The organism is Streptomyces vastus (genome assembly GCF_039532825.1).
GTDB classification, from domain to species: domain Bacteria; phylum Actinomycetota; class Actinomycetes; order Streptomycetales; family Streptomycetaceae; genus Streptomyces; species Streptomyces vastus.
In genome coordinates, this window is record NZ_BAAASJ010000076.1 from 55,003 (window position 1) to 169,913 (window position 114,911).

General features: G+C 70.0%; 99 protein-coding genes and 9 pseudogenes (2 of these 108 only partly in view). 53 read left to right on the top strand and 55 right to left on the bottom strand.

Annotation, left to right across the window (positions count from 1 at the left end):
• A protein-coding gene (locus ABD357_RS27575) for a PHP domain-containing protein (protein WP_344393713.1) crosses the window boundary here: on the top strand, positions 1–201 show its 3' portion. The gene continues 1,524 nt to the left of window position 1, outside the view; only the last 201 of its 1,725 coding nucleotides appear in the window; its start codon lies off the left edge, out of view; it ends in the stop codon at positions 199–201.
• A complete protein-coding gene (locus ABD357_RS27580; protein ID WP_344393714.1) occupies positions 198–710 on the top strand; it encodes a hypothetical protein in 513 nt (170 codons plus the stop codon). The genes ABD357_RS27575 and ABD357_RS27580 overlap by 4 nt, the downstream gene beginning before the upstream one ends.
• 10 nt (positions 711–720) lie before the next feature.
• On the opposite strand, the gene ABD357_RS27585 is transcribed toward ABD357_RS27580, so the two are convergent.
• Together ABD357_RS27585 and ABD357_RS27590 are read right to left on the bottom strand one after the other, a co-directional pair.
• Complete coding sequence (locus ABD357_RS27585) at positions 721–1,026, bottom strand: DUF397 domain-containing protein (protein ID WP_344393715.1); 306 nt, start codon at positions 1,024–1,026, stop codon at positions 721–723.
• Positions 1,023–1,853, bottom strand: a complete 831-nt coding sequence (locus ABD357_RS27590; protein WP_344393716.1) for a helix-turn-helix domain-containing protein — start codon at positions 1,851–1,853, stop codon at positions 1,023–1,025. The genes ABD357_RS27585 and ABD357_RS27590 overlap by 4 nt, the downstream gene beginning before the upstream one ends.
• A 160-nt stretch (positions 1,854–2,013) precedes the next feature.
• Here ABD357_RS27590 and ABD357_RS27595 point away from each other — a divergent pair, with 160 nt between their 5' ends.
• From ABD357_RS27595 to ABD357_RS27605, 3 genes and pseudogenes are all read left to right on the top strand, one after another.
• Complete coding sequence (locus ABD357_RS27595; RefSeq protein WP_344393717.1) at positions 2,014–2,454, top strand: ATP-binding protein; 441 nt, start codon at positions 2,014–2,016, stop codon at positions 2,452–2,454.
• Positions 2,455–2,641: 187 nt separating this feature from the next.
• On the top strand, positions 2,642–3,766 hold the full coding sequence (locus ABD357_RS27600) for a DUF4037 domain-containing protein (RefSeq protein ID WP_344393718.1): 1,125 nt from the start codon (positions 2,642–2,644) through the stop codon (positions 3,764–3,766).
• Between the two features lie 165 nt (positions 3,767–3,931).
• Positions 3,932–4,075 (top strand): annotated as a pseudogene (locus tag ABD357_RS27605) (tetrahydrofolate dehydrogenase/cyclohydrolase catalytic domain-containing protein); the annotation flags it as partial.
• A gap of 53 nt (positions 4,076–4,128) precedes the next feature.
• Here ABD357_RS27605 and ABD357_RS27610 read toward each other — a convergent pair.
• The 12 genes and pseudogenes from ABD357_RS27610 to ABD357_RS27665 form a co-directional block, all read right to left on the bottom strand.
• Positions 4,129–4,254: a hypothetical protein gene (locus tag ABD357_RS27610; RefSeq protein WP_344393719.1), complete on the bottom strand. Its 126-nt coding sequence runs from the start codon at positions 4,252–4,254 to the stop codon at positions 4,129–4,131.
• A gap of 341 nt (positions 4,255–4,595) precedes the next feature.
• Entirely contained in the window at positions 4,596–5,396 is an 801-nt protein-coding gene (locus tag ABD357_RS27615; RefSeq protein ID WP_344393720.1) for an ABC transporter permease, read from the bottom strand.
• Between the two features lies 1 nt (position 5,397).
• Positions 5,398–6,201 (bottom strand): ABC-2 family transporter protein, encoded by an 804-nt coding sequence (locus ABD357_RS27620; RefSeq protein WP_344393721.1) that lies wholly within the window; start codon positions 6,199–6,201, stop codon positions 5,398–5,400.
• Position 6,202: 1 nt separating this feature from the next.
• The gene (locus tag ABD357_RS27625) at positions 6,203–7,210 is read right to left on the bottom strand and encodes an ABC transporter ATP-binding protein (protein ID WP_344393722.1); all 1,008 of its coding nucleotides are present in this window, start codon (positions 7,208–7,210) and stop codon (positions 6,203–6,205) included.
• Entirely contained in the window at positions 7,207–8,373 is a 1,167-nt protein-coding gene (locus tag ABD357_RS27630) for an MFS transporter (RefSeq protein ID WP_344393723.1), read from the bottom strand. Before ABD357_RS27630 ends, ABD357_RS27625 begins: the two co-directional genes overlap by 4 nt.
• Positions 8,366–11,239, bottom strand: coding sequence for a glycoside hydrolase family 2 TIM barrel-domain containing protein (locus ABD357_RS27635; RefSeq protein WP_344393724.1), 2,874 nt, complete (start codon positions 11,237–11,239; stop codon positions 8,366–8,368). Before ABD357_RS27635 ends, ABD357_RS27630 begins: the two co-directional genes overlap by 8 nt.
• Before the next feature lie 121 nt (positions 11,240–11,360).
• Positions 11,361–12,254, bottom strand: a complete 894-nt coding sequence (locus ABD357_RS27640; protein ID WP_344393725.1) for a carbohydrate ABC transporter permease — start codon at positions 12,252–12,254, stop codon at positions 11,361–11,363.
• A complete protein-coding gene (locus tag ABD357_RS27645; protein WP_344393726.1) occupies positions 12,251–13,213 on the bottom strand; it encodes a carbohydrate ABC transporter permease in 963 nt (320 codons plus the stop codon). The genes ABD357_RS27640 and ABD357_RS27645 overlap by 4 nt, the downstream gene beginning before the upstream one ends.
• A gap of 29 nt (positions 13,214–13,242) precedes the next feature.
• Positions 13,243–14,508 (bottom strand): ABC transporter substrate-binding protein, encoded by a 1,266-nt coding sequence (locus ABD357_RS27650; RefSeq protein ID WP_344393727.1) that lies wholly within the window; start codon positions 14,506–14,508, stop codon positions 13,243–13,245.
• A gap of 272 nt (positions 14,509–14,780) precedes the next feature.
• The gene (locus ABD357_RS27655) at positions 14,781–16,016 is read right to left on the bottom strand and encodes an ROK family transcriptional regulator (RefSeq protein ID WP_344393728.1); all 1,236 of its coding nucleotides are present in this window, start codon (positions 16,014–16,016) and stop codon (positions 14,781–14,783) included.
• 144 nt (positions 16,017–16,160) lie between these two features.
• The gene (locus tag ABD357_RS27660; protein ID WP_344393888.1) at positions 16,161–17,405 is read right to left on the bottom strand and encodes an FAD-binding protein; all 1,245 of its coding nucleotides are present in this window, start codon (positions 17,403–17,405) and stop codon (positions 16,161–16,163) included.
• Between the two features lie 129 nt (positions 17,406–17,534).
• Positions 17,535–17,957, bottom strand: a pseudogene (locus ABD357_RS27665) (GNAT family N-acetyltransferase); the annotation flags it as partial.
• A 645-nt stretch (positions 17,958–18,602) separates the two neighbouring features.
• Here ABD357_RS27665 and ABD357_RS44845 point away from each other — a divergent pair.
• The 5 genes from ABD357_RS44845 (at position 18,603) to rsgA (ending at position 23,887) form a co-directional block, all read left to right on the top strand.
• Positions 18,603–19,010: a galactose-binding domain-containing protein gene (locus ABD357_RS44845; RefSeq protein WP_425585043.1), complete on the top strand. Its 408-nt coding sequence runs from the start codon at positions 18,603–18,605 to the stop codon at positions 19,008–19,010.
• A 108-nt stretch (positions 19,011–19,118) separates the two neighbouring features.
• Entirely contained in the window at positions 19,119–20,441 is a 1,323-nt protein-coding gene (locus ABD357_RS27675; protein WP_344393729.1) for a radical SAM protein, read from the top strand.
• 237 nt (positions 20,442–20,678) lie between these two features.
• A complete protein-coding gene (locus ABD357_RS27680) occupies positions 20,679–22,220 on the top strand; it encodes a cellulose binding domain-containing protein (protein ID WP_344393730.1) in 1,542 nt (513 codons plus the stop codon).
• The gene (locus ABD357_RS27685; RefSeq protein WP_344393731.1) at positions 22,151–22,507 is read left to right on the top strand and encodes a polysaccharide lyase beta-sandwich domain-containing protein; all 357 of its coding nucleotides are present in this window, start codon (positions 22,151–22,153) and stop codon (positions 22,505–22,507) included. The genes ABD357_RS27680 and ABD357_RS27685 overlap by 70 nt, the downstream gene beginning before the upstream one ends.
• 252 nt (positions 22,508–22,759) lie before the next feature.
• On the top strand, positions 22,760–23,887 hold the full coding sequence (gene rsgA / locus ABD357_RS27690) for a ribosome small subunit-dependent GTPase A (RefSeq protein WP_344393732.1): 1,128 nt from the start codon (positions 22,760–22,762) through the stop codon (positions 23,885–23,887).
• 176 nt (positions 23,888–24,063) lie between these two features.
• Here the strand turns inward: rsgA and ABD357_RS27695 are convergent, their stop codons facing one another.
• The 6 genes from ABD357_RS27695 to ABD357_RS27720 all read right to left on the bottom strand — a co-directional run bounded on the left by ABD357_RS27695 (position 24,064) and on the right by ABD357_RS27720 (position 30,447).
• Positions 24,064–25,005, bottom strand: a complete 942-nt coding sequence (locus tag ABD357_RS27695) for an EamA family transporter (protein ID WP_344393733.1) — start codon at positions 25,003–25,005, stop codon at positions 24,064–24,066.
• A 14-nt stretch (positions 25,006–25,019) separates the two neighbouring features.
• Complete coding sequence (locus ABD357_RS27700) at positions 25,020–25,772, bottom strand: ABC transporter ATP-binding protein (protein WP_344393734.1); 753 nt, start codon at positions 25,770–25,772, stop codon at positions 25,020–25,022.
• Positions 25,769–26,596 (bottom strand): ABC transporter ATP-binding protein, encoded by an 828-nt coding sequence (locus ABD357_RS27705; RefSeq protein WP_344393735.1) that lies wholly within the window; start codon positions 26,594–26,596, stop codon positions 25,769–25,771. The genes ABD357_RS27700 and ABD357_RS27705 overlap by 4 nt, the downstream gene beginning before the upstream one ends.
• Positions 26,593–27,972, bottom strand: a complete 1,380-nt coding sequence (locus tag ABD357_RS27710) for a branched-chain amino acid ABC transporter permease (RefSeq protein WP_344393736.1) — start codon at positions 27,970–27,972, stop codon at positions 26,593–26,595. Before ABD357_RS27710 ends, ABD357_RS27705 begins: the two co-directional genes overlap by 4 nt.
• Before the next feature lie 3 nt (positions 27,973–27,975).
• On the bottom strand, positions 27,976–29,022 hold the full coding sequence (locus tag ABD357_RS27715; RefSeq protein WP_344393737.1) for a branched-chain amino acid ABC transporter permease: 1,047 nt from the start codon (positions 29,020–29,022) through the stop codon (positions 27,976–27,978).
• 159 nt (positions 29,023–29,181) lie between these two features.
• Entirely contained in the window at positions 29,182–30,447 is a 1,266-nt protein-coding gene (locus ABD357_RS27720) for a branched-chain amino acid ABC transporter substrate-binding protein (RefSeq protein ID WP_344393738.1), read from the bottom strand.
• A 238-nt stretch (positions 30,448–30,685) separates the two neighbouring features.
• Here ABD357_RS27720 and ABD357_RS27725 point away from each other — a divergent pair.
• A pseudogene (locus tag ABD357_RS27725) lies at positions 30,686–31,222 on the top strand (bifunctional transcriptional activator/DNA repair enzyme AdaA); the annotation flags it as partial.
• Positions 31,223–31,268: 46 nt separating this feature from the next.
• On the opposite strand, the pseudogene ABD357_RS27730 reads toward ABD357_RS27725, so the two are convergent.
• Positions 31,269–31,490, bottom strand: a pseudogene (locus tag ABD357_RS27730) (PNPOx family protein); the annotation flags it as partial.
• A gap of 61 nt (positions 31,491–31,551) precedes the next feature.
• Positions 31,552–32,775, bottom strand: a complete 1,224-nt coding sequence (locus ABD357_RS27735) for an RNA-guided endonuclease InsQ/TnpB family protein (protein WP_344393739.1) — start codon at positions 32,773–32,775, stop codon at positions 31,552–31,554.
• Between the two features lie 25 nt (positions 32,776–32,800).
• Between ABD357_RS27735 and tnpA the strand changes: the two genes are divergently transcribed.
• Complete coding sequence (gene tnpA, locus ABD357_RS27740; protein ID WP_344393740.1) at positions 32,801–33,217, top strand: IS200/IS605 family transposase; 417 nt, start codon at positions 32,801–32,803, stop codon at positions 33,215–33,217.
• A 165-nt stretch (positions 33,218–33,382) separates the two neighbouring features.
• Here tnpA and ABD357_RS27745 read toward each other — a convergent pair.
• The 3 genes and pseudogenes from ABD357_RS27745 to ABD357_RS27755 form a co-directional block, all read right to left on the bottom strand.
• Positions 33,383–33,529: pseudogene (locus ABD357_RS27745) on the bottom strand (pyridoxamine 5'-phosphate oxidase family protein); the annotation flags it as partial.
• A gap of 83 nt (positions 33,530–33,612) precedes the next feature.
• Positions 33,613–35,940: a glycosyl hydrolase family 95 catalytic domain-containing protein gene (locus ABD357_RS27750; RefSeq protein ID WP_344393741.1), complete on the bottom strand. Its 2,328-nt coding sequence runs from the start codon at positions 35,938–35,940 to the stop codon at positions 33,613–33,615.
• Between the two features lie 154 nt (positions 35,941–36,094).
• On the bottom strand, positions 36,095–37,075 hold the full coding sequence (locus ABD357_RS27755) for a helix-turn-helix domain-containing protein (protein WP_344393742.1): 981 nt from the start codon (positions 37,073–37,075) through the stop codon (positions 36,095–36,097).
• A gap of 222 nt (positions 37,076–37,297) precedes the next feature.
• Here ABD357_RS27755 and ABD357_RS27760 point away from each other — a divergent pair, with 222 nt between their 5' ends.
• The gene (locus ABD357_RS27760) at positions 37,298–38,968 is read left to right on the top strand and encodes a protein phosphatase 2C domain-containing protein (RefSeq protein WP_344393743.1); all 1,671 of its coding nucleotides are present in this window, start codon (positions 37,298–37,300) and stop codon (positions 38,966–38,968) included.
• Positions 38,969–39,193: 225 nt separating this feature from the next.
• Entirely contained in the window at positions 39,194–39,691 is a 498-nt protein-coding gene (locus tag ABD357_RS27765) for an ATP-binding protein (RefSeq protein WP_425585035.1), read from the top strand.
• A gap of 71 nt (positions 39,692–39,762) precedes the next feature.
• On the opposite strand, the gene ABD357_RS27770 is transcribed toward ABD357_RS27765, so the two are convergent.
• Together ABD357_RS27770 and ABD357_RS27775 are read right to left on the bottom strand one after the other, a co-directional pair.
• Positions 39,763–40,809, bottom strand: a complete 1,047-nt coding sequence (locus ABD357_RS27770) for a DUF2637 domain-containing protein (protein WP_344393745.1) — start codon at positions 40,807–40,809, stop codon at positions 39,763–39,765.
• A gap of 309 nt (positions 40,810–41,118) precedes the next feature.
• Positions 41,119–41,952, bottom strand: a complete 834-nt coding sequence (locus ABD357_RS27775; RefSeq protein WP_344393746.1) for a (2Fe-2S)-binding protein — start codon at positions 41,950–41,952, stop codon at positions 41,119–41,121.
• Positions 41,953–42,091: 139 nt separating this feature from the next.
• On the opposite strand from ABD357_RS27775, the gene ABD357_RS27780 reads away from it, so the two are divergent.
• Positions 42,092–43,063, top strand: coding sequence for a GntR family transcriptional regulator (locus tag ABD357_RS27780; RefSeq protein WP_344393747.1), 972 nt, complete (start codon positions 42,092–42,094; stop codon positions 43,061–43,063).
• 134 nt (positions 43,064–43,197) lie between these two features.
• Here the strand turns inward: ABD357_RS27780 and ABD357_RS27785 are convergent, their stop codons facing one another.
• Positions 43,198–43,971, bottom strand: coding sequence for a hypothetical protein (locus ABD357_RS27785; RefSeq protein WP_344393748.1), 774 nt, complete (start codon positions 43,969–43,971; stop codon positions 43,198–43,200).
• A gap of 177 nt (positions 43,972–44,148) precedes the next feature.
• Complete coding sequence (locus ABD357_RS27790; RefSeq protein ID WP_344393749.1) at positions 44,149–45,849, bottom strand: PucR family transcriptional regulator; 1,701 nt, start codon at positions 45,847–45,849, stop codon at positions 44,149–44,151.
• 287 nt (positions 45,850–46,136) lie between these two features.
• Between ABD357_RS27790 and ABD357_RS27795 the strand changes: the two genes are divergently transcribed.
• The 5 genes from ABD357_RS27795 to ABD357_RS27815 are packed head-to-tail and all read left to right on the top strand — an operon-like array spanning position 46,137 to position 51,811.
• Entirely contained in the window at positions 46,137–47,024 is an 888-nt protein-coding gene (locus tag ABD357_RS27795) for an FAD binding domain-containing protein (protein ID WP_344393750.1), read from the top strand.
• Positions 47,024–47,614, top strand: coding sequence for a (2Fe-2S)-binding protein (locus ABD357_RS27800; protein WP_344393751.1), 591 nt, complete (start codon positions 47,024–47,026; stop codon positions 47,612–47,614). The genes ABD357_RS27795 and ABD357_RS27800 overlap by 1 nt, the downstream gene beginning before the upstream one ends.
• A 2-nt stretch (positions 47,615–47,616) precedes the next feature.
• Positions 47,617–50,010: a xanthine dehydrogenase family protein molybdopterin-binding subunit gene (locus tag ABD357_RS27805; protein WP_344393752.1), complete on the top strand. Its 2,394-nt coding sequence runs from the start codon at positions 47,617–47,619 to the stop codon at positions 50,008–50,010.
• 53 nt (positions 50,011–50,063) lie between these two features.
• Entirely contained in the window at positions 50,064–51,275 is a 1,212-nt protein-coding gene (locus ABD357_RS27810) for an XdhC family protein (RefSeq protein WP_344393889.1), read from the top strand.
• A 44-nt stretch (positions 51,276–51,319) separates the two neighbouring features.
• Entirely contained in the window at positions 51,320–51,811 is a 492-nt protein-coding gene (locus tag ABD357_RS27815; protein WP_344393753.1) for a GNAT family N-acetyltransferase, read from the top strand.
• Positions 51,812–51,917: 106 nt separating this feature from the next.
• On the opposite strand, the gene ABD357_RS27820 is transcribed toward ABD357_RS27815, so the two are convergent.
• Both ABD357_RS27820 and ABD357_RS27825 read right to left on the bottom strand, forming a co-directional pair.
• Complete coding sequence (locus ABD357_RS27820; RefSeq protein ID WP_344393754.1) at positions 51,918–52,766, bottom strand: helix-turn-helix domain-containing protein; 849 nt, start codon at positions 52,764–52,766, stop codon at positions 51,918–51,920.
• Positions 52,767–52,793: 27 nt separating this feature from the next.
• Positions 52,794–53,548: pseudogene (locus ABD357_RS27825) on the bottom strand (DUF6879 family protein).
• 170 nt (positions 53,549–53,718) lie between these two features.
• Between ABD357_RS27825 and ABD357_RS27830 the strand changes: the two are divergent.
• The 5 genes from ABD357_RS27830 (at position 53,719) to ABD357_RS27850 (ending at position 57,602) form a co-directional block, all read left to right on the top strand.
• A complete protein-coding gene (locus tag ABD357_RS27830) occupies positions 53,719–53,925 on the top strand; it encodes a hypothetical protein (RefSeq protein WP_344393755.1) in 207 nt (68 codons plus the stop codon).
• Positions 53,922–54,143 carry a hypothetical protein gene (locus ABD357_RS27835; protein WP_344393756.1) on the top strand — a complete coding sequence of 74 codons (222 nt, stop codon included), beginning with the start codon at positions 53,922–53,924 and terminating at the stop codon, positions 54,141–54,143. Before ABD357_RS27830 ends, ABD357_RS27835 begins: the two co-directional genes overlap by 4 nt.
• A gap of 392 nt (positions 54,144–54,535) precedes the next feature.
• Positions 54,536–55,474, top strand: a complete 939-nt coding sequence (locus ABD357_RS27840) for a MerR family transcriptional regulator (protein ID WP_344393757.1) — start codon at positions 54,536–54,538, stop codon at positions 55,472–55,474.
• A 74-nt stretch (positions 55,475–55,548) separates the two neighbouring features.
• The gene (locus tag ABD357_RS27845; protein ID WP_344393758.1) at positions 55,549–56,115 is read left to right on the top strand and encodes a GNAT family N-acetyltransferase; all 567 of its coding nucleotides are present in this window, start codon (positions 55,549–55,551) and stop codon (positions 56,113–56,115) included.
• Between the two features lie 413 nt (positions 56,116–56,528).
• On the top strand, positions 56,529–57,602 hold the full coding sequence (locus ABD357_RS27850) for a glycoside hydrolase family 6 protein (RefSeq protein ID WP_344393759.1): 1,074 nt from the start codon (positions 56,529–56,531) through the stop codon (positions 57,600–57,602).
• Positions 57,603–57,897: 295 nt separating this feature from the next.
• Here ABD357_RS27850 and ABD357_RS27855 read toward each other — a convergent pair whose 3' ends face one another.
• Entirely contained in the window at positions 57,898–59,259 is a 1,362-nt protein-coding gene (locus ABD357_RS27855) for a Gfo/Idh/MocA family protein (RefSeq protein WP_344393760.1), read from the bottom strand.
• Between the two features lie 177 nt (positions 59,260–59,436).
• On the opposite strand from ABD357_RS27855, the gene ABD357_RS27860 reads away from it, so the two are divergent.
• From ABD357_RS27860 to ABD357_RS27880, 5 genes are all read left to right on the top strand, one after another.
• Positions 59,437–60,726 (top strand): ABC transporter substrate-binding protein, encoded by a 1,290-nt coding sequence (locus tag ABD357_RS27860; protein WP_344393761.1) that lies wholly within the window; start codon positions 59,437–59,439, stop codon positions 60,724–60,726.
• Positions 60,723–61,664 (top strand): carbohydrate ABC transporter permease, encoded by a 942-nt coding sequence (locus tag ABD357_RS27865; protein ID WP_344393762.1) that lies wholly within the window; start codon positions 60,723–60,725, stop codon positions 61,662–61,664. Before ABD357_RS27860 ends, ABD357_RS27865 begins: the two co-directional genes overlap by 4 nt.
• Positions 61,661–62,533 carry a carbohydrate ABC transporter permease gene (locus ABD357_RS27870; RefSeq protein WP_344393763.1) on the top strand — a complete coding sequence of 291 codons (873 nt, stop codon included), beginning with the start codon at positions 61,661–61,663 and terminating at the stop codon, positions 62,531–62,533. The genes ABD357_RS27865 and ABD357_RS27870 overlap by 4 nt, the downstream gene beginning before the upstream one ends.
• Complete coding sequence (locus tag ABD357_RS27875; RefSeq protein ID WP_344393764.1) at positions 62,530–63,141, top strand: hypothetical protein; 612 nt, start codon at positions 62,530–62,532, stop codon at positions 63,139–63,141. The genes ABD357_RS27870 and ABD357_RS27875 overlap by 4 nt, the downstream gene beginning before the upstream one ends.
• Positions 63,142–63,694: 553 nt before the next feature.
• On the top strand, positions 63,695–64,951 hold the full coding sequence (locus ABD357_RS27880; protein ID WP_344393765.1) for a hypothetical protein: 1,257 nt from the start codon (positions 63,695–63,697) through the stop codon (positions 64,949–64,951).
• Here ABD357_RS27880 and ABD357_RS27885 read toward each other — a convergent pair.
• A complete protein-coding gene (locus tag ABD357_RS27885) occupies positions 64,908–66,032 on the bottom strand; it encodes a protein kinase family protein (protein ID WP_344393766.1) in 1,125 nt (374 codons plus the stop codon). The genes ABD357_RS27880 and ABD357_RS27885 overlap by 44 nt on opposite strands.
• Before the next feature lie 205 nt (positions 66,033–66,237).
• Here ABD357_RS27885 and ABD357_RS27890 point away from each other — a divergent pair, with 205 nt between their 5' ends.
• From ABD357_RS27890 to ABD357_RS27905, 4 genes are all read left to right on the top strand, one after another.
• The gene (locus ABD357_RS27890; RefSeq protein ID WP_344393767.1) at positions 66,238–67,749 is read left to right on the top strand and encodes a hypothetical protein; all 1,512 of its coding nucleotides are present in this window, start codon (positions 66,238–66,240) and stop codon (positions 67,747–67,749) included.
• 89 nt (positions 67,750–67,838) lie between these two features.
• Positions 67,839–68,249: an SseB family protein gene (locus ABD357_RS27895; RefSeq protein WP_344393768.1), complete on the top strand. Its 411-nt coding sequence runs from the start codon at positions 67,839–67,841 to the stop codon at positions 68,247–68,249.
• 99 nt (positions 68,250–68,348) lie between these two features.
• Positions 68,349–69,164 (top strand): VOC family protein, encoded by an 816-nt coding sequence (locus ABD357_RS27900; RefSeq protein WP_344393769.1) that lies wholly within the window; start codon positions 68,349–68,351, stop codon positions 69,162–69,164.
• 168 nt (positions 69,165–69,332) lie between these two features.
• Complete coding sequence (locus ABD357_RS27905) at positions 69,333–70,436, top strand: zinc-binding dehydrogenase (RefSeq protein WP_344393770.1); 1,104 nt, start codon at positions 69,333–69,335, stop codon at positions 70,434–70,436.
• 25 nt (positions 70,437–70,461) lie between these two features.
• Here the strand turns inward: ABD357_RS27905 and ppk2 are convergent, their stop codons facing one another.
• From ppk2 to ABD357_RS27920, 3 genes are all read right to left on the bottom strand, one after another.
• Positions 70,462–71,265, bottom strand: coding sequence for a polyphosphate kinase 2 (gene ppk2, locus ABD357_RS27910; protein WP_344393771.1), 804 nt, complete (start codon positions 71,263–71,265; stop codon positions 70,462–70,464).
• A gap of 167 nt (positions 71,266–71,432) precedes the next feature.
• Entirely contained in the window at positions 71,433–72,137 is a 705-nt protein-coding gene (locus ABD357_RS27915) for a CBS domain-containing protein (RefSeq protein WP_344393772.1), read from the bottom strand.
• 47 nt (positions 72,138–72,184) lie between these two features.
• Entirely contained in the window at positions 72,185–72,649 is a 465-nt protein-coding gene (locus ABD357_RS27920) for a Crp/Fnr family transcriptional regulator (protein ID WP_344393773.1), read from the bottom strand.
• A 389-nt stretch (positions 72,650–73,038) separates the two neighbouring features.
• Between ABD357_RS27920 and ABD357_RS27925 the strand changes: the two genes are divergently transcribed.
• The 8 genes from ABD357_RS27925 (at position 73,039) to ABD357_RS27960 (ending at position 82,577) form a co-directional block, all read left to right on the top strand.
• Positions 73,039–73,497, top strand: coding sequence for a pyridoxamine 5'-phosphate oxidase family protein (locus ABD357_RS27925; RefSeq protein ID WP_344393774.1), 459 nt, complete (start codon positions 73,039–73,041; stop codon positions 73,495–73,497).
• A gap of 135 nt (positions 73,498–73,632) precedes the next feature.
• Positions 73,633–76,017: a phosphoketolase family protein gene (locus ABD357_RS27930; protein WP_344393775.1), complete on the top strand. Its 2,385-nt coding sequence runs from the start codon at positions 73,633–73,635 to the stop codon at positions 76,015–76,017.
• Between the two features lie 177 nt (positions 76,018–76,194).
• Entirely contained in the window at positions 76,195–76,818 is a 624-nt protein-coding gene (locus tag ABD357_RS27935; RefSeq protein ID WP_344393776.1) for a DoxX family membrane protein, read from the top strand.
• A 240-nt stretch (positions 76,819–77,058) separates the two neighbouring features.
• Complete coding sequence (gene pflB, locus ABD357_RS27940; RefSeq protein WP_344393777.1) at positions 77,059–79,320, top strand: formate C-acetyltransferase; 2,262 nt, start codon at positions 77,059–77,061, stop codon at positions 79,318–79,320.
• Positions 79,317–80,063, top strand: a complete 747-nt coding sequence (gene pflA / locus ABD357_RS27945; protein ID WP_344393778.1) for a pyruvate formate-lyase-activating protein — start codon at positions 79,317–79,319, stop codon at positions 80,061–80,063. Before pflB ends, pflA begins: the two co-directional genes overlap by 4 nt.
• 51 nt (positions 80,064–80,114) lie before the next feature.
• Positions 80,115–80,477, top strand: a complete 363-nt coding sequence (locus ABD357_RS27950; RefSeq protein ID WP_344393779.1) for an ATP-binding protein — start codon at positions 80,115–80,117, stop codon at positions 80,475–80,477.
• A gap of 211 nt (positions 80,478–80,688) precedes the next feature.
• Positions 80,689–81,381, top strand: a complete 693-nt coding sequence (locus ABD357_RS27955) for a response regulator (protein WP_344393890.1) — start codon at positions 80,689–80,691, stop codon at positions 81,379–81,381.
• 176 nt (positions 81,382–81,557) lie between these two features.
• Positions 81,558–82,577, top strand: a complete 1,020-nt coding sequence (locus ABD357_RS27960) for an Acg family FMN-binding oxidoreductase (RefSeq protein WP_344393780.1) — start codon at positions 81,558–81,560, stop codon at positions 82,575–82,577.
• A gap of 46 nt (positions 82,578–82,623) precedes the next feature.
• On the opposite strand, the gene ABD357_RS27965 is transcribed toward ABD357_RS27960, so the two are convergent.
• From ABD357_RS27965 to ABD357_RS27995, 7 genes are all read right to left on the bottom strand, one after another.
• Positions 82,624–82,974 (bottom strand): cupin domain-containing protein, encoded by a 351-nt coding sequence (locus tag ABD357_RS27965; protein ID WP_344393781.1) that lies wholly within the window; start codon positions 82,972–82,974, stop codon positions 82,624–82,626.
• Positions 82,975–83,029: 55 nt separating this feature from the next.
• Positions 83,030–83,875, bottom strand: coding sequence for a class I SAM-dependent methyltransferase (locus ABD357_RS27970; protein WP_344393782.1), 846 nt, complete (start codon positions 83,873–83,875; stop codon positions 83,030–83,032).
• Between the two features lie 479 nt (positions 83,876–84,354).
• Complete coding sequence (locus tag ABD357_RS27975) at positions 84,355–84,903, bottom strand: vitamin K epoxide reductase family protein (protein WP_344393783.1); 549 nt, start codon at positions 84,901–84,903, stop codon at positions 84,355–84,357.
• Between the two features lie 83 nt (positions 84,904–84,986).
• The gene (narI, locus tag ABD357_RS27980; RefSeq protein WP_344393784.1) at positions 84,987–85,763 is read right to left on the bottom strand and encodes a respiratory nitrate reductase subunit gamma; all 777 of its coding nucleotides are present in this window, start codon (positions 85,761–85,763) and stop codon (positions 84,987–84,989) included.
• Complete coding sequence (gene narJ / locus ABD357_RS27985) at positions 85,760–86,554, bottom strand: nitrate reductase molybdenum cofactor assembly chaperone (protein ID WP_344393785.1); 795 nt, start codon at positions 86,552–86,554, stop codon at positions 85,760–85,762. The genes narI (ABD357_RS27980) and narJ overlap by 4 nt, the downstream gene beginning before the upstream one ends.
• Positions 86,551–88,098, bottom strand: coding sequence for a nitrate reductase subunit beta (gene narH / locus ABD357_RS27990; RefSeq protein WP_344393786.1), 1,548 nt, complete (start codon positions 88,096–88,098; stop codon positions 86,551–86,553). Before narH ends, narJ begins: the two co-directional genes overlap by 4 nt.
• A 1-nt stretch (position 88,099) precedes the next feature.
• Positions 88,100–91,795: a nitrate reductase subunit alpha gene (locus tag ABD357_RS27995; RefSeq protein WP_344393787.1), complete on the bottom strand. Its 3,696-nt coding sequence runs from the start codon at positions 91,793–91,795 to the stop codon at positions 88,100–88,102.
• Positions 91,796–92,146: 351 nt separating this feature from the next.
• On the opposite strand from ABD357_RS27995, the gene ABD357_RS28000 reads away from it, so the two are divergent.
• The 3 genes from ABD357_RS28000 to ABD357_RS28010 all read left to right on the top strand — a co-directional run bounded on the left by ABD357_RS28000 (position 92,147) and on the right by ABD357_RS28010 (position 96,301).
• Positions 92,147–94,828, top strand: coding sequence for a multicopper oxidase domain-containing protein (locus ABD357_RS28000; protein ID WP_344393788.1), 2,682 nt, complete (start codon positions 92,147–92,149; stop codon positions 94,826–94,828).
• Entirely contained in the window at positions 94,828–95,274 is a 447-nt protein-coding gene (locus tag ABD357_RS28005) for a hypothetical protein (protein ID WP_344393789.1), read from the top strand. Before ABD357_RS28000 ends, ABD357_RS28005 begins: the two co-directional genes overlap by 1 nt.
• A gap of 61 nt (positions 95,275–95,335) precedes the next feature.
• Positions 95,336–96,301, top strand: coding sequence for an Acg family FMN-binding oxidoreductase (locus ABD357_RS28010; protein WP_344393790.1), 966 nt, complete (start codon positions 95,336–95,338; stop codon positions 96,299–96,301).
• 35 nt (positions 96,302–96,336) lie between these two features.
• Here ABD357_RS28010 and ABD357_RS28015 read toward each other — a convergent pair.
• A pseudogene (locus ABD357_RS28015) lies at positions 96,337–96,661 on the bottom strand (aminotransferase class I/II-fold pyridoxal phosphate-dependent enzyme); the annotation flags it as partial.
• A gap of 188 nt (positions 96,662–96,849) precedes the next feature.
• The gene (locus ABD357_RS28020; protein WP_344393791.1) at positions 96,850–97,272 is read right to left on the bottom strand and encodes a pyridoxamine 5'-phosphate oxidase family protein; all 423 of its coding nucleotides are present in this window, start codon (positions 97,270–97,272) and stop codon (positions 96,850–96,852) included.
• 336 nt (positions 97,273–97,608) lie between these two features.
• Between ABD357_RS28020 and ABD357_RS28025 the strand changes: the two genes are divergently transcribed.
• The 3 genes and pseudogenes from ABD357_RS28025 to narI (ABD357_RS28035) all read left to right on the top strand — a co-directional run bounded on the left by ABD357_RS28025 (position 97,609) and on the right by narI (ABD357_RS28035) (position 100,246).
• On the top strand, positions 97,609–98,907 hold the full coding sequence (locus tag ABD357_RS28025; RefSeq protein ID WP_425585036.1) for an MFS transporter: 1,299 nt from the start codon (positions 97,609–97,611) through the stop codon (positions 98,905–98,907).
• Between the two features lie 241 nt (positions 98,908–99,148).
• A complete protein-coding gene (locus ABD357_RS28030) occupies positions 99,149–99,472 on the top strand; it encodes a hypothetical protein (protein ID WP_344393792.1) in 324 nt (107 codons plus the stop codon).
• A pseudogene (narI, locus tag ABD357_RS28035) lies at positions 99,469–100,246 on the top strand (respiratory nitrate reductase subunit gamma). The gene ABD357_RS28030 and the pseudogene narI (ABD357_RS28035) overlap by 4 nt, the downstream one beginning before the upstream one ends.
• Positions 100,247–100,268: 22 nt before the next feature.
• Here narI (ABD357_RS28035) and ABD357_RS28040 read toward each other — a convergent pair.
• Positions 100,269–102,011 carry a sensor histidine kinase gene (locus ABD357_RS28040; protein ID WP_344393793.1) on the bottom strand — a complete coding sequence of 581 codons (1,743 nt, stop codon included), beginning with the start codon at positions 102,009–102,011 and terminating at the stop codon, positions 100,269–100,271.
• Positions 102,012–102,350: 339 nt separating this feature from the next.
• Here ABD357_RS28040 and ABD357_RS28045 point away from each other — a divergent pair, with 339 nt between their 5' ends.
• From ABD357_RS28045 to ABD357_RS28065, 5 genes and pseudogenes are all read left to right on the top strand, one after another.
• Positions 102,351–103,841: a gamma-aminobutyraldehyde dehydrogenase gene (locus ABD357_RS28045; RefSeq protein ID WP_344393794.1), complete on the top strand. Its 1,491-nt coding sequence runs from the start codon at positions 102,351–102,353 to the stop codon at positions 103,839–103,841.
• Positions 103,842–103,944: 103 nt separating this feature from the next.
• Positions 103,945–107,322 carry a pyruvate carboxylase gene (locus tag ABD357_RS28050; protein WP_344393795.1) on the top strand — a complete coding sequence of 1,126 codons (3,378 nt, stop codon included), beginning with the start codon at positions 103,945–103,947 and terminating at the stop codon, positions 107,320–107,322.
• 131 nt (positions 107,323–107,453) lie between these two features.
• Positions 107,454–108,059, top strand: a complete 606-nt coding sequence (locus ABD357_RS28055; protein ID WP_344393796.1) for a hypothetical protein — start codon at positions 107,454–107,456, stop codon at positions 108,057–108,059.
• A gap of 104 nt (positions 108,060–108,163) precedes the next feature.
• A complete protein-coding gene (locus ABD357_RS28060) occupies positions 108,164–108,364 on the top strand; it encodes a helix-turn-helix domain-containing protein (protein ID WP_425585037.1) in 201 nt (66 codons plus the stop codon).
• 141 nt (positions 108,365–108,505) lie between these two features.
• Positions 108,506–109,195: pseudogene (locus ABD357_RS28065) on the top strand (sensor histidine kinase); the annotation flags it as partial.
• Between the two features lie 7 nt (positions 109,196–109,202).
• Here ABD357_RS28065 and ABD357_RS28070 read toward each other — a convergent pair.
• The 9 genes from ABD357_RS28070 to ABD357_RS28110 all read right to left on the bottom strand — a co-directional run.
• Positions 109,203–110,048, bottom strand: coding sequence for a class III extradiol dioxygenase subunit beta (locus ABD357_RS28070; RefSeq protein ID WP_344393892.1), 846 nt, complete (start codon positions 110,046–110,048; stop codon positions 109,203–109,205).
• Position 110,049: 1 nt separating this feature from the next.
• Positions 110,050–110,406, bottom strand: coding sequence for a protocatechuate 4,5-dioxygenase subunit alpha (ligA, locus tag ABD357_RS28075; protein ID WP_344393797.1), 357 nt, complete (start codon positions 110,404–110,406; stop codon positions 110,050–110,052).
• A gap of 31 nt (positions 110,407–110,437) precedes the next feature.
• Positions 110,438–111,220, bottom strand: a complete 783-nt coding sequence (locus ABD357_RS28080) for an SDR family NAD(P)-dependent oxidoreductase (protein WP_344393798.1) — start codon at positions 111,218–111,220, stop codon at positions 110,438–110,440.
• Positions 111,217–111,498 (bottom strand): muconolactone Delta-isomerase family protein, encoded by a 282-nt coding sequence (locus ABD357_RS28085; protein WP_344393799.1) that lies wholly within the window; start codon positions 111,496–111,498, stop codon positions 111,217–111,219. The genes ABD357_RS28080 and ABD357_RS28085 overlap by 4 nt, the downstream gene beginning before the upstream one ends.
• Positions 111,499–111,521: 23 nt before the next feature.
• The gene (locus tag ABD357_RS28090) at positions 111,522–112,238 is read right to left on the bottom strand and encodes an alpha/beta fold hydrolase (RefSeq protein ID WP_344393800.1); all 717 of its coding nucleotides are present in this window, start codon (positions 112,236–112,238) and stop codon (positions 111,522–111,524) included.
• Positions 112,235–113,305 (bottom strand): Rieske 2Fe-2S domain-containing protein, encoded by a 1,071-nt coding sequence (locus tag ABD357_RS28095; protein WP_344393801.1) that lies wholly within the window; start codon positions 113,303–113,305, stop codon positions 112,235–112,237. Before ABD357_RS28095 ends, ABD357_RS28090 begins: the two co-directional genes overlap by 4 nt.
• Positions 113,306–113,371: 66 nt before the next feature.
• The gene (locus tag ABD357_RS28100; RefSeq protein WP_344393802.1) at positions 113,372–114,412 is read right to left on the bottom strand and encodes a PDR/VanB family oxidoreductase; all 1,041 of its coding nucleotides are present in this window, start codon (positions 114,410–114,412) and stop codon (positions 113,372–113,374) included.
• 136 nt (positions 114,413–114,548) lie between these two features.
• The gene (locus tag ABD357_RS28105) at positions 114,549–114,866 is read right to left on the bottom strand and encodes a hypothetical protein (RefSeq protein ID WP_344393803.1); all 318 of its coding nucleotides are present in this window, start codon (positions 114,864–114,866) and stop codon (positions 114,549–114,551) included.
• Positions 114,863–114,911, bottom strand: the end of a protein-coding gene (locus tag ABD357_RS28110) for an AMP-binding protein (RefSeq protein ID WP_344393804.1). Its footprint extends 1,589 nt past the window's final position; 49 of the gene's 1,638 nt are visible here — the last part of the coding sequence; the start codon falls outside the window, past its right edge; the stop codon is at positions 114,863–114,865. Before ABD357_RS28110 ends, ABD357_RS28105 begins: the two co-directional genes overlap by 4 nt.

Here is a 114,911-nt window from a genome sequence, read left to right on the forward strand (position 1 = left end):
GTCAAGCTCACGTACGAACTCGGCCGCGTGGACCGGCCGTTGTACGTCCGCCTGCGCGGCACCGACGGCAACCGCTCGGCACCGGGCCTGATGGGCAAGGCGGTTGACCCGGCCGGTCCGGCCATCGACGTCGTCGGCGACGCGGACCCGTGGGCCGACCTGTGGTTCTACTCCAACCCCGTGTGGGTCCTGCCCTCGTGACCACGTTCGCAGGTGACAGCGCCTTCTGGGTCGACACCGAGACGACGACACTGCGCGAGGCCGACCACCTGCTCCAGTCGCTGGCAGACGAACTCGCCCTCTCGGAGGGCGTGTTCGGCTGCACGCACCTGGTGCGGGGGGAGCGGCCGCGGGTGGTGTTGTCGTTCACGGGGGCGTCGGAGGAGGCGAGGCGGGGGTTGGTGGCGAAGGGGTACGAGGTGACGCCCGGCGTTCCGGACGAGGTGGGCCGCGCCGTGCTCTACCCCGGGGTCGCGGGGCTGACCGGAACGGTGCCGGTTGCGGAGCTTGTGTCGGGCTCGGCGATCGACCGGGTTGCGGTGCTGGGCGGGTCCGGCGAACCTGCGCCGGAGCAGCGGATCTTGACGAGAGATTTCGTACGTCCGGAATGGCGGAACGGAGAACTGGTCCTGACCGCGATGCCTGCCGCGGGCGGGGTCCTGGTTCCCTTCGAGGTACCGGACCCGACGCCGTGTTGTGCGGACCACTGAACGCTGCCGCTCAGTCGCGGGCGGCGTATGTGACGAACTCCGTCCAAGTGGTGGGGGAGAGGGCGAGCTGGGGGCCCTGGGTGTTCTTGGAGTCGCGTACGTGGATGGTGGTGGGGCAGGTGGCTACCTCTATGCAGTCGTCACCGGAGCTGCCGCTGTGACTGGACTTGTGCCAACCGGGGGCGACTTCGAGGCAGTCGCCGCCTCCACCGCTGCTGTATCTGGACTTGCGCCAGTCCAGGGCGACTTCAACGCAGTCGCCGCTGGAGTCGCCGCTGTGGCTGCTCTTGAACCAGGCCAGTTCATCGGTGCTCATAGCGCTCCTCGCAGTTGCTTCAGCAGGTTCGCGGAGTCCTCGGGAGTGAGGGCCTGCGAGCGCAGTTTCGCATACCGCATCTGGAGCACGCTGATCGTTTTCGGGTCGGAGATGAGTTGGCCGGTCTCCTGCCCTTCGATGTAGCCGTACCACTGGTTCTGCGGGGTTTCGAGCAACTGCATAGGTCCGTTCATCCCGGCGTGCACGCCCCGCGACAGCGGCACGATCTGGATCTCGACGTTCCGTAACGAGTCCAACTCCACGACGTGGTCGACGAGTTCGCGAGTGGGATCCGTCCCTCCCGTGCCGCGCCGGAACAGGTGCTCATCGAGGATGAAGCTGAACGCCGTGCTCTGCCGCTCGCGCAGCATCCGTTGCCGGTCCCGGCGGGCGTTCAGCCGGTCCTCGATCTCCTCGTCGGTGAACAGGGGAAGCCTGTTCTCGAACAGCGTCCGCGCATACGCCTCCGTCTGCAACAGCCCCGGAATCAACCGGCATTCGTACGTGTACAGGCTGATGGCGGTCTCCTCCAGTCCCGCCCACTTGCGGAACCAGGCGGCGAGACCAGGCTGCCGTCCGATCTTGCGGGCTGCCTTCCGGAGGATCCCGTACGCGTTGAGGGCCTGCTCGGCCGCCTCCACGAAGTCGTCCGGAGGCAGGCGTCTGCCCTGCTCGACGGAGGCGAGGAAGTGCACGGAGAACCTCATCTTCCGGGCAAGTTCCTCCTGGGTGAGTCCAGCATGCTCGCGAAAGCCCTGCAGGACCGCGCCGAAGGTCTGGAGGCTCTCGGAGGGCTCGGGTTCGGTGTTGTTGCTGCCGGTTGTCATTGCGTCGCGTACTCCAGGGTGGTGTTGTGTGCGCAACCGCACGAAGTCGCCCATGGTTACGGTCAGTTAAGCGTCCTGTCCGCCCTGAGTACTCGTACGCTGACGTTGCGTACGGGTGGCAGAGCTGGTGACCGCGCGCGCAGGCCGCCACCGTGGACGCATGACGAACCACGCCCTGCCCCAAGTCCCGGTCACCGTACGCACGTTCGCGCAGCGACTGAGCTCGACGCCACGAGGAGCCCGCCTCGCTTGGCGTCTCGTCGCGCACCGGCTCGAGGCGTGGGGCTATCCGTACGGCGACGAGACCAACGACACCGTGACATCCATCGCGGCCGAACTCGCGGCGAACGCGGTGCGTCACAGGCGGGTGCCCGGCCGGGACTTCCGCGTACGACTGACGGAGACGGAACAGTTGCTGCGTATCGAGGTCACCGATCAACGTGGGGAGCGGTTGCCGGTCCTGGGGGTGCCGGGCGGTGAAGCCGAGGGCGGGCGTGGTCTGTTGCTGGTCGCGGGGCCGGCGGCTCGGTGGGACGTGGATCTCCACTCGGACGGTCCGGGCAAGACGATCTGGGCGGAGGTACCCCGCCCCGTGGCGTAGCCGCCGGCGCCGGCTCCGGTCCGATCTCCAGCGGTGTGGGGGATTGGAAGCTTTGGGACAACGACAGTTGGGAAAGTCCCCGGTCAGGGCGTTGGCGGGTGGTGGTCGCGTGTCCCAAACCTTCCAATCGCCGGCCTCCCACGAAATCCGGTGGTGGGCGGAAGTCCGGTCCCGGCAGAGTGACCGCATGCCGACACCGCCTCCCACACCCAGTGCCGCGTTTCTCCCCGGCCTCGAGCTCTCCCGGATCCTGTACGAGGAGGCCGTGCGGCCGATCCTCGCCGAGGCGTATCCGAGGCTGCGGTACACGGCCGCGCGGATCGGTTCGGGTTCGGAAGTGCTCGGCTTCGACACGGCACGGTCGGCGGATCATGAATGGGGGCCGCGGCTGAACCTGTTCCTGTCGGCCGAGGATGTCGCCGAGCACGGGGAGCGGATCCATCGGCTGCTGGCCGAGCGCCTGCCCAAGGAGGTGCGCGGGTGGCCCACGCACTTCCGGCGCCGGGACGACGACGCGCTGGACCCGGTGTCGGGCCACATGGAGCTGGTCGACGGGCCCGTCGACCACCGGGTGTCCGTGGACGGGCTCGGGCCGTGGCTCGTGGCGCAGCTCGGCGTGGACGCGCTTGCCACCGCCGAACTGACCGTGCACGACTGGCTTTCCATCCCCCAGCAGCGGCTCCTCGAGGTGACCGCGGGCGCCGTCTTCCACGACGGACTCGGCGCGCTGGACACCGTGCGGCGGCGCCTCGCCTGGTACCCGGACCAGGTGTGGCGCCACCTGCTGGCCTGCCAGTGGCAACGGCTCTCCCAGGAGGAGGCGTTCGTCGGCCGTTGCGCGGAGGTCGGGGACGAGCTGGGCTCCGCAGTGGTCGCCGGGCGGCTGGTACGTGACCTGATGCGGCTGTGCCTGCTGCTGTCGCGGACATACGCCCCGTACAGCAAATGGCTCGGCAGCACCTTCGCCCGGCTGCCGGTGGCCGCCGACCTCACCCCCTCGCTGCGCGGGGCGCTCGCCGCGACGCAGTGCGCGGACCGGGAACGGCACCTGTGCGACGCGTACGAGAAGGTCGCCACCCTCCAGAACGAGACCGGCCTCACCGATCCGGTCGACCCCACCCGCCGCCGCTACCACAACCGCCCGTTCCTGGTCCTCCACGCCGAACGTTTCGCCCAGGCCCTGAACCAGACGGTCACCGGCCCGGAGCTGCGCTCCCGCCCACTGATCGGCAGCGTGGATCAGTGGGCGGACAGCACTGACCTCCTCTCTGGCGCGCCCCGTGGCATCGCCGGCCCACACCCCTGTCCGTGAAAGGCGTGAACAGCCACGGGGAAGATGTCCTTCAGGCGCTCAAACGAGCGGTGAACACCGTGGGGAGAAGTGCTCGCGCTTTGCGACACAGCACCCCCTGGGTGCGCGGGATCTTCGTCATTCCCGGGGCCGTTCACGTCCACTACAGTGCAGACGGCCCAGCTCATGGACGGCACCGGACTCGCCCGGCGCATCATCGAGGAGACCGCCGCCCGTGCGGCGCAGATCTCGCGGCGCGCCAGCGTGGCGCCGTGTCTGGCGGCGGTATTGGTGGGCGAGGACCCAGCGTCCGTGACGTACGTCCGCATGACCTGAGAGAGGCCGCGGAGGAGTAGCCCGGATCCCGCCCTTGGGACCGTGTGTCATCCCTGCTGCCCGGCCTCCGGCCGCTCCCGTACCCGCCCTGCCAGCACCGCCGCCCCCAGCGCCGACACGATCAGCGTCACCAGTGCCAGTCGCAGATCGGCCGCGCCCGCGAGAAGGCCCACGGCCGGGCCGGCGAGGAGGAAGCCGGGCCACTGGCCGATGGTGATGACGGAGACGCCCTCGCCGGTCGGGACTCCGGGCTGCCGAGAGGCTCAGCAGGCGGGTGCTCACCCGTCCGATCAGCGCGGTGATCAGCACGATCGCGACGAGGTCCCCGGCGGCGGACGTACTGCTCACCAGCCCCCACTCGGACACGTCCAGGCCGACCGCACCCCGGATCGCCGGGATGCGCGCCATCCAGCCGCCCTGGGTGGCCCCCAGGATCACGAACACCAGGCAGACCGAGAGCCGGGCCGTAAGTCGGAGGAGGACGGGGACGAGGACGACGATGGCGTGGCCGTCCTCACCCGTTCACACCCGTGTAGTGCCGCAGACTCCACAGCCACAGCAACCGCGCGCCCAGGTACGCCGCGGCGCCCAGGAACGGGGACGCGGCGGCGAGCCAGTACGGGACAGCGGTGTCGTGGCCGGTGAGGACCGCGGCCGGGAAGTAGGCGACGAACGCGAGGGGAAGGGCGAACGTCAGGAAGCCGCCCACCGCCTTCGGCAGTACGTTCAGGGGGTAGCTGCCGAAGGTGCCGAGCAGTTCCTCCAGCCAGCGGCCCCAGTAGTCGGCGGCCGGGAAGCGGAGGGAGGCACAGGCCACCACCGTGAACAGGGCCGCCTCCAGGAGCATGCCGCCGATGATCGCGGCGATCAGGTACGAGATCCGGCCCGCCGTCCAGTCCAGGTGGCTGCGGCTGAGCGCGCCCACCATCAGGCCCGCCGCGACCGTGAGGTCGCCTATCGCATTGGTCGGGAAGTAGGCGAGCTGAACCTGGCGGTGCACCGGCATCGGGCGGAGCAGATAGACGTCGATTTTTCCTTCCTGGATCTCCCGGCCGATGAAATGCATACGTCCGAGCAGAAGCACGTTCAACCCGTGCGCGAGCATCCTGATCGCCGGGATCATCAGCACGTCCGAGCTCTCCCAGCCGCCCATTCCGCTGAACCGCGTCAGCAACACCGTCGCGAACACGATCACCGACACCTGCCAGATCGCGCCGATCGCGATGTTCAGCAGGAATTCGATGCGGTACTCCATCGAGGCACGGATGTTGAGCAGCGTGATGCGCCACACGATGCGCAGAGCCTTCAGCGACATCTCAGCCTCCCTGCGAGATCACGCGCCGCGCGGCCCGCCGCCACACCCACCGGGTGAACAGCGCCAGCACGACGACCCAGGCGGCCTGAATGGCCAACTGGACTCCAGCGTCGGACAGTTCGATCCGGCCGACGTAGATCGACAGCGGCACGCTCAGCGTCGCCTGGAACGGCAGGAAGCTGCTCAGCGTGATGAACCAGTCCGGGAAGAACCACAGCGGCGCGTACACCCCGGACAGCAGGTTCTGCGCGAAGATCAGGATCAGCAACGCGGAGTTGTTGCGGATGGTGAAGAAGCACAGTTGGTCGAGGACGAGCATGACGTAGTACAGGACCCACTGGCCGAGCAGCATGCTCACCGCGAACACCCCTGCCACGGCGGCGGATTCGGGGGGTTCCACCACGCCCGCGGCGAGACAGACCGCGTACCCGCCGAGGGCCCACGCCAGCCCGTACAGCTGCTCGCCGAGCGCGCGCAGGGCGTAGTAGCGCTGGGGCGGCAGCGGGCGCAGGTACCAGTAGACGATCGTGCCGTAGTACATGTGCTGGATCACGGTGTCCCGGCCCGCGAACTGGTCCAACTCCCTGAGCCGGGAGGCGAGTACGGCCATGACGGCGTACGTGACCGCCTGCTCGCGGCTCAGTCCGGCGGTGGTGCCGGTCTGTGCGTACAGGCCCCGCCACAGGGAGGCCACCAGGACCACCTGGACGATCAGCCGGAGCAGGACGGCGGTCATCCGGGGCGGGGTGTGCAGCTCGCCGAGCGGGGTGACGCGCGCGGCCCGCCAGCCGTGCAGTACGGCCATCTCAGGCTCCTTCTGCCGCGGGCTCGGCATGGACGTACGCCGCCCGCATCGCATCCTCCAACTCGGCCTCGTCCAGGGCGATGTCGGTCACCTCGTACCGCTCGATGACCTGCTTCAGCGCCTGGTGCACCGTCGGCGCGGCCGGCCCGTCCGGGCCGAACACCACCTGAGGGCCTTCCCGCCGTGCGAGCACGACCCCGGGCCACGGCTCGACGACGGCGTGCGCATCGGCGAGCGTGGCCCGTACCTGCCAGGTCCAGCCGAACTTCCGGCGGATCTCGTCCAGCGTGCCGTCCAGGACGAGTCGCCCGTGGTTGATCAGCACGACGCGCTCCGCTAGCCGCTCGACCTCCGTCATGTCGTGCGTGGTGAGCAGCACCGTCCGCCCGCGCTCCTCCACCTGGTACCGGAGGAACTCCCGCACCTGCTCCTTGACCACCACGTCCATGCCGATGGTCGGCTCGTCGAGGAAGACCACCGGCGGGTCGTGCAGCAGGGCGGCGGCCAGGTCGGAGCGCACGCGCTGGCCGAGCGAGAGGTGTCGTACGCGTGTGTCCCAGAAGGAAGAGAGGTCGAGCAGCTCGTCGAACTCCCGTAGCCGCGAACGGTGTTCGTCCGCGGGTACGTCATAGATGTCCCGCAGGATCGCGAAGGACTCCCGCACGGGCAGGTCCCACCACAGCTGTGTGCGCTGCCCGAACACCGCCCCGATGTTGCGCGCGTTGCGCTCGCGCTCCTCGTACGGGACGACGCCCGCGACCCGCGCCTCACCGGCCGTGGGCGTGAGGATGCCGGTGAGCATCTTGATGGTGGTGGACTTGCCCGCGCCGTTCGGCCCGAGCAGGGCGAGGAGTTCGCCGGGCTGCACCTCGAAGCTGATGTCGGTGACTGCGTGCTTGGCGACCCGTTCCGGGTTGACCAGTGATCTGACGGCGCCCAGGAAACCGGGGCGGCGCACAGCCGTGTGGAAGGTCCGGGAAAGTCCCCGGACCTCGATGCTGCCGCTCATTCAGCGGACCTCCTGGTCATCCTGATCAGCCATACGGTCGCGACGAGACTGGCTCCCGACAACGCTGTCAGCAGCCAGGGCACCGCGCGGATGCCGGAGACCTCGATGCCCATTCCGAGCAGTGGCGGCGCTGCCACTCCGCCGATCATCGACGCGGCTATGACCCAGGCACCGGCACGCTTGGCCTGGGGGAGAGCCCGGATCAGCCAGGGAAGGCCGGTGGGGAAGACGGGCGCGATGAACAAGCCAACACCCGCGTACGCCACTGGCGCCACTCCTTTTACGAGCGAAAGCAGGAGGCACGCCGTCATACCGGCCGCGCACACGGTGAGGATGCGCTCGGGCGAGTACCGCAGCGTGATCGGGACGACGACGAAGCGACCGACGGTCATCATCAGCCAGTACACGGAGGTGGCGGAGGCCGCGACGGTGGCACTGTAGCCGACCGTCTCCAGGTGTGTGGGCTCCCAGCCGCCGACGCCCGCCTCGACGCCGACGTTGAGGATGTAGAGGACGAGGAAGCCGATGAGTATGCGGGAGAGGAGGCCCCCGGTGGCGGCAGGTTTTTCCACCGAGAGCGCCGGTTCCTCGCTGCCCACGCCGCCCGTGCACAGGATCAGCGCGCCCGCCAGCACCGCACACGCCCCGAAGGCGTACGCGTACCCGTCCGGGCCCGTCCAGGCGATGAGCGCTGGTCCGAGTACGGCGCCGATGCCGAAGTGGGCGTGGAGAACGTTGAGCATCGCCGTCGAGCGGCTGCCGAAGCCGACCGCGAAGAGCTGGTTGAGGCCGTAGTCGATACCGCCGAAACCGAGGCCGCCGAGGAAGGCCGCGGCGAGCGCGAGCGGCCAGTTCGGGGCGAACGCGATGCCCGCGCCGCCCGCCGCCATCAGGGCGTAACTCGCCCCGAGCAGTGCCCTGTTGCTGATCCGGGAGTGGATCGCGTTGAAGGCCAGTACGCCCGCGACGCCGCCCGTGAAGTGCAGGCTGAGTCCGAGTCCGGCCGCGGAGGGGGAGAGGCCGTACTCCTCGCGCAGGCCCGGGACCGCCGGGCCGTAGAGCGCCTGGACCATGCCGATGAGGACGAAACCCACGCACGACGCGACCGCGGCCGGGCGGCTGAAAAGCCGTCCGGCCGCGGGGGGTATGGTTGTGTCAGTCACGGATTTCCGAGAACACGAACGAGAACTCGGCGGGTGCCGCCCGCAGTTGGTACTGCGGCAGCGCGCCCGGACCGCAGGACTGCGAGCCGATGCCCTGCTGGCCGTTGTCGAGGTTGACCCACACCGTGTCTCCGGGTGTCAGGTCCGTCAGGTGCTGGGCCGCGTCCAACTGCTCGTTGGTCCAGCGCCTGGCCGAGAACCAGAACTCCGGGTCACCCTCGATCCGCAGCCCGCCGAGCTCCGCCAGGCGGACGTCGGCCCGCGCACCGTTCTCCTGCGGACGCACGTACGGAGTCTGCAGCTCGTCCACCGATGAGTGCCAATACCCCAACATTGAGGCCGACTTGGTGTCCGGGTACGCCTCTCCGGGACCGCCGCCGAACCACTTCACCTGGTCCGCCTGCGCGAGCCCGAACCGGATGCCGAGCCTGGGCAGCGGGACCGTCCAGTCGCCCTCGGGCGCCACGGACACGGTCAGCTTCAGCCGCGTGCCGTCGGACGTCCACCGGTACACCGTTCGCAGGCCCACCTCCCAGGCGGCGGGCGCCACCCGGGTCCGTACGGTCAACGCATCGTCGCTCAACTCGACGCCGTCCAGGCGGTGTTGCATGCGGTGCAAGCCGTACTTGCGCCACAGCGAAGCCCAGCGGATGTCGTCCTGCCAGGAGGCGCCCTCGTCGTTGTCGGTCGGCGCCCGCCACACGTCGAGGCGCAAGCCGGTCACGTCGATGCCGCCGATGGTCTTCAGCGCACCGGTACGTACGTCGAAGGAGGCCGGGCCGAGGTAGATCAGCCGCTCGCTCGCCGAGGGACTGTCGCTTGCCACGACGGACGGCAACGACCGTGCGCTGACGGGAAGTTCAGCCCACGCCACCTCATGGTCCTTCTTCCCCCACGCGGTCTCGTCGGCCAGCAGCGCCCGTACCGTCCACTGCGTCTCGGACCCGCGCCCGTCGCCCGACGGCGGCTCCGGCAGCTTCACCTCCGCCGACTCGCCCGGTGCCAGCGCGGGTACGGACAGGCTGCCCGCCTCGACCGTCTTGCCGTCGACCTGGTACGACCACTCGAAGGCCAGCGCCGAGAGGTCGGCGAAGTCGTACGCGTTCGTGACCCGTACGGTGCCGTCCGAGCCGTCTCCCTCGATACGGACCGGCTCAATCACCTTCTTGAACTCGACGAGCCCCGGCGAGGGCTTGCGGTCCGGGAAGATCAGCCCGTCGCAGACGAAGTTCCCGTCGTGCAGCTCCTCCCCGAAGTCGCCGCCGTACGCGAAACCGAACCGCGCGTCCTTGATGCCGTGGTCGATCCACTCCCAGATGAAGCCGCCCTGGAGCCGGTCGTACGCCTCGAAGATCCGCTGGTAGTCGGCGATGCCACCGGGGCCGTTGCCCATGGCGTGCCCGTACTCGCAGAGGATGAAGGGGAGCCCGCGCCGCCTGTGCGTGCCGCCGTCGAGGTCCCGGCCGATCTGCTCGACCTCCTCGTGGGCCGCGTACATGCGTGAGTACATGTCCGTGTCACGGCAGTTGATGTCGCCCTCGTAGTGGATGAGGCGCGAGCCGTCCCGGCCGCGGATCCACTCGGCCATCGCCGTGAGGCCGCGCCCGGTGCCGGCCTCGTTGCCGAGGGACCAGATCACGACGGACGGGTGGTTCTTGTCGCGCTCGACCATCCGGGCCGTACGGTCGATCAGTGCCGGAGTCCAGCGGTCGTCGTCCACCGGGTTGTCGCGCCAGGCCTGCTCGACGAAGCCGTGGGTCTCCAGGTCGCACTCGTCGATGACCCACAGTCCGTACTCGTCGCACAGGTCGAGGAAGGCCGGGTGCGGCGGGTAGTGGGAGGTGCGGACGGCGTTGATGTTGTGCCGCTTCATCAGCAGCACGTCCTCGCGCATCGTCTCCAGGTCGAGGGCACGGCCGCGCTCGGGGTGCCACTCGTGCCGGTTGACGCCCTTGAAGAGGAGCGGCTTGCCGTTGACCTTGATCAGGCCGTCCTCCAGCACGACCGTGCGGAAGCCGATCCGCAGCGGAACCTGCTCCCCCTCGGTGGCCAGCACGCCGTCGTACAGATGCGGCGTTTCGGCGGTCCACGCCTTGACCGGGACCGTCACGGACTCGCCGGTCGCGACATCGATGTCCAGGGCGGGCACGGTGACCCGGCCGTCGACGTCGGAGTCGACGCGCAGGGTGCCCTCGCCGCTGACGTGGTCGTACGAAGCGTGCACGAAGAAGTCGAGCGCGCTGCCCGCCGGGCGGTGCAGCAGCGTGACGTCCCGGAAGATGCCGGGCAGCCACCACTGGTCCTGGTCCTCCAGGTACGAGCCCGCCGACCACTGGTGGACGCGGACGGCAAGGACGTTCCCCGTCGGCTTGAGCAGGTGGCCGACCGTGAACTCGTGGGGCAGCCGGGAGCCCTTGAACTCGCCGATGTCGGTGCCGTTCAGCCAGACCCGGGCACAGGACTCGACGCCGTCGAAGCGCAGTACCGAGCCGCCGTCCGTCAGAGCGGGCCACTCGTCCGGCAGGTCGAAGACCCGCAGATGGTCACCGGTCGGGTTCTCGGTCGGCACGCGCGGCGGGTCGACCGGGAACGGGTAGAGGTGGTTGGTGTAGATGGGCGAGCCGTGGCCCTGAAGGACCCAGTGGCCGGGGACCCGCACCTCGGCCCAGTTCCCGGCGTCGTACCCCTCCGCGGCGAAGGAGTCGTCCTCAGCGTCGGCGGTCGCCGACAGTCGGAAGCGCCAACTACCGTTCAGGGAAAGGGCGGCGGCGTCGGAGGACGCGTACCAGGCACGGGGCGGCAGGGCCCCGCTGCCCGGCGAGACGTCTTCGACGTAGTCGACGGAAGTGGTGGTGCGGAAAGACATCGGTCTCCTAAGCAGAATCGACTCCGGTGCACACCCGCGCCCCTAGAAGGGGCGCGGGGAACTGCGCGATAAGCCCCCACCGGCCCGCAGCCATTCACACCGCACCCCGCGGAGCGGCATGTCAGCCCTTGATGCCTGTCTGTGCGACCCCCTGCACCAGCCAGCGCTGGAGGAAGAGGAACACGAGCACCAGGGGCAGGATCGAGATGGCGGTCGCCATGAAGATCAGATGGAAGTTGACGGTCTGGTTGGTCATGTACGAGGAGAGCGCCACCTGGACCGTCCACGCCTCCTGGTCCTGGCCGATGACCAGGGGCCACAGGAAGGCGTTCCAGCCCTGGATGAAGGTGATGGTGGCGATGGCCGCGAAGAAGTTCAGCGAGTTGGGTACGACGACGCGCCAGTACGCGCCCCAGTACCCGAGCCCGTCCACACGCGCCGCCTCCTCCAGCTCCTTGGGGAACCCCAGGAAGTACTGCCGGAACAGGAAGCAGGTGAAACCACTGAAAAGCCCCGGAATGATGAGACCGCGGAAACTCGACACCCAGCCGAGCGACGAGACCAGCACGAAGCTCGGTACGAAGGTGACGGCGGCCGGCACCATCAGGGTCACCAGGACCAGGTAGAAGATCTTGTTGGCGTGCTTGTACGGGATGCGCGCCAGGCCGTACCCGGCCAGCGAACACACCAGCAGGACGCCCACGGTGTGCGCGACGCCGACGATCGTGGAGTTCCACAGGGACGTAGCGAACGGCACGGTGTTGTCGCTGAACAGCTCGCTGATGTTGCCCCACTGGATGTCGGTGGGGAAGAACTTCCAGTTCTCGCCGGTGATCTCGGCGTCCGTGGACAGGGCGTTGCGGACGATCAGATAGAAGGGGACCAGGAAGAGGAAGGCCGCGACGCCGGTGGCGATGTAGAGGCCGGTGGAGCTGATGACGCTGCCGCGCCTGATGCCGCGCGGCTTGGTCACCACAGGCGTGGCGTCCTTGATCGGAGGCGTGGTGGTGGTCACTTGGTCTCGTCCCCCCTTCCGAAGCCCATGAACTTCCCCTGCAGCAGTGTCACCGTGCAGATCAGCACGGTGAGGATCATCGCGCCCGCGCTGCCGGCGCCGTAGTCCTGGTCCTCGCCCAGAGCCGTGTAGTACAGCTCGACGAGCGGCGGTCGGCCCCACGTCGTCTTCGCGAGGAGATTGAAGAACTCGTCGAAGGCCTGGTATGCCGCCACGAGCAGCAGCAGGACCACGGCGGTCGACGTCGCCCGGAGCTGAGGCAGGGTGATGTGCCGGAAGGTCTGCCAGCCCGGCTTGGCGCCGTCGATGGCGGCGGCCTCGTACAGCTCCGGCGGGATGTTCTGCAGTGCCGCCAGGAACAGGATCATGTAGAAGCCGGCCTGCAGCCACAGCCGTACCGTGACGATGACCAGCCAGTACCAGGGCGGGCTGGGGTTGGCCAGCCAGGCGATGTTCTCGACCCCGAACCAGCCGAGGATGGTGTTCGCCAGGCCGAAGCGCACGCCGCTGAAGATGGACATCTTCCAGATCAGAGAGGCCGCGACGAAGCTGCACGCCGTCGGTAGGAAGAAGACGGACCGGAAGAACGCCTTCATGAAGCGCAGCCGGTGCACCATCAGCGCGAGTCCGAGGGACAGCGCCCAGGTGATCGGCACGATGATGATGGCGAAGACGGTGAAGGTCCCCAGCGCGCCGACGAAGTCGCCGTTCGTCAGCATCTGCTTGTAGTTGTCGAAGCCGACGAACGTGTTGGGCGTGACCGTGTAGCGCGCCTCGAAGAAGCTGAGCCAGAGGCTCCAGCCGATGGGGATGTAGACGAAGATCACCAGGCCGAGGAGGAACGGGCCGGTGAAGAGCCAGAAGTTGAACGTGCTGCCCCGCACGCCCCGCCGCGGCTTGGCCTTGGAGACCTTGGCCGGGGCGGGGCGCGTGACATCACGCGTGGTGGTGGTCGACATGTCGTAACCCGTCCGTACCGTCCCTCGGCCTATCCGAAGAGCTTCTTGAGCTCGCGGTTGACCTTCTTGTCCGCGGTGTCGAGGGCCTTCTGCGGGTCCACGCCCTTGCGGACGGCGTCGGCGATCACTTCCTCGAGCGCGGTGATCATCGCCTGGGTCCAGTTGATGTTGTCGAAGCGCCCGTAATCGGTGAAGAGCTTGACACCCTCAGCGGGCAGGCCCGACTTGAGCTTGTCGGCCGACTCGGCGATCGAGACACGCGGCGGGACGTGGAAGCCGTAGCTGAGAGCCCAGTCCTCCTGGTACTTCTTCTGGTCGATCCAGAGCCACTTCACGTACTCCTTGGCCAGGTCGACGTTCTTGCCCTTGGCGTTCACGAACATCGACCAGCCGCCGTTGTAGACGGCGGGCTTGGCCCCGGAAGCCGCGGCGGGGAAGGGGAAGATCCCGAGGTCGTCGCCGAGGGCTTTCTGCATCACGGGCATGGCCCACATGCCGCACCACTGGATCGCGGTGAGGCCCTGGACCAGGGCCGAGGGGTCCCAATAGTCGGCGGGGGCGTCCAGCAGCAAGTGGCCGCTGGTGAACATCTTGCGGTACAGCCTCAGCGCCGCGGCCACCTCGTCGGTGTGGTAAGCGATCTCGTTGCTGGCGTTGAGCTGGTCGGCGCCGGCCGCCCAGACCAGGGCATAGTTCGTCGACACCATGTTGTTGCCGAGGAACAGACCCTTGACCTTGTCGGTGGTGAGCTTGTCGGCGGCCTCGGCGAGTTCCTCGAGGGTCTGCGGGACGTCCACGCCCGCCTTTTCCAGCATCGACTTGCGGTAGAAGAAGAACTGCGGGTCGTCGATCATGCGGACGCCGTATATCTTCCCGTCGACCGTGTGCGACTTGATGTCGGCCGGGTTGAAGTCGTCCTTGACCGGGTTGATGATGTCGTCCAGCGGCGCCACCTGACCGCTCTTGATGAGCTGGAGCTGCGGGTGGAACTCGAAGACGTCCGGGGCGTTGCCGGTGAGCAGCGCCGAGAACAGCTTGCTCTCGAAGTTGGAGCCGGTGATCCACTGCGTGGCCACGTTGGCACCGTCGAAGTCCTTCGCGTAGCGCTTGATGGCCTCCTGCGTGCCGGCCTCACCGTACGCGTGGAAGTACTGCGTCAGGGCCTTGCCCGAGGCGCCTCCCTCGGAGCGGCCGGTGTTGCCGCCGCAGGCGGCCAGCCCGCCGGCGGCGGCCAGGCCCATGGTGGCCCGGAGTATGGATCGGCGGTCCCAGTTGTTGCTGCTCATTGCCGACATGCTGACGTCCTTGTCTTCTAAGTGCGGCTGCGGCTCGATCGCTCGGTGAGCCAGGGCTCAAATCTCAGGTGCGGTGCGGGACGTTAACCTTCGGCTAAGGCTTCGGCAAGGGGTTGGACGAAGTCTGTTCGAAGCGTTGTTTCCGGTTCGGAATTCCGAACGTGGAATGTTGCGAGAAGCGGCGCGGTGTTGCGAGAGGTAGTGGATTCAGGGACGTACGGAGGGGAGGACCGCCGGATCAAGGTGGCCGGCGGCCCTCGGCCCGGGGTTCGTTACTGCTTGGACCAAGTGCGTCGGTTGTTCCTCTGACCGGCCTTCTGGGTGATCGAGGACAGGGCGCCCTCGAGTGCGAACGTCGCCGCGCCGAGGCACACCGGATCGGTGGGAATCGGAGACAGGACGATCTCGGTGGCGGCCAGCGGCCGCCTCAGCGCATGCCGGGCCACCGCCTCGCGCACCTCCTCGAGCAGGGGCTCGCCGAGGGCGGCCGCGACCCAGCTGCTGAGGACGACCACCTCGGGGTTGAGCAGATTCACCAGATCCGCGATGCCGGCACCGAGGTAACGGGCCGTGTCCCGGACCACCTTGACCGCCACCGGATCCTGGGCGGCGACTCCCCGGGCCAGGGCGTCGATGGTCGCCGTCTGGTCCTCGGGGTGGAGCAGCGGGCTGCGGGGACTCAACTCCCGCAGATTCAGCATGATTCCGGGGGCTCCCACATACGTTTCCACGCATCCGTGGTTGCCGCAGTGACAGAGCCGTCCGTCCAGTACGAGCGTGGTGTGGCCCCATTCGCCCGCACTGTTGCTCACACCGCGATGGAGCCCGCCGCCCAGGGCGAGCCCGGCGCCCACCCCGGTGCCGAGGTTCACCACCACGGCGTCCCCGCGCCCGCGGGCCGCGCCGAACCACAGCTCGGCGACCGCGCAGGCGCGCAGCGGATTGTCGAGATACAGGGGATACGAGATGTGCTCGGAGAGCAGATCGAGCAGGGGAACGTCGTGCCAGTCCCAGTTCGGCGCGTACTCCGCGATTCCGGTGGCGCGGTCCACCTGCCCCGGCACGCTGACCCCGACACCGAGAACGCGCGCGCCCTCGACCCCGGCCTGCGCGACCACCGAGCCGACGGCCGCGGCGACATGCCCGACGACCTGCACCGGACGGCTCTCACCGGGGCGCATGTCCTCGTCCGCTCGGGCCAGCACGTTCAGCGCGAGGTCGAACAGCTCGACCCGTACGTACGTCTCAGCGATGTCCACGCCGATCAACGCGCCCCCCGACGCGTTGACGGCCACGAGGCCCCGCGGGCGGCCACCCGCCGAGTCCTCGAACCCGACCTCCGTGAGCATCCCGAGGTCGAGCAGTTCGCCCACCAGCGTGGCGACCGTAGCCAGACTCAGTCCGGTGGCGGCCGCCAGCTCCTGCCGGGACGTGGGTGACTCGGCGATGATCTGGCGCAGCACCTCATAGCGGTTCGCGGTGCGTATGTCGCGGGATGTGCGCTTCACCGGGCGGCCCCCTCTCCCTTCAGAACCATGCCGAGCCACGTCGGCCCCGGCGCGGCGCAAGGCTATGGCCTGCAACGGACTTTCGACAAGGGGTTAGGAAAGGGGTTGTAGAAAGAGGGGGCTTACTTGTCGGATGCCTGGACGTCAGACGCCGAGCACCTCGTGGACGAAGGTGTTCCGGAACGTGCCCGCCGGGTCCAGCTCCTCGGCCAGGGACGTGAACGCGTCGATCCGCGGATAGCTTTCGCGCAGCGTAGCCGGTGCCGTGGTGAACACCTTGCCCCAGTGCGGGCGCGCATCGAAGGGGGCGAGTGCCTCCTCGATCCGCCGCACCACGGGCAGCACGGCCGCCGTGTCCGGGACCCAGGTGAAATGGAACGCCACGGTGTCGCGCCCGTACGCGGGGCTCAGCCACTGGCTGTCCGCGGCGACCGTGCGGACCTCGCAGATCTGCAGCACCGGGGCGATCGTCGCGCGGATCGCGTCGAGAGCGTGCAGGGCGTCGAGCGCGTACGGGCGTGGGAGCAGGTACTCCGACTGCAGCTCGGCGCCGCTGCTCGGGGTGAACTCGGCGCGGAAATGCGGCAGTCGCTCATGCCAGGGGCCCGGCACACCGAACTGCTGCGTGCAGTTCCCGGCGGGCATGCCCGGTACGGGGTGCATCGCCTCGGTGAGGGGAGCGGCCCACGGGAAGTCGTGCAGCGGCTGGTCGGTGCGCCGCTTGACCCACGCCTGTACGAAACCGGACTGCCGCCAGTCGGTGAACAGGCTCACGCTGTACGCCGATGCCGACACCGTCTCGAAGTCGAGCCCAGCGAGGGGGAGTTGGCCATACACCTGCTGGGCGACCTCGAAGTCCGGCTCCAGGTCGAGGGTGAGCGCGGTGACCACGCCGAGCGCTCCCAGGGAGGTCACGGCGCCGTCGAAGCGGGCGTCGCCGCGGCCGATCGTCAGCATCGAGCCGTCGGCGGAGACCAGTTCGACCTCGCGTACGGCCGAGGCCAGGGAACCGTTGGAGTTCCCCGAGCCGTGCGTGCCGGTCGCCACCGAGCCCGCCACCGAGATGTGCGGCAGCGAGGCCATGTTGTGCAACGCGAGCCCGTGCTCATGGACGCGCAGGGCGAGCTCCGCGTACCGCACCCCACCGGCCACCCGCACCGTACGGGCCGCCGTGTCCACCTCCACCGACGGCGGCAGCGCGGTCAGCGAGACCAGCACGCCCTCGCTTCCGGGGTCGGCGATCTCGTTGAACGAGTGCCCGCTGCCCAGTACCCGTACCCGGGCACTCTGCGCGACGAGCGCGCGCAGCACGTCGAGCGAGTGCGGGCGGTGCAGCTCCTTGGCGGAGTAGGTGATGTTGCCCGCCCAGTTGGCCACGGGCTCTGTCATCCCTGCCATGTCGTCCCTCCCCAGGAAGCTCTCTGTTGTAGCTGGAAGCTACCTTGACGGGCGGCCGGGCTTCCTCTGCGGGTAGGGCGGCGGCGTTTGCTGTGCCCGTCGCGGAACCCTCCGGAGTTCTCAACCGGCTTCCGGTGCGGCACTTGAGAAGCCGTACCCGGTGAAGTCGGTGAGCGGGATGTATCCGAGTCGTTGGTAGAGCGCGGTGCTGGTGAGGTTGGCAGGGTCCGCGAAGAGCACGACGTCTGTCGCACCCGCGGCCAGCGCGGCCCTGCTCGTCTCGACCGTCACGGCCCCCGCGTAGCCACGGCCCCGGAGGTGAGCCGGCGTGTAGACGGGGTCCACCCGGACCATGCCGCCGACCATCGAGGTCGCGGCCGCCATGGAGACGGGAGTGCCGTCCGGCGTCTCCCAGAACGTGAAGTGTCTGTCGCCGAAGCGCGAGCCGGCCCAGTCACCGGCGTCGATGAGGTCTATGGAGCGGTCCTCTCCGACGTCGACGCAGAACTCACGGCACCAGCGCACGAGTTGCTCACGGTCACTCCCTGGCTCCGGCTGGTCCGGGACTTCGCCGCACACCGCGTCCTCGCGCAGGTCTCGGCCGATGGTTCGGTGTGGCTGACGGTCGGCTCGCTGTTCACGCCTTTCCCGTACGCCGTCCATGCGGGCGTGGTGGCCACGGGTGACGCCGCGTTCGCGAAGGTCGCGGTCGATGTGCTCGCGGCCGGTGCGGTTGTCGTCTCGGTCGAGCGGGATGCCGATACCGCGGTTGTTCGCTGGAACAAGCCGGAGGACGCGGTGGCGTTCACGTTGTCCCGCTCGACGGACGGTACGCAGTGGGAGGTGCTGGAGAGGGGCACCCGCTCGTACACATACAAGGACGAGGGGCTGCGCCACGGAAGGCGCTACTACAAGGTTGCCGCCCAGCTCGTCGGTGGTGGCACGCGTGAGACGACCGACCCCGTGGTCGTCTCTGCCGAGACCTTGGCCCAGGTCATCGCCCGCGCCCGGAAGGCGGACGCCTCCGAGTGGACGAAGAAGTCGTACGCGGCCTTTGTCGCCGAACTCGACCGCATCGAGAAGGCGGCGGGGGAGGACGAGGACACCCGTATCGACCAGGTGTACGCGGCTTACGAGCTCCTCGTCTCCATCGAGACGCTGCTGCGGAAGTTCGAGGTCGCGCCGTCGATGGTGCAGGCGTCGACCGTCGCGTGGCCGGGCACGGGGACGACGGCGGCAAACGGATGGCGGGCCTTCGACGGTGACACGGCCACGTATACCGACACGTTGGCCGCGGAGAGCTGGATCAACATCGATGCGGGGGCCTCCGGGCCGATCACCGTGGACCGTGTCCGCCTGTATCCGCGTGTGGGTCAGCTGAGCCGTGCCAATGGGACCGTGTTCCGGGGCTCGAACGACGACGGGGGCACTTGGACGGACTTCCACACGGTCAGCGGGGTCAACGCTGCCCAGTGGTACGAGTTCAAGCTTCCTGAGCGTGCCTCGTACCAGCGGATTCGCGTGTACGACGGTCACAATGGGCGCTGCAACCTGGCGGAGGTGGAGTTCTGGTACCAGCTGCCGGATGAGGAGTGAGGGCTGCGGGACCCACGAGGGGCCCCGGCCCTCCAGCCCCACTGCCAGAGGCTTACCGTGAGGAGTCGAGCACGCGAGCCAGAAGTGCACGGGAGCGAGGAGGTCGGGATGGGCAGCCGTACCGCACTGGTCGAGGATCTGATGGAGCGGTTCCCGCATGTGCCACGGGAGGCCGTCTTCAAGGAGGACCTGCTGCGTGGGGGAGTGGCCTTCGACGACTCGGCGCTCAGTGACAATGAGGACGGCGACGTCAAGCCGAAGTCGTACTTCATCTTCTCCTTCGACCACGGGACCCTGCCCGAGCTGGGCGAGGCCGCGCTGAGGCGCCCGCCCGAGGAGATCATTCTCACCGGGGGGCCGTACGACCTGCGGCGCACCGTCGTCTCCGTACGCGTCAATCCGTCCTCGCCCTACCGCGTGGCCGCCGGCGAGGACGGTGTGCTCGGGCTCTATCTCGACGGGAAGCGGATCTCGGACGTCGGAGTACCGCCGATGCCCGAGTACTACCGGCACACGCTCGCGAGTGGGAAGTCCGTGATGGAGGTGGCCCCGACGATCCAGTGGGGCTATCTCATCTACCTCACCGTCTTCCGGGTCTGCCAGTACTTCGGCGCCAAGGAGGAGTGCCAGTACTGCGACATCAACCACAACTGGCGCCAGCACAAGGCGGCGGGGCGCCCGTACACCGGTGTGAAGGACGTCGAGGAGGTCCTTGAAGCACTGGAGATCATCGACCGGTACGACACCGCCAAGGCGTCCACCGCGTACACGCTGACCGGCGGTGCGATCACCTCGAAGGTCGCGGGCCGCGACGAGGCCGACTTCTACGGCCACTACGCCAAGGCCATCGAGGAGCGCTTCCCGGGGCGGTGGATCGGCAAGGTCGTCGCGCAGGCGCTGCCGCGTGACGACGTACAGCGCTTCAAGGACTACGGCGTGCAGATCTACCACCCGAACTACGAGGTGTGGGACCGCCGTCTCTTCGAGCTGTACTGCCCCGGCAAGGAGCGTTACGTCGGCCGCGACGAGTGGCACAAGCGCATCCTCGACTCGGCGGAGATCTTCGGCGCACGCAACGTCATCCCCAACTTCGTCGCGGGCGTCGAGATGGCCGAGCCCTTCGGCTTCACGACGGTCGACGAAGCGATCGAGTCGACGACCGAGGGCCTGCGGTTCTTCATGTCGCACGGCATCACGCCGAGGTTCACCACCTGGTGCCCCGAGCCGACGACACCGCTGGGCAAGGCCAATCCGCAGGGTGCGCCGCTGGAATATCACATCCGGCTGCTCGAGGCGTATCGCTCGACCATGGAGGACTTCGGTCTGTCCTCGCCTCCCGGATACGGCCCGCCAGGGCCGGGGAACGCGGTCTTCTCGGTGAGCTCGTTCATGGACAGTCTGCCGGCGAACGAGGAGGCGTCCGCGGTCTGAGGGACGGGCGTGAGGCAGGGGCTTGAGGGATACGTTCGCGCTGGTGGGAGTCGGGGTTTGGGTTGATGGGATGGGGCTTCTGCGGCGTCAGAGGTAGCTGCATATGCATGTGACGCTTGTCAGTTGTGCGGGTCGCGTGAAAAACTCTGGTCCCCCCTGAGATGTCCCCGCTCAACTGTCGTATTCCCCTCTTGAGTTGACTCCCCTCTTTTTCGGATGCAGGTGAAGTCCCCACCCATGCCTGACCTGCCGACCCCTCAAGACGCCGCTGAGGCCACGCTGTTCTCGGAGTGCTGGGACGCGGTGCTGTCGTACGCCGATCTGTGCACCGCTGGTTCCCCCAGTGCCCGCCAGCTGGCCTCCGAGGCGTTCTCCCATGGCATACGTGAGGTGCGCGCCTCCGAGGACAGTGGCCGCAAGAGCTTCGGGCGCCGGTCGCGGACGCCCCGTCTGCCCCGTATCCCGACGTTACTGACCTCCGTACGCCAGACGGCCGCCCGCTGGGAATCGCAGGGCAAAGGGGACCGCCTCGACTCCGAGCTGCGGCTGTGGCTCAACTCCGAGAAGGCGGAACGCTATTCGGGACCGCCACTGCAACGGCCGCTTGCACTGCGCGCGCTCAGGGACATGCAGGAAGCGGACGCGGCGCTGCTCTGGCTGGCCGAGGTCGAGGCGATACCGCTGCCCGCCGTGACCGGCCGACTCGGCCTGGACCCGGAGGGCGCCTCGGAGGAACTCGCCCAGGTGCGCCGCGTGTTCCGCGACCGCTGCCACCGCAACCATCTCGACACCCCGCTCGACGAGGACTGCCGCAGCTACGCCCGGCTCCTCGACGCGGTCACCCGCTCACCCGGCGCCGACACCCCTGAGGACCTCTCCCGTCACCTGGCGCGCTGCGTCGAGTGCGCGGAGGCCGCCGCCTGTCTGCGGCTCGGCGGTGGCGGGGTGCCCGCGGCTCTCGCGGGTGGCGTGCTCGGCTGGGGCGGACTCGCGTATCTGGAACGGCGGCGCAGAGCCGTGGAGTCGGGGATCAGCCGGTCGGGCGCGGACCCGGACGAGGTGGCGGAGCCACCGGATCCCGAGGAGGGCAAGGCCCGGATCGGGCGCGCCGGGCTGCTGGTCGCGGCCGTCATCGTGTCCATGCTCGCGCTCGTGGTCTCGCTGGGGGCCTTCGACTCCGACAGCGACCCCGTCGCGCAGGACCAGTCGGCGTCGGGCCGGCAGTCGGTGGGGGACCAGGTGCCCCCGGCGGACGCCGCGCTGCCGTCCGCAACCACGTCCCCCGCTCCGGAGCCCTCGGACTCCGACGCCTCGGACTCCGGGTCGGGCTCGGATGGCGACGAGAACGACAAGAACGACGAGAACGACGAGAACCCTCAGGACACAGACAAGGGCCAGAAGCCTCAGGGCGAGGCAACGGCCTCCCAAGAACCCGACGACGACCCCGAGCCCACGAAGCCCGCCTACTGCAAGGCCAGTTACGACCTGGTCAACCAGTGGCCGGACGGCTTCCAGGCCACCGTCACGGTCACCCCCGCCAAGGCCCTCGACGGCTGGCGCGTCGGCTGGAAGTTCCGTGACGGCCAGCGGATCACCCAGATGTGGGATGGCAAGGTCGATCAGGACGGCTCACGGGTGACCGCCACCCCTGCCGACTACAACAAGGCCGTACCCGCCGGCGGCAGACTCGCGGTCGGCTTCCTCGCGTCGTGGGAGGGCGAGAACTCGGCGCCGTACGACGTCACGTTGAACGGGCACGACTGCACGCACGCGAGCTGAAGGGCTCGCTCCGGAGACCCAGGGCCCGCTGGGCCGGTCTGGGCATCGACGGGCCCGCCTCCGTGATCGTGCGGCGCGAACGCCGCGGCCCGACCACCGTCGCCGTGTCCGACCCGACCATGCACCGGGACACGGTCACTGTCCTGCTCTGCGGCCGGCCGCAGCGGGAGGTCACGTCGGGCGACGGGGTACGCGTGCGCGCGGTCCACGGCGGAACCCGACTGGACTTCGACACCCGCCACGCGCACGGACGGAGCTTCCTGGCCACGCTGCGCTCCTCCGCATGAAAAGAGAGCCCCGCACAAAAAGAGTTGGCGTCCTGCCGGCGCATCGAGCTAGGGTCTCCGTCGTTCCCCTGGCGGCCGATTGGCCGCTGTCGTCGGCTGAGCAGGATCAGGAGGTGTGACCGATGGCTGTCGTTGAGATGGGCGCTGCCCGCATCCGGAAGTTCATCCATTCCACCTCCGTGGTCTCCGGCTGACCTCTTTCTTCTCCCACGCCACCGCGTGTGCCGGGGCCACCCTTGTGAAGGGTTTCCCTTGACTTCCTCTTCCTCTGCTTCTGCCTCGTCCTCTGCATCCTCGTCTGCTGCTTTCTCGGCGCTGGCTCCCTACGGCTGGGACCAGGCGTGGTCGGACGAGTTCGCCCCGTACGACGCCGAAGGGCTCGTGGCCGGGCGGGTGATCCGCGTCGACCGGGGACAGTGCGACGTGATCACCGCCGACGGGGTCATGCGCGCGGACACCGCGTTCGTGACACCGCACGATCCCCTGCGCGTCGTGTGCACCGGCGACTGGGTCGCCGTCGAGCCTGCAGGCAATCCCCCCTACGTACGGACGTATCTGCCGCGCCGCACCGCCTTCGTACGCTCCACCTCCTCCAAGCGGTCCGAGGGGCAGATCCTCGCGGCCAACGTCGACCACGCCGTCGTCGCCGTGTCGCTCGCCGCGGAGCTCGACCTCGGCCGCGTCGAACGCTTCCTCGCGCTGGCCTGGGAATCCGGTGCGCAGCCGGTGGTCGTGCTGACCAAAGCCGACCTGGTGCCGGACGCGGTGACGCTCGGGCACCTCGTGCAGGACGTGGAGACGAGCGCGCCGGGGGTGCCGGTGCTGCCGGTCAGCGCCACGTTCGGGGATGGACTGGACGTCCTCGCGGCGGTGGTGTCCGGCGGCACGTCCGTACTGCTCGGCCAGTCCGGCGCGGGCAAGTCGACGCTCGCAAACGCGCTGCTCGGCGAGGAGATCATGGAGGTCCGGGCGACGCGTGACGCGGACGGCAAGGGCCGCCACACCACGACGACGCGCAACCTGCTCGCGCTGCCCGGCGGCGGGGTGCTCATCGACACCCCGGGGCTACGCGGCGTCGGCCTCTGGGACGCCGCGACCGGGGTCGGCCAGGTCTTCTCGGAGATCGAGGTACTGGCCGCCGAGTGCCGCTTCCACGACTGCGCGCACATCGCGGAGCCGGGGTGCGCGGTCCTCGCCGCGGTCGAGTCGGGTGCGCTGCCGGAGCGGCGCCTCGACAGCTACCGGAAGTTGCTCCGGGAGAACCAGCGGATGGTGGCCAAGACCGATGCGCGGTTGCGGGCGGAGCTCCGGCGCGAGTGGAAACGGAAGGGGGCGGAAGGGCGCGCGGCCATGGAGGCGAAGAGGGGGCGCCAGCGGTAGGGGGCGTCTGCGGTAGGGGAGCCACCGCAGAGCGTGTTCGAGGCGGCACGGACGCGCGGGCCGCGCCCGAGGGCGCGGCCCGCGTTGTCAGCGGTCCCGTCGCGGGCCGCGCCCGCTGCTCACAGTCCTCCGGTGTACTCGAAGATGTAGAGCCCGTGGTTGGCGTTAACGTGATCTTATTTTCCAGAGACGTCGGACGGGGTGTCAGAGTCCGCTGGGCGCACCGCAGTTCGCGAGGCGCCAGCCGGCCGTGAGGTGGCGCCGGACGAGCCGAGCGCCACGCCCACCGCGACCAGCAGGCTTCCGCCCAGCTGCGCGAAGCCGAAGGCGCCCGTGCCCACCAGGGGCGCGGTGAGCGCCGCGGCCACCGGGGCCACACCGGTGAGCAGCGCCATCCGCTGCGCCCCGATCCGCTGCACGGCGGCGAACCACAGCAGGAAGCACACCGCCGTCACCATGACCGCCTGCCAGGCGAGCGCCGCCGCCTCCACCCCGGTGGGCGTGCGCAGCCAGCCGCTGCCGTCGAGGAGAAGCCCCGCGGCGCCGGCCTCCAGCGCGGCCAGCAGGCACACGCACAGGGAGAGCAGCATCGGGCCCAGCGCCCGCACGGCGGGGCCGATCAGCAGCATCACGGTCACCTCGCCGGCCAGGGCCGCCACCGACCAGAGCACACCGGCCAGGTCCGTACGTCCGAAGCCCTGCACCACCGCCGCGCCCGCCGTCACCACCACGGCAGCGAGAACCGGGCGGGCGGCGGGCCGACGACGCTCCACCAGCGGGGTGAGGGCCGCGACGACCACCGGCGAGCAGGCGACCACCACCCCGGGCACCGTCGGCTCCGCGGTCCGCACGGCCTGGAGTACGGACACGTTCATGCCCACGAGCCCGGTCGCCGCGATCACCGCAAGCCGCAGCCACAGCCGTGCCGTGAGCCGCCGCAGAGGCGACCGGTCGGTGCACGTGGCGAGCAGACACAGCAGCAGGAACCCGGTGGCGTAACGGACGGACTGCCCACCCAGATGCGGGAAGTCCGACATCGTGCTGCTCGCCACGAACGAGATGCCGAGCAGAGCGGTGGACAGCCCGCCGTACAGCACACCGAGCCCCTGTGGCCGCATCCCAGCGCGGCCGCTCAGCCGCCGAGATAGGCGTTGACGATGTCCTCGTCCTCCACCAGTTCGGACGCCGGCCCGTGGAGCTTCAGCGCGCCCGACTCCAGGACGTACGCACGGTCCGCGATCTCCAGCGCGGCCAGCGCGTTCTGCTCCACGAGCAGCACCGTGGTGCCCTGCTCGCGGATCCTGGTGATGGTTTCGAAGATGACGTCCACCAGGACGGGGGCCAGGCCCATGGACGGCTCGTCGAGCAGCAGCAGCTTCGGCTTCGCCATCAGCGCCCGCCCCACGGCGAGCATCTGCTGCTCGCCGCCCGACATGGTGCCCGCTTTCTGGTTGATGCGTTCCCGCAGCCGGGGGAAGAGGTCGAGGACCATCTCCCGGTCCCCCGCGATGTCCTCCTTGTCCTTCCGCAGGAACGCGCCCATGTCGAGGTTCTCGTCCACGGTCATCCGCGGGAAGATGCGCCGGCCCTCCGGGGAGTGGGCGATGCCCCGCTTGACGACCTCGTGGTCCGCCAGCCCGTTCAACTCCTCGCCCTGGAAGGTGATCCGGCCGTGTCGCAGCGGCAGCAGGCCGGAGATGGCCCGCAGGGTGGTGGACTTGCCGGCGCCGTTGGACCCGACGAGGGTGACGATCTCGCCCGGGTGGACGGTCAGCGACAGGCCCTTCACGGCGGCGATGTTGCCGTAGTAGACGTGGATGCCGTCCAGCTCCAGCATCGGCTCGCGGGTGTCGGTCACGTCGCCCTCTGCGCTGGTGCCGCTCATGCGCTCTTGCTCCTTCCGGACTTTCCGAGGTACGCCTCGATGACCCGCTCGTCGTTCCTGATGTCGTCGGGGCCGCCCTCGGCGATCTTCTCGCCCCGGTCGAGCACCGTGATGCGGTCCGACAGCTGCATGACCACGCTCATGTCGTGCTCGATGAGCAGGACCGAGAGATCCTTCTCGTCCCGCAGCCGGTGCACGAAGGAAACGAACCGGGCCGATTCCTGCGGGTTCATACCGGCCGTCGGCTCGTCCAGGAGAAGGATGCTGGGCTGCAGCGCCAGTGCCCGGGCGATCTCCAGCCGCCGCTGGTCGCCGTAGGAAAGGCTGCGGGCGTACTCGTCGGCGAACTTGCCGATGCCGACGAAGTCCAGCAGCTCCCGGGCGATTTCGCGGGCCTCGCGCTCCTCGCGGCGCTGCCGTGGGGTGCGTACGACGGTGTGGAACGGCCCCGACTTCAGCCGGGAGTGCATGGCCACCTTGACGTTCTCCTCGGCCGTCATCAGGCCGAACAGACGGATGTTCTGGAACGTACGGGCCATGCCGAGCGCGGCGATCCGGTGCGGCACCAGGTTGGTGGTGTCCTTGTCGCCGAGGAGCACCCGGCCGCTGGTGGCCCGGTACAGGCCCGTGAGCACGTTGAAGAAGGTCGTCTTGCCCGCGCCGTTGGGCCCGATGAGGCTGACCACCGACCGGTCGGGGATGGTGAAGCTCACGTCGTTGACGGCCACCAGGCCGCCGAACTTCACGGTGATGCGTTCGGCGCGCAGCTTCGGCGGAGCGTCCGCCGCGGCCCCCTGAGGCGTTTCCTGCGAGGCGGTCGTCATATCGTGTTTCCTGCCTTCTCCCCGAGCCCGTCCTCGGTGCCCTCGGTGCCCTCGGCGCCGGTGGCGGCCACCGCGTCAGCGACCATCGCGTCAGCGACCACCACGTCGGCGGCCGGCGCGTTTGCCGCCGCCTCCAGTTCGGCGTCCTCGGCCTCCAGCGCCTCGTCCAGCTCCGGTGCCGCCTCCTCCATGTCGGCACCCAGCGCCTCGCGTTCGGTCCGGCTGGGTTCGCGCAGCACGAGCTTGGTGCGCGCTTCGGGCAGGATGCCCTCGCGCCGGTAGATCATCATCAGCACGAGAATGCCGCCGAAGAGAAGGAAGTTGTACGAGGGGAAGTTGATGTCGGTGCCGAGGTTCTCGTTGATCGTGTTGCCCATCTGCGGCAGCCCCGTGGAGTTGATCCAGGCGAGGACGAGTGCGCCGAGGGTGACACCCCAGACGTTGCCCATGCCGCCGAGCACGACCATCGCGAGCAGCGTGATGGAGATGGAGAAGTTGAACCGGTCGGGCAGCACGCCGCCGACGTGCGTGGCGAAGGCGACACCGGCCAGACCGCCGGCCACCGCGCCGACCGCGTACGCGGCGAGCTTGGTGCGCATCAGCGGTACGCCCATCATGCTGGCGGCGAGCTCGTCCTCACGGATGGCGAGCCAGGCGCGGCCGAGGCGGCCCTCGCGCAGCCGCAGCGAGATGAACATGACGACGGCCGCGATCACGACGAAGACCACGAACTTGTACACCAGGTCGAACGGGCCGAGCGTGAACCCGCCGATGGTGATCGGGTCGACCGGGGTGATGCCCCGGGCGCCATTGGTGAGGTTGAAGCCGCCGATGTCGTCACCGTTGGTGAAGACCTGCGGGATGATCTCGCCGAAGCCCAGTGTCACCAGGGCGAGGTAGTCGCTCTTCAGACGCAGCGTCGGAGCACCGATGATCACGCCCCACAGGGCGCAGAAGGCGCCGCCGATGAGCAGGACGAACCAGAAGTTGACGTGCACGCCGACCGCGGACGACTGCGCGCCGCTGAGAAAGTGGAGGTTGACCTGGTAGAAGTGGCCGGACATCAGCCAGCCCGCGGTGTAGCCGCCGAGCGCCCAGAAAGCGACGAAGCCCAGGTCCAGCAGGCCGGCGTAGCCGACCACGATGTTCAGGCCGAGGGCGCAGATCACCCAGACCAGGGCCTCGTTGACCGAGCTGAGCGGCAGCCAGGTCTGGAAGAACTGCTGGCCTTGCTCGGGGAGGCTCGGCACCATGTAGTAGTAGGCCAGGAACACGAGTAGGGCGGCTGCGGCGTAACCGAGCGGCCAGCGCACGTGGTGCGGCACGGGCAGGACAGGCAGCCGGCCCGTCCTGGCGGAGGTCTTCGCGGAGGCCATGGACTACACCTTCTCCGTGGTCGGCCGGCCCAGCAGGCCCTCGGGCTTGAAGACCATGAGCAGGATGAGGATGCTGAACACGACGCTCTGTGACCACTGCTGGCCGAACCCGTAGGGCGCGCCGTCGTTGATGCCCTGGATGACGCCGATGAGGACGCCGCCGAGCACCGCACCGGTGATGTTGCCGATGCCCCCGAGGACGGCGGAGGTGAAGGCGATCAGGCCCATCTGGTAGCCAAGGTTGTACGCGGTGGTGCCCACCACCTGCTGGTACATCACGCCCGCCGTACCGGCCAGGGCGCCGCCGATCAGGAATGTGAAGGAGATGGTCCGGTTGACGTTGACGCCCATCAGCCGGGCGGCGTCCTGGTCCTGGGCGACGGCCCGCATCGCCTTGCCCTGCCTGGTGCTGGTGACGACCCAGCGGAGCAGCAGCAGGATCGGGACCGTCACGGCGACGACGAGGAGCAGGCTGTAGTCGACCTTGAAGCCGGCGAAGCCGATGGATCCCTCCGGGAAGATCGACGGCCACTGCTTGGGTGTCGAACCGTTCCACTTCAGGCCGATGAACTGCAGGACGAAGCTCATGCCGACGGCTGTGATGAGCGCGGCCAGCTTGGGGGCACGCCGCAGGCGCCGGTAGGCGAGGAATTCGATCGTGACGTTGATGCCGCCGCAGAAGACCATGGTGCCGACCAGGGTCACCAGGAACAGCACCCAGCCCAGGAGGTTGGACTGGTCCTGGCCCATCACGGTGGTCAGCAGGAATCCGCTGCACAGGGCGCCGAGCATGAACAGATCGCCGTGCGCGAAGTTGATCAGCTCGATGATGCCGTAGACCAGGGTGTAGCCCAGCGCGATCAGCGCGTAGAGCATCCCCAGGTTGAATCCGTCCGCGCTCGCGGAGAAGAACTGGGACGGTGACTTGATGAGGTTGGCGCCGAGCCAGATGACGACGCCGAGGAGAATGACGTAGGTGGCGTACCGCTGGATCAGAGCCTTCCGGTCGATCGCGGTCGGAGCCACCAGGCTGGTGGCGGTTGCTGCCATGACGTTCCTCGTGGAGTGGGAGCGAGGCGTACGCGAAGGGGGCGCAAGCGACAGGGGCGTACGCGAAGGACGAGAGCCGGAGCCGTGCCCGCGACGGGTGCCGAAGCCGTGTGGGGCGGGCGCCACGGGACTCCGCGGCGCCCGCCCCGCACTACCGGTTCAGCTGACGGGCCAGGGCTTGAGGTAGGTCTCCGTCTTGCCCTTCAGTTCGAGGACCGAGATGTCGAGGACGTTCACGTCACCGGTCTCCTTGGAGATGGTGATCTCCTTGCCCACCGCCGACTCGGCAGCCGGGATGGTGATCCCCTCACCCTCGAACACCGCGTCCCGGACGCTCTTGCGGGTGCCGTCGGACTTCTCGATCGCCGCCAGGATCACCTGCAGCGCCTCGACGCCGTAGAGCGCGTAGTTGGTGGCCGGGTCCTCGCCGTACTTCTTCTTGTAGGCGTCCAGCAGCTTCGCCGCGGTGCCGCCCTCCTCGCGCAGCACCTCCGTGGACAGGCCCGCGAAGGTGAGGTACGTGCCCTCCGCCTGGGCCAGGCCGTCGAACTCCGGGTAGCCGGTGAAGCCGTCCGGGGTGATGAGCTTGACCTTGTCGTTGTCGCCGAGGACCTTGACCTTGTCCTTGACCAGCTGTCCGCCGTTGTTGTCGAAGATGCCGCCGAGGTAGACGCAGTCCGGCTTCTTGGACTTGATGCTGGTGAACAGGGCAGCGTAGTTGGGCTGCTTGACGTCCCACGCCTGGTTGCCGAGCACGGTGATGCCCTGCTTCTTGGCCTCGTCCTCGAAGGCCTTGGAGACACCCTTGCCGTAGGTCTGGTTGTCGTTGAGGACCATGCATCTCTTGAGGCCGAGGTCCTTGGCGGCGAACTGCGCGCCGGCGGCGCCCTGGTAGTCGTCGGTGGCGATGACGCGCGCGTAGCTCCGCTTGCCGCTCGGGGAGTACTTCTCGGGGTCGCCCGGATCCCAGGACTTCGTCAGACCGGGGTAGGTGTTCGCGTGGGACACCATCAGCATCGGACCTTTCGGGTCCGCGTTCAGCACCGGGGCGATGATCTGCGCGCACCCGGAGTTGTAGGTGCCCATGACGGCGACCTCTTTGGCGTTGGCCACATGGTCCTGCGCGTTCTTCGCACACGTCGCGTCGTCCCAGGCACCCTTGGCGGCCGTGGAGTCGTCGTAGACCTTCAGCTGGACCTTGTACTTGCCGGCCTTGCCGCCGACCTGGTCCAGGTAGAGCTTCATGGCGTTGACGGTCGCCTCGGACGCGTCCTTGGAGGCGCCCTGAAGCGGCAGATCGACACCGACGACCAGGGTGTCGCCGGACGACGACTCCTCAGCTCCCCCGGAGGCGCTGCCGCTACAGGCACTTGCCGCCAGGCCGGCCACAACTGCCATCGCCACGAACTTGGCTGATTTGAACATCCCACTCCTCGGTTGCCGCAGGTACGCGGCAATCTGAGGCCTGTGTGTTACAGCTGAGGTCTTTGAAAGCTAACGGAGATGTTTCGTATTGAGGGGTCATTTGATCGTTATCGATCGTCTATTTTCGGACACGAAGGATTCTGAGGGGCTGGCCCCCGTCCGATGGGTGCGGCGCCTGTCCGACGTCGTGTCCGATTTCCGCCAGCGCCTTCGGGCGCCGGCGCGGAGACTGGGAAGCGTGAACGATGAAGAGACCAGGTACGAGGCCGTACGGAGCAGGGACGCACGGTTCGACGGACTGTTCTACTTCGCCGTCGAGACGACCGGGATCTACTGCCGTCCGAGCTGCCCGGCGGTGACGCCGAAGCGGCGGAACGTGCGGTACTACGCGACGGCTGCGGCGGCACAGAGCTCGGGTTTCCGGGCGTGCAGGCGGTGCCGGCCGGACGCCGTGCCCGGCTCCGCCGAGTGGAACGTACGCGCCGATGTCGTGGGCCGCGCCATGCGCCTGATCGGGGACGGAGTCGTCGACCGCGAGGGTGTCGCGGGCCTGGCTGCGCGGTTGGGGTACCGTGCCCGCCAAGTGCAGCGGCAGCTCACCGCCGAGGTCGGTGCCGGGCCGGTCGCGCCGGCCCGTGCGCAGCGGGCGCACACCGCGCGGGTGCTGCTGCAGACCTCCGATCTGCCGATCACGGAGATCGCGTTCGCGTCCGGGTTCGCCAGTGTGCGTCAGTTCAACGACACGATCCGGGCCGTATACGCCGCCACGCCCACCAACCGCATCGGACGTCGATGGCTGGGCAGCGGAATGATGATCCGGGTCAATCCTCCAAGCCCCAGCTGTGGATCCGTCTCGGGTGGATGCGGATCAGCTCTTCGCTGAAGTGCGGGCCCAACTCGTGTGGCCCTATGAGGAGTTCGGCCTCGCCACGGATGTCCACGCCGCGTACCTTCCAGGGCCGCAGGCTGACGATGTCGTCGACGACGAGCGCGACCTTCGGGTTCTTCCGCAGGTTGCGCCACTTCTTCGTGGTTCCCATGGCTTGACTTGCTCCTCGCCCTGAAGGGCGAGGATTCTGGCCTTCTCGACTTGTTGCTGTGCCGCTACGCGGCACGGGGTTCGGTCGGGAATCCGTGGCTTCCTGTTTCTTCGCGCTGTGCCGGGATTGCTCCTGGTCTTACCGGCGCTCCGCAGGCCGATACCGCCAGTCCGGCGGCCGTTTTCACGTTGATCGCGGCGTTGGTGTCCCGGTCGTGGACGGTACCGCAGGCGGTACAGGTCCATTCCCGGACGTTCAGGGGTTTGGGTCCGTCCTTGACGCCGCAGGTGGAGCAGGTCTGGGAGGTCGGCTCGAACCGGCCGATTTTCACCAGGGTGCGGCCGTACCGTTCCGCTTTGTACGCCAGCATGCTGATGAACGATGCCCATCCGGCATCGTGCACGGACTTGGCCAGTTTCGTGCGCGCCAGTCCCGCCACCGACAAATCCTCCACGGCGATCCCTTGGTTCTCGGCAATCAGTTTCGTGGAGAGCTGGTGGTGGAACTCACGGCGCGCGTCAGCAACTTTGGCGTGGGCGCGGGCGACCTTGAGACGGGCCTTGGCCCGGTTCTTTGATCCCCTCTGCTTGCTGGACAGCTCCTGCTGGGCCTTCTTCAGTTTCTTCTCCGCGCGCCGCAAAAAGCGCGGGGAGTCGATCTTCGTGCCGTCGGAGAGGACCGCGAAGCTGGTCAGGCCGAGATCGATGCCCACGGTGCGGTCGGTGTCGGGCATCCGGGCCGCGTCGGCGGCGGGGTCGGTGTCGAGGACAAAGGAGGCGAAGAACCTGCCCGCGGCGTCCGTGATGACGGTGACGGAGGTGGGAGTGGCGGGCAGCATGCGGGACCACTTCACCTTCACCGCGCCGATCTTCGGCAGGTTCAGACGGCCGCTGCCGGTGATGCTCCAGCGTGCGTTGGCGGTGAACCGGATCGACTGCCGGGCGTCCTTGCGGGACTTGAAGCGGGGCGGGCCCATCCTGGGGCCTTTGCGGGTGCCCTTGAGGGAGGCGAAGAAGTTGCGGTACGCGGTCTCGGCGTCCCGCAGGGACTGCTGGAGCACCACCGCGGAGACCTCACCCAGCCAGGACCGTTCCGCTGTCCGCTTGGCCTCGGTGATCAGGCGCGTGGACAACTGACCGGCCGTCGGGAACGGCTGCTCGGCCTTACGTGCGTCCCCGCGGGCGCGAACCGCGTCGTTGAACACGACGCGGGCGCACCCGAACGCCTTCGCCAACGCCGTCTGCTGGCCGGTGTCCGGGTACAGGCGGAAGCTGTACCTGAGCTGCATGACCGTCACGCTACATACTTGGGTTATGGGTGAGATGCAGGAGATCAGAACTGGTCGGCACTGTGCTTTCATGATGCATGTGCACTTGGTCTTCGTGACCAAGTTCCGGCACAAGGTGTTCACCGATGCCCACTTGAGGCGGATGGAGGAGATCATGCGGTCGGTGTGTACGGACTTCGAGTGCACGCTGGTGGAATTCAACGGCGAGGACAACCACGTCCACCTGCTGGTGAACTTCCCGCCCAAGGTCGCCGTGACCAAGCTGGTCAACTCCCTCAAGGGCGTCTCCTCCCGCCGCCTCCGTCAGGAGTTCCCCGACCTGGTACGCCACTACTGGCGGGCCAACAAGCTCTGGTCCGGGTCCTACTTCGCCGGAACTGTCGGCGGCGCCCCGCTCTCCGTGATCCGGCAGTACATCGAACAGCAGAACCGGCCCGTGTGAGCACCACCCGGCTCCGCCGGGAGAAACCCTCCCTGCGCCCCGCGCCGCAGGCAAAGAACTGCGGTGTCCGGCTCCGCCGGACCTGAATCCGCGACGCTCCGCGTCGCCACCACCAGATTCGCCTCACCATCGGCCTGAAGGCCGATGCACTGCGAATGAATTCCGGTAGCCGCCGATCAGGATCGTCCCGTCGTCCTGCGGAAAGAAGCCGACGGGGTTCGCCTGCGGCTGGCCGTGCTGGTCGACGGTGGCCAGCCGGCCCAGCCGCTGCGACCTGAGATAGGCCCGTTCGGCCTCGCTGAATTCAGTCATGGCAGCAGCCAAACACGGGCTCATGCCGTACGCATCGGATCGTGGTCCTACGGCCGTCGGATCCTGGCCCTACGGCCAGAGGCCTACATCGCGGGGAGCCCCCAACGCGGTGCCTCCTCGTTCGGCTCGACCGGCGCGATCCGCAGGTCCGGACGGTCGTCTTTGGCGGTGATCAGCGCCGACTCACCCTTGCGCAAGGCGACTCGGATGGTGCCGTCGCCTACGGAGTCGTATCGCAGGGGGCGTCCACGGCCGTCCCGTACGTCGACCGGGCCCGTAATGCCATGCCGTACGACGCACGGGGCGCCCGCCTCGCTGACCAGTCGGACCCAGCGGGTCACCCCGCCCTCCCGTACCGCGCTGAGCAGGAACGCGCCCTGTGTACGGAAGTTGTGGACCGTCAGGTCCGCCCATGCGGCGGGGAGCGCGGGGAATACGCGGATGACGCCGTTGATGCCGCCCCAGGACTGGCAGACCATGTCGTGCAGGGACTGGGCGGCCGACAGGGGGGTCTCGATGACCGGGCCGGTCTCCTTGTACATGGTGTTGGGCTGGATGAAGCGGGACATCAGCTGGCCGAGGTACGTGAGCGCGTCCTCGCCCTTGCCGAGCAGGGCCGAGATCGAGGCCGCGCCCGTGAACGTATAGCCCTGGAGTGCGCCCTCGAAGCCGACCCAGTGGGCCAACGACCTCTCGATCAGGGTCTTTTCGTCCGGCGTACGGCCCGTCAGCTCGTACAGCGGGTACACCGCGAGCAGATGCGAGTAGTGGCGGTGCGACTTCGCGAAGGGGATGTCCGCGCCGATCATGAAGCCGTTCTCGTCGGTCGGATACGCCGCCCGTCTGGCCAGCACCTCGCGCCAGCGCGGCGCCAGTTCGTCGTCGATGCCGAGGAGTTCCGCCGACTCCAGCAACGTACGACAGCCCCATGTCAGCAGCATCAGGTCGTAGTTGCAGTCCCGCGAGTTGCCGCCGTACTCCGGTGAGAACGTGGCCGGAAGATGCAACTTGCCGTCCGCGCCCGGCTCCAGGAAGTGCAGGTAGTAGTTGATCGCCTTGCGGAGGAGGGGGAACAGGACGTCGCGGAGGATCGATTCGTCCATGGTGTGGCGGTAGCTGAGCCAGACGTTGTGCAGGGCCCAGGTCAGGTTTCCTACCTCGGGAGTCGGCGGGTCCTGGCCCGGGATGCCGACGCCGTAGCCCAGTACGGGGCCCGTCGCGCCGCCGTTGACCAGCGAGGCGTCGGTGGTGCGCGGGATGCCGAGGGAGTCGGCTCGGTACGCGGGCGCCATCTCGGCGGTGAGGTTGTCCCGGAACTCGCTCAAGGCCCTTGTCACCGCGTCGAGTTCGAGGTGGTTGGAGCCGTGGATCAGCCAGTACTCCAACTGCACGTTCAGGTTCCACCAGGTCGCCGGCCACGGCGTGGACTCGACCCAGGGGCCGCACGTGGCCATCACGGGCGCGTCCCGGCGGGCTGCGGACGCCGTCTTGTAGAGCTGGATCCAGTAGAAGCGCTGGATGCGCGCGTCGGGCAGCGAGAGGAAACTCTTCCGGTAGAAGGCCCGCCACCAGGCGCGATGCGTCACCGCCAGGAGGTCGTACGAGAGGAGCGAGGCGCTGCGGACGGCGGCTGTCGCCCGCCCGAGCGCCGTCGACTTCGGGTACGAGTGCGCGACATGCGCGTACAGCGTCCGCGTACGGCCCCGGGTGCGTTCCCGCCACGCGGTGACATGCTGACCGCCGGACAGCAGCGGCTGTACGGCGGTGGAGATGCCGTCGAGTTGCCCGGTCTCGGCGGGCGGGTTGACCGCGTACCCCTCTGGCAGCGGCCGGAAATCGGCGCGCGGGCTGATCGCCTTCGCCGGGTGGAAGACCCACTTGAAGTCGCGCTCGCCCTCGCTCGGCGTCACCTCGATGGCCAGCACGGAGTGGGAGTTGTGCACCAGGGCGCGGAGGGTGAGCGTGCCCTGGTCGGTGGTGAGCGTGCCGGTCAGCTCGGCGTCACGCAGGCCGAGGCGCCAGTCCAGGCCGGTGATCGTGCCCACCGGTTCGAGTGTGAAGTGGCCGATCGGCAGTCGTGCAAGCCCGAAGAGCGAGCCGAACTCCGGGCGGTGGTCCTGGACTTCGGAGTGCTGCACGTTGAAGCGGACGGCCTCGGTCTCCCTGCCCGGTTCGGCGTAGATGCCGGATCCCAGGAAGCCGTTGCCCAGGAACGGGCCCTCGTACCAGGTCTTCGGCATCCGCTGCCAGACCAGGTCGGCGTCGTCGAGGACGGTACGCCAGGGGTCGGAGGAGTCCGCGCCGGCTGCGCCGGAAGCCGCCGTGGCAGGTGCGGGCAGGCCGCCCGCGAGCAGCGTCCCGCCGAGCGCGGAGCCGGTGGCGAGCACGGTACGTCTGGACGGGCTGGGCATGGCGCCTCCTGGCGGCTCGCACGACACAGGGACGTGACAGATTCATCGGAGCTATCCCCTAGCGCAAGTTAGAGATGGCGCGAGAGCTCGTCAATAAGTCAGGAGAGATCGGATGTGTTGAGTCCGATGTGTTGAGAGCGATGTGTTGGTGCGGTCAGTCCTTGCGCTCCCGGGTGACCCAGCCCCGCTCGTACGCCTGCCAGCCGAGTTGTAGCCGCGTCGTCACGCCCGTCAGTTCCATGAGGCCTTTCACCCGGCGTTGTACGGTCCGCAGGCCCAGGTCCAGTTGCTTGGCGACGCTCGCGTCGGTCAGTCCGGCGAGGAGCAGGGAGAGGATCTCCAGGTCGGCGGTGTCGGGTCCGTCCGGCTCCTGCTCGGCGGGTGCGCCGGCCGCACCGAGGCGCAGCGGGAGCGCGTCCCGCCACACCGACTCGAACAGGGCCGACAGTGAGGCGAGCAGCCCGCTCGCGTGCACCACGAGCGCGGCGGGTTCGAGGGCGCCCGACGCCAACGGCACCATGGCGAGCGCCCGGTCGGCGATCACGAGCTGGGTCGGCACCTTGTCCACGACCCGTATCCGTTCGTCGCGGCCGAGCGCCTCGGACAGTTGGGCAATGCCGGTGGGCCGGTGCAGCACGGCACGCTCGACGACCACTCGGTGACGGGCGGCTTTCTCCTTCGCGTCGTTCTCCGTCCCGGTGACGAGGGACGCGTCAGCGGTGACCAGCGCGCACACGTCCTCGCGAGCCCCGAGCCGGAGTTGCAGAAGCCGCTGCGAGACGGCCGCCGCGCCCGTCACCACCTCGACCAGATCGTGCCCGGCGGGCTCGGCGGCCTGCGCGCGGTACTCCTCGGCGAGCCGCGCCGCCGCCAGCTCCGCCTTCTCCAGCTCCTGGCGCCGCTGGGTGAGCAGCGCGCCGAGGGCGACCCCGGGCGGCGCCGCGACCCAACGCCCGGGCCGGGCAGAGGACTTGGCCGCGAGACCGTGCCGCTCCAGTCGGCGCAGCGCCCGCTCCGTGTCGTACTCGCCGAGGGTGAGCCGCCGCGCGAGGTCCGGCACGTCGGCGGCGCCCACGGACACCAGCGCCCGGTACGCCGATTCATGTGTCTCGTCCAGACCGATCGCTCCCAGCATCCGGCGACGCCCCTCCTCGATGACCGGCCGTGGCGGAAAAGTGCCACGGCGCAAACGTGCCGCCGCACATCATTCCCGTACCACCCGCCTCTCTGCCACGGTTGCGTCACCCTGCCCGGGTTGCGTCACTGTGGCACCAGCTGCCGTTCGTCGTCCGGGCCACCGGGCGGTTTTTCCGGATGCACCGTTTTCATCCGGCCCGTCCAGTGGACAATTGGGGGCATGAGCCAGCAGGGGGAGACGCCCACCGGTCATGAGGACGACTGGTGGCGGCAGTTGTACGACGACTCCACCGAGGACACGGGACCGGCAGCCGCGGCCGACTCCCTCGACGACCGGTTCGCCTCGGCGGCGGGAACGGTCGGAGTTGTTCCGCATCAGGGTCCGCCCGGCGGAGGCGCCCCCGCGAAACCGTCGGCCTCGGAGCCGCCGTCCACGGTGCCTCAGCCCTCGGTGCCGCCGGGCGCCGACACCTTGCGGCGCAGTGGGCTTCAGCGGCAGCGGGCGCCCTGGGAGGCGCCGCCTCCCGAACCGCCGGGGCCGGCCTCCTTTCCGCCGGGCCCCAATCCGTCGCCGCCGTCTCCACCGGGTCCCAAGCCGCCGGGATTCCGTGAGGAGGTGTCCGGCGGCGATACGTCCACGGAGACACCGGGGGCAGCGCCGGTCGCTTCCGCCTCCGCCGCCAGTGAGCGGGCTGATGCGCCCGCGGATGCCTCATACGGCAAGGGAGTTGAACGAGCCGATCGGGCTGATCGGCCCGAGCCCCCGGCCCGCGGCCCCGCCACATTGATCGACGCCCCTTCAGGCGCCCCTTCAGGCGCCCCTTCAGGCGTCCCGTCGGGCGTCTCTGCAGACACCCCGCCGGACGACGACCCGTCAGCAGCCTCCTCGGACACGCCGTACGCCCCCCGCACCCCCGCCGCTCCACCCACCGTCGGCTACGTAGGCTCCGGCCCGCCCACCTACGACCCCGAACCCACCGCTCTTCCGCCCGCGAACCCCGACGATCTCGACGACCTGGTCGCCGACACCGTGCTGGACGGGGCGCACTACGGGACCTGCACGCTGCGGGCCGCTTCCGTGCGCGGGGACTCCGCGCGGTACCGGGGTGAGCCACGACGGGACTCGTTGCTGACCGCGCGGTTCGGGACGGGGGAGCAGGCGCTGGTACTCGTCGCCATGGCGACCGGAGCGCGGGCCACACCCGGCGCGCATCTGGCTGCCGCCGAGGCCTGCCAGTGGATCGGGCGGGCCGTGGGCCGCAGCCACGCGCGGCTCGTCGAGGACATCAGGTCGGCCCGGCGCGGCGACCTCAAGTCTGGGCTGCACCGGCTCACCGACCGCAGCCTCGGCAAACTGCGGGCCACCGCCGCCGAGCAGGGCATCGACCCGGAGGAGTACACGGCGAGTCTGCGCTGTCTGCTGCTTCCGGCAGACCCCGAGTGCCGTACGCGCGTCTTCTTCGGCGTCGGAGAGGGCGGTCTGTTCCGGCTGCGCGAAGGCGAGTTCCAGGACATCGAGCCGCGAGTCGCCGAGACCACCGGCGAGGCCGTGGTCGGCTTCGGCTCGCCGCCCTCCGAGACCCCCGAGGGCGACCGGCTGACCATGGACCTTGGCATCACGACACCCCCGAGCCCGTACGAACCCGCCCCCCGACCGCCTCGCCCACCCTTCCGTTTCCGTGCTTCCGTGGCCCGCCCCGGCGACACACTGCTGTTGTGCACGGGCGGCCTGGCCGAACCGCTGCGCGGCGAATCCGAACTCGCCCACCACCTGACGTCCCGCTGGACGGACAGCGAGCCACCCGGCATGGCGGCCTTCCTCGCCGACGTCCAGGTGAGGGTCAAGGGATACGCCGACGACCGCACGGCGGCCGCGGTCTGGGAGGCGTGACGCGTCCGTTCGACGTCCGCATGGAGCGGCCGAGGGACGGTCGATTCCCACTGGGTTGTCCCTTCCCGTACGGGGAACCCGTGGCCGTATCGCAGGTAGTTGACCATTCGACATGACTGGCGCGTTCCGGGCGGGGCATGCATCCCGTGTAAGTGTTCGAGCAAAGGGGGCGACGTCGACGTGCGGGCGGGGGTCATGAAGAGGCAGGCACGAGGGGGCGGTCCCGTGGTATCCGGGGTCTTCTCGGCAAAGGCTACGAAGACGAAGACGAAGACGGTGAAGCCGGCGGAGGAATCGGCGAACGGCGCAAGGGACCGGCAGGGCGGTCCGCAGCTCAGGCGCAGACTGCGGCGGGCCGATCTGCGGGCCGTGCCCGAAGTGCGCAGAGCACTACGGGAGTTGCTCTCGCGCTGGGGGAAGCCCGGCGGGGCCGAGACGGCGGAACTGCTGACCAGCGAACTCGTCACCAACGCCCTCGTCCACACCGACAGCGACGCGGTGCTCACAGCCACTGTCGGGCCGCGCGGACTCCGGGTGGAGGTACGGGACTTCCTGGGCCGCAAGCCGAGTCTGCGGCCGTCGAACGCCGACGAGGATACGTATCGCGACGACACGCACGGCCGAGGCCTGGTGCTCGTCGAGTCACTCGCGGACGAGTGGGGCGTACGGGCGCACCGCGTGGGCAAGTCGGTGTGGTTCGAACTGAACGGCGGCGCGGCCTAGTTCAGGCCACGCCGCCGCAGAGAGTAAGGCCACTATGTGGGGGAAGCCTCAGGGGGCATCAGCATCAAGCCTCAGCCGAACTGCTGCTCCAGGTCCTTGAGCTTGCGCTCCAGGGAGTCCAGCCGCGGCAGAGCCATCGTGTCGTCCTCGGCCGTGAGGTCGACGGTGACCGGCTCGGTGCCGCTTCTAACGGGCGCGAGGGAGGGACGGGCGGCGCGCATGGGCAGTGGTTCCGGCGTCGATATGGCAGGCTCCGCGGTCACCTGAGCGGGGGCCGCGGGCGCCTGCACGGCCTGCACCTCGACCTGCCTGCCGCCGCGCCCGATCAGTCCGCGGTGGCCGCGGGTGAGTGCCTTGATGCGGGCCCGGTCCAGGCGCTCCTGGTCGCGCCGGCGCTGCCGGTTCGTCTCCTTCTGCCGCTTGTCCTCGCGCACTTCCTCGACCGCTTCGTCCAGACTGCGTACCCCTTCAAGAAGCATCAGCGACCAGGCGCCGTAGGTCTCACGGGGAGCGCGCAGCCAGCGGACGATCCGGATCTGCGGCAGCGGGCGGGGCACCAGGCCCTGCTCGCGCAGCGCCGCCCGGCGGGTCTGCTTGAGGGCCCGGTCGAACAGCACCGCGGCCGACAGCGACATGCCGGCGAAGAAGTGCGGGGCGCCCGCGTGGCCGGCGCCCCGAGGAGCGTGCACCCAGTTGAACCAGGCGGCAGCGGCCGCGAACGTCCACACAAGTATCCGCGAGCCGAGAGCCGCGTCGCCGTGGCTGGCCTCGCGCACCGCGAGCACCGAGCAGAACATCGCGGCGCCGTCCAGGCCGAACGGAACGAGGTACTGCCAGCCGCCGGAGAGATTCAGGTTCTGCTCACCGAAGCCGACCAGTCCGTGGAAGGAGAGCGCTGCGGCGACCGCGGCGCAGCAGAACAGCAGCACATAGGAGGCGGTGCCGTAGATGGCCTCCTTGCGCCGGCGTCGCTCCTCGCTGCGTTCCCAAGAGTCGTCCGCTTCCGCTTTCTCCCCGGCGCGCTTGCCGCGCGCGAGCACCGCAACCGCCGCCAGCATGCCCAGGAGCAGTACGGCGCCCGGAAGCAGCCAGTTAAGCGATATGTCGGTCAGTCTCATCTGGGGTCCCTTGCATTGGGATAGGGCGTAACGCCCGCCATAGTGGCCCAATCCCGTCGGCCCTCAGGGGTTTTCGGCGCAAGAGGCCGCCAAGGGAGTGCAAGGGGATGCGCAGGGCGACGTTCTGCTCGAACTGCCGGTCGAGGGACAGGAGTTGAGTGCGAATAAGATTACCCGTATCGGTGGTTCCACGGATAGTTCCTGCGACAAGTGAGGAAACTGTGAATCACTCGTAACCTGTGGGGTCGCTCGCGGTTCGCAGTGCCTCTCAACTGGCCCTGAGGGCAGCCCGCTTGCTGCGCAGGGCTCTCAACCGGCCGCTGGCGCCGTCAGCTTCTCGATGCGGACCGCCTCGCTGTTGCGGGGGCAGTTGGCGCAGGTGTCCTCTGGTTCCAGGGTGTAGAAGAAGCAGCAGCTGGCCCGGTCGCGGGTGGGCAGCGACTCGCCGCCGGGGCCGGTCAGTTGGCGGAAGGAGGGGGTGCCGACGTACGGGCGGATCGTGCCCGGGAGCAGCCGCTCCAGTTCGGCCATCACGCGCGGCTCCTCGCCGAGTTGCCCGCCGATGTAGTGGAGGCTCTCGACCAGGTCGTCGGTCACCGTGCCCCACAGGGCACGGCCCCGGCGGCGCATCCGGGGACCGAAGCCGCCGAGCACCGGTTCGAGATGCTCGGCGACGGCTGCCCGTACCTCTTCGCGCAGAGCCTCCTCGTCCGGTACGACGCGGGCGCCGGGCAGCGTGGCCGCCGGGTCGTCCGGCAGGCAGGCGAATCCGTCGACCCGCACCGCCATGCGGCCGAGATCGCGCTGGTAGGAGACGTTCTCCACGGGGATACGGGGCACGCGGCGCAGCAGGAACCACGGCACCGTGAACAGCAGGCAGGCCGGCCAGGTGTACCGGTGCAGGCCGAAGCTGGCGATGACGTCGGGGCGGGCCTGCTGTTTGTAGTCCTTGAGTACCTGTGCGTCGTCCCACGCGAGGAACGCGTCGAGGTCTTCTCCGCCCGCTGCGAGCCGGTCGACGGCTACCCAGCCGCCACCCCGTGGAGCCTCCTCCTCGGGGCCGAGTTCCGTAATGCCCAGGTAGGGATACGCCTCGGTCAGACGGTCATACGCCTCCGTGACGACCATGTACGGACCACCCATCACGCTCGTCTGCCAGGTAAGGCTTACCTTATCCGATGTGGTCGAGGTTTGAACTGCCGCCCGCTGCGCATATCGTGCAGGCTTACGAACACATCACCCGCAATAGCCACAAGTACCGCCAACTCCGGAGGAGGCCCCCGTGAACCAGGCAGGCCCGCGCAACGGCTCCGCCGGGGAGACGGGGGACACGTCGGCCGAGGCCCGCCCCGCCCCTGACGTCCGCCCGAGGACGGGGGGAGCCAGGGTGCCCCCGCAGCAGGGGGCGGCGGATGCGGACCGGGAGCGTACGCGCGGTGCCGCCGGCAATCGCGTAGAGGCGGGCCCCGGGAGCGGCTCGCCGCAGGGCGCTGCCGCGCACTCGGACCCCGCCCGGGGCGAGCACACCCACAGCGAGACCCCGATTCCGCAACCACGCGCGGCACGCGGGGGCCCGCAGGCCGGTGCGGCGGGCGGGCCCGCCCCGTCCACCCGACCGGCAGCCCCGCGCCCCGTCGTCCAGCGATCCTCCGTCCGAGGCCAGATCCTCGACGCCCTCCGCGTCGCCCTCGTGGGCGGAGAGCTCGAGCCCGGCGAGGTCTACTCCGCCCCTGTGCTCGGTGAGCAGTTCGGGGTCTCCGCGACTCCCGTGCGTGAAGCGATGCAGCAGCTCGCGGTCGAGGGGGCCGTGGAGGTGGTGCCGAACCGCGGGTTCCGGGTTGTCGCGCGGGGGGCGCGGGAGCTGGCCGAGCTTGCCGAGATCCGCGTGCTGCTCGAGGTGCCCGTCATGCAGCGGCTGGCCCGTAGTGTGCCCGCCGAGCGGTGGGCGGAGCTGCGCCCTCTCGCCGAGGGGACGGCGCGGGCCGCGGCCACCGGCTGTCGGGCCACCTACGTCGAGTCCGACCGTGCCTTCCACCGCGCGGTGCTGGCCCTCTCGGGCAACGAGCAGCTGGTACGGATCGCCGACGACCTGCACCGCCGCGCCCAGTGGCCGTCCGTCACCGGCCCCGCCTCCCGCCGCCGCGCTGCCCTGACCGCGAACGCCGCCGAACACGTCGCGCTCCTCGACGCGTTGATCAACAAGGACCTGCCGAAGTCGCAGTCCCTCGTGCGCGATCACTTCACCGGCGCGTAAGCGCTCCGCTGGGAGAACGGTGATGAACCTGCGGGCCGGTGGGGGCTGGTCGCGCAGTTCCCCGCGCCCCTTAAGAGGCCTGCGGCCTCCTTCGGGGGCGGTAATGTCACCAAAGCCGCCCCAGCCCGGCACCATCACGCCGTAGCCGCCGGCGGAGCCAACCGCGGTGCCAGCCACGTCGGTACGCCCCCGAGGAGACGGAACAGCCTTGCCGCCTCGGCCCGTAGCCGGGATGCTTCCGGCTCGGTCTCGGCGTCGGCGAGGGAGGCCAGGGCGGGGGCCGTACCGACCAGGTAGCCCAACTCCTCGCGGATCCGCAGCGATTCGGTGAAGCCGTGCCGGGCCTCCGCCAACTCCCCTTCGCGCAAGGCGAGTCCGGCGAGGTGACGCCAGGTGAAGGAGAGCAGCAGCGCATCGCCCTGGGCGGTCGCGCCGGCGTGGGCGCGACGGTACGCGGCGCGGGCCGCCTGCGGGGATTGCGCGAGGTTCTCGGCGAGCAGCCCGCGCCGGAAGTCGAGCAGGGCCCGGCCCGGAGCGCTCGGCGCGATCAGCGCCGCCGCCCGGCCGAGCGCGGCCCGCGCCTCGTCCGCCCGGTCCCGCACCCCGAGCAGCGTGGCCGCGTACGCCAGCTGCCCGCGCTCGCAGGCCGCCGCACCCCGCTGCTCGTCACTCCGTGCCAGCGCCTCCGCCGTGCGCAGCGCGTCCTCGGCCTCCGCCCAGCCCTGCTCGGTGTAGAGGCACCGCTCGACGAGGAGCGAGGCCCGCTGCAGCGCGGCGGGAGCCGTGACGGGTTCGAGGAGCGCGGCTGCGTCGGCCCAGCAGGCACGCGAGCGCAGCCGCCATACCGCGGTCTGGAGTGGATCGTCCCCTGCAGCCGTTCCGTAACCAGACATGGCGGGATACGCCACGTTGCCCTCCCCGAGCACGCCATTGAGCTGTTGAGTGGTGGCGGCATCTCAGCACGAATGGACGCGCCTGGCCAAGGGGGTGGGTGAAAGATTTCACAAAGCTATGGGACAACGAACGGCACTTCATGCCACCTTCCACCACTCTCGGCTTCTCGCGAGCGCCGCGCCCTCGTGATCTCAACTCATCCGCAACGCCAGAAAGAAGTCCAGCTTGTCCTCGAGCCGTGACAGGTCGCGGCTCGTCAACTGCTCGATACGGCCCACCCGGTAACGCAACGTGTTGACGTGCAGATGCAGGCGGCCCGCGCACCGTGTCCAGGAGCCGTCGCAGTCGAGAAACGCCTCGAGCGTGGGGATCAGCTCGGCGCGATGACGGCGGTCGTAGTCCCGTAGCGGATCGAGGAGCCGAGCCGTAAAGGCACGGCGCACGTCGTCCGGCACGAACGGCAGGAGCAGCACATGCGAGGCCAGCTCCTGATGCCCCGCCGCGCACACCCGGCCGGGACGGGCGGCGGCGACCCGGCGGGCATGCCGGGCCTCCTCCAGCGCGCCCCGCAGTCCCTCCGCCGAGTGCACGGCCGCGCTGACGCCGAGCGTGAGCCGGCCGTCGTCGTTGAGGCCCGCCGACAGCGGGCCGCGGACGGCCTCCAGCAGCGCGTCGGCGAGCAGCCCGGACCCCGGCCCGTCGTGCTCGGAGGACACCGCCGGCAGAGGTACGAGCGCGATCGCCTCCTCGCCCGTATGGGCCACCGCGATCCGGTCGGACGGCTCCGGCCCGGACGACACCGGATCGACGAGGATCTCCTCCAGCAGTGACTGGGCCACAGGCCCGCCCTCGATCTCCCCGCCGTCCCACTCGACACGGGCCACCACGACCTGCCAGTGCGGGGCCGCGCCGAGCCCCGGCAGCAGCACGGGCGCGGCAACCCGCAGCCGCGCCGCGATCTCGGCGGGCGCCGCCCCGCTCTGCACCAACTCCAGCACTTCCTGGGCGAGTCTGCGCCGTACCGTACGCGCCGCGTCCCGTCGGTCCCGCTCCACCGCGATCAGCTGCGTCACCCCGTGAAGCAGGTCGAGCCGCTCCTCCGGCCAGTCCCCGGCGTCCGCCTCCACCGCGAGCAGCCAGTCCGACAGCACCGTCTCCCGTACGTCACGCGAAGCCGCCGCCCCTCTGCCTCCCCCGGCTACCGCTGGGCGGTGCCCCCCGCTGAGGATCGGGAACAGGGAGTACGTCGCGCCGCCCACCCACACGCGATACGGCCCGCGCCGTCCCGTGCGCACCGCCGCCAGGTGCTCGGCGGCCAGTTCGGCGCGCACCTCGGCGGGCGGCCGGGGCCCCGAGAGGTTCGAGCCCGCGATCGCGCGCCCGGCCGGGGACAGCACCCAGGCCCGTAGATCCAGATCCGAGCCGAGCAGATCCAGGACCACGTCCGGGCCGCCGCCCGCCGGGCCCGAGGTCATCATCCGCCGGTGCCGGTCCACCACGGCCGCCAGATCCCCGGCCCGCTCGCCCGAGACCTGCCGTACGACATGCTCGGTGATCGTCGCGAAGGCCACCGATTCGTCGACGGCGAACAGCGGCAGCCGGTGCCGGGCGCAGGCCAGCACCAGATCGTCGGGGATGTCGCCCAGCTCGGCCTCACCGGCGGCCAGGGCCGAGACCCCGGCGGCCACGAGGATCCGTACGAAAGGCTCGGAGTCCACCGCACCGCGCCGCCACGCGAGACCCGTGAGGACCAGTTCACCGCCGGAGAGATAGCGGCTGGGGTCCCGTAGATCCGTGGTCATCACCCCGCGCACGGTGCGGTCCAGCTCTGCCTCGCCGCCGAGCAGCCTGAGGCCCAGCGCGTCGGTGTCCAGCAGTGCGCGCAGCCGCATTCTCGTCGCCGCCGTTCCTTGTCTGGAAATCTCTGGTTCCCGGGGGACCGTGTCCGGTGTTTCCCGAGGAAAACGATGACGTTGCAGGCGTCCCCCGTTCAGACGAATCTACAAGACGATCGCTCTGGCCAGCCGACTCCTTCATGGTTTCCGTGACTGACCCAGGTGAGGGACCCCGAGGTGTACTTGCCTCAATCCCTGTGAACAGCTCCTGATCGAGCCGATCCCGCGGCCGTCCCCGGTCTGGCTCAAACGGAACGCCCCACGATACGAAGAGAGAGCCCCTCATGGACTTCCTTCGCCCCGGCAGCTGGGAGGAGGCGCTCGCCGCGAAGGCCGAGCACCCCACCGCTGTGCCGATTGCGGGCGGCACCGATGTGATGGTCGAGATCAACTTCGATCACCGCCGGCCCGAGTACCTCCTGGACCTGAACCGCATCGGCGAGCTGAGCGACTGGGAGGTCGGCGAGGACAGCGTGCGACTCGGTGCCTCGGTCCCGTACACGAGCATCATGGAGAACCTGCGGGCCGAACTCCCGGGTCTCGCCCTCGCCTCCCACACGGTGGCCTCCCCACAGATCCGCAACCGCGGAGGCGTTGGCGGCAACCTCGGCACCGCCTCCCCGGCCGGCGACGCCCACCCCGCGCTCCTCGCGGCGTGCGCCGAGGTCGAGGCCGAGTCCGTACGAGGCTCCCGCCGCATCCCGATCGACGACTTCTACACCGGCGTGAAGCGCAACGCTCTCGCCGCCGACGAACTGATCAGGGCCGTCCACATCAAGAAGGCCGACGGCCCGCAGCAGTTCTCCAAGGTCGGCACGCGGAACGCGATGGTGATCGCGGTCTGCGCCTTCGGGCTCGCGCTGCACCCGTCGTCGCGCACGGTCCGCACCGGCATCGGCTCGGCCGCGCCCACGCCCGTGCGAGCCGAGGCCGCCGAGGAGTTCCTGAACGCCGCGCTCGACGAGGGCGGCTTCTGGGACAACGGCAAGATCATCACCCCGTCGGTCGCCAAGCAGTTCGCGGACCTGTGCGCCGCCGCCTGCAACCCGATCGACGACGTCCGGGGCACCGCGAACTACCGCCGCCACGCGGTGGGCATCATGGCCCGCCGGACGCTGACCTGGACCTGGGAGTCGTACCGCGGCACCGCCGCAACGGAGGGAGTCGCGTAATGCGCGTCAATTTCACGGTCAACGGCCGCCCCCAGGAAGCCGACGACGTCTGGGAGGGCGAGTCCCTGCTGTACGTGCTGAGGGAGCGCCTGGGGCTGCCGGGTTCCAAGAACGCCTGCGAGCAGGGCGAGTGCGGCTCGTGCACGGTCCGGCTCGACGGCGTACCGGTGTGTTCGTGTCTGGTCGCGGCGGGCCAGGTGGAAGGCCGCGAGGTCGTCACGGTGGAGGGGCTGGCGGAGTACGCACGGCAGCGCACCTGTGGGTCCGGAGAGTGTGACCCTTCTGCGAAAGGTGTCACATCTTTGGATCATGCCCAGCGGTGGTCGGCGCACCGTACCGACTCCCAGACCGGGGAGGGCGCTGAACTCTCCCCGGTCCAGCAGGCGTTCATCGACGCGGGCGCCGTGCAGTGCGGCTTCTGCACCCCCGGCCTGCTGGTCGCGGCCGACGAGATGCTGGAGCGCAACCCGACGCCGACCGACGAGGACATCCGCGAGGCGCTGTCCGGCAACCTCTGCCGCTGTACCGGCTACGAGACGATCATGAACGCGGTCCGCCTGGCGGCCGCCCGGCAGGGAGAGGCGGTCTGAGCATGGCAGGCAACAACGCTCCGCTCGGCACTCCCACCAAGGTCACCCAGGGCTCGCGGACCAAGGGCGGCATCGGCGAGTCCACGCTCCGCCCGGACGGCACACTCAAGGTCACCGGAGAGTTCGCGTACTCCTCCGACATGTGGCACGAGGACATGCTGTGGGGCCAGATCCTGCGCTCTCCGGTGGCCCACGCGGAGATCGTGTCGATCGACACCTCCGAAGCCCTCGCGCAGGCCGGCGTGTACGCCGTCATGACGTACGACGACCTGCCGACCGACGTGCGGCACTACGGACTGGAGTTCCCGGACACCCCCGTACTGGCCCAGGGCCGCGTACGCCACCATGGCGAGCCCGTCGCGATCGTCGCCGCCGACCACCCGGAGACCGCACGCCGCGCCGCCGCCAAGATCAGGGTGGATTACCGCGAACTCCCGGTTGTCACCGACGAGTTGACCGCGACCGCCCCCGACGCGCCGCTGATCCACGAGAACCGCACGGATCACCACGCCGCCCACGTCACTCACCCCAACATCCTGCACCGCCAGCCGATCATCCGCGGAGACGTGACGGAGGCCCGCCGCAGCGCCGACTTCATCGTCACGGGCGAGTACACCTTCGGCATGCAGGACCAGGCGTTCCTCGGCCCGGAGTCCGGTCTGGCGGTCCCCGCGGAGGACGGCGGCGTCGACCTCTACATCGCCACCCAGTGGCTGCACTCCGACCTCCGCCAGATCGCCCCGGTCCTCGGCCTGCCCGAGGAGAAGGTGCGGATGACGCTGTCCGGCGTCGGCGGCGCCTTCGGCGGGCGCGAGGATCTGTCGATGCAGATCCACGCCTGTCTGCTGGCGCTGCGCACGGGCAAGCCGGTGAAGATCGTCTACAACCGGTTCGAGTCCTTCTTCGGCCACGTCCACCGCCACCCCGCGAAGCTCTTCTACGAGCACGGGGCAACGAAGGACGGCAAGCTGACGCATCTCAAAGCCCGCATCGTCCTGGACGGCGGCGCGTACGCCTCGGCCTCACCGGCCGTCGTCGGCAACGCGGCCTCGCTCGGCGCGGGCCCGTACGCCATCGACAACGTCGACATCGAAGCCCTCGCCCTTTACACCAACAACCCGCCCTGCGGCGCCATGCGCGGCTTCGGCGCGGTGCAGGCCTGCTTCGCGTACGAGGCGCAGATGGACAAGCTCGCCGACAAGGCGGGCATGGACCGGGTCGAGTTCCGGCGGCTCAACGCCATGGAGCAGGGCACGATCATGCCCACCGGCCAGCCCGTCGACTCGCCCGCCCCGGTCGCCGAACTCCTGCGCCGCGTCAAGGCGATGCCCCTGCCACCGGAGCGCCAGTGGGAGAGCTCCGAGGGCGCCGACGTACGCCAGCTGCCGGGCGGTCTGTCCAACACCACGCACGGCGAAGGCGTCGTACGGGGTGTCGGGTATGCGGTCGGCATCAAGAACGTCGGCTTCTCCGAGGGCTTCGACGACTACTCAACTGCCCGCGTCCGCATGGAGGTTGTCGGCGGAGAGCCCGTCGTCACCGTCCACACGGCGATGGCGGAGGTCGGCCAGGGCGGCGTCACCGTCCACGCGCAGATCGCCCGCACCGAGCTCGGCGTCACGCAGGTGACGATCCAGCCGGCCGACACGCAGGTGGGTTCCGCGGGCTCGACTTCGGCGTCGCGTCAGACGTACGTCACGGGCGGCGCCGTCAAGAACGCCTGCGAACTGGTCCGCGAGCGGGTCCTGGAGATCGGGCGCCGCAAGTTCGCTACGTACCACCCCGCTTGGGCCACCGCCGAACTGCTGCTGGAGGGCGGCAAGGTCGTCACCGACGCCGGTGAGGTGCTGGCCGACCTGGCGGACGTACTCGAGGACGAGGCGGTCGAGGTCGAGGAGGAGTGGCGGCACCGGCCGACCCAGCCGTTCGACCGGCATACCGGTCAGGGCTTCGGACACGTCCAGTACAGCTTTGCCGCACACCGGGCCGTGGTCGAGGTCGACACCGAACTGGGCCTGGTGAAGGTCATCGAACTGGCCTGCGCCCAGGACGTCGGCAAGGCCCTCAACCCCCTCTCCGTCGTCGGCCAGATCCAGGGCGGCACGACCCAGGGCCTGGGCATGGCCGTCATGGAGGAGATCCTCGTCGACCCGAAGACGGCGAAGGTCAGGAATCCTTCCTTCACGGACTATCTGATCCCCACGATCCTGGACACGCCGACCATGCCTGTTGACGTGCTCGAACTCGCCGACGCGCATGCGCCTTACGGGCTGCGGGGTGTCGGCGAGGCCCCGACACTTTCGTCAACTCCGGCCATTCTGGCGGCGATTCGGAACGCGACGGGGTTGGAGCTGAACAGGACGCCGGTACGGCCGGAGCACCTCACCGGCATGTAGCCCTCCGGAGTGCCGGAGTGGAGGACCTGCCCCGTACCCGTAAGGAGACCGAGATGCTGGACATCGCCGAAGAGTTGCACCGGTGGGTCGAGCAGGGCCGCGACTTCGCCGTGGCCACCGTGGTGGCCGTCGGCGGCAGCGCGCCGCGCGGGCCCGGCGCGGCCCTCGCGGTGGACTCCGAGGGTGCGGCGATCGGCTCGGTCTCCGGGGGCTGTGTGGAGGGTGCGGTGTACGAACTGTGCCAACAGGCGTTGGCGGACGGGGAGTCGGTCCCGGTTCTGGAGCGCTTCGGGTACAGCGACGAGGACGCTTTCGCGGTGGGCCTGACGTGCGGCGGCGTCATCGACATCCTGGTGACGCCGGTACGCGCCTCGGCCTCCGACCGGGAGGTGTTCGCGTCGGCGCTGTCCGCCGCCGCGCGCGGGGAGACGGCGGCGGTCGCGCGCATCGTCTCCGGGCCGGGGGAGTTGCTGGGCCGCGCCCTGCTCGTGCGTCCGAGCGAAGCGAGATGGGGGTCCCCCCGGATGGAGTCTGGGGGAGGCTCATACGGCTCGTACGAGGGCGGATTCGGCGCCCATCCCGAGCTGGACCGCACGGTGGTGGCCGAGGCGGGTGCCTTCCTGGACGCGGGCCGCACCGGCACCCTGGAGATCGGAGAGCAGGGCTCTCGCTGCGGAGCGCCGCTCACGGTCTTGGTTGAGTCGTCGGTGCCGCCGCCGCGGATGCTCGTCTTCGGCGCGATCGACTTCGCGTCGGCGCTGGTCCGCATCGGCAAGTTCCTCGGCTACCACGTGACGGTGTGCGACGCCCGCCCCGTCTTCGCGACGGCGGCCCGCTTCCCGGAGGCGGACGAGGTCGTGGTCGAGTGGCCGCACCGGTACCTGGAGCGGACGTCGGTGGACGCCCGTACGGTGCTGTGCGTCCTGACGCACGACGCCAAGTTCGACGTACCCCTGCTGCGGTTGGCGCTGCGGCTGCCGGTGGCGTACGTCGGCGCGATGGGTTCCCGCCGCACGCACCTGAACCGGAACGAGAGGCTGCGCGAAGTCGGTGTGACCGAGCTGGAGTTGGCGCGGCTGCACTCGCCGATCGGCCTCGACCTCGGGGCCCGTACGCCGGAGGAGACGGCGCTGTCGATCGCGTCGGAGATCGTCGCCAACCGGCGTGGAGGCAGCGGGGTTTCACTGACCGGGGCGCATACGCCGATCCATCATGACGCGACGTCGGCGACGGCCCCGGCGGGGCGGATCGGGTCGGTGGCCTGACGCCTGACGCCCGGACGCGATCATCGTTGCATATGCTGCCGGGCATGTTGAGGCTCGAGAGGCTCCGGGACGACCACGCGCCTGCCCTGCTGGCTTTCGAGCAGGAGAACCGGGAGTACTTCGCGCGGTCCGTGCCGGATCGGGGTGACGCGTTCTTCGCCGAGTTCGCCTCCCGCCACCTCGCCCGCCTCGCCGAGCAGGGCGCCGGTGAATGCCACTTCCATGTCGTCCTCGACGAGCAGGGGGACCTGATCGGCCGCGTCAACCTCGTCGACGTCGACGAGGACGGCGCCGAACTCGGCTACAGGATCGCCGAGCGCGCCACGGGCCGGGGCGTCGCGACCGCCGCGGTCGCGGAGGCGTGCCGCCTCGCCGCCACGACCTACCGGCTCTCCGCACTCAGGGCGCGCACCACCCTCGACAACCCGGCGTCCATGACCGTACTCGCACGGAACGGGTTCACCCCGGTGGGGGACATCACGCTCAGTGGGCGCCCTGGCGTCCGGTACCGGCGTCGGCTTGCCGCCATTGGCTGATCGCCCGCATCGGGGTCGGGGTCGGGATACGTCAAGTGTGAGCCTGCCAGTGCGGCTCCGGCCTGAAGGCTTTCTCGCTTCACCCGGGCTGACGCGTCAGCGGGTGTCAGACGTTGAGGGTCCGGCGCGCGGCACTGATGGTCCGGTGCGCGTCGGCCCCGTACACGGCGGATTCCTTCAGCGTGTTCCACGTACGGAGGTACGTGCTCACGCTGGCCTCGTCCTCGATCCACAGCTCGGAGTGCCAGGTCTCGACGATCACGCGGCTGTCGTCGTACATCCAGAACGCCGTGGCGGGCGGAATCTTGAGCGAGGCGCTGAACGGGATGATCCCCAGCTCGACCGTGTCCAGGCCGACCACCCCGGACAGTCGGTCGAGCTGTGCGGCCAGGACGGACGGCGGGCAGATAAGCGCCCGGAGCGCGGCCTCCCACATGATGATGTGGAAACGCTTCGCGGGGTCGTACAGCGCGTCCTGCCGCTTGATGCGGGAGCGCACGGCTTCCTCTGTGTCTCGGGGCGACTGCTGGAGTTCGGCGTACCGGGTGAAGATGTGCCGGGCGTAGTCCGGCGTCTGGAGGATGCCCATGATCATGGAGGACTCCCAGCCCCGGAACACGGAAGCGTCGGAGTGCGCGGCCAGGTGGGTGTCCTGGACGGGCTTGTGCCCCGAGGCGAGCTGCCGCCGCCACGACCGGATGTGCGACTCGAACCCCCTGAGCCTGGCGATCAGTTCGTCATACGCGTCCGGCTGCCCGGTCCCCTCCGCCCACGCCCGCAGGTCCTCGGGCGTGGCGGTCTGCTTGCCGTTCTCCAGCTTGCTGATCTTCGGCTGCGGCCAGCCGAGCCGCCGGGCCAGCCCGGAACCGGTGAGTCGTCCATCAGGGGCAGACAGCCGCAGCTCGCGCAGCCGTACCCCGAGCGCTTCGCGCGCCTGCTGGTAGTCGGTCGTCACCGGTTCCGCTCACCTGCTTGCTTCTGCTTACTTCGCGGCCAGACCCGCCGCGAACTCCTTGTACGGAACGGCGTAGTGCCAGGCGCCGTCGCGCGCCTGGGCGTACCGGTTGACCTCGACCGGCTCCGTGATCAGCTCCACGTTGACGAGGTTGTCGGCCTCATCGAAGTTGAGCCGGGCCACCAAGCGCGAGTCGAAGATCCAGAAGTCCTCGTCGGGGAGTTGGAGTCGTTCGGCGTCGGCGCGCGCCACAGGCTTCGGATCTCCTCGCCGACGGCGCTGTTCCGCCGGGCGTTGTCGAGCAGGTAGAGCTGCCCGGGGGTGGGCGGGTTGTCGACGATGCGCACACGCTCGAACCGCTTGCCCAGCGCGGTCTGTTCGCGGCGCTCCGCGCACCATTCGGCGTCGACTCCCTCCCAGTTCACGGGCTCGCCCCGGGTGAACTGCGCGTAGGTGTCGGTCACCTCGTCGGACGAGTACCGGCGGCGCGTCTCCAACCGCCAGGCCGTGTGCTCGAACTGGGTGAACAGCCGGTCGAACTCATCCAGGCCGATGATGGTCGGCACGCGGGTTACCTCCTTGGGGCCGAAGTCGACGAGCAGTTCGCGAGGTACCACGATGGGTACCTCGCCTTCCCCGAGGTGCCGCAGGCGGGCGATGTCGTCAGGGTCGGTGAGCGCCGGTCCATGGATGATCACTTCGCCGGTGTCGAGGTCTTCGTGCACGGCGGGGCAACCGTTCACGCCACTTCCCGTGCCGTTGAAGCGCAATCGTCGGGCCATGATCAGGTCCTTCATCGGGGACTGATCCATTCATGATCACCGTGCTCGAGACCGGGCGGTACGGGTACGCCGTGCCCTCGTGGATATAAACGGCTATAGGTAACTCGGTATTGCGAATAATTGAGTATAGATGCTAGCCCTCTCAACAGGGCCTCACCGAAGCTGAATTCATGGCAACAGCACGGCAAGAGCCGAACACCACTGATGTCACAGCGACGGTCGAAACTCTGCGGAAAGCACTGACGGCGGCGGGGATCGTGCTGCCGTCGCTGGGGGCGGACGTGGCGTCGCCCTCACTGAACCTGATCACCCTCGGCCGGGTGCGCGCGGATGTCGCGCTGCGGCTGGCCGACGTGATCCAGCGGGGGTGCGCATGAACGGATACACGCCGGAGATCGGTGATTTCGTATGGGACGAGGCGACTGGCAAGGTCGGCCGGGTCATGGACCGCGTCGGCCCGTACTGGCAGCTCAAGCCGCCTGGTGGCGGGCGGGAATGGGATGCGTGTGGCCCGCTGAGGCCCGCCACGGCGGCCGAGAGGCTGTCGGCAGGGGTGGCCCTGGCCAACGCACGGAGCCGGGGAGAGCTGCCGTGAGCGGAGTGGAGTGGTAACGGCGCGACGGCGGCGGTGGCGCGGGCCACCTACAGGCCGTGGTCAGCGACGGCGAATACGTCCGGCACCAAACGGCGTACCGCGCGTACGTCGAGCATGCCTCGACGTGCCCCGACTGCGTGGAGGGCGTCTGTCCCACGGCGCGGAATCTGTGGCGCGTAGTGAAGGGACGCGCGGAGCCCGACGCGTAGGGCGCCGGACAGCGGACGGAGCGGGCGGATCGGGTCGGTGGCCTGAACTCGCGTTGTCTCGCGGGGATCTCACCGAACAGCGCCCGCCGGTAGTCGACCACGAATTTGTGGAAGAGGAGTGGTCGGCTGCTGGCAGGCATAGGGGCTTGAGTCTCCAGTAGGGGGAGACGCCAAGGTGGGGGCATGGACAGCGACACGCTCTACTCGATCGGCGAGCTCGCTCGGCGGACCGGTCTCACGATCAAGACGATTCGGTTCTACTCCGATCGCGGAATCGTGGCGCCGACGGACCGCAGCCCGGCCGGCTACCGCCTCTACAACATCGACGCCGTCGCACGCCTGGACCTCGTGAGGACCCTGCGCGAGCTGGGACTAGACCTTCCCACGATCCGCAAGATCGTGGACCGGGAACTCTCGCTTCCCGAGGTCGCGAGGGCACACGCCGAAGCACTGGCAGTGCAGATCCGCATCCTGCGCCTGCGGCACGCGGTGCTGACGGCGGTGGCCGAGCGCGGGTCCACCCCTGAGGAGACAGAACTCATGCACCGGCTGGCCCAGCTCTCCGAGGACGAACGCCGACGCGTGATCGGGGATTTCCTCGACGCCGTCTTCGGCGGTCTTGACGCCGCCCCCGCATTCGCGGGAGTCATGCGCTCGATGACCCCCGAGCTGCCCGACAACCCCGAAGCGGAACAAGTCCAGGCATGGGTGGAGTTGGCCGAACTTTCCCTGGACCCGGATTTCCGCGCCGGCGTGCGGCGGATGGTCGAGGACCAGGCAGCCGAGCAGGCCCAAAGCGACATCATGGGCCCGCGCCGCGACATTGCCGCAGTCGTCCGTGACCAGGTCGGCCCGGCCCTGACGGCCGGCATTGACCCGGCCTCACCCGAGGCGGATCCGATCGTCGCGACGTTCACGGCGCACTGCGCGCACCTCCTGGGCCGCCCCGACGATGTCGAACTCCGCCGTCGGCTGGCGACTCGGCTGGAGAGCGTGAACGACCCCCGCAGGGAGCGGTACCTTCAGCTGCTCGCAGTGGTCAACGGCTGGCCGGCCCCGGAGAGTCTGGCGCCGGTGCTCGACTGGTCCGTCCAGGCTCTGCGCGTCCGGACACAGCGATGACGGGGCGGTCGCAAGGCGGCATGGGCCGGACGCGGCTGGCGTCGGGTGAAAACGCCGCCGCATATGATCGGTTGATGAGTACCCCCGTCGTCCTTCAGGTGACCGCGACGCCTGCCTCTCCCGCTCTTGTTCTTCGCCCCTGGCGTATGGAGGACGTTGCCGCATTGGTCGAGGTGAGCCGGGATCCCGCATTGCGCCAGTGGGCGAGCTCTGTCGTGGACGACGATGCTGACGGGGCACGGTGGGTGCAGGCCCAGCAGCGGGGCTGGGCAGCGGGGGACCGGTTCGGCTTCGCCGTCCTTGAGGCACAACCCGGTTCAGTTCGCGAACAGCTGGTGGGCAACGTGGTCCTCAAGGAAGTCACCTCCGGCAAACCGGCGGCCGAGGTGGGCTACTGGACCGCGGCGCACGCTCGCGGGAGGGGAGTGGCTCCCCGCGCTCTGGCGGCGCTCACCGGCTGGGCCTTCGACACCTTCGAAGCCGACGGGCTGGAGCGTCTCGAACTGCTGCACCAGGTGGACAACCTGGCATCGTGCCGGGTTGCGCAGAAGAGCCGCTACGACTTCGACAGCGTCCTGCCCGCGGCGCCGCCCTCCTTCCCCCGCGATGGCCACCTGCACATACGGTGCGCAAATGCCTGAGATTCCCCGGGCTTCTGCGGATCAGCCGAGGCTGCTACGCCGTGAGGGTCTCGGGGCGTTCGACGAGGTGGCCGCGTTCGAAGCAGGCTCCGGCGCGCACGAGGGCAACGAGGTGGGGTGGCCGCCTGGCACCTCGGTGTGCACGGCAATCCAGTGGGTGAGCCGCAACGCTTCTTCTGCGACCTCTCGGGCAGCACAGACTTGAGACGGTTCCTGAGCCGCCCGGTGCAGCCACCTTGACGGGTCGCCCCGTGCGCGACGAGGCTCGTGGGAGCGCTCCCGTAAGTCCACAAGTCCCCGGTGACCGTTGCGAACCAAGGAGTGACCCATGAGACGTATCTCAACAGGCTTGGCCGCCTTACTGGTTGGCCTGGCCTCTCTGCTGAGTGCGCCGACGGCAGGCGCTGGCTAGGGTGGGCCAACTCCGGTACGCGGCAGGCATCCTGACCATGGCGCGCACGCCGCAGGCGGTCTGGTACGGCGATCAGACGCCGCCCCAGGTCGAGCGGCAGATCCGCGAGGTGGCGCGCGACGCGGACCGGCACAACGCGCTGCCCGTCTTCGCGCTCTACAACGTGCCCGGCCGCGACTGCTCCAACTACTCCGGCGGCGGCGCCTCCAACACGGCCGAGTACAAGGCGTGGATCGACGCGATCGCGCGCGGCATCGGCGGCCGCGACGCGCTCGTCGTCCTCGAACCCGACTCGCTCGCCCTCGTCCCCGCCGACTGCGGCCAGGACGACGCCCAGGGCACGCTGACCGCCGCCCGCTACACCGAGGTCAACTACGCGGTGGACAAGCTGGAACCGCTGCGCGGCACGCGGGTGTACCTGGACACCGGCCACCCTGGCTGGCACACCGTCAACTCGATCGTCCCCCGCCTCCTCAAGGGCGGCACCGCCACGGGCTTCTACACCAACACCTCCAACTACCAGACCGACGACGCCAACTCCTGGTACGGCAAGCTGATTTCGTCCTGCCTCGCGTACGTGGACGGAGGCGGCGACCCGGCCGCCTGCCCCAACCAGAACTGGCCACGTGCCGACGCCCGGGCCTGGCTGGAGGAGAACGTACGCGTACCACCCTCCCGTATGAAGCACTTCGTCACCGACTCCAGCCGCAACGGCCGGGGCCCGTGGACCCCGCCCCCGGGCAAGTACACGGACCCCCAGGACTGGTGCAACCCACCCGACCGCGGCCTCGGAACCCGCCCCACCCTCCGCACGGGCGACCCGCTCCACGACGCCCGCCTGTGGATCAAGATCCCCGGCGAATCGTTGCGGGGCGAGGCCCTGGCCACGGTCGTCGGCCTTGTCGGCGCGTTCGAGGGCTTCGGTGGGACCGAGTCGTTCGTCCGAAACATCGGCGATCACACAGTCGTCGACATCCCGCTGCACTACGAGGCCGCTGACATGAAGGCCCGCATTGCGTTCGACGCAGACGAGAAGGTTGCCGGAATCTTCTTCCTTACACCCGAGACTCCGTGAGTGGCTGTTTCTGCTTCCTGAAGCGGCACCACCAGCCACCTGCCCCGCAGAAAGCGTGAACAGGCAGGGAGAGTTTGTCCTTCAGGTGCTCAAACGAGTGCTGCGTGAACATGAGGGGATGAAGTGCTCCCGCTGTGGACTCAACACCCCCGTGCCGACCGCCACGCCCAGGGCTCAGACCACGTCGTCGCCACCAGCCCGCCGTACGCCACGGCCATGGACGCGATCGGACCCCCAATGTGAGCGGCGACCAGCCACCCTCACCCCGCACGCACCCACCCGCGACCCCACCCCCTCAAACGTCCAGCAGATCCCGAGCCCGAACCACCGCCCCCGTCTCGAACGACCGATTCGCCGCCAGCCCCGTCACCAGCGACCGCGCCCCGTCCACCGCGTCCGCCGCGCGGCCCAGGTCATCCGGGTCGCCCGTCCGCGAGCCGAACAGGTCCGCCAGCATGCGGACGTCACCGCCCCCGTGCCCGCCCTCGCCGGTCGCGACCTTCACTTCACGCGGCGGCTCCCAGAAGCGCCGCAGCAGCAGCTCCGTACGGCCCGCCTCCTCGCCGACCGCCGAGCCGTGCATGACGGGGTCCGAGCCCTCCGACCCGACAGCGTCCGGACGGATCCACGTCGTCTCCTCCACCAGCAGCTCCAGCCGTCCCGCACTCCCGTTGAACGAAACCCGGTAGCCCTCCCAAGGCGCGTACGCCGTCAGGTGGTACGTCAGGGTCGCGCCCGAGGCGTATCGCACGAGTACCGCCATGTCGTCCTCGATGGTCACGCCGGGCCCGAAGACGTTCTGGTCGCGGTGGTAGCCGTCCTCCCCCTCGGCGTCGAGATACAGCGAGCGAAGCACGGGTGAGTCCGCGAGGCGTACGGCGAAGGGGTCACCGTCGGCGGCGGGGTCGCCATGAGCCCGCGTATACGAACGCGCAAGTCCTCGCCGCCGCCCCGCACTCTCCCCGTAGAAGAAGAGGCCGCCCTGCGCGAAGACCGTCTCGGGCGACGTCCCCAACCACCAGTTCACCAGGTCGAAATGGTGCGTCGCCTTATGGACCATCAGGCCACCGGAGTTGGCCTTGTCCCGATGCCACCGCCGGAAGTAGTCCGCGCCGTGCCGCAGATCGAGCAGCCACTCGAAGTGCACCGAGCCGACCTCGCCGATCTCGCCGGACGCAAGGCACTGCCGTACGGCCGAATGCACCGGGTTGTAGCGGTAGTTGAAGGCGACCCGCACCTCGCGGCCCGTATGCCGCTGGGCATCCAGGATGCGCCGGGCCCGCGAGGCATCCGTCGTCATCGGCTTCTCGGTGACCACGTCGCAGCCGGCTTCCAGTGCCCGCACGATGTACTGATCGTGCGTGCGATCCACGCTGCACACCACGACCAGGTCGACGCGCTCGTCACGCAGCATGAGCTCGAAGTCCTCGGCCGCGTACGCCGGTACGGGCTCCCGGCCGGGATGGTCGGCGGCCAGCCACTCGTTGTGGACGGCCATGCGGTGCGCGTTGACATCGCAGAAGCCCACCAGGTCGATCCGGTCCGCGTAGGGACCGGCCAGCGCCTCGGTGAAGAGCCGGGCCCGCGCGCCCAGCCCCACCACCGCACAGCGGCGGCGGCGACGTACGGTCTCAAGGCGTACGTTCTCAAGGGGCATGAAGGTCTCCGTTCGCTGGGTGTCGATGACGCCGGTGAAGGTCCGTGGCTCTGCCGCCGGTGAAGATCCGTGGCAGTTCCAGGAAAGTGCTGCCCGGGGGCTTGTACGGACATCCGGACGATCCCTAGGGTCGTTCTCCTCGCAAGCGCTTTCTGCCCGAGAGAGGTGACCCCACACATGCCCGGAAACAGGACAACGAGGTCCTGCGTGACGGCGACGGCCGCGGTGCTGGCACTCTGTGCGGCGCTCGCCGGCTGTTCGGGATCCGGCGACTCGGTCGGCGGCGGCAAGGTCGTGCTCCGCTACACCTGGTGGGGCAACCCGGACCGGGCGGCCCGTACCGAGGAGGCCGTCGCGCTGTTCGAGGAACGGAACCCCGGCGTCGACATCCAGACGTCGTTCTCGGGATACGACGCGTACAAGCAGAAGCTGGCCACGCAGGCGGCCGGCGGCGACGCCCCCGACGTGATGCAGCTCGACTACCGCATGATCGACCAGTACGCGTCCGGTGGCGTCCTGTTGGACCTCGCGAAGCAGAAGTCCGCGCTCAGCACCGCGGACATCGACAAGGGCCTGCTGGCCACGGGCGTCGTGGACGGCAAGCAGTACGCGATTCCCCAGGCGCGCGGCACCGAGACGACCGCGTACGACGCGAAGCAGTGGAAGGCCTCGGGCGTCGAACTGCCGCGTGAGGGCTGGACGTGGAGCGACTGGGCCGACGCGATGCGCGCCCTCGCGAAGGAGACCGGCAAGCCCGGCGGTACCGACCCCGGCCAGAGCGAGGACTGCTTCGAGGTGTGGCTGCGCGGCCAGGGCAAGGACCTCTACACCAAGGACCGTCAACTCGGCTTCACCGCAGACGACTTGGCCGAGTGGTGGACCTTCACCGACAAGTTGCGCCGTGAGGGTGCGGTCTCGCCGGCCGGGGAGACCACCCAGCTCGACGGTACGGTCGAGAACACCCCGCTGGGCCGCGGCAAGGCCATCTCCGACATGAACTGGGACGCCCCCGCCAGCGGCTTCCTCGCCCTCGTCCCCGGCGGAGTCACCCTTGCGCCCATGCCGTCGGGCGAGGACGGCACGCCCGGCCAGTACTTCAAGCCGTCGATGTTCATGGGCGTCGCCGAAGACTCCGAACACCCCAAGGAGTCCGCCGAGTTCATCGACTTCATGCTGAACGACATGGACGCGGCGAAGATCCTCGGCGCGACCCGCGGCATCCCCATCAACGCGAAGATCCGCGAGGCGATCGGCCCCGAACTGAAGGACTTCGACAAGACGATCGACGACTACCAGGCCTCGCTGGACGGCGACCTCAACGCCCCGCCCCAGGCGCCCCCTTCGGGCGACAGCGCCCTGCAGACCACCTTCATGCGCGACTACGACCAGGTGTCGTACGAGCGGATGTCGCCCCGCGAGGCGGCCGAGAACTACATCACCGAGGCGAAGGCGGAGCTGCGGTCATGACCACCACCACCGAGACGCCGACGACCGTACGAACCCGGCAGACCGCCGCCGGAAAGAAGCCGCCGCGGCGCCAACGCGAAGGCGCCGCCTGGGTGTTCCTCTCCCCGTGGGTCCTCGGCGCGGCCGTGCTGACGCTGCTCCCGATGGCCGTCTCGCTCTATCTCTCCTTCACCGACTACGACTTGTTCAACCCGCCGCAGTGGGTGGGCCTGCGCAACTACACGCAGATGTTCACCGAGGACCCGCGCTACTGGCGCTCGGTCGTCGCGACCCTCACATACGTCGTGATCGCCGTGCCGCTCCAACTTGGCCTGGCCCTCGTCGTCGCACTCGCCCTGAAGTCCATGCGACGCGGCCGCGCCTTCTATCGCTCGGCCTTCTACGCTCCCTCCCTGCTCGGCGCCTCCATGTCCATCGCCCTCGTATGGCGGGCCATCTTCAACGACGGCGGCACGGTCGACAACCTGCTCGGCACCGGCGGCTGGGTCAACCAGCCGGGCTGGGCGCTGTTCGCCGTCGCGCTGCTGACGGTGTGGCAGTTCGGCGCGCCGATGGTCATCTTCCTGGCCGGACTCCAGCAGATCCCGGGGGAGTTGTACGAGGCGGCCGCCGTGGACGGGGCGAGCCGGTGGCGGCAGTTCCTGTCCATCACCGTGCCCATGCTGTCCCCGGTGATCTTCTTCAACCTCGTACTCCAGACCATCCAGGCCTTCCAGGTCTTCACACCCGCCTTCGCGATCAGCGCGGGCAAGGGCGGCCCGGCCGACTCGACGCTCTTCTACACCCTCTACCTCTACGACCGCGGCTTCGTCGCCTCCCACATGGGCTACGCCTCCGCGATGGCCTGGGTCCTGCTCCTCGTGATCGGCGCCGTCACCGCCGTACTGTTCCGGACCTCGCGCTCCTGGGTCTTCTACGCTTCCGAGGGGGACCGATGACCACCTCAACCGCCGCAACTCCCGCCGTCCGCAAGCCCATTGCCTGGCGGCGCGTCGCCCTGCACACCGGCTGCCTGGCCGCGCTGCTGGTGATGCTGTATCCGCTGGCGTGGCTGCTCGCGACCTCCGTCAAGCCCGCCGACGAGGTGATCGCCAGCCTCAACCTGCTGCCCAGCAGCCTGGAATGGTCCAACTACTCGACTGCCCTGGAGGGCGTCAACGAGGTCTCCGTGTGGCGGCTGCTCGGAAACTCCCTGTTCATCGCGGGCGGCGCCGTCATCGGCAACGTACTGAGCTGTTCCCTCGCCGCGTACGCCTTCGCGCGGCTGCGCTTCCGCTTCCGCGGGCCGCTGTTCGCGTTCATGATCGCGACGATCATGCTGCCGCACCACGCCGTGCTGATCCCGCAGTACATCATCTTCAACCAGCTCGGCATGGTGAACACCTACTGGCCGCTGATCCTGCCCAAGTTCCTCGCCACGGAGGCGTTCTTCGTCTTCCTCATCGTGCAGTTCATGCGGGGGCTGCCTCGTGAACTGGAGGAGGCGGCGCGGATCGACGGCGCGGGGCCCTTCCGCAGCTTCTTCAGCGTCATCCTGCCGCTGACCCGGCCCGCGCTGATCACCACCGCGATCTTCACCTTCATCTGGACCTGGAATGACTTCTTCACGCAGCTGATCTATCTCTTCTCGCCGGAGAAGTTCACGCTCACGCTCGCACTCAGGCAGTTCGTGGACGCCTCCAGCCAGTCGGCCTTCGGCCCGATGTTCGCGATGTCGGTGATCGCGCTGCTGCCGATCGTGCTGTTCTTCCTCGCCTTCCAGCGCTTCCTGGTCGAGGGCATGGCGAACTCCGGGATCAAGGGATGAGCGCCGGGCAGGCCCGCGAGCCGGGCGAGATCTTCGGACCGCGGATGACTCTGTTCGCGGACGTGCTGAGTGTGGGCGTGTGTACGGCGCTGGTGTCGCTGCCGGTCGTCACGCTGCCGGCGGCGCTGTCCACGGCATGCGCGGTGCTGCACGGCGCGCGCGAGGACCAACCCGCCACAGCAGGACGGTACTTGGCGGTGCTGCGGCAACGGCTGCGGGCCGGGGACCTCGCGGCCGGCGCGCTGTCCGCGGCCGGCGTGCTGCTGGTGCTGGCCGACCTGGCGCTGGCCCGGGCTGGCCTGCCCGGCGCGCCGCTCTTCGCCGCCGTCGCCGCGCTCATCGGTACGTACGCCACTGTCGTCGGCCTGCGCGCCTGCGCCCGCCCCGAGTCCCTCACCGACTGGCGCGCGGCGGTGCGCGAGGCGGCCCGGGACTCCGTACGGGACGTGGGTGGCAGCGGTCTCGTACTCCTGGCCGTGGCGGCGGCAGCGCTCTGCGCGTGGATGCTGCTGCCGCTGGCGTTCCTGGCACCGGGACCGCTGGCGCTGGCGCTGACGGCGGTCGACGTACGGCTGTCTTCCGGGGTCTCCCGAACGGAGTCTGCATGATGGGCCGTAGAACCTTCCTCGCCTCCACCACGGGCGCCGCCACTGCCGCGAGTGCGGCCATGGGGCAGGGAACTGCCTTTGCAAATACGGGAGTTGAGGGGGATGAGGACGTGGACTTCCTGGCCTTTCTCACCACGGCCGCGGACACCCGCGCCAGGTCGGTTCTCGACGGGTACGCCACCCACCTCACCGAGCTGCGCGACAGAGGCAAGGCCCGCGCCTCCGCTCGCGCGCTCCGCACTCTCACCTCGGTCTACGTGCACGCACCTTCGGCGTACCACCACGACGAGGCGTTGCTCGGCCCGCTGGAAACGCTCGCGGACGCACTGGCAGAGGAGCAGTTCGACGACGGGCTCTGGGACCAGGGTGCGGCCCACTCGCCGCCGGACACCGCGTTCTCGATCGTCGACCTGAATCTGGCGTACAGCCTGCTCGACGAGGACGGTCACCGGCCGACCGTGAAGCTGCGGGCGACCGTCGAGCGGATTCTGCGCGCGGCGGGCCCGGGGCTCGCCACCGGCGGGCTGCACACGGCGAACCACCGCTGGCTGGTGTGCGCGGCGCTCGCCGCATCCACCGCCGTTGGCCCGACCCGGCATACCCGCGCCGCATCGACGCCTGGCTCGCCGAAGGCATCGACCAGCTGGCGGGCGGCGAGTACAGCGAGCGCAGTCCCACCTACTCGGCTGTGGTGACCAATCCGGCTCTCCTGACCCTCGCCCACCACCATGGGCGGCGGGACCTCTACGCGGTGGTACGCAAGAACCTCGCCGCCACCTTGTACGTCATCGAGCCGAACGGCGAGGTGGAGTCGGTCCATTCGCGTCGCCAGGACCAGACGGTCCTGCGGTACCTTCCCGAGTTCTGGCTCCAGTACCGGGAGCTGGCGATCCGGGACGGCGACGGGCGGTTCGCGGCGGTGGCCGCGCTGCTGGAGGAGCGGGGAGCCGGCCAGACCTTCGGCGAGACCCCGCCGGGAGACCGTCTCGCCGAGGTCCTCGACCGGCCCGAGCTGGCCCGCAAGCTGCCCCAAGTCGTCGAGTCGCCCACGGACTTCGAGCACCACGACGAGAGCTGCGTCCTGGTGCGCGTACGGCGGGGCGACGCCACCGCGAGCATCTTCGGCGGCACCGACTTCCCCGATGTGCACGCCATTTCGTCGGGCCTGTCCACCAACCCCACGTTCTTCAAGATGCGCAAGGGCAGCGCCATCCTCGACTCCCTCCGCCTGGCCCCGCAGTTCTTCTCGCTCGGCCACTTCCGGGCGGAGAACCTGGAGCGCACGGACGGCGGTTGGCGCCTCACCGCCGAGGTCCGCGGCGCCTACCACCAGCCACTGCCCCCACAGCACCGTCGCCGCGACGGCCTCTACCCGCTCACCAATGACGGCCGCTTCTGGTCGGCCATGGACTTCCCGCACCGGCCGAAGGAGTACCGCACGCTCCGTACCGAAGTGGTGGTGAAGGAGGCGGCGGACGGGTCCTGGACGCTGGACGTCGAACTGGCCGGTTCCGAGGTGCCGTTCGCCCTGGAACTCTGCTTCCGCCGCGGCGGCACCCTGACCGGCGACGGCCTGGAATCCGTCACCGACTCCCCGGACACGTACCAACTCATCCGCGGAGAAGCCACGTACACCGTCGGTGACGACCACATCACCTTCGGCCCCGGCAACGGCAAGGGCGGCAAACAGCCGCCGGTGGTGGACGCGGGGGAGCGCTACTCCTGGATGAGCGGTTCGCTCACACCGGACGGGGTGCGGGTGCTGATCACCGGGAGGTCTCCGCTGACGTACCGGCTGAATCTGCGCTGAAGGCCAAGCCGTACTTCTCGCTGACCCGGTGGATCTCCTCCGCCGGGTACGGGGTCTCCCTGCTCTCCTCATGGAACGTGCGGTTGAAGCCCGAGACCACCGCGGCCAGCGGTGCCCAGCGGGCGATGATCGCCGCCGCCGCGCCGGGGATTCCCGTGAGGCGTTCGCCCCGGGCGGATGCGCGCACCGCCGCTTCGCGCTCCTCCCGCTCGTAGTCGTACAGATCCTTGAGTAGCCAGTTCACCAGCCAGGTCATCGTGTGGGCGCGGTCGTAGACGCGATGCCGGTCGTAGAAATCGGCGTGGCTCTGCGACAGTTCGAAGCGGGAGGAGAGCGCGAGGCCGAAGTCCGTGAAGTACAGGCGCCGGCCGTCGGTGAGGATGTTCTGGAAGTGGGCGTCGAAGTGCAGGAGCCCGCGCGCGTTCATGAAGGAGACGCCCGCCTCCAGTTCCCGCTCCACCAGGGAGCAGGCCGCGTTCGCGTCGTCTGTCCGCATCCGTTCGGCCAGCCAGGTGTGCAGGTTCTGCGGGATGTACTCCAGGAACAGCGCCACGCTCGCCGATGACCGGCCGAGCGCCTCGATCCGGTGGCGTATCCCCGGCCCGCTTCCCCAGTAGGCGACGGCCCGGTCCACATCGGCCAGTTCCTCGGGCAGGGACTGCGACATGTCCGGCAGCACGCGCCAGTGGTACAGCAACGGGAAGCCCTGGTAAGCGTCCCCGAGCACCCAGTTGGTGGTCATGATGTGCGCGGCGAGCTCCCGCCAGACCCCGAAGCCCGGATGGCCGATGGCGCCGATGCCGTACTGACAGAAGGCGGGCAGGCCGAACAGGTTCGCCGTGGACCGGACGTTCTCCGGCAGTGCCTCCAGGTCGGTGAGCGGCACCCGCTTCACGAACACCGGGCGTTCGGCAACCTCCATCAGCACCGACTGCCCGCCGATGCCGGAGCCCAACGGCACGGCGGCATCCACCAGTTCACGCAGTCGGTGATCACTGCACAGGGCGAGTGTCGTGGAGACGGCGCTGTGGACGGCCAGCCGGGCACCGCGTGACCTGTCAGGGGACTCTGTCTCCGCCACTACCGCGCCCACTCGTCTCCCGGCATGGCCGCCACCTTACGTTCCCCCTTTCGGGCGGCCAGATGGCTCCCTCCCTCGTGCCGCGCTGCGCCCCTGCAAGGCGTGCGCTAATTTGTCCGCGTTTGATACTTTTTCCTATTTTCGGACCGGATTCAGGCCGGGTCTCTTCGGACCGGGTCTCTTCAAGCCGGGGTGAAGGGTGGACATGCCCAAGACCTTGCACGTCCCGCTCGTCGACGCCGAGCGGCGCCGCCCGTCAGCACGGGCCCGCACCGCTCGGCGCTTCGGCGGTCAGAGCGGGCTCGCCCTCGTGGCGGGCGCATTCACGCTCGCTCAACTGACGCTCGTACGCCCCGGAATGGGCCTCGGCTGGGACGAGGTGGTGTACGTCAGTCAGGTCAGCCCGCAGGCCCCGGCGGCGTTCTTCAGCGCGCCGCGTGCCCGCGGCGTCTCACTGCTGGCCGCGCCCATCGCCTCGTGGTCGACGTCCACTGAACTGCTGCGGGTCTATCTGGCGCTGCTGTCCGGATTCGGCCTGTTCCTCGCGCTGCGCGCCTGGCGGGGACTGGTCCCCACGCGGGTGCTCGCCCTGGCCGGCGCGCTGTTCGCGACGCTGTGGGTGACCCTGTTCTACGGCCCGCAGGTCATGCCCAACTACTGGGTCGCGATCGGTGCCCTGGCACTCGTCGGATACTTCCTGCGCGCCCAGGCGAACCGTTTCGACCGGGCGGCGCTGTGGGGCGTGGGTCTGAGCGCGGCGCTGATGGCGTGGATGCGGCCCACCGACGCGGTCTGGGTGACCCTGCCGCTGCTCGCCGTGCTGGTGTGCGTGCGCCGCTGGCGGCGATGGCCACTGCTGGCGTCGCTGGTCGTGGGGCTGGCGGCCGGGGCGGTCGAGTGGGTCGTCGAGGCGTACGTCGCCTATGGCGGCCTGAGGCAGCGGCTGGCCGACGCCTCCGGGGTCCAGGGCGGCCTCGGCTGGAACCTCGCCGTCGACGACCAGTTGCGTTCCCTGGTCGGCCGTGCGCTGTGCCGCCCGTGCACCGCGCCGTGGCCGCACCCGGCGGTGATGATCTGGTGGTTCGTCCTGCCCCTGCTGGCCGCCCTGGGCCTCGCGATCGCCGTCCGTTCGGGCCGCACGGCCGTCACGCTCCTGCCCCTGTCCTGCGCCGCGACGGCCGCCTTCCCCTACCTGTTCCTGATCGGATACGCGGCACCACGCTTCCTGCTGCCCGCCTACGCACTGCTGGCGCTCCCGGTCGCAGTCGCGCTCGTCCGCCTGGTCACCCCGCGGAACCGAAGGCGGCGGAAAGTGGCCGTGACCTTGGTGGCACTCGGTCTCGCCGGGCACCTCGCGGTCCAGTACGCGGTGCTGAACCACATCGTGGACCGCACCCACGCCGCCCGCCGCGACTGGGCCCACACGGCAGCTGAGCTGCACCGGCTCGGCCTACGCCCGCCGTGCCTGCTGACCGAGTACGAGGCCATCCCGATCGCCTTCTACACCGGCTGCTCCTCCGCCAACATCGACGGCAACAACGCCAACGCCACCCCTCAGAACATCGAACGAACCGCCCGGCGGCTGCCGGTCGCCGCGCTGGTCACGCCGGAGAGACGGCCGCCCGCGTACGCCCGCACATGGCCGCACCACCGGATCGGTGAGTTGCGGATCTATGTGGCACCCGCCTCCACCGCGGGGCGGGGCCCGGGCACATGACCGCGTCGGCGTGCGCATACCTGGTCTCACCTTGGGGTACGCGGAGAAACGCCCAGTCCGAAACGCAACGCACTGACAGGACGAAGGCCATGATCGCCATCCCCGAGGCAGTGCTCACGGCCGCGGCGCAGGATGCTCTGCGCGATCTCAAGCGCCACCGTTACGACCCGTCGGCCCTGGACACCTTGATCGCCTCCGATGTCCTCGTGCCCTTGCCGGCCGAGATCGCCGCCCGCGATGCCGAGGACACGGACATGATGACGCTGCCCGTACTCGAGTACCCGCCGGGCACTCAGGCCGTCGTGGTCTTCACCTGCGAGGAACGGCTCTCGGACGCCTTCCCCGAGATCCACTGCTACCGGCAGGTGCAGCTCGAGGTCCTGGCAGCCAACTGGCCCACCGAAGCCGACCTCACCCTGGCCATCGACCTGGGCCACCCTGACGCGGTCACCTTCACCTCCGCGGCCGTACGCAGCGTGCTCTCCCACTGTCAGCGGTGACCGGGCGGCGCCCCGGGCCCGTACGAGAGTGACCGACGGGCGATTGTCAGTGGCGGGTGTCACGCTGATGAGACACAGGACCTGCGAAAGGGAATCGCCGTGATCACCACTGACCTCACTCCCGGCTCCCCCTGCTGGCTCGACCTCGGTGCCCCCGACGTCCCGGCCGCCGCGGCCTTCTACGGTGCGGTGCTCGGCTGGGAGTACGAATCCATGGGCGAGGGGGGCGACATGGAAGGCGGGATGTTCAAGAAGAACGGCAAGACCGTCGCCGGGCTCGGCAAGCTCAGCGAGGAAGGTGCCCGCTCGGCCTGGATGATCTACTACACCGTCACAGACGCGGACGCCACGACCCGGGCCGTTCAGAGCGCGGGCGGCACGGTGCGGGTGGCGCCCCGGGACCTGGACGACTGGGGGCGGATGGCGCAGTACAGCGATCCGCTCGGCGGCCAGTTCGCCGTCTGGCAGCCGGGGAAGAACGCGGGCTTCGAGCTGGCGGACGAGCCGGGCTCCCTGTCCTGGACGGAGCTGTACACCAGCGACGCCGCTTCCGCGAAGGAATTCTACGGCGGTGTCTTCGGCTGGCAGTTCGGTGACATGGAACTGCCGGGCGGAGGGGGCTCGTACTCCCTCATCACCCCCTCCGGACTTCCCGAGGAGCGCATGTTCGGCGGCGTCATGGAGCTCAGCAAGGAGGATCTCGCGCTGGCGAACGGGCGGCCGTACTGGCACCCGGTGTTCGCCGTGACCGACTGCGACGCCGCGGTCGCCAAGGTCACCGAGAACGGCGGCAGTGTCCAGATGGGCCCCATGGACGCGGAAGGCGTGGGCCGCCTGGCAGTCTGCCTCGACCCGTCGAACGCGGACTTCGTCGTGCTCACGCCGGAGACTCCGGCGCCCCCGGCACAGGGCTGAGCCGCGCGGGGATCCATCAGAAGCAATCCGCGAACGGTCCGGGCGGTCCTGGGCACTGCCCGGACCACCGCCCGCACGAGATGCTGTCCGCACCAAGGGCGCTCAAGCCCCCGTACCCGTCCGTGTGCCCACCCCGGGGCAGCGGGCGCTCAGCGAACAGGAACGCTCGTGATCTCCGCCGTCGTCATGCCCGAACCCGGTGCACCGCTCGAAGTCCGCTCGTTCGCCCGGCCCGAGCCGGAGCCGGGTGCGAGCCTGCTGCGGACCCTGGGAAGCGAGGTGTGCGGTACGGACGCGCATTTGTGGAAGGGGCAGCTCGCGAGTGTGCCGTACCCGATCATTCCCGGCCACGTCAGTGTGGGGCGGATCAGCGCGCTGGGGCCGGGCGAGGTGCCCCGGGATGTGAACGGAGCTCCGCTGCGGGTCGGGCAGACCGTGACGTTCCTCGACGTGTACGGGACCTGCGGGCGCTGCTGGTACTGCACCGTCGCCCATGCGACCACGCGCTGCCCGGAGCGGAAGGTCTACGGCGTCACCCTTTCGGCCGACGACGGACTGCTGGGCGGCTGGGGGGAGTACATCCATCTGAAACCGGGCGTCCACGTGATCCCGCTGCCCGACGAACTGGACTGGCGCGCGTTCCTCTCCGGAGGCTGCGGCATGCCCACCGCGCTGCACGCCGTGACGCTCGGCGAGATCGCCTTCGGTGACACGGTCGTGGTCCAGGGCGCGGGCCCCGTCGGCCTGTGTGCCGCCGTCCTCGCCCAACTGCGCGGCGCCGGCCGGGTGATCGTCATCGGAGGGCCGGAGGCGAGACTGGCCGCGGCCACCCGTTTCGGCGCCGACACCGTCATCGACATCGGCAGCACCACGCCCGACGAGCGGATCGCGGCCGTCCGGGATGCGACCGCGGGACGCGGCGCGGACGTCACGATCGAGGCGACCGGCGTGCCCTCGGCGGTACCCGAAGGCATGCGGCTCACCCGGGACGCCGGGCGATACGTGATCGTGGGCCAGTACACCGACACCGGTGAGGCCGCCTTCAACCCCCATCTCGACCTGAACCAGAAGCACCTGGACATCCGCGGCTGCTGGGGCAGCGATGTGGGGCACGTCTGGCGGGCGGTTCAGGTCATGGCACGTTACGGGCGGATCTTCCCCTGGGCCGACCTCATCACCAGGGAGTACGGCCTCGCCGAAGCGCAGGCCGCGCTGGAGGACGTCGCGGCCCAGCGGGTGGTGAAGGCGCTCATCGTGCCGCGGCAGGAATGAGCGGGAATGAGAATGAGTCTGTGAGTCACAGGCTCGCCGCGTGATCGGGGACGTAGGTCTGCAGATCGCGCGGCGGGCGCTCGTAGCCGGTCGACGCGGGCCGCTCCGGCAGCTCAAGGACCGGAGGCGGCACCTCGTGGTACGGCACGGAGTCCAGCAGGTGGGCGATCATGTTCAGCCGGGCACGGCGCTTGTCGTCGCTCTCGACGACGTGCCAGGGCGCCTCGGAGATGTCGGTGTGCACCATCATCTCGTCCTTGGCCCGGGAGTACGCCTCCCAGCGGGTGATCGACTCCAGATCCATCGGCGACAGCTTCCAGCGCCGCAGCGGATCCTCCAGCCGGCGCCGGAAGCGCTCCTGCTGCTCGGTGTCACTCACCGAGAACCAGTACTTGCGCAGCAGGATCCCGTCCTCCACCAGCATCCGCTCGAAGATCGGGCACTGGCGCAGGAACAGCTGGTACTCCTCCTTGGTGCAGAAGCCCATCACATGCTCGACTCCGGCGCGGTTGTACCAGGACCGGTCGAACAGCACGATCTCCCCGGCGGCCGGCAGATGCTCGACGTACCGCTGGAAGTACCACTGGGTGCGCTGGCGCTCGGTCGGCGTCGGCAGCGCCGCGATCCGCGCGACGCGTGGGTTGAGGTGTTCGGCGACCCGCTTGATGGTGCCGCCCTTGCCCGCCGCGTCCCGGCCCTCGAAGACGACGACCAGGCGGGCGCCCTCGGCGCGCACCCACTCCTGCACTTTCACCAACTCGGTCTGCAGGCGCAGCAGTTCCCGTTCGTATGCCGCGCGCGGCACCTTCGCCGCCTTCTTGCCGGTCATGCCGCCTCCAGTGCCCGGTGGCCCACGTCAATGACCTCAACGTAGTCGCTCCGCTGGAAGGGCGGTTCGAAGGTGCGGGCCCGTCGTGGCTGGTCGTGCCCGCGCGGCCGAGCCGCACATGTCACCGCCCCGCGCCCCTGAAGGGCGCGGTCGTCCGCGCGGGCGGGTCACGAGTGTGGGGCGTTCTCGCTGTGACTCGACGGGGCGCCGGTCGTCTCCGAGGAACGGGCCTGCTCGGAGACGTCGAACTGCACGTCCACGACTCCCTCCACGGCTCGGATCAGCCGTGCGGCCACGGGGATCAGGGACGTGTCCTTGATGCGGCCGCTGAGCGTCACGACCCCGTCCCGTACCGCCACGCGTGCGGCCGACGTCGGCGCGGGGAAGAGGTACGACACCACTTCCCGGCGTACCTCCTCCGCGATGTCATCGTCGTCGCGCAGGAACACCTTCAGCAGGTCGGCGCGGCTGACGATGCCCTGCAGCATGCCCAACTCGTCGACGACCGGCAGCCGTTTGACCTTCGCGTGCGCCATGGTCCGCGCGGCCTGGGCGAGCGTCGCGTCGGCTTGGACGGTGAGGGCCGGAGAGGTCATCAGCTCCCCGGCGGTCACCGCGCCGGCCTTGGCGAGGTCGGACAGGCGCTTCAGCTGGGTGGCCCGGTCGGGGTCGCTGTCGCGGAACTCCTCCTTGTGCAGCAGGTCGGCCTCGGAGACGACCCCGACCACCCGGCCCTCGCCCTCCAGGACGGGAAGGGCGCTGACCCTCCACTCCTGCATCATCCGCACGATCTCCTTGAAGGAGGCGCCACGGCCGATGGCGGCCACGGTGTGGGTCATCACGTCGCTGACGATGTGCGGGGAGCCGTACATGGTCTCTCCTTGTGTGCGGTCGCTGTCGCTCCGATGCGTCGGCGCGGTCACAGCAGGCTCCCGCTGCCGTACGGGGCGTACAGGTCGAGCAGCCGGGTGCGGGCCGAGCGCAGGCGGTGGGCGAGGACGTCGCCCACCCAGTGGGCGACAGCCTGGCCGAACGCGGGGTCGTCCTTGCACATCGAGCGGATCGCGGTGGCGTCGAACTCGTAGGCGCGCACCGGGCTGGTCGCCGTCGCGCCCAGGTGCCAGGCGTGCGGGGCGAACAGCCAGGACCAGCCGATGAGTTCGTTGTGCCGGAGGGTCTCGATGACGGCCGCGCGGCGGCCGGGAACGTGCATGTCGAGGTCGACGCTGCCGGTACGGATGATCCAGAACCGGTCGGCGCGGCCCCCTTCCTCGAAGAGGCGCGCGCCCTCGGGGAACGACACCTCCCGGGCAAAGCGCATCAACCGCTGCCGGTGCTCGGCAGGCAGCGCCTGCAGCATGCCGGCCGTGGCGGGAGCGTTCATGACGTACCTCCAGTCAGGGGCGTACGGAACCTGCCACTTCCAGCGTGCTCCCGTGCCCCGCGGCGGGCGAGGGGCCACTCGGCCCCATGGATGGGCCGCCCGGTACCGCGTCCGGGATTTTCGGGGTCTTCGGGGTTTCAGCCTGCGGCGACGGCCTCGGGCGTACGGGCCAGGGCCTCACGTGGAGCGCAGGTCCAGCAGCAGATCGGGGCGCGGGCCTGCGGTCGGTACCTCGAGCCGGGCCGCGAGGGGCGGCGCAGTGCGGAAGGGACAACGGGTCCTTCTCCGACCGGCCGGGACTCATGGCCCCTCACCCCTGCGGCCTCGTCCGGCTCAGGGTGGGTGGAAGAACGTAGTACGGCTGTACCAGGCGAAGGACGGGCCGACCGATGAACCCCAATGACGGATTCCGCGAACTCGAGCGGCAGGAGTGCCTGCGGCTGATGGCCACGGTGCACGTCGGCCGCATCGTCTACACGCGCCGGGCCCTGCCCGCCGTGCTGCCGGTGAACTTCGGCCTGGACGGCGACGGCGCGGTCCTGCTGCGTACCTCCGCAAGCTCGGAACTGGTCCGCGCGATCGACGGCGCCGTGGTCGCCTTCGAGACCGACGACGTCGACGCGGACCGGCACTCCGGCTGGAGCGTCGTCGTCACCGGCACGGCCACGGTCGTGACCGATCCCGCCGAGCACGAACGCCTGGCCCGCACCGGCCCGGACTCCTGGGTACCCGCGCAGCGGGAGGCCTTCGTCCGTATCGAGCCCGAGCTGGTCACCGGGCGTGAGCTCGTCGGTGGACGCACCCTGTACGGAGTGGGCCTCACCGCCGGAACGTCTCGCGTCTTGTGAACGGTTCCTTCCTCACCCGTGACCGGGGTGGGCCGGTCGGCCCTGTCGGGTACTCGGCGCAACGGGGGACGGTGGGGACGTACGCACGGACCCGCATGCACCTTCAACCGAACCCGATCCGGAAGGGACCCCATGATGTCCGTCGACACCCAGCAGGCGCCGACGCCTCTCACCGACGACGAGCTGAGGACGCTGGACGCCCACTGGCGCGCCGCGAATTACCTGTCCGTCGGCCAGATCTACCTCATGGCCAACCCCCTGCTGACCGAACCGCTTCGTCCCGAGCACGTCAAGCCGCGTCTCCTCGGCCACTGGGGCACCTCGCCCGGGCTGAACCTCGTGTACACCCACCTCAACCGCGTCATCCGGGCCCGTGACCTGGACGCCCTGTGCATCTGGGGCCCCGGTCACGGCGGGCCCGCGGTGGTCGCGGGCTCCTGGCTGGAGGGCTCGTACACCCAGACCTATCCCGACGTCACGCGGGACGCCGCCGGGATGGCGCGGCTGTTCAAGCAGTTCTCGTTCCCCGGCGGTGTGCCGAGCCACGTCGCACCCGAGACGCCCGGCTCCATCCATGAGGGCGGCGAACTCGGCTATTCCCTCTCGCACGCCTACGGGGCCGCCCTGGACAACCCGGACCTGGTGGTCGCCTGCGTGATCGGCGACGGCGAGGCGGAGACCGGCCCGCTGGCCGCGTCCTGGCATTCCAACAAGTTCCTCGATCCCGTGCACGACGGGGCCGTCCTGCCGATCCTCCACCTCAACGGCTACAAGATCGCCAACCCGACGGTGCTCGCCCGGATCCCGGAGCCGGAGCTCGACGAGCTGCTGCGCGGCTGCGGCCACGACCCCCTCCACGTCACAGGCGACGACCCGGCCGCCGTCCACCAGGCCATGGCGCAGGCCATGGACACCGCGCTGGACCGCATCGGCGAATTCCAGCACGCCGCACGCGAGGGCGGCGCGACCGAGCGCCCTCGCTGGCCGGTGATCGTGCTGCGCACCCCCAAGGGCTGGACCGGCCCGGCTCAGGTCGACGGACTTCCGGTGGAAGGCACCTGGCGCTCCCACCAGGTCCCGCTGTCCGCCGTCCGCGACAACGCGGAACACCTGCGGCAGTTGGAGGCGTGGCTGCGTTCGTACCGCCCCGAGGAGCTGTTCGACGCGCAGGGCCGCCCCGTACCCGACGTCCTGGCCTGCGTCCCGGACGGCGCCCGACGACTGGGCGCCACGCCGCACGCCAACGGCGGACTGCTGCTGCGCGAACTGCCCCTGCCCCCGCTGGAGCGGTACGCCGTCCCCGTCGACAAACCCGGCGCGACCCTGCACGAGCCCACCCGCGTCCTCGGCGACCTGCTGGAAGACGTCATGCGGAACACCGCCGACCGCCGCGACTTCCGCCTCGTCGGCCCCGACGAGACCGCCTCCAACCGCCTCCAGGCCGTCTACGCCGCCAGCGGCAAGGCGTGGCAGGCCGGCACCCTCGACGTGGACGAACACCTCGACCGGCACGGCCGGGTGATGGAGATCCTCTCCGAACACACCTGCCAGGGCTGGCTGGAGGGCTACCTCCTGACCGGCCGGCACGGACTGTTCTCCTGCTACGAGGCGTTCGTGCACATCGTCGACTCGATGGTCAACCAGCACATCAAATGGCTGCGCGTGACCCGCCGCCTGCCCTGGCGCGCCCCCATCGCCTCCCTCAACTACCTGCTGACCTCGCACGTCTGGCGCCAGGACCACAACGGTTTCTCGCACCAGGACCCCGGTTTCGTCGACCACATCATGAACAAGAGTCCCGAGGCCGTACGGGTCTATCTGCCGCCGGACGCCAACACGCTGCTGTCCGTGGCGGATCACGCACTGCGCAGCCGCGACTACGTCAACGTGATCGTGGCCGGCAAGCAGCCCTGCTACGACTGGCTGTCGATGGACCAGGCCGTCGCGCACTGCGCGCGGGGCGCCGGGGTGTGGGAGTGGGCCGGCACCGAGAACGGCACCCGCGAGCCGGACGCGGTACTGGCCTGCGCGGGGGACGTGCCCACCCAGGAGGTACTGGCCGCAGCCCAGCTGCTGCGCCGTCACCTGCCCGAGCTGTCGGTACGGGTCGTCAACGTCGTCGACATCGCCCGGCTGATGCCGGGCGAGGAGCACCCGCACGGCATGACCGACTTCGAGTACGACGGGCTCTTCACGCCGGACAAGCCCGTGATCTTCGCCTACCACGGCTACCCGTGGCTGATCCACCGCCTGGCCTACCGCCGTACCGGCCACAAGAACCTGCACGTGCGCGGTTACAAGGAGATCGGCACCACGACCACGCCGTTCGACATGGTGGTCCGCAACGACATGGACCGCTACCGCCTGGTCATGGACGTCATCGACCGCGTGCCCGGCCTCGCGGTACGCACCGCAGCCGTACGCCAGCAGATGCAGGACGCGCGCCAACGCCACCACGACTGGATCCGCGAGCACGGCACCGACCTGCCGGAGGTCGCCGACTGGTCGTGGGACGGCTGACCGATGCCGACAGGGCCCTGACCGGGGGCCTTTCGGCCCGCCCTTCCGGGCCCTGTGGCCCCTCCGACGGGCATCGACGACGCGGCACATTGAAAGCACAACAGACGCAACGAGAGCACGAGAGCACGAGAGCCGCCCGCATCCGGCGCGTCGCACCCCTCGAAAGGGATGAGCATCATGGCAGTGCACGACCACCCCCACCGGCATCCGGGATTCCGCTTCCCGTCCCTGCGCGGGACCGGGGCGGCTCACGCCTCCGCCGGCGAGACGACCGCCGCCGCGACGGCGACCCGTGCGTACGTGTTCGCCGGGCTCCGCCTGCTGACCGGCTTCGTCTTCCTGTGGGCCTTCCTCGACAAGACCTTCGGCTTCGGCTACGCCACCCCGTCCGGCAAGGGCTGGATCGACGGCGGCTCGCCGACCATGGGATTCCTCGGCGGCGTCTCCGTCGGCCCGATGGAGTCCACGTTCCATGACTGGGCCGGGGCGGCCTGGGCGGACTGGCTGTTCATGCTCGGTCTGCTCGGCATCGGCCTCGCCCTGATCGCGGGCATCGGCCTGCGGCTCGCGGCCGTCGCGGGCACCGTGATGATGGCGCTGATGTGGATCGCCGAGTGGCCGCCGGCCAAGCACATGTCCGACGGGTCGCCGAGCATGTCGACCAACCCGTTCGCCGACTACCACCTCATTTACGCCATCGTCCTCATCGCCCTCGCGGCAGCGGGCGCCGGCGCCACCTGGGGCTTGGGCAGGGCCTGGGCGCGGCTGCCCTTCGTCAGCCGCAACCGCTGGCTCCTCTGAGGGCCGCGGGCTCGTCGGACCGGGGCACCTCCGCTCGTCGGCGGGGGTGCCCCGGTCGTCTTGTGCCACCGGCGGCGGGCTCGGCCCGACGGGCCCAACGGCCCGGCCACAGCAGGGACGTATGGCGCGCTCCGGGTACGCCGACAGGCCCTCCCAGCAGGCATCGCGGGCGACGAGTATCGGAAGCGCAGAGATCCTGCGGGCAGAAGTTCCACATGCGGAGTGAGGGAGAGACCGGCCATGACGGTAACGGTGACAGCTGGACCCCGGGTGGCAACCGAGGCATGGCGGGGCTTCGCCGGTACGCACTGGCGGGACCAGGTCGAGGTACGCGACTTCATCCAGGCCAACTACACGCCCTACGAAGGCGATTCGACGTTCCTGACCGGGCCGACCGAGCGCACGCTCGCGGTCTGGGGCAAGGTCGCGCGGCTGTTTCCCGAGGAGCGGCGCCGGGGCATCCTCGACGTCGACACGGGCCTCCCGTCAACCATCACCTCGCACCGGCCGGGCTTCATCGACCGCGAACGCGAATTGATCGTCGGCCTGCAGACGGATGCCCCGCTGCGGCGGGCGATCATGCCCAACGGTGGGCTGCGGATGGTGGAGAACGGGCTGAAGGCGTACGGCTACCAGGCCGACCCCTTCGTCAAGCGCGTCTTCAGCTCGTACCGCAAGACCCACAACGACGGTGTGTTCGACGCCTACACCCCCGAGATGCGCGCCGCCCGCAAGGCCGGAATCATCACCGGGCTGCCGGACGCGTACGGCCGCGGCCGGATCATCGGCGACTACCGGCGCGTCGCGCTGTACGGGACCGCCCGGTTGGCCGAGGCCAAGCGGGCCGAGCTGGCCCGGCTGGACGCGCAGCCCTCCACCCCGGACGTCATCCGCGACCGTGAGGAACTGGCCGAGCAGGTAAGGGCGTTGGGAGAGCTGACCCAGATGTCGGCCTCGTACGGCTGCGACGTCTCCCGCCCCGCTGCCACCGCGCACGAGGCCGTTCAGTGGCTCTACCTGGGCTTCCTGGCGGCGGTGAAGGAGCAGAACGGCGCCGCGATGTCGCTCGGCCGCACCTCCACCTTCCTGGACGTCTACCTCCAGCGCGACCTGGACGAGGGCACCCTCGACGAGACCCGGGCCCAGGAGCTGATCGACGACTTCGTGATCAAGCTGCGGATCGTACGGTTCCTGCGCACCCCCGAGTACGACGCCCTGTTCTCCGGTGACCCGACCTGGGTGACCGAGTCCATCGGCGGCATCGGCACCGACGGCCGCCCGCTGGTCACCCGCACCTCGTTCCGCTTCCTGCAGACGCTCTACAACCTGGGCCCCGCCCCGGAGCCCAACCTGACCGTGCTGTGGTCGCCGGGGCTGCCCTCCGGCTTCAAGGAGTTCTGCGCCCAGGTCTCCATCGACACCAGCGCCATCCAGTACGAGTCGGACGACCTGATGCGCCCGCGCACCGGCGACGACACCGCGATCGCCTGCTGCGTCTCGGCGATGGCGGTGGGCAGGCAGATGCAGTTCTTCGGCGCGCGCGTCAACCTCGCCAAGGCTCTGCTGTACGCGATCAACGGCGGCCGGGACGAGATGACCGGCGAGCAGATCGCCCCCGCGATGCCTGCCCTGACCGGCGAGTACCTGGACTACGAGGAGCTGTCGGCGGCGTACGACCGCATGCTGGGCTGGCTGGCGGCCACGTACGTCAACGCTCTCAACGTCATCCACTACATGCACGACAAATACGCGTACGAGCGCATCGAGATGGCGCTGCACGACCACCCCGTGCACCGCTTCATGGCGTGCGGCATCGCCGGCCTGTCGGTGGCGGCAGACAGCCTCTCGGCCGTCAAGCACGCGCGCGTGAAGGTCATCCGGGACGCGACCGGGCTGGCCGTCGACTACCGGATCGAGGGCGAGTACCCGGCGTACGGCAACAACGACGACCGCGCGGACGCGCTGGCCGCCAATCTGGTGCGGTCGTTCATGGCGAAGGTGCGCCGGCATCCGACGTACCGGAACGCCGAGCACACGCAGTCGGTGCTGACCATCACGTCGAATGTGGTGTACGGCAAGCACACCGGCAACACCCCCGACGGCCGGCGCGCGGGCGCCCCGTTCGCACCGGGCGCCAACCCGATGAACGGCCGGGACCGGCACGGCGTGGCCGCCTCCGCGCTGTCGGTGGCCAAGCTCCCGTACGAGCAGGCCCGCGACGGTATCTCGCTGACCACCACGATCACGCCCGAGGGGCTGGGCCACGACCCGGACGAGCGCGCCGCACACCTGGCCGGGATCCTCGACGCGTACATGGCCTCCGGCGGCTTCCACATGAACGTGAACGTCCTGGACCGGGCGACCCTCGAGGACGCCATGGAACACCCGGAGAAGTACCCGGAGTTGACGGTCCGCGTCTCCGGTTACGCGGTCAACTTCGTCCGCCTGACGCGCGAGCAGCAGCTCGACGTGATCAGCCGTACCTTCCACGGATCGCTGTGAGCACCACGGTCGAGCCGGTGACGGGCCGGGTCCACTCCTGGGACCTGTCCACGGGAGTGGACGGTCCGGGGACCCGGTTCGTCCTGTTCGTCAGCGGCTGCCCGCTGCGCTGCCTGTACTGCGCCAACCCGGACACCTGGCACATGCGCGACGGCAAGCAGAAGACGGTGGACGAGGTGATGGCCGAGATCGAGAAGTACCGCGCCTTCATCACCACCGCGGGCGGAGGAGTAACCCTCACCGGCGGCGAGGCCCTGCTCCAGCCCGCCTTCACAGCCGAGATCTTCCGCCGCTGCAAGGAACTCGGCCTGCACACGGCGCTCGACACCTCCGGCTTCCTGGGCGCCCGCGCCACCGACGAACTCCTCGCCGACACCGACCTGGTCCTGCTCGACATCAAGTCCTTCGACATCCGCACCTACCGCAAACTGACCGGCGGCGACCTCGCCCCCACCCTCAACTTCGCCACCCGCCTGGACCGACTCGCCGTCCCGGTCTGGATCCGCTACGTCCTGGTCCCCGGCTGGACCGACGACCCGGCTGCCGTCGACGGCCTTGGCGCATTCCTCGCCGGCCTGTCCAACGTCGACCGCGTGGACGTCTTGCCGTTCCACAAGCTCGGCGCCCACAAGTACGAGGGGCTGGGGATTCCGTTTCCGCTGCGGGACACGCCGACGCCGGATACGCAGTTGACGGAACGGGTGCGGGAGCAGTTCCGGGGGCACGGGTTGAGGGCGCTCTGAACCAGGAACCGATCTCAGTCCAGGTGGGCGATGAATGTGCGCCAGGCGTGAGTGCGGGCGCCCGGTGACGACGAGACCGGCGGGCGCGGGCTGTTGCTCGTGGAGGCGCTGGCTCACCGCTGGGGAGTTGAGCAGCGCGCGGGCGGGATCGGGAAAACCGTATGGGCGGAACTCAAAGCGCCGGACATCGTGGCGGAGCCTGTTGAGCGACAGGTCGCCGCCGTCATGGTCCGGTCCGGACAGCGCGTGTGGGTGCGGGGCGAGTGGCGCGCGGTCCGTACCGTACGAAGTGAGCGGTACGCGACCGGTGGACTCGCCGTCGCCCTGGGGCTGGACGAGGGCCCGGCGCTGCGCGTGCCCGCGGCCGAGCCGCTGGCCGTACGGGGCGAGCGGGATGTGTCACCGCCGGCGTAAGGAGGTCGTGATCAGTGGGGCGGGGGAGCCGCCTGCGCGAGTGCCTCGTGCGGCAGGCGTGCGCGAGCGTCTCGGGATGACGGTCCGCCGGGGCGAGTAGGGCCGACCGGCCCTGGCTCTTCGGTCCGGAATCGCGCAGGATCTGGGGTAGACAGGAACAGTGCCGCCCATGGGGGCGAACAGGCATGGCAAGCAGAACAAGGAGTTTCCGATGGCGGACGGCGAGCAGCCCGGACCCGACAATCCGATCCGGGTCTTCCTGCTGGACGATCACGAGGTGGTACGGCGCGGGGTGCACGACCTGCTGAACGACGAGCCGGACATCACCGTGGTCGGCGAGGCCGCCAATGTCGAGCAGGCCCTGGTCCGCGTGCCCGCGCTGCGCCCCCAGGTCGCGGTGCTCGATGTGCGGCTGCCGGACGGGGACGGGGTGACCGTGTGCAGGGAGCTGCGCTCGCGGATGCCGGAGCTGGCCTGTCTGATGCTGACCTCGTTCGACGACGAGGAGGCGCTGCTGGACTCGATCATGGCGGGGGCGTCCGGGTACGTGCTGAAGCAGATCCAGGGCTCGGACCTGGTGTCGGCCGTCCGTACGGTGGCCAAGGGCCAGTCCCTGCTCGACCCCAGTGCCACCGCCAAGCTGATGGCCCGGCTGCGCCAGGGCCAGGAGCCGGAGCCCGAGCCCGACGCCCTGCCGGGACTGACCGAGCGGGAGCGGGAGATCCTGGCCCTCATCGGCGAGGGACTGACCAACCGGCAGATCGGCCAGCGGCTCTACCTCGCCGAGAAGACGGTCAAGAACCACATCTCCCGGCTGCTGGCCAAGCTCGGCGTGGAGCGGCGTATCCAGGCCGCCGTCATCGCCACCCAGGCCCAGGACCGGCTGAAGCAGCAAGGCCGCTGACGCCACACGGCGATCTGGTGGCCTGACGTGCCCCGGCTCGCCCCGTACCCCGTACGGCCCGAGCCCGATCGCATCCCCGGTCACCAGGCCGGCGCAGCGGCACGTCCACACCTGGCTCATCGGGGTACACGTGGATGCAGACCCGCTGCGCGCCGGTGGCGTGTGAGGAGGATGTCATGGCTTCGCGACAGGGACAGCTGGACGAGAAGGCCGTGACGGGGCTGGTGGCCGAGGCTGCCGCTGCTCCGTCCATGCACAACGCGCAGCCGTGGCGCTTCCGCTACCTGACCGGCGAGCGCGTCCTGATGTTGCGGGGCGACCCTGAGCGGGCCATACCCCACTCCGATCCGGACAACCGGGCGCTGCACATCGGCTGCGGGGCGGCACTGTTCAACCTGCGCGTCGCCGCCGCGCACGCGGACTTCGTTGCTCAGACCCGGCTGCTGCCCGAGCCCGGCGACCCGCTGGCCCTCGCCGCCGTCCAGCTGGCCGACGCCGACGCCGACGCCGACGCCGACGCCGAAGGCGTGCGGGACCAGGACCTGGCGCGGTTGCACCCGGCGATCCGCCAGCGGCACACCAGCCGCCATCCCTTCGCCGAGAAGGACGTCCCCGAGGACGTACGGGCCACTCTGCGGGACGCCGCCGAGCGTGAGGGTGCCGTACTGCTCTTCCCCGGCCCCTGGCACGCCGAGACCGTGCTCGACCTGATCCGCGACGCCGAGAGCCGGGACACCTTGGAGCCGGACGCGAACGAGGACCTGGCCCGCTGGACCCGGCTCGGGCCGGAGGCGGACACGGCCGTCGACGGCGTCCCCGAGTACGCGTTCGGGCCGCGCAAGCGAGACGGCAAAGCCCCCGTACGGGATTTCGCCGGGCGCCGCCCCGTCGCGGACCGCGGAACCACCACCTTCGAGTACACCCCGCACCTGGCCCTTCTGAGCACTCCCGGTGATGGACCGGCCGACTGGCTGCGGGCAGGGCAGGCGCTGGAGCGCGTCCTGCTAGAAGCGACCCTGGCCGACCTGGCGACGTCCCTGACCTCGCACGCGCTGGAGGACCGCGCACTGCGGCTGCTGGCCCGCGACCCGGGGTCGGGCGCGGGCCAGGTGCAGATGGTGCTGCGGCTCGGTTACGGACCGAGGGGTCCGGCCACGCCCCGACGCCCGGTGCGGGACGTACTGGAGATCGTGTAGTCGATACACAACCTCAGGCGGGGCAGGGCACGGGACCGGGCGTCGTTCATGCCGCGGTAGGCGCCTCGGATCCGTGCGACTCCGGGCCGGGCAGCATGGTCAGAAGCATGACGCTCGGCTCGGTGGCGTACACCGAGTGCGGCAGTCGCGCGGGCAGGTGGATCCAACTCCCCGGCGTCGCCTCGGTCTTCTCGTCGCCCAGGACCAGGTCGAGGCGGCCCTGGACGACCTGGATGACCACGGGCTGGGCGGACGTGTGCTCGGTCAGTTCCTGGCCGGCGGCGAATGCGAAGCCGGCCACGCGCAGGCGGTCGTCGCGGTACACGACGCGGCTGAGGGTGCCGTCCTCGGGCACGGTCAGTTCGGCGGCCAGGTCGTTGATCACGGTGGCGGACATGGGGGCGTACCTCCTCAAGGCTGGGACTCAGGTTTGGGGCTCAGATTTTTGGGGTTCAGGGAGAGGACGGGGTGGGGACGGCGAGCAGGCTGATCGCCCCCAGGTGGGCGCTGTGGCGTCGGAAGACGCGGCGCATGCGCAGCACACGGCGCAGGGCGGCCGGTTTCCGTAGCGCCCGGCCGGCGATGCGCAGGGCGGGCATCAGCCCTTCGTCGTCGACGAGCCGGCGCGGTTCGAGCAGCGCCATCGGTGCGGTCCTGTGGGCGGTGACGGTGAAGCCCTCGCCGGCGAGGAGTTCCGTCCAGGCGGTCGGCGTCAGGGGGCGGGCGCCGACGTGGATGGCCTCGTGCAGGTCATGGGTGATGCGTTCGGCCAGGGCCGGGTCCAAGTCGTCGGGCAGCAGGCACAGTTCGTGGATGGCGTACCGGCCGGTGGAGTCGTCGAGGAGGCGGCGGGCCTCCCGTACGATGCGCCGCTTGGCGGGTTCGGGCTGCATCGTCAGCATCGCCTCCCCGTATACGACGCTGGCGTCGCCGTCCGGCAACCGGGTGTCCGCGGCGTCCGACCGTACGGCACGCACCTCGGTCGGGCCGGGCGCGGTGAGGACGCTGAGCGCGGCCACTGCGGCCGGGTCGCGGTCGACGGCGGTGTAGGCGGCCGGCTGGCGGGCGAGGGTCAGCCGGGCGGTGGCCCCGAGGCCGGCGGCCAGCTCCACGACCCGGTCCTGCGGGTCCACGTCCAGGGCGTCCAGCATCCACCGGGTCAGCTCCACACCGCCGGGGCGCAGCGCCCGCTTGCCCAGGCGGGCCAGCAGCCAGTGGCCGGGCATACGGGCGGCGTCCAGTCCGTCGCCGGGAACGGGGAAGCCGTGCCGCAGGGCCGAAGGTTCTGTCGATGCCATGTTGGTGCCTCGCTCTCTGCCTGCACCGGTATCACTTAGGCGAACCTAATCCGGGATGACGGCCGGGCGCGGGGGCCGAACGTCCCGATCGAAGGGCCCAGTGGGGCACGTCCGCGCCGGTTGCGCGATTCGCGCGTGCGCACCGCCTGGAGAACCCGTTTCAGTACGCTCCGAGCACGGCTGGCGTGCGGCGTCGGCCGTGTACGGCCGTACACGGCCGTGCATCGAACAGCGGCCGCGCATCGAAAAGGGGGCCCGATGGATCCTGACTGGCACAGCTGCACCGAGGAAGCGATCTCCTGGGCCGGGAAAGGGTTCCGGCCAAGGACTGGTCGGCGTCGGGCGATCCGGCCGCCACCGCAATGGCGCAGCAGGCGAGTCGATTCGGTGGCGGTGCGGCCGGGGTCGCAGAGCCCGCAGAGCCCGCATAGGCCCGACGGCCCCATGGCAGCCTCCATCGCAGCCCCTGGGCCGGTCGCCTACAGCAGGCTGCTCCAGTACGGCCAGAAGCGGGTGAGGACGAGCATCGCGATCACCCCGTACCAGGCGCCGAGCAGCATCCAGTGCGTGTCCCGGACGACGTACAGCACACCCCGGGGAACGGGAACGATTCCCCGTTCCAGGCAGTGCAAGGTGACGTACCAGAACAGGGCGATGGTCACGATCCAGATGGCGGCGCAGTAAGGGCAGAGCTTGTTGAGCTCGTACAGCGACTCCCCGATCAGCCAGTGGACGAACACCACCCCCACCAGCGCTCCGGCGTCCAACGCGAGCCACAGCCGCCGGTGCAGTCGTGCTCCGGAGAGCACGGCGATGCCCAGCGCGGTCACGGCGGCGAAGGCGCCGAGGCCGAGCAGCATGTTGGGGAAGCCGAACAGGCTGCCCTGCGGGCTGGACATCACGCTGCCGCAGCTCACAACAGGGCTGATGTTGCAGGGCGGTTGGTAGGCGGGGTCGCGCAGCAGCCGCCAGTCGTCCACGGTGAGCTGGAAGGAGGCGAGCCAGCCGACGGTCCCGGTGAGGGTCATCACCCATCCCGTTCGGCGGCTCGCGCCAACTCCCCCAGTGCGACGGGTGGTCGTGACGTCCGTCGCCTGCGCGGGCTCTGGACTCATGCGGCTCGCCGCGAGCCGGAGCCGGAGGCCGACCGCGTCCGGCCCGCGGCCGTCGGGACTGCCGCCGGTGTGGCCCGCCGCCGGTAGACCAGGTACGGCCGGGCCAGGTAGCCGATCGGGGCGCTCCACACATGCACCAGCCGGGTGAACGGCCAGGCCGCGAAGAGCAGGAAGGCGGTCAGGGCGTGCATTTGGAACAGCAGCGGGGCTCCGGCGATGGCCTCCGGCTGCGGCTGGAGTACGAACAGGCCGCGGAACCATACGGAGACGGTGGAGCGGTAGTCGTAGCCGGCGCCGAAGACGTTGTGCGCGGCGGTGGCGGTGATGCCCAGCAGCACGGTGGCGGACAGCAGAGGGAAGAGCAACTTGTCGCTGCGGTCGGTGCCCAGGCGGATCTGGCGGGTCAGCAGCCGGCGGGCGCACAGCATGCCGAGTCCTGCGACCATGGCGACGCCCGCAACCGATCCCGCCCATACGGCAGTTGTGTGGTAGGTGTGCTCGCTGATGCCGACGGCCTCGGTCCACGAGTCGGGAATGGCGAGCCCCACGACATGCCCGGCGATCACCATGAACGCGCCCAGGTGGAACAGCGGGCTGCCCCAGCGCAGCCAGCGGTGTTCGAGGAGCTGGCTGGTGCGGGAGGTCCAGCCGAACTGGTCCTGCCGGTAGCGCCACACGTGCCCGACGGCGAACACGGCGAGGCAGATGTAGGGGACGGCGACCCACAGGAGCAGATCGGCGCCGCTCGCCGAGGCGGAGAGCGAGGTGTTCATCGGTGTCCTTCCGTACGGCTGGTCGGGGCGGGCGGCGGCACTCGGGTCGGTGGAGCCGGCATCGGCGGCACGAAGGTGCCCGGCGGGGCGAACTCCCCGTCCCCGTACGTCCCGTAGGGGTCGAGGCCGACTTCCTCGTTCGGCGGGCCCTCCGCGACGAGCTGGGCCACCGCCGCACGGTCCGCCTCGGTGGGCGGCGGCAGCAGGGTGAGCAGCGCGGCCAGGACGTGCCGGTACGGGGAGTCGGCGTCGGTCAGGGCGCGGTGGATCAGCTCAAGACCGCGCCGGTGCTGGCGCAGCGGTGCCTCGCCGCCACCGGGGCCCGCCAGGGCGGCGAACTCGAGGACGACCGGCAAGTGGTCGGGCAGTTCGCCGCCGTCGGTGTCCCAACCCGCCGCCCGGAAGCGCTGGTTGAGGGTGAGAAGGGCCATGCCACGGCGGCGGGTGTCGCCGTGCAGGTAGTAGGTGAGGTAGAGGCTGCTCTTGCGGCGCAGGTCGAACATTTCGACGTAGTGCCGCTCCAGAGCCTCCGGTTCCTGGTCGGTGAACCAGGAGGTGAAGGCGGCCAGGTGCTCGGCGGCGGGCGAGGGCGGCAGCGCCTCGACCGTCGTGGTCAACACCGGGCGGGCGGTGGCCAGTTCGGTGTCCGGGTACTGCAGGAGCAGCGAGCACAGGCGCAGGAGCAGGGTGCGTGCCTCGGCCTCCTCGGGGGTGAGGCGGGCGGGGCGGCGTATGGCCGCGCGGACGCGGGTGCGGACTATGGAGGGCACAGTGGAGGGCAGGGGGCTCACGACCGGCCTCCGGTGGTGCTGCGGCGCAGGGTCGGGATGCCGAGCATGACCTTGCGGGGTTCGGCGGTGTCGGACGACTCCACCGGGCAGCGGTTCTCCATCGCGGTCAGCGCGGCGGCGTCCTCCTTGTGCGCGGCCGGGACGACGTACCGGTCCTGGTACTTGGCGACGGCGAGGAGCCGGTGCAGATCCTCCGCCTCACGTGCAGTGAGACCCACGGCCTTGAGCGTGGCCTCGTCGCCGTCCTCACCGAGGGTGCGTTCGCGCATGTACGAGCGCAGCGCGGTGAGCTTCATCAGCACCCCGGCGACCACGTCCGCGTCGCCGGCGGTGAACAGTTCCGCCAGGTACTCCAGCGGGATGCGCAGCCGGGTGACGGCGGCGAAGACGTGGTCGGGGTCGTCCTGGTTTCCGCCCGCCGCGTCGACGGCGTCCAGGACGGGGGAGAGCGGGGGCACGTACCAGACCATCGGCATCGTGCGGTACTCCGGGTGCAGCGGCAGCGCGACCTTGTAGCGCATGACCAGGTCGTACACGGGGGAGCGGCGGGCCGCCTCCAGCCAGTCCTCGGGGATGCCCGACTCCCGTGCAGCCGCGATCACTTCGGGGTCGTGCGGGTCGAGGAAGACACCGCGCTGGGCGTCGAGGAGGTCCTGCTCGTTGGGGGTGGCCGCCGCCTCGCCGACGCGGTCGGCGTCGTACAGCAGCAGACCCAGGTAGCGCAGCCGCCCGACGCAGGTCTCGGAGCAGACGGTGGGCTGGCCGGCCTCGATGCGCGGGAAGCAGAAGGTGCACTTCTCCGCCTTGCCGGTGGCGTGGTTGACGTACACCTTCTTGTACGGGCATGCCGTCACGCACATCCGCCAGCCCCGGCAACGATCCTGGTCGACCAGGACGATGCCGTCCTCGACCCGCTTGTACATCGCACCCGACGGACAGGCCGACACACAGGCCGGGTTGAGGCAGTGCTCGCACAGGCGGGGGAGGTGGAAGAGGAAGGTCTGCTCGAACTCGAACTTGACCTTCTCCGCCCACTCGCCCGTCAGGTTCGGGTCGCCGCCGGCGTTCTCGGGGGCGCCGCCCAGGCCGTCCTCCCAGTTGGCGCCCCAGGTGATGGCGGTGGGTTTGCCGGTGAGGACGGAGCGCGGGCGGGCGACCGGGATGTCCTTGCCGGCCGGGGCGTTGACGAGGTTGTCGTAGTCGTAGGTGACCGGCTCGTAGTAGTCCTCGATGCTCGGCAGGTCGGGATTGGAGAACAGAGACAGGAGCCGCTTGATCCGGCCGCCGGAGCGCAGGACGAGGCGTCCGCGCTTGTCGAGCATCCAGCCGCCCTTCCAGTGCTCCTGGTCCTCGTAGCGGCGGGGGTAGCCGACGCCGGGCTTGGTCTCGACGTTGTTGAACCAGGCGTACTCGACGCCGGTGCGGTTGGTCCACGTCTGCTTGCAGGTGACCGAGCAGGTGTGGCAGCCGATGCACTTGTCGAGGTTCATGACCATCGCGACCTGGGCCATCACGCGTCCGATAGTGGCTTCGCCACGGGGCATGTCAGTACTCCACATCCTGCGAGCGACGGCGGATGACAGTAACCTCGTCACGCTGGTTGCCGGTCGGGCCGTAGTAGTTGAAGGCGTAGGTGAACTGGGCGTAGCCGCCCGCGAGATGGGTGGGCTTGAGCAGCAGCCGGGTCAGGGAGTTGTGGATGCCGCCGCGCTTGCCGCTGACCTCGGTCTTCGGGACGTTCACGTTGCGGTCCTGGGCGTGGTACATGTACACGGTTCCCTCGGGCATGCGGTGGGTGACCACGGCCCGGGCGGCGACGACGCCGTTGCGGTTGTACGCCTCGATCCACTCGTTGTCCTTGACGCCGATCTTCTCGGCGTCGGCGGTGGACATCCAGATCACCGGGCCGCCGCGGGACAGATCGAGCATGTACTTGTTGTCCTGGTAGTTCGAGTGGATGGACCACTTGGAGTGCGGGGTCAGATAGCGGACCGTGACCTCTGCGCGGTCGCCGCCGAGTTCCTCGTTCCCGTAGTGCCGGGGTGTGTTCAACGGCGGTCGGTAGACGGGGAGTTGCTCACCCAGCTCGCTGATCCAGTCGTGCTGGACGAAGAAGTGCTGGCGGCCGGTGAGGGTGTGCCAGGGCTTCTTGTGCTCGGTGTTGATGACGAAGGGGGAGTAGCGGCGGCCGCCGGTCTCGCTGCCCGACCACTCGTACGACGTCATCACGGCGCGGGGCTGGGTGCGGGTGTCGGCGAAGGTGATCCGCTCCGCCTCGCGCTCGGAGGCCAGTTCCACCAGGCCCTCGCTGCCGGTCTGCCGCTGAAGCTCCCGGAAGCCCTCGGTCGCCAGCCGCCCGTTGGTGGTGCCGGACAGGGCGAGGACGGCCTCGCACATGTCGGTGGCGGTGGCGAGGGAGGGGCGCCCGGCGGCGATTCCGTCCCGGACGGTTCCGTTGCGCCGGCGCAGCTCGTCCAGCTCCTGGTTCGGGTGGACGGTGATGCCCTTGGTGGTGGTGCCCAAGGTGTCCAGCAGTGGACCGACCGCGCGCATCTTCTGCGCCACGGCGGCGTAGTCCCGTTCGATGACGACTAGCTTCGGCATCGTCCGGCCCGGGATCGGTGCGCACTGGCCGGTCTTCCAGTCCCGTACCACCCCGCCCGGCTGGGCGAGTTCGTCCGGGGTGTCGTGCAGCAGCGGCACCGCGAGGACGTCGGTACGGGTGCCCAGGTGCTCGGCGGCCAGGTCGCTGAACTTGTCGGCGATGGTCAGGAAGGTGTCGTAGTCGGTGCGGGCCTGCCACGGAGGGGCGATGGCCGGGGTGAAGGCGTGCACGAAGGGGTGCATGTCCGTGCTGGACAGGTCGTCCTTCTCGTACCAGGTGGCCGCCGGGAGGACGACGTCGGCGAGCAGACCGGTGGAGGTCATCCGGAAGTCCACGGTGACCAGCAGGTCGAGCTTCCCCTCGGGTGCCTCCTCCCGCCACACCACGTCCTTCGGGCGCCCCTCGGGCGGGGTCTCCTCGGAGCGGACGGCGGCGTCGGTGCCCAGCAGGTGCCGCAGGAAGTACTCGTTGCCCTTGCCGGAGGAGCCCAGCAGGTTGGCCCGCCAAACGGTCAGTACGCGGGGGAAGTTGGCGGGATCGTCCGGGTCCTCGGCAGCGAACTTCAGGCTCCCGGCCTTGAGTTCCTCGACGATGTGCTCGGCGACCTCACGCCCTTGAGCCGCCGCCTCGTCGGTCAGGTCGAGCGGGTTGCGGTTGAAGCCGGGGTGGCCGGGAGTCCAGCCCAGCCGCACGGCCTGCGCCAGGCAGTCGGCGAACGCCTTGCCCTTGAACCGCCCGTCGCCGAGCGGGGAGGCCAACTCGTCGGGCCCGAAGGCCTCGTAGCGCCACTGGCCGGAGTTCAGGTACCAGTACGAGGTGCCCGCCATGTGCCGGGTGGGCCGCTGCCAGTCGAAGGCGAAGGCCAGGTGCTGCAGGCCGGTGATGGGGCGGATCTTCTCCTGGCCGACGTAGTGCGCCCAGCCGCCGCCGTTCACGCCCTGGCAGCCGGTCATCGTCACCAGCGCCAGGAACGCCCGGTAGATGGTGTCGGAGTGGAACCAGTGGTTCGTGCCCGCTCCCAGAGCGATCATCGACCGGCCGTTCGTCCGTTCCGCGTTGCGGGCGAACTCCCGGGCGATACGGGCCGCCTGCTCGGCCGGGACGGAGGTGATGGTCTCCTGCCAGGCGGGGGTGTACGGCTCCGACGCGTCCTCGTACGACGACGGCCAGCTGCCCGGCAGACCCGGCCGCTGCACCCCGTACTGGGCGAGCATCAGGTCGAAGACCGTGGTGACGAGCCGGCCGCCGATCCTGCGGACCGGAACGCCCCGGACCATGAACGAACCGCCCTCGGTGCTGCCCTCGTCGAACCGGGGCAGCGCGATCTCGGCGGTGTCCTCGGCGCGGTCGATGAGACTCAACTCCGGGACGACATCGCCCAGTTCGAGATTCCAGCGGCCTCGCCCGGCTTCCCCCCACCGGAAGCCGAGCGAGCCGCCGGGGACCACCGGTTCGCCGGTGGCCCCGTCCAGGAGGACCGTCTTGAACTCGGCGTGCTCGTCCTCATGGCCGAGATCGGCTGCGGTCAGGAACCCGTCGGGGACGAGTCCGTGGTCGTGCTCGCGCAGGGTCACCAGGAACGGCGCGTCGGTGAACTTGCGCATGTAGTCCTGGAAGTACGGCACTTCGCGGTCGACGAGGAACTCGCGCAGGATGACGTGACCCATGGCCATCGCCAGCGCGCCGTCCGTGCCGGGGTGCGGGGCGAGCCATTCGTCGGCGTGCTTGACGTTGTCGGCGTAGTCGGGGCTGACGGCGACGACCTTGGTGCCGTTGTAGCGGGTCTCGGTGAGGAAGTGCGCGTCGGGCGTGCGGGTGACGGGGATGTTGGAGCCCCACATGATCAGATAGCCCGCGTTCCACCAGTCAGCCGCCTCAGGGACGTCCGTCTGGTCGCCGAAGACCTGCGGGGAAGCGATCGGCAGGTCGGCGTACCAGTCGTAGAAGGACAGCAGCGTGCCGCCGATCAGCGACATGAAGCGGGCGCCGGCCGCGAAGGAGGCCATCGACATGGCGGGGATGGGGGAGAAGCCGGCGACGCGGTCGGGGCCGTACTGCTTGATGGTGTGTACGTGCGCGGCGGCGATCAGCTCGCTGACCTCGTCCCAGTCGGCGCGCACGAGGCCGCCCTTGCCGCGCGCCCGCTTGTAGGCGCGGGCCTTCGCAGGGTCGCCGGTGATCTCGGCCCAGGCGGCCACCGGGTCCCCGAGGCGCTTGCGGGCCTCGCGCCACATCTTCAGCAGCGCGCCCCGCACGTACGGGTAGCGGACGCGGCTGGGCGAGTACGTGTACCAGGAGAACGACGCCCCCCGCGGGCAGCCGCGCGGCTCGTACTCGGGGCAGTCCGTGCCGATGGACGGGTAGTCGGTGGCCTGGTGCTCCCAGGTGATGATGCCGTCCTTGACGTACACCATCCACGAGCACGAACCGGTGCAGTTCACCCCGTGCGTGGAGCGCACCACCTTGTCGTGCGCCCAGCGGTCCCGGTAGAAGCCCTCCCACTGCGGGTCGCCCGTGCCGAACACGGCGCGTCCGTCGGCCGACACCTCGCGGCGGGTGAGGAGTCGCCGGGCGGCCAGCGGCCAGCCTTCATCGGCGCGCGACTCCGGGCGTCGTGCGTTCTGATCGTTCTCCATGGCCCGGAACGCTATGTGCCGCGCGCCGCGTCGCACCTGGGTCCTGCGGTCCCTGCCGCGCGACCTTCCGGCCCCGTCTGAGGGGCCCGAACAGGGCCCAATGGCCCCGGTGTTGGGGTCCGGTCGGCCGGGGAGCCAGGACGGGCCGGCGTTGCATGCTGAGCCTTGATCGAACCGCAGATGCCCAGCTGTCTGTACGACCGCATTCCGTGCCTGCCAGGCGGCCGATTCCCCCGTCCCTGGCTGCCGCAGGTGTAGCGCGTACAGCGGGCGCGCGGCGCCCGGTTCGGTCACGCGCCCGGCCGTTCCTTGCGGCCGGGCGTGGCATCCCTCCAAGCATCTAGGAACGGCATGACCAGCATCGCCAGTGGACCTCCCGGCAACGGCAACGCCAGTGGGCCCGCCGGGAACGGCCACGCGAGCGGGCCCCGCGCGTACCAGAGCGGGTCCAGAGCGTCCGGCGTGAAGGCCCGGCATCTGCGCGCCCACGTTCTGGTCGTGGGGTGGCTGGGCCTGGCCCTGCTGGCGGTCGCGGCGCAGGAGTCGCTGCCGGTGGCCCGCTGGCTTGCTGTGCACATGTTCCTGCTCGGTGCCGTCACCACCGCCATCCTGATCTGGAGCGAGCACTTCGCCGTCGCCCTGCTGCACGCGAAGATCCCCGACGAGCGCTGGAGCACCGCCCGGCTCGCGACCGCCAACCTCGCCGTGGCCGGGCTGCTCATCGGCGTGTGGACCGCAACTCCCGTGCTGACCGCCGTCTGTGCCGCACTCCTGGTGGCCGCGGCCACCGCGCACCTGGTGGTGCTGGTCCGCCTCGGGCGGGGCGCGCTGGGCGGGCGGCTGAAGCCGGTCGTCTCCTACTACCGAGCCGCCACACTGGCCCTGATCGCCGGTGCCGTCCTCGGCTGGCTGCTGGCCACCGGTGGCGCCGGCGGACCCGACCGGTACGCCGGGCTGCGCCTGGCGCACATCCACGTCACGCTGCTCGGCTGGATCGGTCTGCCCGTCCTGGGCACGCTGTTCATGCTGTGGCCGACCGTGCTGGGCGTACGGATGAAGGACCGCACCACGAAGGTGTCCCGGTGGGTGCTGTGGTTCACCGGCAGCGGACTGCTGGTCGCGGTCGCCGCTCTGGCACTGGGCCGGCGCTGGCCGGCCGCGGCGGGCCTCGCCCTGTACGTGGAGGGAGCGGCCCTCGCCGTCAACCTCCTCTTCCGCACCGTACGCGGCAACCGTCCCGTCTCCGCCGCGGCGGCCTGGATGCTCGCCGCGGCCACCGGCTGGCTGCTGACCGCGGTGGCGGCGGATCTGGCGTGGCTGGTCACCCGGCCGCTCGCGGCGGCACAGAACGGAATCGACGCCCTGCTCCCGGTGCTGCTCATCGGCTTCGTCGCCCAGATCCTCATCGGCGCGCTCACGTATCTGCTGCCGGTCGTCCTCAGCAGTGGCCCGAAGGACCGGGAGGCGGTACGGGCGCTGCTCGAACGGGGCTGGCTGACGCGGCTGGTGGCGCTCAACACCGGTGTCGCGCTGGCGGCACTCCCGCTGCCCGGCCCGGCCGCGACGACCGGTGTGCTGCTGGCCGCGCTGTCCGGGGCCGCGTTTCTCGCCCTCGCGGTGCCGGTGCTCGTCCGCAGCGGCCGGGGACTGCCGTCGGAGGCAGGTGCAGCCGGTGCGTCACGGCGCCCCGTGCTGTGGGGCACCGTCGCGGGCGCCGTACTGACCGTGCTGGCCGTGCTCGTGGCCAACAGCGGAGGGGACACCGGCGACCCGGCCGTCGCCTCCGCGGCGGGAGGCGGCGCCGCCACCGCGACTCGTACCGTCAACGTCACCCTGGCCGACATGCGCATACGCCCGGCCCGCATCGAGGTCGCCGAAGGCACCGCGCTGCGGCTGAAGGTCACCAACACCGACGCCCGGCGCCACGACCTCAAGGTCGAGGACGGTCCCGCCACTCCGATGCTCGCCAAGGGTGACACCCGCGTACTCGACCTGGGACAGGTCACCGAGAACCGCGAGGCGTGGTGCACGCTGCCGGGCCACAAGGCGGCCGGGATGACCCTGGACATCGTCGTCAAGGGTCGCGATACGGCAGGTGACACGGCAACGGACAGCGGCGGACGTGAGGGACACGCATCGGCCGCCGACAACGGCGACGCCGGTCTGGACCTCGCCGCCGACTACTCCACCGGCTGGCAGTCGCGCGACGCCGGCCTGGCCCCCGCGCCCGGCGGGACGGTCCACAAGGTCGAACTGCACGCCGCCCACACGACGGTGGAGGTCGCCCCCGGAGTGAAGCAGCAGATGTGGACCTTCGGCGGCAGCGCACCCGGCCCCACCCTGCACGGCAAGGTCGGCGACGTCTTCGAGATCACCCTCGTCAACGACGACCACGGCATGGGCCACGGCATCGACTTCCACGCCGGCTCGCTCGCCCCCGACCGGCCCATGCGTACGATCCAGCCCGGCGAGCGCCTGGTCTACCGCTTCCGCGCCGAGAAGGCCGGAGCATGGCTGTATCACTGCAGCACTTCCCCGATGCTCCAGCACATGGGCAACGGCATGTACGGCGCCGTCGTCATCGACCCACCCGGCCTCGCGAAGGTGGACCACGAGTACGTACTGGTCTCCTCCGAGCTGTACCTCGGCACCCCGGGCAGCACCGCCCAGGTGACGAAGATGCGTCAGAACACCCCGGACGCCTGGGTGTTCAACGGCATGGCCAACCAGTACGCCAAGGAGCCGCTGAAGGTGAAGGCCGGTGAGCGGGCCCGCTTCTGGGTGGTCGCCGCAGGTCCCAGCGACGGCATCGCCTTCCATCTCGTGGGAACCGTCTTCGACACCGTCTACAAGGAGGGCGCCTACCTGCTCAAGCCCGGTGATCCGGGCGGCGCGCAGGTGCTGGACCTGGCCCCGGCCCAGGGCGGCTTCGTCGAGACGACGTTCCCCGAGGCCGGCCACTACGCCTTCGTCGACCACGACATGCGCCACGCCGAGGCGGGAGCGCACGGCATGGTGGAGGTGAGTGACTGATGGACACCGTCGGCCTGTGGTCCCTGGTGCGGTTCGCGCATGTGGCCGGCGCCGCCCTGTGGGTCGGTGGGCAGTTGGCCCTCTCCCTGGTGATCCTGCCGCTGGCCCGCCATCTGCTCGCCCCGGAGGCCAAGGCCGGCTTCACGGCCGCGGCGGGCCGCCGGTTCGGGATGCTGACCGGGGCGGTGTTCCTGCCCGTGCAGCTGGCCACCGGCTGGGCCATGGCCTGGCACAAGGGCGTCACCTGGGCCTCCCTCGCCGAACCCGGCTACGGCCGCACCCTCGCCACCAAACTCGCCCTGTTCGTGGTGGTGATGCTCGCAGCGGCAGGTCACGGCATCGCCCATGCCAAGGGCCGCGCCGAGCTGGCCCGCGCGCTGGCGGTCGTCTCCCTCGTCGGCTCACTCGGCGTCGTCCTACTGGCCACCGCTCTCCCGGCCACGTGACCCATGGCCGGGACAAAGAAAAGACCCATGGCCGGGACAAAGAAAAAAGAGGAGGCATCTCATGCGCACCGAAGCCCCGCTGGACGCAGCCACCGTGGAGTCGCTCCTGGCGGCGGCCGTGGCGGCCCCGTCGATCCACAACACACAGCCCTGGCGCTTCCGCCTGGACCCCGACCGCCAGGTGCTGGAGGTCCATTCGGCGCCGGAGCGCACCCTGCCGCTCACCGACCCGATGCACCGCGCCCAGTATCTGTCCGTGGGCGCCGCGGTCTTCAACCTGCGCCTCGCCGCAGTCCACTTGGGCCGGCGACCCGAGGTGCGGCTGCTGCCGGACCGTCACACCCCCGGCCTGCTCGCCGCCGTACGACTGACCGGTCCCCTCGGAGCGGACGACCAGCCCTCCGACCCGGGTCTCTACGAGGCCATCGCACGACGGCACACCAGCCGGATGCCGTTCACCGGCCGCCCGGTGCCCGAGCCGATCGTCGCGGAGATGACGAGGGCCGCGCAGGCCGCCGACACCCGCCTGCACATACCGGACATCGCCGGAACCCGGCAGCTGCTGCGCCTGACCGCCGCAGCCGAAGCCCGCAACCGCGCACACCCGGAACGCTCCGCCGAAACCCTCACCTGGCTCACCGCCCCCGGCTCCGATGCCTCGTACGGCATTCCCGTCACCGCCCTGGGCCCGCCCGACGCGGCCGGGCGGATGCCGATGCGGGACTTCACCAGCGCACGGCCCGCCTTCCGGCTGCCCGCCCGTTTTTTCGAACGCCACATCCAGCTGGGCCTGTTGTGGACGCCCCGCGACCAGCGGGAGGACTGGCTGTGCGCCGGCCAGGCACTCCAGTACGTACTCCTCACGGCGACCGCGCGCGGACTGCGCACCTCACTCCTGCACCAGGCCATGGAATGGTCCGACCTGCGGGCCGCGACGGCCCTCCCGCGAGACAAGCGATGCCATCCGCAGGTGCTGATCCGCTTCGGCTACGGCCCGGACGGCGCGAGCACACCGCGAGGCCACTGATGGGGGCTCAGCTGTCGTAGTCGACCGTGAGGGTGTCGGAGGCCGCGTAGGTCTGGCACGTGAGGACGTAGCCAGCCGACGCGCAGCCCAGCCAGGCCGTACGCCTTCGAGAAGGTCCGAAGCACCGCCACGTTCGGCCGGTCGCCGAGAAGGGCGAGGCCGGGTCCGGGCGGTGATCGCCGCCGCCATGGCGTCGAGGTCGAGGGCGTGGTCGCGCAGGGGCACCCGCACCGCCGTACCGCCCGCGACGGTGGTGAGGATCGGGTATGCCTCGAACGACCGCCAGCCTAAGACGACCTCGTCACCTGGCCCTACGACGGTGTGCAGCAACTGCCCGCACATCTCGGAGGAACCGCGCCCACCGCGATCCGCGGAGCGGATCGGCGCACACCGGTTGCTCCCGCCGCAGGACCCACCGCATGCAGCACGGCCCGGCCGACGGCCGGCCCCTCACCCGCCAGGTCGACGACCTGGGACATCTATCATCCGTGACGCGGTCACGGGCCGGGTGGCCGGCCGCAATCCAGCGGCCCGCTGCGGGCTGCGCCTCACTGCGTGCCGCGCGTTCCCCTGAGTTCGCGTCCGGTGACCATCTCGGACTCGATCCGTACGAACACCGGGTCCTGCAAGGGCATCCAGGACGTGGGACCGGTCTGCGACAGCCGCTCGTGCTCGGCCGGATCGGTCACCAAGGTTGCCCGGCCGGTGACGACCACGCTCCAGCCGGACCGGGTCGCCGCGTCGAACTCGTCCACCTCGAAGGCGACCACGACGCCGTCGATGGCGCGTACGAGGTCCGAGTCCGGTGAGGTGCGCAGCAGGACGGAGGCGTCCGTGTGCAGGGAGAAGTTGACGGGGAGGACCGCGGGCAGAGCCTGCCGGGTGTAGACCACGCGGCCGACCGGCACCTTGGCGAGCAGGCGCAGGCTCTCTTGCCGGTCGAGTGCGCGAAAGGCGTCGTTCTGGAACATCCGTCCATGGTCTCCGCGGTCGCGGTGAGGGGGGTAGGGCCGACCGGCCCTACCCCGTCGGCCCCCTTGGGACGCGAGGACGGCCGATCGCGGCCGTTGATCCGCGTGAGCCGTGGGGGCAACGCGGCACCCGGGGCGTACGGAGGAGGCACGCAGGGACTGCCGGGTCCGGATCAGGGGACCGTCCGTTCGTCGGCAGGGACTCATGGCCCATGCCTCGGGTGAGTCCTGATGCGGACAGTGGGGACGTGACGCCGTTCCGCAGGCAAAGGGCCCGCGGAACGCGTGCGATCCCGGTGGCGCCGTACCACCATCACGAGGAAAGGGACGGACAACATGGTCCAGCCGTCGAAGTCGAAGAGCGGCAGTTCACCGTCGGGTGTGCCGACGCCGGGTGCGCCGGTGTCGCGTCAGGCGTGGAAGATGCTGGCCCTGGCCACAGTCGGTTTCGCCGTGAACTTCTGGGCGTGGGCGCTGCTCAGCCCGCTCGGCCCGCGGTTCAAGGACGGGCTCGACCTGTCGTCGTTCGAGCAGTCACTGCTCGTGGCGGTGCCGGTCGTGGTCGGCTCGCTGGGGCGTATCCCGGTGGGCGCGCTGACCGACCGGTTCGGCGGACGCGTCATGTTCCCGATCGTGTCGGCGGCCACCATCGTGCCGGTGCTCTACCTCGGCCTGGCCGGCCACTCCTCGCTGGCTGCCCTGCTGATCGGCGGGTTCTTCCTCGGCATCGGCGGCACCGCGTTCGCCGTCGGCGTGCCGTTGGTCAACGCGTGGTTCCCGCCCGAGCGGCGCGGTCTCGCCATCGGCGTCTTCGGCGTCGGCATGGGCGGCACCGCCGTCAGCGCCCTGACCACGGTGAAGCTGGTCGACGCGGGCAGCATGTCCACCCCGTTCCTGATCACCGCCGGGGTCCTGGCCGTGTACGCGGTGGCCGCCGCGCTGCTGCTGCGCGACGCACCCGGCCGCACCGTGCCCACCGAGCCGCTGGCCCGCCGGCTGGCCGCCACCGCGCGGCTGCCCATCACCTGGCAGGCGTCCGCGCTGTACGCGGTCGCGTTCGGCGGTTACGTGGCGTTCTCCGTCTACCTGCCCACCTACCTCAAGACCGGCTACGGCCTCACCCAGGCCGACGCCGCGAACCGCATGGCCGGGTTCGTGCTCCTCGCCGTGGCGATGCGCCCGATGGGCGGCTGGCTGTCGGACCGGCTGGGCCCGGTGCGGGTGCTGGCCGGCTCGCTCGCCGTGGTCGTGGCCGGGGCGCTCGTGCAGTCGTTCAGTCCGTCGCTGGCACCGCTGGGCACCATCGCCTTCCTGGCCATGGCCGCCGCGCTCGGCGCGGGCAGCGGAGCGACGTTCGCTCTGGTGGCCCTGCTGACCCCGGCCAACCAGGTCGGCTCCGTCACCGGCGTCGTCGGCGCCGCGGGGGGACTGGGCGGCTTCCTGCCGCCGCTGGTCATGGGCTCGCTGTACGGGGCGTACGAGTCGTACGCGATCGGGCTGGGGCTGCTCGCGATCGTGGCCGCCGCGGCGTTGGCGTACACCCTCACCGGTGTGCGCGCCGCGGCCGAGGGCGGCGAGCGGAAGCAGCGGACCGGGCGCCCGCGTGGGCAGCGGACGGCGGGCACCACTGCGTAAGCGCTCCGCTGGGGGTGCGGGTTTCGGCTGCGGCTCCGCCGCGGGGCGCGACAAGCCACGACGGACCCGCAGCCGCCCATGAACCGTACCCACCCTTGCGGTAGGCGCCCCGCTCAACCGCCGGAGGTCGTTCGTGGTGTGGCTGTTGACCCTCCGGGGGACGGCGGTCGTAGAGTCGTGTTCGGCCGGAACCGATCACAATTCGAACGAGCGTCCGGTGTGCCCGGGGCGGAGCGGCACGGTGAGCACGGAGACCAGCGGCGAACAGGCACAGGCGGGCTTGGACGGCGATCTGGCGGAGGCGCTGGTGCGCAGCCGCCGGACCGATCACCGCGCCGGCCTGGAACTCCTGCGCCTCGCCCTGCGTGACGCCGCCTCGCCCTGGGCGCACGTCCTGGACTCCGTGTCCGCCACCCTGCCCGCCCTCGCCGGTGACGAACGCACAGCCGTCATGCGCCTCGCCGCCCAGGGCCCTCCCGAGGAACAGGTCGGCCTCGACCCGTACGCGCCCCCCACGTCATCCCCTGTGTTCCTGCCCGATCCCGTCGTAGGAGGTCCCCGATGACCGCACCCGCGCAGCCCGTCACCCTGGCGGTCGAGGCCGGCACCGGCGGCATCCTGCTGTGGGTCGTGCTGCCGTACGTGGCGCTCGCGGTGTTCGTGCTCGGGCATGTCTGGCGGTACCGCTACGACAAGTTCGGCTGGACCACGCGCTCCTCCCAGCTCTACGAGAGCCGGCTGCTGCGCATCGGCAGCCCGCTGTTCCACTTCGGCATCCTCGTCGTCCTGGTCGGCCACGTCGGCGGACTGGTCATCCCCAAGAGCTGGACCGAGGCGGCCGGGATCAGCGAGCACACGTACCACATCGGCGCGGTCGTCCTCGGCACCATCGCCGGCGTCGCAACGCTGGGCGGCCTGGCCATCCTGATCTACCGCCGTCGCACCGTCGGCCCGGTGTTCTCGGCCACCACCCGCAACGACAAGGCCATGTACGTCTCCCTGACCGTCACCATCGTGCTCGGCCTGGCCGCCACCGTGGCCGCGAACGTCGTCGGCGGGGGATACGACTACCGCGAGACCATCTCCCCCTGGTTCCGCTCCATCTTCTACTTCCAGCCCGACCCGGACCTGATGACCGGCGCCCCGGTGCTCTTCCAACTGCACGCGATCAGCGCCCTGTTGCTGTTTGCGGCCTGGCCCTTCACCCGGCTCGTCCACATGGTCACCGCACCGCTCGGCTATCTGACCCGCCCCTACATCGTCTACCGCAGCCGCGACACCCAGCTCGGCGCCCGCGCTCCGCGCCCCGCGCCGTGGCTGGGACCGCGTGGGGTCCTGAACAGCCAGGCCTGGCACGCGAGTTACGCATCCGCCTCCGCGGCGGGGAGGGGCACCGTCCATTCCACGACGGTGCCGGTGGGCTCGTTCGGTGTGAGCGTGAGGGTGCCGCCCAGATCGGTGGCGCGGCGACGGAGGTTGTCGAGGCCGCTGCGGCGGGTGACGGCAGGGTCGATCCCCCGTCCGTTGTCGGACACGCGCAGGCGCAGCCGGCTGCCGTCCGTCTCGGCGGTGACCTCGACGACGGTGGCGTGCGCATGCCGGGCGGCGTTCGACAGGGTCTCGCGCAGCACCGCCAGCAGGTGATCGGCGTGGCCCGCGGGTACGCCGGTGTCCAGCAGGCCGGTCATACGCAGGGCGGGGCTGAAGCCGAGTGCCTCGGCGGCCTGGTCGGTCTCGGACAGCAGCTTCGCGCGCAGACCAGCACGTCCCTCGGAGCGGTCGCGCTCGCGCAGTGCGTAGATCGTCGTCCGCACCGTCTTGATGGTGTCGTCGAGGTCGTCGACCACACGCTGGATGCGCTCGGCCGCCTCGGGCCGGTCGGAGATCCGTCCGAGTACGGAGTTCAGCGTCAGCCCGGAGGCGAACAGCCGCTGGATGGCCAGGTCGTGAAGGTCGCGTGCGATGCGGTCCCGGTCGGTCAGGACCAGGAGATGATCCGCCTCGCGCCGGTGCTCGGCGATCTCCAGGGCGAGCGCGGCCTGGTCGGCGAAGCCGCTGATCATGGTCATCGCGGCGTCGGAGAACTCCTCGCCGCCGGGCAGATTGGCGACCTGCAGAACCGCACGGGCGTGCTCGCGCCCGACCAGCGGGAGGAGAAACCCTGGCCCCAGCTCGACGTGAGCCGCGGAGCCGGCCCCGCCCTGCGGCTCCTGGGACAGCGCCTTGCTGGTGATCCGCTCGTTGGAGCGGTGCACCTTCGCGGCCAGCGTGGTGGCCGGCAGTACCAGCCCGCGCACCCGCTCGGCGCCCTCCCCGTCGGCGGCCTCGATCACCAGCTCGTCGCCGTCGTCGATCGGCACCGCCATCGTCACCAGATCGGCCCCTGCCAGTGACCTCACGGTGGTGGCGACCTGGTGCAGCACCTGGTCCGGGTCGGTGCCCGACAACAGGCTGCGGGTCAGCTCGCTGCTCGCCGCCAGCCATCGCTCCCGGCGGCGCGTGCCCTCGTACAGCCGGGCGTTGTCGATGGCCACGCCGGCCGCCGCCGCCAGTGTGCGCAGCACCGCCTCGTCCTCGTCGTCGAACTGCGCCCCGCCGCGCTTGTCGGTCAGGTACAGATTGCCGAAGACCCGGTCGCGTACGCGCACCGGGGTCCCCAGGAACGTGGTCATCGGTGGATGCCCCTCGGGGAAGCCCACCGACTCGGGATGTGTGCCGAGGTCGGCAAGGCGCAGTGGCTCCGGCTCCCTGATCAGCAGCCCCAGGATGCCCTCGCCCTCGGGATAGTGACCGATCGTCTTGATGGTCTCCTCGTCCACGCCGACCGTGATGAACTGCTTGATCCGGCCTTCCTCGCCCAGCACCCCCAGCGCCCCGTACTCGGCATCCACCACGGCCACCGCTGACTCGGTGATCCGCCGCAGCACCACATCGAGATCCAGGTCGGAGCCGATCGCCAGTACCGCGTCCAGCAGCGTGTGCACCCGGTCCCGGGTCGCGCGTACCTGGGCGACCTGCGCCTGCAGGCCCTCCAGCAGCTCGTCCAGCCGCAACTGGGGTGCCGCCGGACCGCCCCTCCGCTCTTCGGCCGGACTCTCCGCCATTCCCGCTCCCTCCGGAAAAAATGCACCGCTGGCACCTTCCCAGCTTGCCGGAACGGCCCTGCCCACACGCGAACCCATGTGTTGGTGCGGCCGTCACGGCAGCTCAGATCCTATTGGTTTCCTGCTGTCCGCGGCCGCGGCGTCCCGGACCAGAGCCCCGGACATGACGAACCGACCGGACGCCACCTCAGCCTTCGGCCACTCACTCACACTCACCAAAAGGCACTATTGCCGAGTGCACCGGCAACAGCTCCCAACCCCTTCCCGCACGGTTGCACCCTGGGCGAGCTGTGGGGCGAGCAGAGCTCCACTCCCGAAACGCAATCGGAGATGTGACTGATGGAGACCACCGGACAGCAGTTCATCGCGGGCAAGCGCCGCTCCGGCACGTCCGGCGAGCAGTACCAGGTGACCAATCCGGCCACCGGCGAGGTCCTGGCCACCGACACCCTGGCAGGCGCTGAGGACGTCGACGAGGCGGTCGCCGCCGCCCGCGCCGCGTTCGCCGAGTGGTCGCGCACCACCCCCGCCGAACGCTCCGAGGCCATGCTGCGCTGGGCAGATCAACTCCAGGCCCGCAGCGAGGAGTTCGCCGCCACCGAGAGCCGTATCGGCGGCAAGCCGATCAGGCTGGCCGGCGGATTCGACATCCCCGGCAGCATCGACAACGTACGGTTCTTCGCCGGCGCGGCCCGTAACCTGGAAGGCCGCGCCTCGGCGGAGTACTCCGGCGAGCACACCTCCACCATCCGCCGCGAACCCATCGGCGTGATCGGCTCCATCGCCCCCTGGAACTACCCCCTCCAGATGGCCGCCTGGAAGGTGCTGCCCGCCGTCGCCGCAGGCAACACCGTGGTGCTCAAGCCGTCCGAACTCACCCCGCTCACCTCGGTGATGTTCGCCGAGGCGGCGCAGGAGGCCGGCATTCCCGACGGCGTGATCAACATCGTCACCGGAAGTGGCCCCGTCGCCGGGCAGGCCCTGGTCACCCACCCCGACATCGCCATGGTCTCGTTCACCGGCTCCACCGGGGTCGGTCGCCAAGTCGCCGCGCAGGCAGCCGGGTTGGTGAAGCGCGTCCACCTCGAACTCGGCGGCAAAGCACCCTTCCTCGTCTTCGACGACGCCGACCTGGAGGCCACCGCCCGCGGCGCCGTGGCCGGTGCCCTCATCAACGCCGGCCAGGACTGCACGGCCGCCACCCGCGCGTACGTCCAACGCCCCCTGTACGAGGCGTTCGTGGCCCGCGTCGCCGAGCTGATGGACGGCGTACGGCTGGGCCCGGTCGACGACCCCGCCACCGACATGGGCTCCCTGATTTCGTTGAAGCAGCGCGACAAGGTCGCCGCCATGGTGGAGAACGCGCGTGAGGCCGGAGCCACGATCGTGCGTGGCGGGCGGATCCTTGACGGGCCGCTGGGCCAGGGCGCCTACTACGAGCCCACCCTCATCACCGGCGCGGCACAGGACTCCGCCATCGTCCAGCAGGAGATCTTCGGCCCGGTCCTCGTCTGCCTGCCCTTCGACAGCGACGACGACGCCATCCGCCTGGCCAACGACACCCCGTACGGCCTTGCCGCCTCGGCCTGGACGAGCAACGTCTTCCGCGCCGGACGCGCCGGCCGCGAGATCCAGGCGGGCTGCGTCTGGATCAACGACCACATCCCGATCATCAGCGAGATGCCGCACGGCGGCTACAAGGCCTCCGGCTTCGGCAAGGACATGTCGGCGTACTCCTTCGACGAGTACACCAACGTCAAGCACGTCATGTCGGAGAACACCGGCGCCCCGCACAAGTCCTGGCACGACACGGTCTTCACCAGCCGCTGACCGCTCCGCCGCGGAGCGTTCACTCCGACAGGGCGCCCAAGCGCGTACGTACGGCCCATACTGGCCCATCGTGGTTTCTCCGCCGATGTCGAGGAGTCGGATGATGTTCGCCAAAGTTCTCGTGGCCAATCGCGGTGAGATCGCGATCCGGGCCTTCCGGGCCGCGTTCGAGCTGGGAATCTCCACAGTGGCGGTGTTCCCGCACGAGGACCGCAACTCGCTGCACCGGGCGAAGGCCGACGAGTCGTACCTGATCGGCGAGCGCGGTCACCCGGTGCGGGCGTACCTGTCGGTCGACGAGGTGATCAGGGCCGCCCGCAGGGCCGGGGCGGACGCGGTCTACCCTGGCTACGGCTTCCTGTCGGAGAACCCCGGCCTGGCCGCCGCCTGCGCGGACGCGGGCATCACGTTCATCGGTCCGCCCGCGCATGTGCTGCACCTGACGGGCAACAAGTCCCGTGCGATCGCGGCGGCCCGCGAGGCCGGGGTGCCGGTCCTGGCGTCGTCGCCGCCGTCCACGGATGTCGAGGCTCTGCTGGCCGCGGCCGCCGACGTCGGGTTCCCGCTGTTCGTCAAGGCCGTGGCCGGCGGCGGCGGACGCGGCATGCGGCGGGTCGCCGAGCCCGGCGAGCTGCGCGACGCCATCGAGGCGGCCATGCGGGAGGCGAAGTCCGCCTTCGGGGACGACACCGTGTTCCTTGAGCAGGCGGTGGTGAACCCACGCCACATCGAGGTGCAGATCCTCGCCGACGGCGTCGGCAACGTCGTCCACCTCTACGAGCGGGACTGCTCGGTGCAGCGCCGGCACCAGAAAGTCGTCGAGATCGCCCCGGCTCCGAACCTGGACCCGCGGCTGCGGGAGCGGATCTGCGCCGACGCCGTCGCCTTCGCCCGCCACATCGGCTACGTGAACGCGGGCACGGTCGAGTTCCTGGTCGACGAGCGCGGCAACCACGTGTTCATCGAGATGAACCCCCGGATCCAGGTGGAGCACACGGTGACCGAGCAGGTCACCGACCGGGACCTGGTGATGGCACAGCTGCGGATCGCATCCGGCGTCACCCTGCCCGAACTCCGCCTCACCCAGGACGACATCGTCCTGTCCGGCGCTGCCCTGCAATGCCGCATCACCACCGAGGACCCCGGCAACGGATTCCGGCCCGACACCGGCACCATCTCCGCCTACCGTTCCCCGGGAGGCCCCGGCGTACGGCTCGACGGCGGCACCGTCCACACGGGTGCCCAGGTCAGCGCCCACTTCGACTCCATGCTGGTCAAACTGACCTGCTATGGCCACGACTTCGCCAACGCCGCCCGCCGGGCCCGGCGCGCCATCGCCGAGTTCCGCATCCGCGGGGTCTCCACGAACCTGCCCTTCCTGGCCGCCGTACTCGACGACCCGGACTTCCAGGCCGGGCACGTCACCACCAGCTTCATCGACGAAAGGCCCCAGCTCCTGCGGGCCCGCCCCCCGGCCGACCGCGGCAGCCGCATCCTGCACCACCTTGCCGAGACCACCGTCAACAAGCCGCACGGGCCGCGGCCCGCCGTCGTCGAACCCGCCGAAAAGCTCCCCTCCACCAACCTCTCCGATCCACCGCCGCAGGGCTCCCGGCAGCGCCTCGCCGCGCTCGGCCCCGAAGCGTTCGCCGCCGAACTGCGCCGGCAGAGCGCGGTCGCGGTCACCGACACCACGTTCCGCGACGCCCACCAGTCGCTGCTGGCGACCCGGGTACGGACCCGGGACCTGCTCGCCGTAGCACCGCACGTCGCGCGCATGGCACCGCAGTTGCTCAGCCTGGAGTGCTGGGGCGGGGCGACCTACGACGTCGCCCTGCGGTTCCTGGCAGAGGACCCGTGGGAACGGCTCGCCCTGCTGCGCGAGGCGGTTCCGAACATCTGCACGCAGATGCTGCTGCGCGGCCGCAACACCGTCGGCTACACGCCCTACCCGACCGAGGTCACCGACGCGTTCGTCGCCGAGGCCGCCGCGACCGGAATGGACATCTTCCGCATCTTCGACGCGCTCAACGACGTCGCGCAGATGCGTCCGGCCATCGACGCCGTACGGGCGACCGGGACCGCGCTGGCCGAGGTGGCCCTGTGCTACACCGGCGACCTGTCCGATCCGGCCGAGCCGCTCTACACCCTCGACTACTACCTGCGGCTGGCCGAGCAGATCGTCGAGGCCGGCGCACACGTCCTGGCGATCAAGGACATGGCCGGGCTGCTGCGCCCACCGGCGGCCAGGAAGCTGGTCACCGCGTTGCGGGAACGCTTCGACCTGCCGGTGCACCTGCACACCCACGACACGGCGGGCGGGCAGCTGGCCACCCTGATCGCGGCGATCGACGCCGGAGTCGACGCCGTCGACGCGGCCGTCGCGTCGATGGCGGGCACGACGAGCCAGCCTTCGCTGTCCGCCTTGGTCGCGGCCACCGACCACACCGACCGGACCACCGGCCTGTCCCTGCAGGCCGTCGGCGACCTCGAGCCCTACTGGGAGGCCGTACGCAAGGTCTACCGGCCGTTCGAGTCCGGGCCGGCCTCGCCCACGGGCCGCGTCTACCACCACGAGATCCCCGGCGGGCAACTGTCCAACCTGCGCCAGCAGGCCATCGCGCTCGGACTCGGGGACCGCTTCGAGCTGATCGAGGACTGCTACGCCGCCGCCGACCGGATGCTGGGCCGGCTGGTGAAGGTCACCCCTTCCTCCAAGGTCGTGGGTGATCTCGCGCTCCACCTGGTCGGTGCCGGAGTCGAGGCGAGCGCCTTCGAGTCCGACCCCGCCAAGTTCGACCTGCCGGACTCGGTGATCGGATTTCTGCGCGGCGAGCTGGGCGATCCGCCCGGAGGCTGGCCGGAACCCTTCAGGACCCGCGCCCTCGAAGGCCGGCCCGCGCAGGCGCAGCCGCCGCAGCTTTCCGAAGACGACCGGCGCGGGCTGCGCGACGCGCGACGGACCACGCTGAACCGGCTGCTGTTCCCCGGCCCGACCAAGGCGTACGACACACACCGCGAGGCCTACGGCGACACCTCGGTGCTCTCGACCAAGGACTTCTTCTACGGCCTCGAACCCGACACCGAGCACACCGTCACCCTGGAACAGGGCGTGACGCTGCTGATCGAACTGGAGGCGATCTCCGAGGCCGACGAGCGCGGCTACCGGAGCGTGCTGGCCAGCCTGAACGGGCAGCTTCGGCCGGTGTCCGTGCGCGACACCTCGATCGCCACCGACGTCAAGGTCGCCGAGAAGGCCGATCGCGGCGACGACCGCCAGGTCGCCGCGCCCTTCGCCGGTGTCGTCACCCTGCAGGTGGAGGAAGGAGCCTCCGTCGACGCCGGGCAGACCGTCGCCACCATCGAGGCCATGAAGATGGAGGCCGCCATCACCGCCCAACGCGGCGGCACCGTCGCCCGACTGGCGATCGGCTCCATCCAGCAGGTCGAAGGCGGCGACCTCCTGCTCGAGATCCGCTGATGTCTCGCGTCAGACGTCGGGCCTGTCCAGTCGGCGGCCGAAGAGCAGGCCGGGGCCCGGGTGGCTAGCAGTCTCTTACGAGTCCCTTACGCAGCCGCATCAGGTGAGGTGACGCCCCTACGCTCGCAGGCGTGTCAACCATCCGAAGCATCGCCCTCGTCACCGCTGCCCCTCTCGTGCTCGCCGCCGCGGGCATCGTGCATCCCCATGGGCTGTCCAGGTCGACGGCCGCGGACTGGGCCGACTTGCACATCGCACTGCTGCCGGTCTTTCCACTGCTCACGGTCGGCCTCCTGGTCCCGCTGTGGCATCGTCCCCGACTCGACCTCGCGGGAGTCGCCACAGTGGTGGCCTGGGGGAGTGCGTTCATCTACGCGGCCTTCTACACCGGTCTCGACGCCGTCGCCGGCATCGGGGCCGGAACCGCGGTCGAGCACGTCGCCGAGACCGCGGCCCTCGGACCGGTCAAACGCCCGCTCTACGACACGGGCGAGGCGCTCGGCCAGGCCGGTGCCTACGCGCTCATCGTCGCCATCGCGGCCACGGCGGTCGCGCTGCTCCCCAGGCACGGCGCCCGAATCCTTCCCGGCACTCTGGTGCTCCTGGCGGCAGGCTGGTTCTTCGTCGACAGCCACATCTTCTGGCCACGCGGCGTATGGACGATGCTCGGCTTCGCCCTGGGGTTCGCGCTGCTCGCCTGGGGAGCGGGGAGGAGGGCCCCCAGGCGCGAAGCCTGAGTGCACTTGGCAGGCATGGTTTCCCGTGGACAGCACTGTGCGGCCAGGCTCGGCCTGGCCGCACAGCTATGCACCGGAAACGTGAGTTCTAGAGGGCATCGTCCTTGCGGCAGCCGTGGACCAGGGCATCCACCCGGCTGAGCACCTGGTCGATGATGTGCAGCCCTTCGCGGGCCGGCCTGAGCCGCCGCCCCACCCTCTACAGCCGTCTGCGCACCGTCGAACGCATCCTGGGCGTCTCCCACGAATCCGCCGAGTCACGTACCTCACTCCACACGGCACTCATGGTCATCGACGCCCGCTGAGCCGGCGACGGAACTCCGTCTCAGCGCTCGAACTTCCAGGTGACGGAGCGGTCCGACGCCTTGACCACGGTCACGGGGATGTCGACGGCCTTGCCGTCGCCGTCCGTGCCGGTGCAGGTGAGGGTGGCCCCGGCCACCGGGCGGACGGTCGCGGTGGCCGAGACCCGCCGCGACGAGCGCGTGGCCATCGCCGCCGACCTGCACGACTTCGTCGCCCACCATGTCACCGGGATCCTCGTGCAGACGCAGGTGGCGCGCATGATGGCTGACTCCCAGAACTCCCAGAACTCCCAGACCTCCCGGAACGACGACCTCGACCCGGTGCTTGCCGGTATCGAACGCGCCGCCACCGAGGCCCTGGCCTCCATGCGCCGCACGGTGGGCGTGCTGCGCGACACCGGTCCTGACGAGGCCGCCCACCGGCCGGTGGGCGATCTCGCGGGCGTCTCCGGCCTGATCGAGGGCTTCGCGAGCCCGGTCCAGAAGATCACGCTCCATCGGGACCCCGCCCTCCCCGAGGACCTCCCGCACGAGGTGCAGGCGGCCGCTTTCCGGGTCGTCCAGGAGGCGCTGACGAACGTACGACGCCACGCGGCCGACGCCACGGAGATCAGCGTCGCCCTGTGGTGCGAGGAACACCGCCTGATGGTCGCGGTCGCGGACGACGGCCACGGCGGCACCCAGCTCCCGGCCGCCGCACGCGGCGGCGGCTTCGGCCTCGTCGGCCTGACGGAACGCGTCACCGCACTGGGCGGAACGCTGTGGGCCGGGCCCAGGGTCGGCCACGGCTGGGAGGTCCGGGCGGCCTTCCCGCTGCGAAAGTCCCTCTGAGCTCGGCTCAGGATCCCGGGCCCAGGTTCTCGAACAGGACCATCCCGGCCGCCGTGTTCGACGCGGGCACGTGGTACGTCTCGTGCACGCGTCGGAGCCGGGGCCCCAGCGCGCCGCGCATGATCAGCCACATGATCAGCTCGATGCCCTCGGAGCCGGCCTCGCGGATGTACTCCTCGCGCGTGAGCGCGGCCAGCTTGTCGGGATCGTGCTCGATCGCGTCGAGGTACATCCGGTCGAAGTCCTGGTTGATCAACCCGGCGCGGGCGCCCGCGAGTTGATGCGACATGCCGCCGGTGCCGAAGACCGCGACCTTGAGGTCCTCAGGGAAGGAGCGGATCGCCTCGCCGAGCGCACGGCCGAGGGCAAGGCAGCGTGCTGCGGTGGGCTGCGGGTACTGGATGACGTTCACCAGAAGGGGCACCACCGCGCACGGCCAGCGCTCGCCGGGGTCGGGGCAGTACACCGACAGCGGAACGGTCAGGCCGTGGTCGACATCCAGTTCCTGATAGACCGTCAAATCGAAGGAGGCGTCGATCAGGCTCTCGACGAGGTGGTCGGAGAACTCGGGGTTGCCGATGACCGCCGGCACGGGACGGCTGCCCCACCCCTCGTCGGCCACTCGGTACGACTCGGCCGTCCCGAGCGCGAAGGTCGGAGTGACGCTCATGTCGAGGGCGTTGGCATGGTCGTTGTAGATGACGACCGCTATGTCGGGGGTGTGCTCGGCCATCCACTCCCGCGCCGGCCCGTACCCGTCGAACAGCGGCTTCCAGTACGGGTCCTGGGTCTTCCCGTGGTCCATGGCCGCACCGATCGACGGCACATGCGAGGTGGCCAGACCCCAGATCACCTCAGCCAAAGTTCCGCCCTCCCGCTCTCAGCGCCTCCGCGAACTCCTCGGTGGTCATGCCGGTGAAGACCCCGCCGAGGTACTGCATGGATTTCTCGTCGACCATGGCGAGCTTGAAGACGTAGAAGATGGACCCGCCCAGCTCCATCATCCGGTTCCAGTCCCGCCGCAGGACGGCGTCCCGTTGTTCGGCCGTGAGCCCGTACGCGTCGCAGTACGCGGCTTCGTCGGCCTTGAACCTCTCCCGGCTCCCGGCGTCCTTGAGAGATCCGCAGAGCCGGTTCAGCGCTCGGCCGCGGCGGCTCTCGGCAGCGTCGAAGACGTACGTGCCGGGGACCTGGGGTGTGCTGCTGGACATGCCGTTCCTCTCCTTCCCTTTGAGGGCGCCGTCAGTGCAGGAGTCCGCCGCCGTCGCAGACGAACGTCTGGCCGGTGACCAACTCCGCGTCCGGGGAAGCGAGATACGAGACGAGGCCCGCGAAATGCTCCGGGGTGACGAACTCCTTGATCGCCTGCCGGCGCATGGTCGCGGCGAACACGTCGTCGCCGGAGTGCTCCCGGGTGCCCGGGGTGGCCACCTGTGCGGGCGCCACCGCGTTGACCGTGATCCGGTGCTCGCCCAGTTCGCGCGCCATCACCCGGGTCATGCCGATGAGTGCGCCCTTGCTGGCCACGTACGCGATCTGGCCGGGCGACCCCGTGAAGAAGGTGCGCGAGGCGACATTGACCACGCGTCCGCCGTGCGGGCTCTTGCTCAGCCAGGGCACGCACGCCTGGACCATCAGCAGCGGGCCGACGGCGTTGACGTCGAAGAATCGGTGCAGTTCCCGCGGGGTTGTCTCGAGCAGGGGTGCGCGGCCGGAGAGCAGGCCGGCGTTGTTCACCAGGACGTCGACGCCGCCGTACGCCTCGGTGATCCCGCCCACGGCCTGGCGGGTCGCGACCGGGTCGCTGATGTCGCAGTGCCACGGCCGCATGCCGGAGACCTCGCTGCTGCCGTCCAGGTCCGGGGCCGGGTCCGGTTCGGCGATGTCGAGTGCGGCGACCGTGAATCCGTCCCTCGCCAGACGACGGGCGATGGCCTGCCCGAGGCCGCCCGCGGCGCCCGTCACCACGGCGACCCGCCGACCGCCCTCGCCCTCCTGGCCGTCCCGGCTGACCTGGCCGGTCAAGGCGTCTTCTCCTGCGGATGTGTGGCGAGCGCCTCGACGGTGATGTCCATCCACTTCCACATCGGCAGAGAGGCGAGCGCGTCATGCAGCTCCGCCGGGTCGGCCGCCTCGTACAGGCCGATCGTGGCGTTGCGGCCCGGAACCCGCCACAGCCGCTTGAGGATGCCCGCCTCCCTGAGCTGCAGGGCACGTTCCCGTTCGCCCTTGCGCAGGGATTCGCGCACGTCGTCGGGGGTGTCCGGGGGGAGTAGGTTCTCGGTGCGTACGAGGAATTCCATGGGGCGTCCCTTCACGGATCGGGTCAGGCTGCCGCGATGTCCAGCAACAGTTCGGCCAGTTGGCCGGGGGCGGTGACCATGGCCTCGTGTCCGGTCGCGATCTCGTGGACCGGCCAGCCGCGGGCGGCGGCGCGCTCGGCGTGCGGGGTGAACACCCGCATCCAGTCGGTGCACTCGATGAAGACGCCGGGGACTTGGTCGGCCTTGCCGGTCAGCCGGAGCGGCTCGGTGTACGTCAGCCAGGGGTGTGGGGTCAGCCGGGGGCCGAGCCAGTCCAGGTCCGACTGTTCCTCGACGCCGAGCACGCTCAGCGAGCGCACCGGGATGAGCCAGCCGAAGCCGGGTCCGGCCACGGACTCCCGGTAGTGCCCGGCGATGCGTTCGGGAAGCAGGTCGATCGCCGCGTCCCCGTCGTCGCCCACGAAGGCATCGAGGTGGACGCGCTTGGCCAGCCGGTCGGGGATGCGGTCCGCGACTCCGGTGACGACCTGGCCCGCGTAACTGTGCCCGACGAGCACGACATCCCGGGCGTCGTGGGCCTCGATCAGCGCCACGACGTCCTCGATGTGCGTGCCGAGCCCGACCTGCGGACTGAGCAGATGGGCGCGGTCGCTCACCCCGGTCAGCGTGGGGGAGTGCACTTCGTGCCCGGCCTCACTCAGCAGCGGTGTGACGCGCTGCCACACCCACCCGCCGTGCCAGGCGCCGTGGATCAGTACGAAGACGTGGCGGCCGCTCATACGGACGCCCTGCTGCGAGGTATGCGGGCGCCCTGCTGCTGCTCGCCCTGTTCTCGCTGCTCGCGGGCCAGCATCTTCGCCACCGCGCGGCGTCCGCGGAGGGCGGCCAGGTCGGACTTGATGCTGGACTCGGCGTTGCCGCCCGGGTCGGTGGCGTACATGACCTCCTGCGCCTCCAGGGCGTCCACGTCCTCCTGCATCACGGCGAGCTGCTGCTCGTGCTGGAACTTCGTGAGCTCCTGGTCGTCGACGAGGTAGTCGCGGCCCAGCGCGTAGAAGTCGTGCGTCTCGTTGCCGCGCGCCGGCGTCAGCCCGTACAGGACCTTCATGTGGAAGCCCTCCGGCTCCTCGGTGCCGGTGGCCGCGACGCGGATGTTGAGGATGAAGATGCCCGGCGGGTAGAAGTCGCCGTCCTGCCAGCGGTCCACCGGAGAGGTCAGCCCGCACGACTTCTCGTAGAACGGAGGGGCCTCGATGCCGACCATGCGGCGGCTGAAGCCGACCCGGTCGCCGTCCACGGTGACGTCGATGGGGGTCGCGGCGACGGCGGCGTTGCCGATGCTCGTCGGGTGCAGGAACGTCTCGTGGGTGAGGTCGAGCAGGTTCTCCACGAGCAGCATGTGCCGCGCCTTCAACGGGACCACACCGTGTACGTGCGTCCAGTCCGGGTCGGTGAGCCACGAGGTGTCGGGCAGCAGGCTCTCGTCGGCAAGATCCGGGTCACCGGGCCAGATCCAGATCGCGCCCTCCCGCTCGACCAGCGGGAACCGGCGCAGCGCCGCCTTGGGACGCTCGGCCTGCTCGGCGACCCCGACGCACACGCCCTGCCCGTCGAATCGGTAGCCGTGGTAGTCGCACTGGAGCGTGCCGTCGCCGTCCAAGTGGCCCAAGGACAAGGGGTACTTGCGGTGGGGGCAGCGGTCCTCGACGGCGGTGACCGTCTGGTCGGGGAGGCGGTAGAAGCAGACCGGGATGTCCGTGATCCAGCGCTGCTTGAGTGTCCGGCCGATCTCGTCGGACCAGGCTCCCAGATACCAGCCGTTGCGCACGTGCTGTGTCAGTGTCATGGCGGTCCTTCCTTCGGCGGAACACCGAGTTGACGGTGCGTCAGAGGTCTCTTTCAGAAACGTGTGTCACATGTCCAGCACGAGGCGGCCGCCCCGCGCGCGGGAGACGCAGATCAGCATCGTGTCGTTCGCGGCCCGCTCGTCCTCGGTGAGCAGTGAGTCGCGGTGATCGACCTCGCCGTCCAGGACGGGGGTCTCGCACGAGCCGCAGATGCCCTCCTCGCAGGAGGACAGGACCGGGACGCCCGCCTGTTCCACCGCCGCGAGGACCGACAGCTCCGGCGGCACGGTCAGCGTCATCCCGGACGCCCGCAGCTCCACCTCGATGGGCTGCTCGGCCGTACCGTCGGCGGGCCCCGGCACGGCCGCCGCGGCGAACCGCTCGACGTTCAGGGACCCGGACGGCCAGCCGGCGCAGTACGCCTCGACCGCGTCGATGAGCCCCGCCGGGCCGCAGCAGTACACCAGGGCGGACGGGTCGGGATCGCCGAGGAAGCCGGCGAGGTCGAGCAGTCCGTACTGGTCCTGCGGCCGTACGGCCACCCGCTCGCCGTAGCCCTCCAGTTCGGGCAGGAAGGCCATGGAACCGTGGGTCCGGCCGCCGTAGAGCAGGGACCACTCGGCCCCCGCGGCCTCGGCCTCGGCGATCATCGGGAGCAGGGGGGTGATGCCGATGCCTCCGCCGACGAACAGGTACCGGGCCGCGGGCCGCAGCGGGAAGTTGTTGCGCGGGCCGCGCACCTTGAGTTCGTCGCCCTCGCGGACGTGGTCGTGGATCCACTGCGAGCCGCCGCGTCCGTCGGGCTCCCGCAGCACCGCGATACGCCAGCGGTCCTGGTGCCCGGCCGTGTTCACCCGGCCGCACAGCGAGTACTGCCGGGTGACACCCGTGGGCAGCACGACGTCGATGTGCGCTCCCGGCTGCCAAGGCGGCAGCGGTTCACCGTCACCGGAGCCTGGTGCCAGTTCCAGCGATACGACACCCTCCGCCACCGTTTGCCGGGACAGCACGGTGACGGTGCCCTCGAACTCGGCTCCGCGCCTTTCGGAAGCGCCGAGGGGCCGCGTGTCCGGGGCGGCGGCTGAAGGGCTCTTCACGTTCGTCATCTCCTCGGTACGGTCGGCGGGCGTCGCTCCGGCCGCGGTGGGCGGTGGCGCGATCGACGCTAACGACAGGGGAACGCCCAGGTCATCGCTCGAATGACCGGACCGGGGGCGGCGCAAGGTCGCGGCACGGACTACGTCATCCGTCGCGCGGGGCCGGCGCCCCGTTGCCCCGGTCGGGCCGCGGTGCCTGGTCGAGATGGATCCGCACCTGTCGGTCGTCGTCGTTCCAGAGGGCTTCCACCACGGCATGCAGCCGCTGGACGTCGATGCGCCACATCGGTGGGCCGTAGCGGTCGTCACGCGTGATGCCGCCCTGGGGGACGGCGTCGGCCAGAAGGGGCCGGCGATCGGACGTACGGGCCGCTTCGCCCGCCTCGTTCGCGAACTCCACGTAGAGGGACGTGTCGCGGAAGGGCACCCAGATGTGCGTGGCCCCACGGGCATGGGGGGTCATCGGGACTCCTTGGGATCGAGTGAGGCGGTCTTCCTGGCCCAGGCG

Coding starts and splice junctions, on each gene's coding strand:
- ABD357_RS27585 (WP_344393715.1), bottom strand. CDS start 1,026: ATGAGCACCGATGAACTGGCCTGGTTCAAGAGCAGCCACAGCGGCGAC.
- ABD357_RS27590 (WP_344393716.1), bottom strand. CDS start 1,853: ATGACAACCGGCAGCAACAACACCGAACCCGAGCCCTCCGAGAGCCTC.
- ABD357_RS27595 (WP_344393717.1), top strand. CDS start 2,014: ATGACGAACCACGCCCTGCCCCAAGTCCCGGTCACCGTACGCACGTTC.
- ABD357_RS27600 (WP_344393718.1), top strand. CDS start 2,642: ATGCCGACACCGCCTCCCACACCCAGTGCCGCGTTTCTCCCCGGCCTC.
- ABD357_RS27615 (WP_344393720.1), bottom strand. CDS start 5,396: ATGTCGCTGAAGGCTCTGCGCATCGTGTGGCGCATCACGCTGCTCAAC.
- ABD357_RS27620 (WP_344393721.1), bottom strand. CDS start 6,201: ATGGCCGTACTGCACGGCTGGCGGGCCGCGCGCGTCACCCCGCTCGGC.
- ABD357_RS27625 (WP_344393722.1), bottom strand. CDS start 7,210: ATGAGCGGCAGCATCGAGGTCCGGGGACTTTCCCGGACCTTCCACACG.
- ABD357_RS27635 (WP_344393724.1), bottom strand. CDS start 11,239: ATGTCTTTCCGCACCACCACTTCCGTCGACTACGTCGAAGACGTCTCG.
- ABD357_RS27645 (WP_344393726.1), bottom strand. CDS start 13,213: ATGTCGACCACCACCACGCGTGATGTCACGCGCCCCGCCCCGGCCAAG.
- ABD357_RS27650 (WP_344393727.1), bottom strand. CDS start 14,508: ATGTCGGCAATGAGCAGCAACAACTGGGACCGCCGATCCATACTCCGG.
- ABD357_RS27660 (WP_344393888.1), bottom strand. CDS start 17,405: ATGACAGAGCCCGTGGCCAACTGGGCGGGCAACATCACCTACTCCGCC.
- ABD357_RS44845 (WP_425585043.1), top strand. CDS start 18,603: ATGGTGCAGGCGTCGACCGTCGCGTGGCCGGGCACGGGGACGACGGCG.
- ABD357_RS27675 (WP_344393729.1), top strand. CDS start 19,119: ATGGGCAGCCGTACCGCACTGGTCGAGGATCTGATGGAGCGGTTCCCG.
- ABD357_RS27680 (WP_344393730.1), top strand. CDS start 20,679: ATGCCTGACCTGCCGACCCCTCAAGACGCCGCTGAGGCCACGCTGTTC.
- ABD357_RS27695 (WP_344393733.1), bottom strand. CDS start 25,005: ATGCGGCCACAGGGGCTCGGTGTGCTGTACGGCGGGCTGTCCACCGCT.
- ABD357_RS27700 (WP_344393734.1), bottom strand. CDS start 25,772: ATGAGCGGCACCAGCGCAGAGGGCGACGTGACCGACACCCGCGAGCCG.
- ABD357_RS27705 (WP_344393735.1), bottom strand. CDS start 26,596: ATGACGACCGCCTCGCAGGAAACGCCTCAGGGGGCCGCGGCGGACGCT.
- ABD357_RS27710 (WP_344393736.1), bottom strand. CDS start 27,972: ATGGCCTCCGCGAAGACCTCCGCCAGGACGGGCCGGCTGCCTGTCCTG.
- ABD357_RS27715 (WP_344393737.1), bottom strand. CDS start 29,022: ATGGCAGCAACCGCCACCAGCCTGGTGGCTCCGACCGCGATCGACCGG.
- ABD357_RS27720 (WP_344393738.1), bottom strand. CDS start 30,447: ATGTTCAAATCAGCCAAGTTCGTGGCGATGGCAGTTGTGGCCGGCCTG.
- ABD357_RS27735 (WP_344393739.1), bottom strand. CDS start 32,775: ATGCAGCTCAGGTACAGCTTCCGCCTGTACCCGGACACCGGCCAGCAG.
- tnpA (WP_344393740.1), top strand. CDS start 32,801: ATGGGTGAGATGCAGGAGATCAGAACTGGTCGGCACTGTGCTTTCATG.
- ABD357_RS27750 (WP_344393741.1), bottom strand. CDS start 35,940: ATGCCCAGCCCGTCCAGACGTACCGTGCTCGCCACCGGCTCCGCGCTC.
- ABD357_RS27755 (WP_344393742.1), bottom strand. CDS start 37,075: ATGCTGGGAGCGATCGGTCTGGACGAGACACATGAATCGGCGTACCGG.
- ABD357_RS27760 (WP_344393743.1), top strand. CDS start 37,298: ATGAGCCAGCAGGGGGAGACGCCCACCGGTCATGAGGACGACTGGTGG.
- ABD357_RS27770 (WP_344393745.1), bottom strand. CDS start 40,809: ATGAGACTGACCGACATATCGCTTAACTGGCTGCTTCCGGGCGCCGTA.
- ABD357_RS27775 (WP_344393746.1), bottom strand. CDS start 41,952: ATGGGTGGTCCGTACATGGTCGTCACGGAGGCGTATGACCGTCTGACC.
- ABD357_RS27790 (WP_344393749.1), bottom strand. CDS start 45,849: ATGCGGCTGCGCGCACTGCTGGACACCGACGCGCTGGGCCTCAGGCTG.
- ABD357_RS27795 (WP_344393750.1), top strand. CDS start 46,137: ATGGACTTCCTTCGCCCCGGCAGCTGGGAGGAGGCGCTCGCCGCGAAG.
- ABD357_RS27800 (WP_344393751.1), top strand. CDS start 47,024: ATGCGCGTCAATTTCACGGTCAACGGCCGCCCCCAGGAAGCCGACGAC.
- ABD357_RS27805 (WP_344393752.1), top strand. CDS start 47,617: ATGGCAGGCAACAACGCTCCGCTCGGCACTCCCACCAAGGTCACCCAG.
- ABD357_RS27810 (WP_344393889.1), top strand. CDS start 50,064: ATGCTGGACATCGCCGAAGAGTTGCACCGGTGGGTCGAGCAGGGCCGC.
- ABD357_RS27815 (WP_344393753.1), top strand. CDS start 51,320: ATGTTGAGGCTCGAGAGGCTCCGGGACGACCACGCGCCTGCCCTGCTG.
- ABD357_RS27830 (WP_344393755.1), top strand. CDS start 53,719: ATGGCAACAGCACGGCAAGAGCCGAACACCACTGATGTCACAGCGACG.
- ABD357_RS27835 (WP_344393756.1), top strand. CDS start 53,922: ATGAACGGATACACGCCGGAGATCGGTGATTTCGTATGGGACGAGGCG.
- ABD357_RS27840 (WP_344393757.1), top strand. CDS start 54,536: ATGGACAGCGACACGCTCTACTCGATCGGCGAGCTCGCTCGGCGGACC.
- ABD357_RS27845 (WP_344393758.1), top strand. CDS start 55,549: ATGAGTACCCCCGTCGTCCTTCAGGTGACCGCGACGCCTGCCTCTCCC.
- ABD357_RS27855 (WP_344393760.1), bottom strand. CDS start 59,259: ATGCCCCTTGAGAACGTACGCCTTGAGACCGTACGTCGCCGCCGCCGC.
- ABD357_RS27860 (WP_344393761.1), top strand. CDS start 59,437: ATGCCCGGAAACAGGACAACGAGGTCCTGCGTGACGGCGACGGCCGCG.
- ABD357_RS27865 (WP_344393762.1), top strand. CDS start 60,723: ATGACCACCACCACCGAGACGCCGACGACCGTACGAACCCGGCAGACC.
- ABD357_RS27870 (WP_344393763.1), top strand. CDS start 61,661: ATGACCACCTCAACCGCCGCAACTCCCGCCGTCCGCAAGCCCATTGCC.
- ABD357_RS27875 (WP_344393764.1), top strand. CDS start 62,530: ATGAGCGCCGGGCAGGCCCGCGAGCCGGGCGAGATCTTCGGACCGCGG.
- ABD357_RS27890 (WP_344393767.1), top strand. CDS start 66,238: ATGCCCAAGACCTTGCACGTCCCGCTCGTCGACGCCGAGCGGCGCCGC.
- ABD357_RS27895 (WP_344393768.1), top strand. CDS start 67,839: ATGATCGCCATCCCCGAGGCAGTGCTCACGGCCGCGGCGCAGGATGCT.
- ppk2 (WP_344393771.1), bottom strand. CDS start 71,265: ATGACCGGCAAGAAGGCGGCGAAGGTGCCGCGCGCGGCATACGAACGG.
- ABD357_RS27915 (WP_344393772.1), bottom strand. CDS start 72,137: ATGTACGGCTCCCCGCACATCGTCAGCGACGTGATGACCCACACCGTG.
- ABD357_RS27920 (WP_344393773.1), bottom strand. CDS start 72,649: ATGAACGCTCCCGCCACGGCCGGCATGCTGCAGGCGCTGCCTGCCGAG.
- ABD357_RS27925 (WP_344393774.1), top strand. CDS start 73,039: ATGAACCCCAATGACGGATTCCGCGAACTCGAGCGGCAGGAGTGCCTG.
- ABD357_RS27930 (WP_344393775.1), top strand. CDS start 73,633: ATGTCCGTCGACACCCAGCAGGCGCCGACGCCTCTCACCGACGACGAG.
- ABD357_RS27935 (WP_344393776.1), top strand. CDS start 76,195: ATGGCAGTGCACGACCACCCCCACCGGCATCCGGGATTCCGCTTCCCG.
- pflB (WP_344393777.1), top strand. CDS start 77,059: ATGACGGTAACGGTGACAGCTGGACCCCGGGTGGCAACCGAGGCATGG.
- ABD357_RS27955 (WP_344393890.1), top strand. CDS start 80,689: ATGGCGGACGGCGAGCAGCCCGGACCCGACAATCCGATCCGGGTCTTC.
- ABD357_RS27960 (WP_344393780.1), top strand. CDS start 81,558: ATGGCTTCGCGACAGGGACAGCTGGACGAGAAGGCCGTGACGGGGCTG.
- ABD357_RS27965 (WP_344393781.1), bottom strand. CDS start 82,974: ATGTCCGCCACCGTGATCAACGACCTGGCCGCCGAACTGACCGTGCCC.
- ABD357_RS27970 (WP_344393782.1), bottom strand. CDS start 83,875: ATGGCATCGACAGAACCTTCGGCCCTGCGGCACGGCTTCCCCGTTCCC.
- ABD357_RS27975 (WP_344393783.1), bottom strand. CDS start 84,903: ATGACCCTCACCGGGACCGTCGGCTGGCTCGCCTCCTTCCAGCTCACC.
- narI (WP_344393784.1), bottom strand. CDS start 85,763: ATGAACACCTCGCTCTCCGCCTCGGCGAGCGGCGCCGATCTGCTCCTG.
- narH (WP_344393786.1), bottom strand. CDS start 88,098: ATGCCCCGTGGCGAAGCCACTATCGGACGCGTGATGGCCCAGGTCGCG.
- ABD357_RS27995 (WP_344393787.1), bottom strand. CDS start 91,795: ATGGAGAACGATCAGAACGCACGACGCCCGGAGTCGCGCGCCGATGAA.
- ABD357_RS28000 (WP_344393788.1), top strand. CDS start 92,147: ATGACCAGCATCGCCAGTGGACCTCCCGGCAACGGCAACGCCAGTGGG.
- ABD357_RS28005 (WP_344393789.1), top strand. CDS start 94,828: ATGGACACCGTCGGCCTGTGGTCCCTGGTGCGGTTCGCGCATGTGGCC.
- ABD357_RS28010 (WP_344393790.1), top strand. CDS start 95,336: ATGCGCACCGAAGCCCCGCTGGACGCAGCCACCGTGGAGTCGCTCCTG.
- ABD357_RS28020 (WP_344393791.1), bottom strand. CDS start 97,272: ATGTTCCAGAACGACGCCTTTCGCGCACTCGACCGGCAAGAGAGCCTG.
- ABD357_RS28025 (WP_425585036.1), top strand. CDS start 97,609: ATGGTCCAGCCGTCGAAGTCGAAGAGCGGCAGTTCACCGTCGGGTGTG.
- ABD357_RS28040 (WP_344393793.1), bottom strand. CDS start 102,011: ATGGCGGAGAGTCCGGCCGAAGAGCGGAGGGGCGGTCCGGCGGCACCC.
- ABD357_RS28045 (WP_344393794.1), top strand. CDS start 102,351: ATGGAGACCACCGGACAGCAGTTCATCGCGGGCAAGCGCCGCTCCGGC.
- ABD357_RS28050 (WP_344393795.1), top strand. CDS start 103,945: ATGTTCGCCAAAGTTCTCGTGGCCAATCGCGGTGAGATCGCGATCCGG.
- ligA (WP_344393797.1), bottom strand. CDS start 110,406: ATGTCCAGCAGCACACCCCAGGTCCCCGGCACGTACGTCTTCGACGCT.
- ABD357_RS28085 (WP_344393799.1), bottom strand. CDS start 111,498: ATGGAATTCCTCGTACGCACCGAGAACCTACTCCCCCCGGACACCCCC.
- ABD357_RS28090 (WP_344393800.1), bottom strand. CDS start 112,238: ATGAGCGGCCGCCACGTCTTCGTACTGATCCACGGCGCCTGGCACGGC.
- ABD357_RS28095 (WP_344393801.1), bottom strand. CDS start 113,305: ATGACACTGACACAGCACGTGCGCAACGGCTGGTATCTGGGAGCCTGG.
- ABD357_RS28100 (WP_344393802.1), bottom strand. CDS start 114,412: ATGACGAACGTGAAGAGCCCTTCAGCCGCCGCCCCGGACACGCGGCCC.
- ABD357_RS28105 (WP_344393803.1), bottom strand. CDS start 114,866: ATGACCCCCCATGCCCGTGGGGCCACGCACATCTGGGTGCCCTTCCGC.